Raw genomic sequence first — 110,913 nt, 5'->3', positions numbered from 1 at the left:
CCTCGTCGCCTTCTCCGTGCCCGAGCGCTGGCTGGCCGAGCTGCGCGCCGCCCAGGGACGGAACGAGACGCCCCGCGTGCGCGCCCAGCCCCCGGGGGAGGCCGCCCGCCCGGCGCAGGGGGAACTGGTCTTCGTCGATAGCGCCGTGGACACCACCACCGGCACGATCCAGCTGAAGGCGCGTTTCCTCAACGAGGCCTCGCGGCTCTGGCCCGGCCAGTACCTGGAGGTGGTGATGGTTCCGCGCACCGATGCCCAGGCCACCTCCGTCCCCGTCGCCGCCGTACGCGTGGGGCAGGGCGGCAACTTTCTCTATGCCGTCACGCCGGAGAACACCGCCCGGCGGGTGGGGGTGAAGGTGCTGCGCTACGCCTCTGGCCGCGCCGTCATCGAGGGCGGGGTCACGGACGGCGAGCGCGTGGTGACCGAGGGCATCGAGCGCCTGCGGGACGGTGCCCGGGTCGCGGTCCGCACCCCCGGGCAGGCACCCGGCGGCGGAAGGCCTCAGGCCCAAACTGGGCAGGCACCTGATGCGCCGCAGATGGCGCAGCAGGCGCAGGCAGCCGCCCGATGAACCTTTCCGCCGTCTTCATCCGCCGCCCGGTCATGACCGGGCTCCTCTCGGTGGCCATCGTGCTCGCGGGCATCATGGGCTACCTGTCCATGCCCGTGGCTGCCGTGCCGCGGGTCGACTTCCCGGTCATCACGGTCAGCGCCCAGCTTCCCGGCGCGAGCCCGGACACCATGGCCACCTCTGTCGCCCTGCCGATGGAGCGTGAGTTCTCCACCATCACCGGCATCGACCAGATCTCATCCACCTCCGGCCAGGGCACGACGCAGATCACGCTGCAATTCGTGCTTAACCGAAACATCGACGCGGCCGCGCAGGACGTGCAGGCGGCGCTGACCCGTGCCCAGCGGCGCCTGCCGATCGAGATGACGCAGCCGCCCTCCTATCGGAAGGCGAACCCGGCCGATGCGCCGGTGGTGCTGCTGACGCTCTCGGGCGGGGACGTGCCGCTCTACCAGCTGAACGACATCGCCTCGACGCTCGTCTCCCCTGCCCTCTCCCGCGTGCCGGGCGTCGCGCAGGTCGTGACCTATGGCGAGCAGCTCTTCTCCGTCCGCGTGCGGATGCGGGCGGACCGGCTGGCGGCCATGGGGCTCACGCTGGACCAGGTCAGCAGCGCGGTCGCGACGGCCAATTCGAACACGCCGGTCGGCACGCTCAGCGGTCAGCGGCAGCAGCTGGTGCTGCGCGCGAACGACCAGCCGCCGGACGCCGAGGCCTTCGGCAACCTCGTGATCGCCGGCCGGTCCGGCGCCCAGGTGCGCCTTTCGGAAGTGGCGGACGTCGTGGACGGCGTGCAGAACGACCGCGTCGCCTCCTACCGCAACGGGGTGCGCGGCCTGACGCTCGCCGTGCAGCGCCAGCCGGACGCGAACACGGTGGAAGTGGTGGACGGCGTGATCGCCGCCCTGCCCGCGTTGCGCGCGGCGCTGCCGCCGGGCTCGCAGCTCGATGTGGCGCTGGACCGCTCCGCCTCCATCCGTGCCGCGGTACACGACGTGCAGGAAAGCCTGATCATCGCCATCGGCCTCGTTGTGCTGGTGGTCTGGCTCTTCCTGCGGCGTCTGCTGGCGACGCTGATCCCGATGGTCGCGGTGCCGATCTCGCTCTGCGGCACCTTCGGGCTGATGTACCTGATGGGCTACGGCATCGACAACGTGACCCTGCTGGCGCTCACCCTGGCGGTAGGCCTCGTGGTGGACGACGCCATCGTCATGCTCGAAGCCATCGTCCGCCATGTGGAGGAGGGGATGGACCCCTTCGAGGCGGCGCTGAAGGGTTCGCGGGAGATCGGCTTCACGATCATCTCGATCACCCTCTCGCTCACCGCGGTCTTCCTGCCGATCCTGCTCATGGGCGGCGTGGTAGGGCGCGTCTTCAATGCCTTCGCGGCCACCGTCTCGCTGGCGGTCGCTGTATCCTGCTTCGTCTCCCTCACCCTCACGCCGCTCATGGCCTCCTGGCTGCCGCATCATTCGGCGCCAGGCCGGGTGGATGCCTTCCTCGAGCGCGGCTTCAAAGCGGTGGAGCGGGCCTATGCCTGGGGGCTGGGCCTCGCGCTCCGCTTCCGGCTGGTGGTCTGGGCGGTGTTCTTCGCCTCCCTTGTCGCGGCCGGCTGGCTGGCCGTCGCGATGCCCAAAGGCTTCTTCCCGATCGAGGATACCGGCCTCGCCAATGGCGCGACCGAGGGCCCGCGCGACGCCTCCTACGAGGCGATGGTGGAGCTGCAGGGGGAGGTCGCCCGGATCATCAAGGCGAACCCCTATGTCGAGACGGTCGCCTCCAACGTCGGCGCGGTCGGGCAGAGCCTCTCGATCAACCAGGGGCGCATGTTCATCGAGCTGAAGCCCCGCAACCAGCGCCCGCCCGTGCAGGAGGTCATCCAGCAGCTCCGCCGCGAAACCTCCAGCGTGCCGGGCATGCAGGTCTTCCTCCAGCCGATCCAGAACCTCAACTTCGGCGCCCGCCAGTCGCGCACCCTCTACATCTACACGCTGCAGGGGCTCGAATCCGGGCCGCTCTACGACTTCTCCCAACGCCTCGCGGCCCGGCTGCGGAGCAACCCGCTGCTGCAGGACGTGAACACGGACCTTCAGCTCGACGCGCCCGTGGTCTCGGTGCAGGTGGACCGCGACCGAGCGGCGGCGCTTGGCGTGACGGTGGATCAGGTGCGCCAGGCCCTCTACTCCGCCTTTGGCGCGCGGCAGATCTCCACCATCTACGCCCAGGCGAACGCCTATCCGGTCATCGTGGAGGCCCTGCCGGAGGACCAGCGGGATGAGAGCGGGCTGCAGAAGCTCTATCTCCGCTCCAATACCGGGCGCCTCGTGCCGCTGAGCGCGCTGGCAACGGTGCAGCGCGGCACCGGGCCGCTGACGGTCGGGCACCAGGGCCAGCTTCCCGCCGTCACCATCGGCTTCAACCTCGCGCCCGGCGTCTCGCTGGGCGCGGCAACGGAAGCCATCATGGCGACCCAGGCGGAGATGCAACCGCCGCTCGGCGTCATCGGCGCCTTCTCGGGCACGGCGCAGGTCTTCCAGCAGGCGCTGGCCGGCCAGGGCGCGCTGATCCTCGCCGCCGTGCTCGTGATGTATGTCGTGCTCGGCGTCCTCTACGAGAGCCTCATCCACCCGCTGACCATCCTCTCCGGCCTGCCCGCCGCGGCGCTGGGGGCGCTCGCCACGCTCTGGCTTTTCGGGATGGATCTCTCGGTCATCGGCGTGATCGGCGTGCTGCTGCTGATCGGGCTGGTGAAGAAAAACGCCATCATGATCGTGGACGTGGCGCTCAGCCGGCAGCGGGAGGGCGTGGACCCGCTGACGGCGGTGCGGGAGGCCTGCCTCCTCCGCTTCCGCCCGATCATCATGACGACGCTGGCGGCCGCCGCCGGCGCGGTGCCGATCGCCGCCGGCTGGGGTGCTGCGGCCGAGCTGCGCCAGCCGCTGGGCCTCGCCGTGGTGGGCGGCCTTGCGGTCAGCCAGGCGCTGACGCTCTTCGTCACGCCCGTGCTCTATCTCGGCTTCGACGCGCTCGGCAGTGCTGTCGGGCGCCTCCGCCGCGGCTCGCGCGCCGCGCCGCCGGTGGCACATCCCGCCCCGGCGGAATAGGCGCTGGCCGAAAGACGTGAAAAGGGCCGCCCGGGGGAACCCGGTCGGCCCTTTTCATTGTGTCCCGCTACTGCGCTGTCACCTTGGCGGCGCGGATCACCGGCTCCCACAGCACGAACTCCTCGCGCACGAAGCTGTCCAGCTCGGCGGGGGTGGAGACCTCGGCCTCCGCCCCAAGCTCCGCGAAGCGCGCCTTCATGCCTGGTTCCTCAAGCGCCTGCCGAACCGCCGCGCTGAGCCGCGTCACGATCTCGGGCGAAGTCGCGCGCGGGGCGAAAAGGGCGGTCCAGGAACGCACCGCGAAGCCCTGCACCCCGAGTTCCGTCACCGTGGGAATGTCCGGCTTCAGCGCCGAGCGCTTCTCGCCGGCCACTGCCAGGATCTTCACCTTTCCAGCCTCGGCCTGCGGCAGAGCGGTCGGCAGATTGAGGAAGGCGAGCGAGACCTGCCCGGCCACGAGGTCGTTCAGCGCCGGTCCGCCGCCACGATAGGGAACATGGAGGATGTCCACCCCCGCCCGCATGGCGAAGAGCTCTCCCGCCAGGTGCTGCGACCCGCCGACGCCGGAGGAGGCGAAGGAGTGCTTCCCGGGCTCACGCTTCAGCAGCGCCAGCAGCCCCGCCATGTCCGAGACGCCCAGCCGGTTCGCGACCGTCAGTGCCAGCGGGATGTCGGCCAGCTGGGAAACCCCGGCAAAAGCGCCCCGCGGGTCCGGCATGCTGCCGGGCGCCACGATCGGGTACATCACATGGTTGCTGGCGGAGGAGACGAGGAAGACGGTGCCATCCGCCGGCCCGCGCGCCACCGCCGCAGTGCCGATCGAGCCGCCCGCCCCCGTGCGGTTGTCCACTACGAAGGACTGGCCAAGGATCGCCTGCAGCCGGGGCGCCAACAGCCGCGCCACCACGTCGGTCGAGCCGCCGGCGGTGTAGGGGACCACGAGGCTCACAGTCCGCTCCGGCCAGGCAGCCAGCGCCGGCATGGCCAGCGCCGCGCCCGAGGCAGCGAGCAATCCGCGCCGTGTCGTGTTCATGTCATCTCCTCCGATCGGCCGCCAAGGCCGCGCTTGCGCCCCAGCCTACGCCCTTGCGACGATCACGGAAGACGGCCGCAGAAGATGGCCGCTGCGGAGGAAACATGACGACACGCCGCGCCCTGCTGCTCGCTGCCCCTGCCCTGGCCCTCGCCGGCCCGGCCCTTGCGGCCTGGCCGGACCGGCCGGTGCGGATCGTCGTGTCCTTCACCGCCGGCGGCACGACGGACATCATCGCCCGGCTCGTCGGCAACCTTCTCTCGGAACGCTGGGGCCAGCCGGTGGTGATCGAGAACCGCGCGGGGGCGGGCGGCAATATCGGCACGGAATACGTCGCCCGCTCGGCGCCCGATGGCTACACGCTGCTCGTCGCCTCGGTGGGGCCGCTGGCCGTCAACCAGTCGCTCTACCGCACCATGCCTTACGACACGCGGCGGGATCTGGCGCCGATCAGCCTTCTGGCCTCGGTGCCGAACATCCTCGTGGTCGCGCCGGACTCGCCGGCCCGCAGCGTGGCCGAGCTGGTGGCGCTGGCGAAGCAGCGGCCGGGCGGCCTTTCCTACGGCTCGACCGGCGTCGGCACCTCGTCACACCTCGCCAGTGCGATGATGGATGGGATGGCGGGGGTGCAGACCACCCATGTGCCCTATCGCGGGGCGGTGGCGCTGAACGACCTGCTGACGCGGCGGATCGACTTCATGTTCGCGACCATCCCCTCCGTCATCGAGCAGATCAGGGCCGGCAAGCTGCGCGCCCTCGCGGTCTCCACCCTCGCCCGCTCACGCTCCTCGCCGGAGGTGCCGACCATGGCGGAACTCGGCTTCGAGGGCTTCGACGCCTCCTCTTGGTTCGGGATCCTGGGGCCTGCCGGCACTCCGCGGGAGGTGGTGGAGCGCGTCTCCGCCGACGCCGCGGCGGCCGTCCGCCGCCCAGACATTGAGCGCCAGATGATCGAGCAGGGTGCGGACCCCGTGGGCAGCACGCCCGAGGAGTTCGGCGCCTTTCTGGACAAGGAGATTGCCCGCTGGGCCACCGTCGTGCGGCTTTCCGGTGCCAGCGTGAATTAGCGGCGCTTCACCGACCGATTGTTGCGACCCTGCATCAGCCCTGCGCTGCCGTTCGGTTCAGCTTGCCCAACAGGTAAATTATCACCTAAATGTGATGAAGGACACATCCGGGGGTCATCCGCATGACGACCATCGCGTGGGACAGCAAGGCACTCGTCGGCGACCGGCGGGTCAGCGTCGGCACTACCACCTATTCCTCGACAAAAATCCGTCGCACGCCAGACGGTCGCCTGCTCGGCGCCACGGGCGACTGGTACGTGGCCTGCGCTGTGCTGGACTGGCTTGAGGGCCTGACCGGGCGCCCGGACGGACAAGCCTCGGACCGCTGGTGCACCGCCATCGAGGTGCTGCCGGACGGCCGCTGCTGGCTGCACGGGCGCGACGGAAAATGGGCGGTGGAGGACGGCTTCACCGCCATCGGGTCGGGCCGTGAATACGCCCTCGCGGTGATGGCAGTCGGCCTGGATGCCCGCCGCGGCGTGGAGGTCGCCGCCCGCTTCGATCCCGGCACCGGGAACGGCATCGACGTGCTCGAACTGGCACCGAGCGCGGCCGCGCGCCCGGCCGAGGCCGCCAACCTCTCCATCGCCGCCTGAGGCGCGCCCCGCGCTACTCCGCGTAGCTCGGATCGAGCCGGTCGAGCATCCGCAGCAGCCCCGGCCATTCCATGAGGCCGTAGGGGCGACGGACGTTCGGCTGGTAGTTCTGGTAGGTGGCGTCCAGCACCGCCTGCGGGACTGGGTGCAGCGGCGTGTTGCAGGACATGGCGGCGATCTGCGCACGGCAGGAGAGTTCCAGCCGGTGCAGGGCGTTGAAAGCCTCCCCCACCGTGCGGCCGACGGTCAGCAGCCCGTGGTTGCGCAGGATCATGGCGTTGTTCTCGCCGAGATTGGCGACCAGCGCCTCCTGCTCCGTGAGGTCCAGCACCACGCCCTGGTACTCGTGGTAGCTGATTTTCGTGAACCGCATCGCCGTCTGCGTCATCGGCAGCAGCCCGCATGCGAGCGAGGAGACCGCCATGCCTGGCCAGGTATGCGTGTGGATCACGCAGTCCAGGTCATGCCGCGCGCGATGGATGGCGGAGTGGATGACGTAGCCCGCGCGGTTGATGCCGAAATCGAAATCCCCGTAGTCCGGCTTGTCGAGGATCGTGCCGTCGATATCGACCTTGATGAGGGAGGAGGCCGTCATCTCCTCGTACATCATGCCGTAGGGGTTGATGAGGAAGGCGTTGTCCTCGCCTGGTACGCGGACGGAGATGTGGTTCGCCATCATGTCCGCCATCCCGTAATGGGCGACGAGGCGGTAGCAGGCGGCGCAGTCGATCCGCGCCTGCCACTCGGCGGGCGAGACGCGCTCCCTCATCGGGGTGATCCGCAGCGTCTTCTTCGCGTGCTCGAGCATGGCGTCCTCTCCCGGTTCTTGTCGTCGGTGGCCGGCATGATCCGCCCGCACGCCTGGTCCCGCCAGGGCTTTCGCGGCCGCGGGGACTTCCCGAAGCCGCGATGCCCGCTCAGGCCGCCGAGCCGAGAGCGCGGTCGGTGGGGCCGGTCCCTGCCGGGGGCGGCGTCGGGTGCCGTTCCAGCGCGTGCCGCAGCAGCGCCGCCGAGCGGTAAACCCCGTGCACCATCTTCGAGTAGGGGATGACCAGGAACAGGGCGAGGATGACGCCGAGATGGACGGCCAGCAGCACGCCCATCGCCCCTGTTTCCCGCAGCCCCAGCAGCAGCAGCCCGGTGGCGGCTGAGAGGAAGAGCAGCACGAGCAGCGCGTAGTCCGCGCCCAGTAGGTTCCGCGCCGCCGGTGCCGGATCGGACACGATCTTCACCCACATGAGGCCGGCGGTGCCGACCACCATGCCGATCCCGCCCCAGAAGCCGAGCTGCACCGGCAGGCTGAGGAAGGGATAGGGCGCCACGTGCCCGAGGAAGTGGTCGTAGAAGGTCGCGCTGGTGGTGGAAGCGAAGCAGAGCAGGAAGCCGTAGAACATCGCGTGGTGGAAGCGCCGGCGAGATTGGGAGAAGGCCTCGTCCCGGTCGTTGCAGCCCCCTCCCCCGCCGCCGAGGTTCTTCAGCGTGAAGATATCGTGCAGCGCGACGGCAAGCGGCCGGCCGCGCGTCAGCTCGTCGCTTCGCCCGCCGGTGTCGCGCCAGAAGTTGCGGAAACCCATCACGAGCGCGACGATGGAAAAGATGAAGGTTCCTCCCGCCAGCGTTGTCATCAGCCACCAGGGGATAACGCGGTAGAAGGCGCCCGGCCCGACCTGCGACTGGTAGAGCACGCGCGGGTCCACCAGCGCCATGGTCAGTAGCAGCACCAGCGCAATGCCGGCCGCGGCCACCAGCGAGACCACCGTGCCGTTACGCTTGAACAAGCCCGCCAGCGGCCCCGGCCAGGCGTATTCCTCATAGGTCTCCGCCCGCACCTGGGCGAGCACCTGCGGCACGTTGATGTTGAAGGGGTGCGGCGGCGCGTACTGGCAGGCGTAGTAGCAGCCGCGGCAGTTGTGACAGAGGTTGGCGATGTAGCTGAGATCCCCCGTGGAGAACTCGCGCCGCATCGTCATCGCCGGGAAGACGGCGCAGAAGCCCTCGCAGTAGCGGCAGGCGTTGCACACCTCCATCGCGCGGCGGGCTTCGGTGGTGGCCTCAGTTTCGCGCATTCCTCGCGGCCTCCCTGCCTGCGATCCGTCCGAAGACGGTGCCGATCGCCATCCCGAAGCCGGCCAGGTAGCCCTTGCCGAGGATGGAGCCGGCCATGATCTCGCCCGAGGCGAAAAGATTCGCGCAGGGGCGACCGTCGTCCATGAGAACCCGCGCGTTCTCGTCCACCTTCACGCCGAGATAGGTGAAGGTGATCCCGCAGCGCAGCGGGTAGCCGATGAAGGGCGGTTCCGTGATCGGCCGCGCCCAATGGGTCTTCGGCGGGTCCAGCCCCTCCGTCCGGCAGCCGTCCAGCCGGGTGGAGTTGAACTCGCCGGGCCGGCAGGCCGCGTTGAACTCCGCGACGGTCTTCTCCACGGCCTTCGGATCGAGGCCGAGCTTCACCGCCAGCTCGCCCAGCGTGTCCGCCTTAATGGCCGGGAAGACGCTCGGCATGAACAGCCGCTCCGCCTTGGAATCGATGATCGAGTAGGCGACCTGGTCCGGCTGCTGCGCGACGAGGCGGCCCCAGATGGCGTAGCGCTTGGGCCAGACATCCTCGCCCTCGTCGTAGAAGCGCTCGCCGTGCTTGTTCACCACGACGGAGAAGGGCACGCAGTCCAGCCGCGTGACGATCCCGCCATCGAAGCGCGGCGCGCGCCCGTCGATCGCGACGGCGTGGCACTGGGAAGGATCGCCGACCTGCGCCACGCCCTGGTCCAGCAGGTTCCGCAGCACCTTCCCCTGCGCGTAGGGCGTCCCGCGCACGAGGATGTTCTTCGCGGCCTCGCCCCAGCCGACCTTCAGCCACTCGTGGTTCGCCTGGAACCCTCCGGAGGAGGCCACCACCACCTTCGCCCGCACTGTCTCGGGGAAACCGCGGTGGTCGATCACCACCTCGCGCACGAAGCCATCGTCCATGCGGATATCGACGGCCTCGGTGTCGTAGAGGATGTCGATGCCAAGCCGCTCGGCGGTCGCGAAATAGGCGTTCACCAGCGCCTTGCCGCCGCCGAGGAAGAAGGCGTTCGTCCGGCTCAGGCTCAGCGTGCCCGAGAGCGAGGGCTGGAAGCGCACCCCGCAGGCCTCCATGAAGGGTAGCGCGTCATGCGTCAGGCGGATGGTCATGCGTGCCAGGTTCTCGTCGGTCTGGCCGCCGGTCACGCGCAGAAGGTCGTCCCAGTACTCGTCCTCGAGATAGCTCTCGGTGAGCACCTTCGTCGGCTCGGGATGCATCGTCCGCATATTGCGCGTGTGGCGGCTGTTCCCACCCCGCATCGGCTTGGGCGCGTGCTCGATCAACAGCACGGAGCAGCCCGCCTGGCGCGCGGTGACCGCAGCGCAGAGGGCCGCGTTGCCGCCGCCGATCACCAGAACGTCCCAGATCCGCGAGAAATCCGGCATCCCTCGCCCTATCCTCCAGAATGTATACCGGCGGATACAACTCAGGCACGCGGCTTACAAGCTTTCTATCCTGGGCGGGTGGAGAGGCCGATCCGCACCTTGAAGGCGTTGCGGATGTGCCGGCGCGCCGCTGCTTCGGCGCCTTCGGCGTCCCGAGCCTCGATCGCCGCCACGATGGCCGCGTGCTCCTCCACCGACTCAGCCCCGCGCCGGGGCACCGCCAGCGTCGTGCCGCCGAGGAGCGCGAGGGAGAGGCGCATGTTCTCCAGGATGGTGTTCAGGAAGCTGTTCCGCGCCGCCAGGTAGACCTGCTGGTGGAACAGACGGTTGGTGCCGGCCAAGCGCACCGGGTCCTCCTGCAGCCCACGGTCGCGCTCCACCATCTCGCGCATGATCTCCACCTCCGTCGGCGTGGCATGGGTGGCGGCGAGGTTGGCAGCGGTGCCCTCCAGCACCTCCCGCATGTGGTAGAGTTCGGTCATCTGCGCGTAGCCGAGGCTGGCCACCACCGCCCCATGATGCGGCTCGTGCAGCACCAGGCCCTGGGCCTCCAGCCGCTTCAGCGCCTCACGCACGGGGGTGCGGCTGATGCCGAAGCGCACCGCCAGTTCCGCCTCCCGCAAACGGGTGCCGGCGGGCAGGGCGCCGCTGTCGATGGCCGCCAGCAGCAGGTCATAAGCCTCGGAGCCGGAGGAACGGCTGGGGCGCGTGGTCATCGCTCTTACCCCGCCCGGCGGTCGCGCGCGATGTCGAGGAAAACCTCCTCCAGGTCGCTTCGCCCGTAGCGGGAGAGCAGGTCGGCAGGAGAGCCGCTGTCCACCAGCCGCCCGGTTTTCAGCATCAGCACGCGGTCGCAGAGCCGCTCCACCTCCGCCATATTGTGGGAGGCGAGGAGGATCGCGCAGCCGCTCTCCGCCCGGTACCGCTCCAGCCAGGAGCGCACCCAGTCCGCCGTGTCGGGGTCGAGGCTCGCCGTGGGCTCGTCCAGCAGGAGGAGGTCAGGGCGGTTGATGAGGGACTTGGCCAGCGCCACACGCGTCTTCTGCCCCGCCGAGAGCTGGCCCGCCGGCCGGTCCATAAGGTCGGCGAGCGAGAGCTGCGCGGCGAGTTCCGCGATCCGGGCCCCGGCATCCGGCACGTCGTAGAGATGTGCGTAGACGCGAAGGTTCTCCCCCACGCTCAGCCGGTGCGGCAGGGAGATATAGGGAGAGGAGAAATTCGCGCGGGCAAGCGCGGCGAAGCGGTCCCGCGCCATGTCGTGCCCGAGCAGACGTACGCGGCCGGAGGAGGGGATCAGCAGGCCGAGCAGCATGGCGATGGTCGTGCTCTTGCCCGCGCCATTGCCGCCGAGCAGCCCCATCGTGCCCCCGCGCGGCAGGGTGAAGGAGAGGCCGTCCACCGCCACGGTGACGCCGTAGCGCTTGGTCAATCCCTCCACCTCGATGGCAGGGGTATGGGGTTCCGGGGCCGGGCGCATTGGCAAGGGATAGGATGCCCGGCGGCACCCCGCCAGGGCGGGGCCCTACCGGCGCAGGTGGCGGTCGGTCGCGCGGCCCTGGAAAAGAGTGATACCGTTCTCCCATCCCCAGGCGATGGCCGCCGCCCGGTCCGCGCCGGTCAGGACCACGGACATGCCGTCGAGCGCCGCGGGGGACGGCGGGCTGGCCGGAAGCGCCTCGTCCCAGGCCAGGCGCACGACGCTCGCGCCCAGCCGGGCGGGGTTCAGCAGCGCCAGGGACTCGCCGGAGGGCGCCTCCAGCGCCAGGGGATAGCCGCGGCTGACCGCCAGGTCCCGGCCCAGCGCGAAGCCCGACGGATCCGCCAGGATCTCGGCCGCCGGGACCGCGAGGGTGAGCATCGGCCGCACCGCGCGCGGCAGCCGCCCGTCGAGCACGAGGAAAGCCTCCGAGGTCAGGGCTGCGACGGAGAGGGAGAGGTGCAGCGGGCGCGGTGCCGCCAGCCATTCCGGCCGCGCGATGCCGACGAGCATCCGGGTTTCCAACAGAAGCCGCAGCTGCGCCGCCAGCGCGGGCACATCCGCCAGCCCGCGACCGGGCAGCAGCCGGTCCCGCAGGGCGTCGGGCATGGGGGCGATCGATTCGGCCGCGATGCCCGTCTCCCCCTCCGGTCCCAGCCGGCAGAGGGGTTGGCGGCGGAGATAGGGCGCGGGGTCGGCGCGGGCGAGGGCGGGCAGCACCGCTGCCAGTTCCTCGGCCAGCAAGGGCGGCAGCTCCGGCGATGCGGGCGCGGCGGCCACCGCCAGGCCGAGGCTTTCCTCCAGCGCGGCCAGCAGGGCGCTGGATTGCTCGGGCAAGCGCAAGCCGCGCACGACCTGGGCGATCGCGGCCTCGTCCACGGCGCCGTCCAGCACGCGCAGAACGGCGGCGCGCAGCGTGTCCGGCGGCGCGGTGGCCACCGCCATGTCGCCGTTCGGCAGGTGGAAGACGCGGGCGCGGCGGGCGTGCTGCGGCAGGGCCAGGGCCTCGCGCAGGAGGCGGCGGTGATGTGGGCGGTCCAGGCCCTTTGGCAGGCGGGAAAGGCGCAGCCAGAGCACGTCCCGCACGGCGCCGGAGGCGAGGCAGATGCGTGTCATCGCGGCCAGGTCCGCCGCGCCGCCGTCCGGCCCGGTCAGCGGCGGCGGGTCCACCGGCAGGGCGGAAACTCGAGCGGGGCGCGCGGCGATCTGGGGCGTCATCCGGCCGCGGCCTCCCGGCGGTGACGGGCGGCGAGCAGGCGGCTTGGCCAGGGCCCGGCGAAGCGGCCGATGCCGCGCGCCAGGCCCCAGGAGAGCGCCGCCGTCTCCGCCACGCCTTCCAGCACCACCCGTGCCGGGTCGAGCGCCGCCCAGAACCCGTCGGGCAGCGCGACCAGCGCGGGGTCGAAGGGCAGGTGCAGCACCTCCCCGCGCAGATGGGCGGGGTCGATCAGGGCCAAGCCCGCGGCACCCGGGCCGTCGATGCCGAAGCGCCCCGCCGGCGACCGGGCCAGGGCGCGGGGCGGCAGGACTGGAAGCAGCGTGCCCGGCGGATCGGCGGGCATCGCCTCGGGCGGGAGATCCAGGTGCAGCGCGCCCTTGGATTCGGGCAGGAACGCCAGCGCGCGGCGGGCCACCAGACCCCAGGCATGGGCCTGCCATGGAGCCCCTGCCCAGCGCGCCCCGAGGGCGGCGTCGATCGCCGTGGCCGAGGGCAGCACCCGCTCCCCCACCGGGTAAGGCGCCCCGCCCTCGCCGAAGCCGAGGATGGGCCGGCGCTCGAGCAGCCGCTCCAGCGGAACGGCGCCGAGCAGGGCTTCCAGCCCCGTGGCGGGCGCCTGGGCGGTGGGCGGCAGCGCGACCGCCTCTGTCAGCAGGGCGGCGTCCCGGCCGTGCAGCACGGCGGAGAGGGCGCGGTGCGCCATGTCGAGCGCCGGCGCGGCGGCAACGAGCCGCCAAGCCCCGTTCTCGGCCGAGGAGACGCGGCCGCCGCGGTTGCGGGCGGCGTCCTCCAGCAGTGCGCGCGCCACCCGATGGGCCTCGGGCGCGAGCCCGGGGCCGGGTCGGAACAGCAGCGCCGCCAGGGGTGGCCCTTGCCGGGCCGGGTGCGGAGCAGGGGTCATGGCAGCGACGATTCTGCGCGAAAGGGATTAACGCGTGGTCACCGGGCGCAACGGCCGGTTGCCACCCGCCCCGGCGGCGGGCTACGCCAAAGCCGATGAACGGCCCCGCGCCAGAGACTCCAAGCCCCACGCCGGGCCCCAACCCAGGTCCCATCATGGCTGCGGCCGACCTGTCGGAAGCCGTGCGCGCCCTGCGCCGGGCTTCCGTGCTCGTCGTCGGCGACGCCATGCTCGACCGCACGGTCTACGGCACGGTGACCCGCATCTCGCCCGAGGCGCCCGTGCCGGTGCTGAGCGTGGAACGCGAGGTTGCGACGCCCGGCGGCGCCGGGAACGTCGTGCGCAACCTGACCGCCCTGGGCGCTTCCGTCGCCTTCCTCTCGGTCGTGGGCGACGACCAGGCGGGCTCGGACCTCACGGGGCTGATCGGCGGGCAACCGGGGGTGGAGCCCTGGCTGTTGGTCCAGGGCGGCCGCGCCACCACGACCAAAACACGCTTCATCGCCGCCGGCCAGCACCTGCTGCGGGCCGACCACGAGGTGGCGCGCGCCATCCACCCGCGCCTCGCAGACCGGCTGGTGCGGATCGCCCAGGACACGATCGCGGCCACCAAGGTCATCATCCTCTCGGACTACGGGAAGGGCGTGCTGGCGGGCGATGTGCCGCAGCGCCTGATCGCAGCCGCCCGCGCGGCGGGGCGGCGCGTGGTGGTCGATCCCCACGGAGGCGACCACGGGATCTATGCCGGCGCCGACCTCATCACCCCAAACCGGGCGGAGCTGCGCGCCGCGACGGGCATGGAGATCGAGAGCGAGGCCGGGCTGCTGGCCGCCGCCCGCGCGCTCAGCCAGCGCTTCTCGATCGGCGCCGTGCTCGTGACCCGCGGGCGCGAGGGCATGACCCTGCTGGACGGTGAGCAGGTGCACCACTTCCACGCCGAGGCGATGGAGGTGGCGGACGTCGCCGGCGCGGGAGACACGGTGGCGGCCATGGTGGCCGCGGGCATGGCGGCCGGGCTGCCGCTTCCCGTCGCGGCGCGCCTGTCGAACATGGCGGCCGGGCTGGTGGTGGGGAAGGTCGGCACGGCGGTGGCGCGGGACGCCGACATCCTGGAATCCCTCGGCGCCGAGCGGGGCACCCTGCGCAAGATCGTCACCCGCCTGCGCGCCGCCGAGCAGGCAGAGCGGTGGCGGCGCCAGGGCTGGCGCGTCGGCTTCGCGGATGGGTCCTTCGACCTTCTCAACCCCGGCCACCGCCACATGCTGGAGCAGGCGCGGCGCTGGTGCGACCGGCTGGTGGTGGGCGTGCGGAGCGACGAGGCCGTGCGCCGCCTCAAGGGCCCGACCCGGCCGGCGCAGGCCGAGGCGGTGCGGGCGGCAGCCCTCGCTTCCCTTCCCAGCGTGGACCTCGTGACCTCCTTCGAGGAGGACGATCTCCTTCCGCTCGTCGAGGCCATCCGTCCGGACGTGCTGGTGAAGGGCTCCGACCACCGGATCGAGGACGTGGTAGGCAACGTCGCCGTCCAGGGGTGGGGCGGCACCGTGCGCCTGGCGGTGCTGCTGCCGGAGGGCGAGGCCCTCGTTGCGAGCCTGCCGGACTGATCTAGCGGGAACCGGCCTGCCGGTTCCTCGCCCCCTACCCTGCCTTCAGCGCCCGCTCAGCGACGGCCCTGCATCTCCCCGATCAGGATCAGGTGCTCCTTGATCTGGTTGTTCGAGAGCGTCGCCGCGATCTTGTCCGGCACGGGAGCGTTGCCGGCCATGATGGCGCTGGTCAGGCTCAGCAGCTCCTGGTGGCCACGCTCCTGGACCTGGAGGAACATGCGCTCGAAATCGGCGCCGCTGGCGCCACGCAGGCTCTCGAGCATCTTGCCGCGGTCATTGCCGAAGCTCGCCATGGGGAAGTTGTGGCCAGCGAGCTTCATGGCCTGGGCGACGCCCTCCTGCTCCTGGATCTCGAAATTCGCGAAGCGCTTTACCTCGGGGTTCGTCGCCTTCTCGGCGCCGATCTGCGCGGTCGCGTGGGAGAACGAGCCGGCCTCGTAGAGCATGCGCGCCAAGCGCTCGGGCGGGGCCGCGGCCAGGTTCTCAGGCGGCACGTCGGCGCGGGGGGAATTGCCCTGGGCGTGGGCGAGAACGGGCAGCAGGGCGGCCCCCGCGAGGGCGAGGGGGATAGCGCGACGGTTCATGAGCTCTACTTCTCCGGAAGGGCAGGTGCCGCCGTGGGGCGGCGGGCCGGAGAAGGAACGGTCCGTGCACGTCCTGGTTCCGTAGGGCAGAATCACTGCCCTCGGCCGGGGAACGCCTCTACTCGCAGAGCAGCGCAGCGCGCATCTCCTGCGAACCCACGGGATCACAAAGGGCGGCGAGGCGTCCGGCCGCCAGTACGGCGTAACGATGCATGAGCGACTTTCGCCGCGCGCCCGCCAGCGCCTTGTGCTCGGTATCTCGCACCATCACGGCATCGAAGCCGTCGCTGACGATCAGCCCGATCTCCTCCGGGATGAGTTCCTGCGGGAAGTCGCAATCGACAGCGAAGTAGAGCCGGTCGCACCAGTCCCGGTACTCGTGCCACTTGTTGTCCGAGAGGAAGTCGCGAGGCCCCGATTTCACCTCGATGGCGTAAAGGCAGCCCTCCGGGGTGAGCGCCATGATGTCCAGCCGCCGCCCGCAGGGGATGGGCATCTCAGCGAGCGGCGCCCAGCGGTTGCGGGCACAGAAGCGCATGGCCGCGCGGCAGGTGGAGGCCGTGCGCTCGGGGATGGTCAGGTCCAGCGGCATCGGCCGGATTCACGACGAGTCGTGAGGCAGGTCAAGCTTCACCTGCCCCTCCCGCCGGGTGTAGGGAAGCGGGTGGCCGATAACCTCCCCTTCTGGAAGCGAAAATCCCTCTCCGCGATGACGCGCGCCGAGTGGGAATCCCTCTGCGACGGCTGCGGGCGCTGCTGCCTGCACAAGATTCGCGACGAGGACACCGAGGAGGTCCACTTCACCAACGTCGCCTGCCGCATGCTCGATCCCCAGGGCTGCGGCTGCCGCGACTACGCCAACCGCCGCGACCACGTGCCGGATTGCGTGCAGCTGAAGGCGAAGATGGTGCCGGCGCTGGACTGGCTGCCGCCCACCTGCGCCTACCATCTCCTTGCCCGCGGGCAGGACCTACCGGAATGGCACCCGCTGGTGTCTGGGGATCCGGAGAGCGTCCACCGCGCCGGCATCTCGGTCCGCGGCCGTGTCGTATCGGAGCGGGACGCGGGGGCGCTGGAAGACCATGTGGTGACATGGCCGGGTCGCTGGCCCAACCGGCGCAGCGCGCCCAGGATGGCGGAACAGCGGGCGGCGGAAGCGGTCCGGCAGACGAGGAGGAAGACGGGATGACCAAGGCCCTCTACAGCGGCGTGAACGCCGCGCTGATCACGGCGGTGCACGCCGACCTCTCGCCGGACCATGTCCGCACCGCCGCCCACGCGAAGTGGCTGCTGGCAAACGGCTGCGACGGGCTGGGCGTGCTCGGCACCACCGGGGAGGCGAATTCCTTCGGCCTCAAGGAACGCCGGGTAGTCCTGGAATCCCTGGTACAGAACGACGTGCCGGTGACGCGGCTGATGCCGGGCACGGGCACCACCAACCTTTCCGACACCGTGGAGCTGTCGCGCCACGCCCGCGACCTCGGCTGCCCCGGCGTTCTCGTGCTGCCGCCCTTCTACTACAAGAACCCGACAGACGAGGGGCTTTACGCCTATTTCTCGGAGGTGATCGAGCGCAGCGGCAGCGGGCTCGCCTTCTATCTCTACCACTTCCCCGCCCAGTCGGCGGTGCCTCTCTCCCTCGAGCTCATCGGGCGGCTGCTGGACGCCTTCCCGGGCGTGGTGCGCGGCGTGAAGGACAGCACGGGCGACCCCGCTCAGGCCGAGGGCTTCATCAAGGCCTTCGCCTCCCGCGGCTTCGAGGTCTATCCGGGCGCGGACAACCTGCTGCAGGAAATGCTGGCCATCGGCGCGGCCGGCTGCATCACGGCGGCGGCCAATATCGTCGCCCGCTTCTCCCAGGTGGTCTATTCCAAGCGGACAGGGCCGGAGGCGGATGCCGCCCAGGCCGTGCTGAAGGCCGGCCGCGCCGCGGCCAGTTCCGTGCCGCTGATCGCGGGGCTGCGCGAGGTCCTCGCCCGCAGCACGAACGACGAAGCCTGGCGCCATATCCGCCCGCCGAACACCCGCCTCTCGCCGGCCCAGGCGGATGCGGTCTGGCAGGCCTGGCAGGGGACCGGCGCCCTGCCCCTTCCCGGCCTGGCCGAGTACGGCATGTCCCTGGCCGCCGAATGAGTGCCGTGTCCGAGCCGCTGCGCTGCCGCATCCCCGCCGTCTCCACCGTGCAGGTGGATGACGAGACCTCCCGCGTCACGCGCTGGGACTTCCCGCCCGGCTCGGAGACGGGCTGGCACCGGCACGGCTGGGCCTACCTGGTCGTGCCCGTGACGGACGGGACGATGACGCTGGAGGAACCCGGCGGCGCCACGCGGGAGGCGACCATCCGCGCGGGCGTCTCCTATTCCCGCCCGCCGGGGGTGGAGCACAACGTGATCAACGGCGGGACCGAGCCCTTCTCCTTCGTGGAGATCGAGTTCAAGGCCCACCCCGGCTGACGAGATGCCCGGCCCGCTGGGTCGGAACCTCAACCAGCAGGTGCAGCAAGGTCGCGGCGGCGAGGGCGAGGGCTGTCGTCGCCAGGATGGCGGCCCCGGCCGGGGTGCCAGCTTCCAGCAGCAGGCGCATCACCGCGTAGCCGGCCACCGCGTGCACCACATAGAGCGGGTAGCTGATCCGGGCGAGCGCATCGAGCGGCGCCGGGACGCGCCGGATGCGGTGGCGGATGGCGAAAAGGCCGCCGAACAGGGCGAGGGCGCAGCCATAGGCGGTCAGTCCCGATACGGTCTGCCAGCCCATCATCCCGCCCGCCCATTGCAGGCCGAAGAGGCCGAGCAGCACCGCGCCGGTGCCGAGGAAGGCCGCGCCGCCGGCCGTGCCCCGGCGGAAAGCCGCGAAGACGGTGCCGACGAGCATGAAGGTGATCATCTGCGCGCTCAGCGCCAGTTCCTCGCGCGCCGCCTCCCAGCCCGGCGGCCAGGGAATGGTGGCGGCGATGGCCGAGAGACCCGCCAGGACGAGCCCCGCTACCAGCAGCGGCCGTACCCTCCCGGCCCGGATCGCGGGGGCGATCAGCAGGCAGAGAAGATAGAAGCGGACCTCGATGGCGAGTGTCCAACTGATGCCATCGATTGTCGGCAGGCCCAGCACGTCCTGCACGAACAGCAGGTGGGCCAGCCACTGGCCGATCCCGAAGGGCACGGGATTGCCGAAGTGGCGCGCGCAGCCCCAGACGGCGGCCATGGTGACCAGGAGCCCTGCAGCATAGGTTGGCCAGATCCGCAGCACCCGCCCGAGCGCGAAGCCCGCCCTCCCCCGTCCGACGAGGGAAAGCGGGACGACGAAGCCGCTGATGAGGAAGAAGACAGCCACGCCGAAATGCCCCGCGAAGCCCGGCGGCAGGGCGAGGTGGAGGGCGAGCACGCCGGGTGAGGGCCCATCCCAGATCGGCGCGCCGACGAGGGCGCCGGCCGTCGTCCGGTTGGTCCAGAAGTGCTGTGTGTAGTGGCTCAGCAGGACGGAGACGGCAGCCAAGCCGCGCAGGGCCTGGGCGAAGGCGATGCGGGAAGACGCTGAGGGCAAGTTACTGTCTTTATGATATTTTTGCGTTGCACGCTCCACCGGATCATCCTTGCCGCTGTCAAGTCGTTGAACCGAACCGTGGGGAGGGTCCATTCTCTTTCCATGGAACATAACGAGACCGAAGTCGTTCCCCTGCGTGCCCATCCGCTGGCCCTGCCCACGCCAACGCCGGTGCGCTGGAACCGTTCGGCGCGCGCGCGGCGGGTCTCGCTGCGGATCGATCCCCGCGCAGGAGAGGTGGTGGTCACCCTGCCGCCGCGCTCGGGCCGCAGGGCGGGGATGGCGCTGCTGAACACCCATGCGGCTTGGGTGAAGGAGCGCCTGGGCAGCCTGGCGCCCGCCGTGCCGCTGGCCGAGGGGCAGGCCGTCCCGCTGGGCGGCGTGCCGCACGTGATCCGCCATGACCCCACCGCCCGCGGTCCGGCCATCCTCTGGAACGGCGAGATCGTGGTGGCCGGAGACAAGGCCTTTCTCACCCGCCGGGTGGGCGATTTTCTCAAGGCGGAGGCGAAGCGGCGGATCGCCGTGCTGGCGGCAGGGCACGCGGCCTCGCTTGGGGTGAAGATCCGGCGGATCGTGCTCAAGGACACGCGCTCCCGCTGGGGAAGCTGCGCGCCGGACGGCACGCTGGCCTTCTCCTGGCGGCTGGTGATGGCGCCGGACTGGGTGCTCGACTACGTCGTGGCACACGAGGTCGGGCATCTGCGGGAGCTGAACCACTCCGACCGCTTCTGGGCCCATGTCGCCCGCCTGACCCCGCACCGGGAGGCGGCGCAGGACTGGCTCCGGCGGAACGGGCCGACCCTGCTGCGGGTGGGATGATCAGCCGACCACCTCGGCGACGGTGAGAATACCGGCCGTGAGGTGATAGAGGCTGCTGGCGGGCGCGGGCTCGCCGCTCGGGCGGCCGTGCTCGTCCAGGCGCTCATGCCAGAGACCGGGCGGAGCGCCGTCGAGGTGCCGGCGGAGGGCGTTCGCGGCGCTTGCGAAGCCTGCAGGGGCCGCGCCCGGGCGCAGGGCCTCTGATTTCAGTCTTTCGGTCTGGGGCCAGAGGCGGGAGCCGGCGGCCTTCACCGAACCATCGCTCCAGAGCTCGTCGTAGAGGGTGCCGAGGCGCGGGTTGATGCCGTGGCGGTCCACGAAGCCGAGAAGTCCCGCCACCGCCTCGGCCACGCCGGGGCACTCCCCCACGAGCCGCGCGTGCCAGTCGAGCAGCCAGACCCATTCGCAGTGGTGACCGGGCTCCAGCACGTGCCGACCCCCTTCCCGCTCCGGGGTCAGATCCTCCGCATAGTATTCCGGCAGGCTGCCCGTGCGGGGGTCGCGGAAGCGGGCGAGGAAGAGGTCCACCAACCCTGTCGCGCGGTGGAGGAAGAGGTCGTCGCCGAAGGCTTCGGCAGCGGCGAGCAGCGCTTCCAGCAGGTGCATGTGCGGGTTCTGGCGCCGCGGCAGGCTCGGTGGCAGGCCCTCCGCATAGCCGCCGAGCGCATGGGCGAGGTGGCCGTCGAGGTAGCGGAGCAGCGCCAGCGCCGCCTTCCGCAACGGGGCCGCCGGCAGCACCCGTGCGGCGCTGGCAAGGGCGAGAAGCACGAAGGCGTGGTCGTAGAGGTCGCGCTGCGCGTCGGTCACGCGGCCCCCGAGGTCGAAGAGGCGGGCATAGCCGCCATCCGCTTCCCTCGCCCGCCCCAGCAGGAAGGCGGTGCCGAGTTCCACCGCCTCGCCCGCGCGGGGCAGGCCGAAGCGGTGCGCCTGGGAGAGGACATAGACCTGCCGCGCCGCGACGCGCAGGCGGCGGAAGGGCGCAGGGCTTTGAAGCGTCCGCAGGTCCAGACATTCGTTGAAGCCACCGCGCGCCCAGTCCACGCCATGCTCCAGCCAGAGCGGCCACGCCTCGTCGCGCAGCCAGGCGAGGAGGCGGGCCGCCTCCGCCGACGCGCTGCTGACGGGGGCACCGCTCATCTGTCCGCCTCCGCGCGGTCGGGGATGGGGGCCGGGCGGGGTGGTGCCACCGGGCCGGGGCTGTAAAAGGGCCGGCTTCGGCGCCCCTCTTAGAGCGGGCCCGCCGCGAGATCGAGGAGGGTCGCGCCGTGATACTGCTGACGGGAGCCGCGGGGTTCATCGGGTCCAACCTGCTCGCGCGGCTGAACGAGGCGGGCGTGACGGATGTGGTGATCTGCGACGCGCTGGGCACCGGCGAGAAGTGGCGGAACCTGCGGCGGCACGAGTTCACCGACTTCGTGCCGATCGACGCGCTGCGCGACTGGCTGCGGAACGCGCCGCCGGTCGAGGCCGTCATCCATCTCGGCGCCAATTCCGACACGACGGCGGCCGACGGCGACGAGGTGATGGAGCACAACTTCGCCGCCTCGCTCATGTTGTGGCGGCATTGCACGGCCGCGGGCGTGCCGCTGATCTACGCCTCCTCCGCCGCGACCTATGGCAACGGCGATGCCGGCTTCCTCGACCGCGACACGCCGGAGTTCCTGGCGGGGCTTCAGCCGCTGAACCTCTACGGCTGGAGCAAGCACGTCTTCGACCGCCGCGTCGCGCGCGAGGTGGAGGCGGGGCGCCCCACCCCGCCGCGCTGGTACGGGCTGAAGTTCTTCAACGTCTACGGCCCCAACGAGTACCACAAGCACGGCATGACGAGCGCCGCCCTCAACATCACCGAGGCGGTGCTGCGGGGCGAGCCCGCGCGGCTCTTCGCCTCCGACCGGCCGGGTATCGAGGATGGCGGGCAGTCCCGCGACTTCGTCCATGTGGACGACCTCTGCGACGTGATGCTCTGGCTGCTGCGGGGGAATGCGGCGTCCGGCCTCTACAACATCGGCTCGGGCGGAGCGCGCAGCTTCGCGGACATGGCGCGCGCGGTCTTCGCGGCACTCAACCGGCCGCCGCGCATCGAGTACTTCCCGATGCCGGAGAAGCTGCGCGGCCGCTACCAGTACTGGACGGAGGCCGACATCTCGAAGCTGCGGGGTGCCGGCTACAACGCGCCGATGACCTCGCTGGAGGAGGGCGTCGCGCGCTACGTGACGGGGTTCCTGGTGAAGGAAGACCGCTACCGCTGAACGCGCGTCACACCGCGCGCTGCCAGCCGCCATCCACCGCCACGCCCTGCCCCGTGACATAGGCGGCGACAGGGGCCGCGAGGAAGGCGACCATCACCGCGACCTCCTCCGCCGTGCCGAAGCGGCGCATGGGGATGTCGGCGGAGGCGCGGGCGAGGACCTCCGCCTCGCTGATGCCCTCGTCGCGCGACATCTGCGCCGCGCGGTTCTGCCACAACGGGGTGAGGGCGCGGCCGGGGGAGACGCTGTTCACCGCGATGCCGTCCGGTGCCAGCTCGATCGCCAGCGTCTTGGCGAGCGCCAGCACACCGGCCTTGTGGACGTTCGACACCACCTGGTGCGCCGTGGGCTGTCGGGCCGAGACGGCGCCGAGCAGCACCACGCGCGCGTCCCCGGCCCGGCGGAGCGCCGGCAGGAAGGCGCGCACGGCACGGACGGTGCCGAGAATGTTGAACTCGTAGTTCTCCAGCCAAGCCTCGTCGGACAGGTCCTCGAAGGCGCTGCGTCGGCTGCCGCCGGCGGCGCAGACAAGGGCGTGCAGCGGCACCGCCCCCATGCCGGCGATGAAAGCAGCAAGCGCGGCGGGATCGGACTGGTCGAGGACGGCGGTGGCGGGCGCCGAGCCCGTCTCCGCCTGCAACCCCGCGCGCGCTGCCTCCAGCCGCCCGGCATCGCGCCCGGCGATGGTGACCTCCGCCCCCTCCTTCAGCAGCAGCCCCGCCGTGGCGAGGCCGATCCCGGAGGAGCCGCCGATGACGAGGGCGCGGCGGCCGCGCATTCCGAGATCCATGCCCCTACTCCACCTTGGCGCCTGTCTCGCGCACGATCGGCGCCCATTTTTCCGTCTCCTCCCGGATGAAGCGGGCGAGTTCCTCGGGCGAGCTGGGCAGTGGCTCCACCCCCTGCCCTTCCAGGGAGGCGGAAACAGTGGGATCGGCCAGGGCCTCCCGCATGGCGGCGTTCATGCGGGTGACAATCGCGGGGGAAAGGCCCTTCGGCCCGACCAGGGCGTACCAGTTCTGCACCTCGTAACCCGGCAGGGTTTCGGCGACCGTGGGCACGTCGGACTGGGCGCGGATGCGCTGGGCAGTGGGCACCGCCAGCAGCCGCAGCCGCCCGGACTGCACCTGCGGTAGCGCGGTAGGCGCCGTGGAGAAGGCGTAGTCCACCTTGCCGCCGATCAGATCCGTCATCATCGGCCCGCCGCCACGATAGGGCACGTGAACGGTGCTGATGCCCGCCATCCTGTCCAGCAGGGCCCCCGCCAGGTGCCCTGCGCCACCCACGCCGGACGAGCCGTAGGTGATGGTGTCCGGCCGGGCCTTCGCCGCGGCGATCAGCTCCGCCACGCTCCTCCATGGGCGATCCGCCGGCACGACGAGCACGTTCAGCACATTCCCCGCCATGGCGACCGGCGTCAGGTCCGCCTGAGGGTCGAAGGGCAGGCTGGCATAGAGGCTGGGATTGATGGCCAGCGCGCCGATCGTGCCCATCAGGAAGGTGCTGCCGTCGGGCGGGGCGCGCACCACCACCTCGGTCGCGAGGTTGCCGCCCGCGCCCGGCCGGTTCTCGATCACCACGGGCACGCCGAGGATGGCGGAGAGCTTCGGCTGCATCACCCGCGTGCTGATGTCGGTGGCCCCGCCGGCGGCGAAGCCCACGACGATGCGGATGGGCTTGCTTGGCCAGGATTCCTGGGCGCGAGCGTGGATGGCGGGCAGCGCGAGGGCGAGGCCCCCGGCGCCGAGCAGGCTACGACGGTTGATCACTGTTTCCCTCCCCTTCGGGCAGCCCCCATCCCGTCTGGCGCGGGGCTTGGCAGGAGGCGCCCCTTGTGGCTCAGCGCCCCTGGAACTGCGGCGGGCGCTTCTCCATGAAGGCACGGCGGCCCTCGATATAGTCCTCGCTGGCGAAGCACTCGGCGACGAGGCGGGCGCAGAGGGCCTCGTCGGGCTGCGCCTTCAGCGCCTCGCCCACGATGGCCTTCACGGAACCGACCGTGAGCGGGGCATTGCCGGCGATGGTGGTGGCGTAGTCGGTGATCGTCGCCTCCAGCGCCTCGTCGGCCACCACGCGGTTCACCAGGCCCATCACCCGCGCGTCCTCGGCGGTGAAGCGCTTGGCGGTGAAGAACAGCTCCTTTGCAAAGGAAGGCCCGACGATCTCCACCAAGCGCCGGATGCCCTTCAGCGGGTAGCCGAGGCCGAGCTTCGCGGCGGGAATGCCGAAGGAGGACCGCTCGGTGCAGATGCGAAGATCGCAGCAGACGGCCAGCGCGCTGCCGCCGCCGATGCAGTGGCCGCGGATGGCGGCGATGGTCGGCTTCGCGAAATCCGCCAGCGCGTCATACACCTTGGCGGTCTGCGCCTGATAGGCGTCCACCGCCTCCTTGGACGAGCGCTCGCTCTCGAACTTCGAGATGTCGGCGCCGGAGACGAAGGCCTTGCCGCCCGCGCCGGTCACGACCACGACGCGAACCTCGGGGTCCGCGGCGAAATCAGCGAGGATCTTCTCCGCCGCCGTCCACATCTCCATGGAGACGGCGTTGTGGCGCTCGGGATTGTTGAAGATCATCCAGCCGACGCCGCCCTCCTTCCTGGAGAGCATCTTGTCGGTGCCAAGCGCCGGGTTCGGCGGGGGAAGGGCGTCGGGCATGATGGGTCCTAGATCACCTGGCGGTTCTTGAAGTCCGCGATCTCGTCGTCGGTGTAGCCGGCCTCGCGCAGCACGGCGGCGGAGTGCTCGCCGATCGCCGGCGGGTGGCTGGCAATGCGGGCGGGCGTGCGCGAGAGGCCGATGGGCTGCGCGACATAGGTCTGCTGCTTCGCGCCGTCGTCGAGTGTGGTCGCGATGCCCAGGTGCTTCACCTGCGGGTCCTCGAACATCTGGTCGATCGAGTAGATCGGCCCCGCGGGCACGCCGGCCTCGTTCAGCGCCGTCACCCATTCCTCGCTCGTGCGCTCAGCGATCTTCTCGTCGATCAGCGCGTTCAGCGCGTCGCGATTCTCCGAGCGCGCGGCGGAGTCCTTGAAGCGCGGGTCCTCCAACCATTCCGGCGCACCGGCGGCGATGGCGAAGCGCTTCCAAATGGCGTTGCCGGTGGCGGCGATGTTGATGTGCCCGTCCTTTGTCTTGAAGACGCCGGTCGGGATGCTCGTCGGGTGGTTGTTGCCGGCCTGCTTCGGCACCTCGCCGGCCTGGAGCCAGCGCGCGGCCTGGAAGTCGAGCATGAAGGCCTGGGCCTGCAAGAGCGAGGTCTGCACCCACTGGCCCTTGCCCGAGACCTCGCGCTCCAGCAGCGCCACCATGATCCCCTGGGCCGCGAAGAGCCCGGCGCAGAGGTCGGCAATGGGAATGCCGACGCGCACCGGCCCCTGGCCGGGCAGGCCGGTGATGGACATCAGCCCGCCCATGCCCTGCGCGATCTGGTCGAAGCCGGGCCGCCCCGCATAGGGCCCGTCCTGCCCGAAGCCGGAGATGGAGGCGTAGACGAGGCGCGGGTTCTCGGCCGAGAGGTCCTTGTAGCCAATGCCGAGGCGGTCCTTCACGTCCGGGCGGAAGTTCTCCACCAGCACATCGGCCTCGCGTACCAGCTTCTTGAGGATCGCGACGCCCTCGGCCGACTTCAGGTTCAGCGTCAGGCCGCGCTTGTTGCGGTGCAGGTTCTGGAAGTCGGGGCCGCCACGCGGGCCGCCCATAGGGTCGCCCTGGTCCAGTCCCTCGGGCATCTCGATCTTGACGACCTGCGCACCCCAGTCGGCGAGCTGGCGCACGCAGGTCGGGCCGGAGCGGACGCGGGTGAGGTCGAGCACCTTGAAGCGGGAGAGCGCGCCGGCGGTGGCGCCGGCGCCGCTTTCCGCAGCCGGGTTCGGGGCGTCGAGCATGGCATCTCCTCCGTCGGCACCCAGGCTGCGGTGGCGGCGCCTGCCTGTCAACAGCCTGTTGACAGGGCGCGCGGCGGCGTGATGCCCTGGGCCATGGACACCCTTCCCCCCCAGGGATCGCTGTCGGCGCGCGCACGGGAGGCGGTCGAGCGGCTGATTCTCTCGGGCGAGCTGGCGCCGGGCACGCGGCTGAACGAGGTGGCGTTGGCCGCGCGCCTCGGCCTCTCGCGCGGGCCGTTGCGGGAGGCGCTGCGCGGGCTGGAGCGCGACGGGCTGCTCTCCGCCGGCCCGGCCGGCCAGGGAATGAGCGTGCGCCGGCTGGAGCCCGCGGAGATGGCGGAACTCTACGACATGCGCGCCCTGCTGCAGGGCTTCATCCTCGCGCGAATCGCGGAGCGGGTGGCCAGGGGCGCGCTGGCGGTGGGCGTGCTGGATGAGCTCCGCGCGCAGGTGGCAACGATGGAGGCCATGGCCAGCGCAGGGGACGCCGCCGGCTACTACGCGGAGAACCTTCTCTTCCACGAGGCGCTGCACCGCGCCGCCGGGCATCGCCGCGCCGCCGGCCTCTACGACCTCCTGATCAAGGAGAGCCATCTCGTGCGGCAGCGCTCGCTTGCCCATCCCGACCGGATGCGGCGGAGCAACGCCGAGCACGCGGCCATGCTGGAGGCCGCCGCCGCCGGGGACATCCTCCTCGCCCGCACCCTGGGGGAGGCGCATGTGGCGGAGGGCGGCAAGCGGCGCTGGATCGAATCCCTCGGCGAGGGGTAGCGGGTCAGTTCACCAGCCCGTCCCGCGGGTGGCAGCGCGGGCGAGGGAGCCATCGGTCTTGCTGGCCGCGAGGAAGTCGTTCAGCTCCGCCAGCCCGGCATTGTCCTCGCGCGGCGCGGGCCGGGCTGATGCCAATGCCGCCTATGGCTACGGCGCAGCCGCCCCGCTCGGTCATGCCGACCACCCCGGACGCGGTGGTCGGCATGGCCGAGCGGAGTTTCAGGCGCGCGGCCGGCGCCCGGGCCATCTCTGCGTCGAGCCTTTCCAGTTCCCCGTTCCGGGCATTCTGCCAGGAGACCGTGGGCAGGTCAGGGATGGTGCAGACGTGAAGCTTCCGCCGGGACTGGATGAGGGGGAGCCGGCCGGCACCGGGTGCCGGACCGCTCGAGGTTCCCGAATTGAAAATAATCTGTGCGAAAGCGACATGTATCAGGCCCTGGAAGGTGCCGCTGCCCTCGCAAATGGTGACGAGCCCTGCGATGATGGCGATCAGGCCACCGATGAACACAGCCCCTTCCTCCCTTCGTCGGGTTCTGAAGCTCGGACCGGCAAAGCCGGCCGCGCCTCGGCCCTGGCGTCTCTTCGGTGCGACTGTGCTCGTGGTCGGAGCATGTTTTGCCGCTGTCTATATTGTTCTCTTTGATCGCGGCCAACGAGAGGCCGCGCACGAGGCGGAACGACTGACACTGGGCGTGACGGCCGCGATGGCCGACCAGCTCGCCCGCGCCATCCAGACCGTGGACTTCGTCCTGCTGGACATGGCCGAGCGCAGTACCGATGCGGACCCGGCCGCCACCGCCCGCGCCCTCGCCGGGCGTATCCGCGACGTGCCGCAGCTCCGTGCCGTGCTGATCGTGGACGCCAACGGGATCGTCACCGCCTCGACGGTCGAGAGCCTTCGCGGTGCCTCGGTCGCCGACCGCGACTGGTTCCGGGGGCTGCGGATGGGCGGGCCGGCCCTCCGGCTGGGCTCACCCGAGGCGGGGCGCTTCCTCGGCGGCTCGGCCTCCCTGCAGGCACGCGCCATCCAGACAGCGGGAATCTGGTCCATCCCCCTCGCACGAGGGTTGCGCACTGCCCGCGGGGACTTCAACGGGGCGACGGTCGCGCTGCTGAACCCGGACTATCTCATCTCGGTCGGCCGCCGCCACGCGGAGGCCTTCGGGGTAACGGTCCGCATCCACTCCCTCAACGGCGTCCTCCTCGCCCGTTCGGACGGGCGGGTGGACGGGGTGGGCGAGGCAAACAACGGGGCCTGGCTGTTCCGCGACTTCCTGCCCCGGCGCGAGAGCGGCACCTTCTCTGGCCTCGATCAGGACGGGCAGGAGGTCTTCGCCTCCTTTTCCACCATCCGCCAGGGCACGCTCGTGATCGAGGCCGCCCGGCGCAAGGCGGCGGCCTTCGAGGGGGTGGAGCGGTTAGGCGCGCTGCTGATCGGCGGTGGGGTCGCGATCGCCGCCATGATGCTCGTCGCCCTCTGGCTCATGTCCCGCCAGGCGGCGGCGCTGAAGGCCCAGGGCGACGCACTCTCCGAGAGCGAGCGCGAGGCGCGGGCGGCGACGCGGGCGAAGGAGGAATTCCTTGCAGCCATGAGCCACGAGATCCGCACGCCGATGAACGGCGTGATCGGCATGACCGGCCTGCTGCTCGACTCACAGCTCGACACCATCCAGCGGCGCTACGCCGAGACGATCCAGGGCAGCGCCGAGCACCTGCTGATGGTGCTGAACGACATCCTCGACTTCTCGAAGCTCGAGGCCGGGATGATCGAGCACGAGCACATCCCCTTCACACTGGAGAGCGAGATCTCCACCATCGTGGAGCTCTTCGCGGACCGCGCGCTGTCGAAGGGGGTGGAGATGGTGGCCTCGCTGCCGCCGGACCTGCCGCGGCAGGTGCTGGGGGATCCCGGGCGGTTCCGCCAGATCCTGTTCAACCTCGTCGGCAATGCCATCAAGTTCACCGAGGCCGGTTGGATCGAGGTTTCGCTCCACGCCGCGCGCGTGGAGGGGGTAGAGGGGGCGCTGCGGCTGACCTGCTCCGTGGCCGATACCGGCATCGGCGTCGATGCCGACAAGGTGCCGATGCTGTTCGAGCGCTTCACCCAGGCCGATGCCTCCATCAGCCGTAAATACGGCGGCACGGGCCTGGGCCTCGCGATCTGCCGCAAGCTGGCCGAGCAGATGGGCGGCGGGATCGAGGCGACGCCGCGGAAGGGCGGCGGCAGCGTCTTCCGTTTCTGGATCGAGGTGGGCGAGATGCCCCGGCCGCTGCCCGCGCCGCCGCCGCTCGCCGGGCGCCGCATCCTGGTGGTGGACGACCTGCTGCTCAACCGCGAGATCATGGTGCGGCAGCTCAACGCCGCCGGTGGCTCCGCCCTTTCGGCCGAGAATGGGGAGGCGGCGCTGCACATGCTGCGGCTCGCGGCCCGGCGCGGCACCCCCTTCCACGCGGCCCTGGTGGATGCGGGGATGCCGGGCATGGGTGGCTTCGAAATGGCCCGGCGAGTCCGGGCGGAGGCGGAGCTCCTTGGGAACCCCGCGCTCATCCTTCTCTCCTTCGGGGTGGAGGCGCATCAGATCCCGGCCCAGGGCATGCTGCAGGAGCTGTTCGACACGATGCTGCTCAAGCCCGCCCTGCCCGGGCGGCTGCTGGAGGCGGTGGTGCAGGCCCTCTCCCCGGCCGCCCAGCGCCCGAGCGTGCCGGGCGGTGCCGAGCCCGCCGAGGAGGCCGGACTGCGCATCCTCCTGGTGGAGGACAACGCGACCAACCAGCTCCTGATGCGCGCCCTGCTGGCGCGGTTCGGCGCGGAGGTGACGGTGGCGGGCAACGGCCTCGAGGCGGTGCAGCACTGCCGCGAGACGGTCTTCGACGTGATCCTCATGGACCTGCAGATGCCCGTGATGGACGGGCTGGAGGCTACGCGGTCGATCCGGGTGGCGGGGCTGAACCGCGCGACCCGCATTGTCGGTCTGACCGCCGCCGTGGGCGCGGAGTTCGAGCGTCAGTGCCGGGAGGCGGGGATGGACGACTACTTGTCCAAGCCGGTGCAGCGGGACCAGCTCAGCCACGCGATCGGGCTGGCGCAGGGCGTGCGGGCGGCAGCGGAGTAGCGGCTCGGCTCCTGTGGAGCGGTTCAGTCCGCGCCGGAAGCCCCGCGGGCAAGGACAGAAAGCTCCGACAGGGCCGCCTTCGCTTCCGCCCCGATCCCGAGGATCATTTGCTGGGCGGGGGTCCGGTCGTCGCGGCGCATCGCCTGGCGCGCCATGGCCTCAAGAGACCGGGCGCCAATCGAGCCCGCCGCGCCCGCGAGGCTATGGGCGGCGCGGCGGTATTCCTCGGCGTCATCGGTGTGTGCGGCCTCGACCATCTGGCGGACCAGCCGGGCGAGATCCTGCTCGAAGCTGCGGATGATCCCCAGGAACACGTCGCGGGGAAGCTCCTCCGCCAACTGCCCGGCCACCTCTGGGTCTATAGCGCTCACGTAACGGATTTTGCGCCTCCGGCTTCCGTTGGTCAATGCAACCGCATCGCAACAAAAAGCCGGACGCCGGTCTCTCGCACGAAGATGTTCGGCTGGTTGGCAGTGGCATTCCGACCGGACGCCGGCCATCCTTGCCCCACTCCCCACCCCGGAACAGGCCCGATGCCCCGCCTCCTTACCCTTCTCGCCGCCCTCGCCCTGGTTGCCGGTTGCGCCGAACCCGGCCCGGCGGAGCGCGCTGGGCGCTCGCTCGACCGCGCCGCCGACCGCACCGGAGAAGCCCTCGGCGGGGCCGCGCGTGGGACCGGGGCGGCGCTCGACCGGGCCGGGAACTGGGTGGGGGATCGGCTGGAGCCAGGGCGGCGATAGGCTAGCTTTTCATCCAGTTCGACTGGTTTTAGTGCCCCTGGGGAGGACGCTGCCCTCTCCGCACGTCCGAGACGGCGCCTCGGACCCTGCCAAGGGCCTGAGGCTCCTGGTCCCGCATCTGGCTGTCGCGGAACACGCCATCGCCTCGGGTCCGCGGCCCGAGGCGCACCGGCTGTTCAGCGAGTCCAACTTGAAGAAAAGATGATGGTGAGGGGGCCGGGGAAAGGAAGAATTCCTTCTTCCTCTCCCCGGAGTCACCAGCGCAATCCACGCAAAGCGGCAACCGGCGAGACCCCTTCCTCCGCCGCCCGCGCCGCGAGGGTTTCGGGCGCGGCGTCCGCCAGTCCTTCCTCCGCCGCGAGGCCGCCGAGGGCCCAGACCGCATCCAGCCCCGCGGCCTGGGCGCCGGCGAGATCCGTATGGGGGCTGTCTCCGATGGCGAGCACCGCCTCACGCGGGAGGTCCAGCAGGGCCATGACCGGGTCGTAGGCGGCGGGGTCGGGCTTCCCGATCTCCAGCGTGGCGCCGCCGAGTTCCGCGTAGCGCTCGGCCAGGGCGCCGGCGCAGATAATGCGCCGCCCGCCGACGACCACCGCACGGTCCGGATTCACGCAGAGCATGGGCAGGCCGCGGCCCAACGCCGCGCGGAGGGTGGGTTCGTAGGGATCGACCGAAACGCCGCCGCGATCGGGATCCGGGCCGGTGTTGAGGAGCCAGTCGGCCCCGTCCGCGCGGTCGGTAAGGGTGATGCCGAGGTCCTCGGCCACCGAGTGGTCACGAAGCGCGCCGATATGCAGGGCGCGGGGACCGAGGTCGCGCACGAAAGGGTGGGTGCGGTCCCGCAGGAGGCGCCAGGTGATCTCCCCGCTCGTCATGGCCGCGAGATAGAGGCTGCGATCGATGCCGAAGGCAGAGAGCTGGGCCTCCACCACGTGGGAGCGGCGGGGCGCGTTGGAGAGAAAGACGACGCGAGCGCCGGCCTCCCTCATCCGGGCGAGGGCATCGGCCACGCCGGGGAAGGCCGCCTGGCCGTCATGCACCACGCCCCATAGGTCGAGCACGAAGCCGCGATACCGGGCGGCGAGGCCCGAGACGCCGTCGAGGATTCTCATCACGCTTCGCTCCCGACGGCGGCGGCGAGGTTCGGGAAGCCGTCCCGGCGGAGAAGGGTCGCAAGATCCCGCTTCAGGCGGGGGATCATGGCGGGGCCGCCATAGGCAAAGCCGGCATAGGTCTGCACGAGGGAAGCTCCGGCCTTGATCTTGGAGTAGGCGGTCTCGCCGTTCTCGACACCGCCGGCGCCGACAAGGGTGAGGCGACCGCGGGAGAGACGGTGAACCCGGCGAAGGAGTTCGGTAGAGGCTTGGAAGAGCGGCCGCCCCGAGAGCCCGCCCGCCTCGCGCTTCTGCGGGGAGCGCAGCGTGTCCGGCCGGGCGATCGTGGTGTTGGAGACGATCAGCCCCGCGATGTCGCGGTCAAGGCAGGTGCCGACGATCGCCTCCATCGCGGCCTCGCTCAGGTCCGGGGCGATCTTCACCAGCACGGGCGGGCGGCGGGGCATCTCCGCGCGGGCGGCGAGCACGGCATCGAGGATTGCGGCCAGCCGCGCCTCGCCTTGCAGGTCTCGCAGGCCCGGCGTGTTGGGGGAGGAGACGTTGACGGTGACGTAGTCCACCAGCGGTGCCGCGCGGCGGTAGAGCTCGGGGTAGTCCCGCTCGGGCGTCGTGCTGTCCTTGTTGATGCCGACATTGGCGCCGAGCACGGCCGGCAGCGGGCGGGGGAGCGCCGCGAGGTTGGCTGCATAGGCCTCCAGGCCCGCGTTGTTGAAGCCGAGCCGGTTGATGACCGCGCGGTCCTCCTCCAGCCGGAAGACGCGGGGGCGGGGATTTCCCACCTGGGGGCGCAAGGTGGCGGTGCCGGCCTCCACGAAGCCGAAGCCGAGGCGCATCAGGGGCAGGACCGCGACCGCGTTCTTGTCGAATCCGGCGGCGAGGCCGAGCGGGTTGCTGAAGCTCAGGCCGAGGGCCTGCACGGCGAGGATCGGGTCATCCGGCCGGCGCTCACGCCCCGCGAGGCCCCAGTTGAGGGCGCGCAGCGAGAGCTCATGCGCGCCTTCGGGGTCCAGACCCCGGACGAAGGGCATGAGGGCGGAGGCGAGAGCGGGGCGCATCGGCGCCGCTTGTGCCGCAGCCCGGCGCGAAGGGCCAGGGGAGAGCGCGCGGCCCCGCGTTGACGCGGCGGCGGCGGGACGGGAGAAGCGGCGCGAAGGATGCATGGGGGAAAGGCTGCTTGCGCGGACCATTGCTGCTGCTGGCCGCGCTCGGGCTCTTCGCCGTGCTCGACGCCAACTCGAAGCTGCTCTCGGGCGGCTACCATGTCAGCCAGGTGCTGGCGGTGCGCTACGCGGTGCTGCTCGTGCTGCTGGCGCTCGTCGCGACCGTGCGGAGCGACGCGCTGGGTTCGCTGCGCACGCGACGGCCGGGGGCGCAGTTGCTGCGCGCCGCCTTCATGGTGGGATCGGGCATGGGCTTCTTCATGTCGCTGCGTCACCTGCCGCTGGCCGAGGGCTATCTCGTCTACTTCACCGCGCCTTTCATGCTGCTGGCCCTGTTCCGCGTGCTGCTGAAGGAGCCGGTGCCGGCCTCGGCCTGGGGCTGGTGCGGGGTGGGGTTCATGGGGGTGCTGCTGGCGCTCTGGCCAGGGCTCTCGGCCGGTGGTTCCTGGGTCGCCTATGGTTGGGGACTGGTGGGCAGCTTCTGCCACGCCATGGTGCTCGTGATGAACCGCAGCCTGCGGGACGAGGCGGGCCTCGGACGCCTCATCCTCTGGAGCGCGGGGCCGGCACTTCCGCTGCTGCTGCCCTGGGCCTGGGCGGAATGGACGCCGCCGCCGCTGGGGGATGCGGTGGCTCTGGCGGCCAACGGGCTGCTCGCGGGGGGGGCCACGATCGCGCTGGCGACGGCCTTCCGCTACGCCTCCGCGCCCCGGCTGGCACCGCTGGAGTTCACGGCGCTCGTCTTCGCTGTGGTGGCGGATGTGACGATCTGGGGCGTCTGGCCCTCCCTCTGGGTGTGGGCGGGGGCGGCGGTTGTGGCCTTCGCGGGGGTGATGGCGCAGCGCGCGCCGCACGAGGCCTGAGCGGGGGCGGGTTTGACAGGTTGGGGGCTGGCGCCCCTACCCTCTCGGAGCCGCCACAAGAGGGCGGCCACGAGAAGCCAAGGATCGTCCATGCCCATCCCATCCAGGGTCGCGGGGCTCGCCGCCCTGCTCGCCGCGCCGCTGGCCGCGCTGCCCGCCGCCGCGCAGCAGCCCCCGCCGGCGTCCCTCCAGGGGCCGGTCTCGATCCAGCAGCAGGGCTCCTTCTTCGTTGGCGGGCGCGCCCTGCGTTCCGACTCGCTCTCCACCATCCCGGCCTATGCGCCGAGCGGCACGATCACGATCGACCAGATGTATGTGCGCTTCCAGGTGCCCGCCGATGCGGGCGCGCGGCGCCCGATCGTGCTGGTGCATGGCTGCTGCCTGACGGGCAAGACCTGGGAAACGACGCCGGACGGGCGCATGGGCTGGGACGAGGTGCTGCTACGCCGCGGCTATCCGACCTATGTGGTGGACCAGCCCTGGCGCGGGCGCTCGGCCGCGCATCCCACCACGATTAACCCGGTGAAGACTGGACAGGCAGGACCGGAGACGCTGCCGACGGTGTTCAGCGCGGGGCGGGAGGATGCCTGGACGATCTTCCGCTTCGGCCGGCGCGCGGGGGAGACCTTCCCGGGGATGCTCTTCCCTCTGGAGGCGCAGGAGGAGTTCTGGCGGCAGACGGTGCCGGACTGGAACGCCTCCCTCCCATCCCCGCACCCGACGGTGGTCGCGCTCTCGGCGCTCGCGGCGCGGCTGGACGGGGCGGTGCTGGTCAGCCACTCGCAATCGGGGATCTTTCCTTTCCAGGCAGCAGCGAGCAGCCGGCAGGGGATCGCAGGCATCGTCTCGATCGAGCCCGGCGCCTGCCCGGCCGCGGATTCTGACATGACCCCGTATGCGGGGCTGCCGATCCTCATCCTCTGGGGGGATTTCGTGCAGGAATCGCCGCGCTGGGCGCCGCGCCTGGCCGCCTGCCGCGACTTCGCGCGCGCGGCCAATGCCGCCGGCGGCAAGGTGGAACTCGTCGTGCTGCCGGAGATCGGCATCGCCGGGAATTCCCACATGCTGATGCAGGACCGGAACTCGATCGAACTGGCGGACTGGCTGATGGGATGGATCGGGAAGAACGTAGGGGAGCGGCGCTAGCCCCTCACGGCACCCAGGACGGGAAGCGGTGCAGCCCGTCCGGCCCGAGCGGCAGGAAGACTGCGCCGCGGACGGCCGCAAGCGGCAGCGCGGCGTAGAGGTGCGGGAATAGCCCGGGCCGGCTGCCGCCCGCCGCCGGCTCCCACCGCAGCGCATCGCCGAGAGCCGCCGATTCCGCGCTGACGAGCCAGAGGTCCGCCTCGCCTGCGCGGTGCTTCGCGGCGCTGGCGCGCAGCTGGGCGGCGGTGGAGAAGTGCAGGAAGCCGTCGCGCCGGTCGTCGGCGCTGCCGTGGTAGCCGCCCGCCTGCTGCGCGGCGTGCCAGTCAGCGCCGCGCATGAGGGTGTGGATGAGGGGTTCCATTCCCCCTTTCTACCGGTTCAGGCGGCGGCCACCAGGGCCGGGGCGGCGGGGCGGGCCGGCGCCTGGCCGGTCTCCAGGCGGTAGAAAACCAGGCCGCCGATCTCGGCCAGGGCCTCCCGCGCCACCGCCCAGGCCGGCAGCCGCTCGGCCGTGTGCCAGTGGGTGGCGCCGCCCGTGGGGTCCACCAGAGCGCCCGAGAGGGCACGGGCCGCGATCCGGCGGCAGACCGAGAGCGCCGGATCCGCCGGCGGCGGCGCGACGAGAAGGGCGTGGCCCGGGTGGCGCGGGTTGCAGGTGGGGAAGAGGAAAGGATCGCGGCAGGCGACCGCGAGTTCCCTCGGTCGCGGCTCGGGCAGCCGGGCGTGGCCGCCGGGTGCGAAGGGTGCCGCCCCCTTCACCCGCGGCGGCCGTGGCAGCGCGGCGCGCGCGCGGTTCGCGGCCAGGGCGGCAAGGGCCTCGATGGCGCGCACCGGACGGGTCCCGGCCTCGGCGTAGAGCGTGCGGGCGAGAACCTCGACCGCGGCGTCGGCGACCTGTTTGGTGGAGAGCATGTTCAACGGTCCTCGGCGAGCACGCGCACCTGCGCGGCCGTGCTGTGGGCGGTACGGGTGGCCTCGTCGAGCTTCTGCTCAATCCGGACGAGGTGGGAGGTCAGCCGCCCGTCCACGTCCCGGATCAGGGAGAGCGGGACATAAGTGCGGGCGACTTCCAGCTTGAAGGCGCTCAGCTCCTCCCGCGTGCGCTCGAGCGCGCCGGCCTGGGAGGATGCCTGTGGGGAAGGCGTGGGCCCAGGCGGCTCGCGCTCCGGACAGGTGGACATGCTGCGGCGGAGCTGGTGCAGCATCCAGGCGAGCAGGGCCATGAAGGGCGTGTCGACCGCCGCGGCGATCCACTGGGAATCGTTGGCAAAGGACAGCATGGGTCCTCCTTCGAAGGGTCAGGGGCGGGGATCCTTGCCCCAGAGGTCGTGGTCCGGGGGTTGATCCCGCTCGGCAGCGCCCCGACTTGCCGGGGCGCCTATGAGGGTTGCTGTGTGGCCAGGATGTGGAACGAACCGTATCTCGAGACCTGCTGCCGGTCCGCGCTGCACCGGCTGTTCCTAACGCGCGGCGGCACCCGTCCGGCCGGGCTGCCGGACGAGGCCTGCCTGCGGCGGCTGAGCGGGATGGGCCTGGCGGAGGAGGTCTCGCCAGGCCGTTTCGCCATGACGGCGGCGGGCACCGCGCGGCACGGCAGCGAGGTGCTGCGGCTGCCCCGACCCGCCGCCTGAAGCGGAGAGGAAGACCCCCCTACCCTCGCCAGGAAGCGCCGCGGGCCGCCGGGGGAAGGCTCGGCAAGCGTACCGGCTCGGCCAGAAGGCAGCCGGCGATGGCGTCCAGCGCGTCGTCGCGCGCTCCGTCCGCCCCTGGCTTCCACTCCGCCATCTCCTGCGGAAAAGGGGTGCGGAACACCGCCTCATGTGCGTGGAGCCGCCGCGCCGCAAGGGCGGGGTCCAGCGCGCCGAGGATGCGCTCCGCCTTCGGGCGGTGGCTCGCATGCTCCACCACCGTGCAGGGGGCGCCGGCCCGTGCCATCTCCCGCCGCAGCAGGGCGGGAAGGAACTTGCCGATGCCGTTCGTCTCCACCCGCACCACCGGCAGCATCAGTTCCCGCGCGAGGACGGCGACGCGACGGCACTGCTGCGTCGCCGGGTCGTCCGATGCTTCCGGGTCGTGGGTAATGTAGGCAAGACGGTGGAGGTAGTGATTGCCCTCTATGTCCGAGAAGGTCGCGGCGAGCACGCTGCTGTCGCCCTTCCCCGGCCGCCCATAAGCCGGATCCCAGAACCCGCCACCCGAGGCCAGCCGCCGCCCGAGCAGCGACAGAAGCGGCCTTCCATTCGCCTCGCGGTAGTCCAGCTCCTCGCCGTAGCGAATGATGAGCGCGGGATCGAGCCGCGCCGCCTCCGCCGCCGCGCATTCGAGCATCATTTGTCGCCGGAACTGCAACGGCCCCACCCGGTCGCGCTGCGCCTGCACGCCCTCGCGTGGAAAGCGCTCGGGCCATGCGCTGCGGCCACCCGCATCCAGGAGCGGGATGCGAAGCCGACGGTAGGTGGCGAGATAGGCGCCCTCCACCTCCGCCGGCGCGTAGAGGCTATCCGCGCAGTGCGGCGTGCCGACGAAGAGGACCGTGCCGCCAGGCGTGAGGATGAACTCGCATTCCGCCAGCCGCTCGCGCAGCTCGGCCCGCTTGCCCGGCGTGTCGCAATTGCCGGCCACCTCCACGTCGTCGCAGACGATCAGCTCCGCGCGGGCACCCGTGATGTTGCCGCCGATGCCCTGCGCGAGCATCGAGGGCTCGCGGATGGCACCGCGCCGGCGCACCGTGAAGCGGTCCGACGCCCAGGTCTCCCCGCCGCCGAGAAGATGGCGGCAGAGCGGGTGCCGCTCCACGATGCGCCGGACCGTCGCGACCATGCGCGCAGCCAGCGAGTGGTCCGCCGCCAGCACGAGGATGCGCAGCTCGGGTTCGGATGCCAGCCGCCAGGCGCACCAAAGGCCCACGAGCGTGGACTTGCCACAACCGCGGAAGGCCATCAACAGCAGCCGCTGGTTCCCCGCCGCCTCCCGCGCCGCCAGCCAGCGCGCGATGCGGCGATGCACGCCGGGGGTCGCGACGCCCGTGCGCAGGTTCCAGGCGTAAAGAAACTCGAGGAAATCCCCTCCCCTCACATCGGGTCCGGGGCTGTCAGGCTTGGTCGTCATCCTCCATCGTCTCCCCGTCTTCCTTCTCGGCCAGCCGGATGGACCGGCGGGCCTCGGCGATAAGCGTGCCGGCCTCGCTGCCCGCCTCCCCCGACGCCTCGCTCGGCGCCAGCTTCATCAGGTGCTCGAGATGGGCGAGCGCGGAGCGGGCGGCAGCGTGATGGGCGGTGAAGGCCTTCGGGTCCTCCTGCGCGCCCGGGGCCGGGCCGCGTTCGACGAAGGCCTTGTAGTCCGCCACGATCTTCCGCAACGCGCCGTGCATCTCCTCCCGCGTCAGCGCCGTCACGATTTCACCGCCCGCACCCTCACCGTGCCCACCGCGAGATCGATCGAAACCGTGCTTCGATTCCAGGCCGTGACCGTGATCACGTCCTGTGCCCCCACCTGGGCGAGAAACACGACGCCCGAGGTGGAAAGGCTAAAGGCCGCCTGCACGAAATCGCCGGGCCGTACGCCGTTGCAGGGCACGTTGAGCTGCGCCGAGGCGCCGGCTGCGAGCGCCGGCGGGTCCCAGCTCATCTCCGCCTTCAACTCCCGCACACCGTGCGGCAGCTCCGGCGTGCCGTAGAGCACCGCCGGGCTCTGCGAGGGATCGCAGGCGAGGCGGAGGCTGCGCACCTCGTAGTCCGTGTCGATGCGCGCGACGCCGATGATCGCGGTCATCACCTGCGGCGCGAGGCGAATCGTCTGCAGCCGCGTGAGCCCGGCGTCGTTGCTGTCGGCATTGCCCTGCCACCAGCGCGGCCCCACGACATAGGTGAGCGACATGCCCGAGGCCCGCACCATCGCCCCGTCCGCCGAGGTCAGCAGCGTGCCGCCGGCCCCGAAGCACTGGACGATCAGCCGCGGGTTGTCCGCATCGACAGCCAACGCGAACTCCTTGCAGACCCGCGTGTCCACGACGAAGCCGAGGCCGCGCCCGCCTGTCAGGACCACACCCCTGTCGCTCAGCGAGTAGCTGTCCAGCGCCTGGAAGGCGAAGTTGCCCACCATCGTCGGCGCCCCGCTGACATTCGTCGAGAGACAGGCAAGCTTCTCGAAGCCGGTATCCGTCGGGTTCCAGCGGATCGCCGCCGCACGCAGATTCGGCACATCCACCAGCGTACGCGTGGACTCCCGGTGCTGCGCTGCCTGGTGGATGGCACGCACCACGCTGCCCACGCGCGTCGCGGTCGGCGTGTAGTCGATGTCCACGCCATAACCCTGGCTTGCCCAGGCCACCTCATAGACATGGTCCTGCGCGCCCGCCGTGTGGCGCGCCACAAAGGCGTCGCATCCTTCCATCCGGACGTTTCGGGCCAGGACGGCGCGCGAATTTACCTGGATAAGAAACGGGATGCCGTCGATCGGCCGGTCCCTCGCCTGCAGCTCGAAGGCCGGCCCGTCGAAAACGTGGCGATTATGCGCGACATAGGCACCTGGCGCGGCCGAGAGCCGGATGCCGTAGCGGTCCTTGTCCGGCCATGTCGCGATCGACATCGCGAAATGCCCGCCATAGTAGCGCACCGAGGTGTTCCAGGCCGCCGCCGTCGCCGTGCGGACATCCAGGCCGTAGCGGTTGTCCACCAAGCGGCCGAGATGGAGCACGCAGTCCTCGAAGCCGCGCTCCACACCCAGCGTCTGCACGCCGATCGTGAAACGCTCGACCTGCCGGATTTCGATCAGCGCCGAATCCTGGTTGCGGATGACGATGCCGATGTCCCGCTCGTCCTCCCAGGAGGAGAGCGTGTTCCGCAGCACCCGCAGGCCCTGATAGACCTTCGTGCGGTTGCGCAGCGCGGCGCCGTCACCCAGTGTCAGCGCCGCCTCCCCGCCGGCACCGTCATAGAGGATGGTACCCAGCATGATCAGCCCCGCCGCCGCACCCGGCAGCGTGAGCGGTATCCTCGTTCGATAGGTTCCCTCGCCGATCTGGAGGAATTTGCCAGAGGCGCCGGCCGCGTTCATGGCCGCCTGCAGCGCCGGACCGTCATCGGCAATCCCGTTGCCGATCGCGCCGAAGTCCCGCACGGAGAGCCGCTCGGAAAGCTTGTCCTCCACCGTCCGCGGGATCCCGCCGGGGAAGGGCGCCGAGAGCGTCGCCTCCCCGCGCGAGAAGGTGGCGATGTCGCCCAGGCTATCGAAGCCAAGCAGCCGGTTCGCGCGCGCCCGGCGCAACGGCAACTCGAAGCGCCCGCCGGCCTCGCCCGGCCCCTGGCGCAGCGAGCCCGTGAGCTCCTCGCGCAGCTCCTGCAGTGCTGCCATCTGGCGGTCCAGCTCGTCGTTCAGCGTGTTCGCCCGCAGCACGCCGTTGGGCTGGTAGTCGGTCACACGCTCCATCACCAGGCGGCGTCGCAGTACGAGCTTGGCCCCCGCCGCCGGAGGCTGCACGAAGGTGACCAATCCGCCTTGCGAGGTACCGGCACCGGAAACGGTGTAACCCGCACCGACCAGCAGCCCATCGACATGGACGTCCATGTCGATGGGGGAGAAAATCGGGAAGGGATAGACGAAAACGCTCTGCGCGCCATCCGCCACGTACTGCACGCGCGGCGCGATGTCGCCGATGCGAATATGCTCGGGCATCAGTGGTCTCCAGTTCTGCCGCCAGGGCGTGTGTCGGGATCAGTCCAGAAGGCTTGTGGCGACACGGCCAAGGCCCTGCGCCGCCCGCGCCCAGCTCGTCAGCGAGGCGTCCTGGTCGAGCAGCGACTTCCGCCCTGCCGTCAGGCGAGCGGCATAGGTCGCATCGTCGCTGCTCTGCTCGGCCGCCGCCGTGCTGCGCAGCCCTGTCACGAGCGCCGCCGAGGAGCCGTCGTTCGGATCCACCCCGCCGGCCGCGAGGCGGGCCCGCGCCGAGGCGACGGAGCGCTCGAGCTGCGCCTGCCGCTCGGCCGTGTTTTGCGCGGCCTGAACGGTGAGGATCTGCTGCTGCGCCTGCTGCTGCTGCAGCGCATTCGCCTGCTGCACCTGGGCATTCTTCTTCTGCCGCGCGGCCTGCTGGCTCTGGGCGTAGATGGAGGCGCCCGTCGCGGCGAGCGTCACGATGGGGGCGAGTTGCGCCATCAGTCGGTTATCCTCGTCTCTGTGGTGACGGAAAGCAGGGTGAAGGGCAGCGGGGCATCGCCCTCGATCCGCCAGAGCGGCGCAAGCGAGGCCCTTTGCCAACCCAGGCCACGAACCGTGACATCGCCCGTGAAGAGCGGCGGCGCCGCGTCCAGCATCGGGCTGTCCAAGCGACGGAACGGCACCGGCTGCGCCCCGCGGCCGAGATCAACTGCCAGCGCCCCGGTGCCGAGCAGCCGGAAGGTGGCGGCAACGAGTCGGATCGGCCCCGTCCGCGCGCCCGTCGTCGAGACGGTATCGGCCGGAAGCGGCTCCACCACATGGGCGAAGGGAAGCCCTACCTGCACCGAGGCAGCCGTGGGATAGATAGCAATGCGCCCTGACAGGACCGTGGCCAGCTCCCGCGGTGCGCCGTCCGCCAGCACGCTGACCGTACGGCCATCGAGATGGGAAAGCCCCGACCAGTCGGTGCCCGCCGGGTCTCCGGTCGCGACCACGCAAGCGTCGAGCGCCATCGCGTCGTCGAAGCGCTCGAGCCGGAAGCCCCCGGCCCGCTCCACCACAGCGAAGACCACGCCCTCCATCTCGGCAAGGCAGCGGAAGGCGCCGTCCGTCTCCTGCCCGGTCCATCCCGTCACGCCCTCGGCGCGATAGATGGTCAGAGTCGCGAGGCTGCCATCCGCCATCGCCAGGTGCAGCAAGCGCCGTTGCGAGTCATAGGCCATGGACACTGGCGAGACGATCAGGTGCCGCGCGATCAGCGCGAGGTCGTCCGCCTGGTAAGCCTGCTGCAGGTCAGTGTAGGAGAATTCGTAGAGCGCGCGCCCCGACCGCGCGACCGAGACGGTCATCCCGTCCACGTCTATCGGCGCCACGCTGCGCTCCACGATGGAGCCCACTCGCGTCTGGCGCGTCACCTGGATGGAGGCCGGCGTCAGAGGATCCCCCGACACCATCCACTCCGCCCCCGAGGTGAAGACCTGCAGGTGCCTGCCCGCGAAGACCGCGCGGATCGCGTTCAACTCATCGGAGACGAGCGAGAAGCCGATCGCCTGATCGTCGAGCCCCGTTCCCGGATCGAAGCTCTCGTAATTCGCACTGCGTGAGAACCAAAGCCGGTTCGGCAGGTCGCGCGACCCGCCCAGCACCAGCCGCCCCTGGTAGAAACAGGCACTGATAGGCCAGCCATGCGCACCGCTGAAGGCCGACTCCAGCCAATCCGCCGTCGTGTCGGTGGAAGCGAGCGCATCGAGCACGTCCGCCGCCACCACGCTCGGCGAGGAAAAGGAGGTGATCCGCAGCCTCTTCCCGGCGATGCGCAGCATCGCCCCGACATGCGAGGCGGCGAAGATAGGAACCGTCGCCGTGACCGACACGTTTCCCGTCGTGCCACCAGGCGTCAGTCCCACGCTCGCCGGCACGAAGCGGAAGAACGGTTCGGCGGAGAAGACGAAGGGCGCAACCGACCAGGTTCCGGCATCGGCGCGCTGCACCACCTGCGGCGGCATCGCGGGATGCAGCAGCAGCAGCATGCTCGCGTTCTGCGTAAAGGTGATCTGCGGCAGCATCGCCGCCGTCCAGGGCCCGGCCAGCTCCGCCACCTGGACGTCGTTGCGCATAATCCGTACGCGCCCATCGAGCAGCACGAGCAGGAAGGTCAGCTCCGTGCTCGCCTCGTAGGGAACGAGACGAGCGGAACCGGGCAGCATTGCCAGGTGCCGCAGCCCCGGGCGTCGCTGCAACCCTCCCGTCGGCTGGATGAAGACGTTGCGCAGCTTCGCCGCCCCGTTGCCCCACGCCGGTACGTCGCCACGTCCGAAGAGTTCCGGCGCCAGCTCCCCGGCCGTAAAGGCCGTCTTGGCACGCTTTATCGCAGGCATGGCGTTCAGCCCCGGACGCTCAGAAGCGGAAAGTCCTCGATCCCGCGCACTGTCTGCTGCTGGCTATCGAGTAGCCGCGCCTGGCGCAGCTCCGCCTCCGCGATCCGCATCAGCATCTCGGCGCGAGAACTGTTCTCCGTCAGCGGCAGGCAGAACTCCGCCGCCAGGCGTGAAACGAGCACCCCCGCAAAGAAGGGCGGGAACTCCATCTCTGCCACGCGAAAGACGTAGGTCAGCGTCACCGCCTCAGCATCCGCGTGCAGCCGCCCCTCCTGAATGCGGTAGTGGATGCCGCGCCCCTGGCCGCTCCCGGCCGAAATCACCCGCAGCAGGTTCGTAGGCAGTTGAAAGGAATACGCGAAATCCGCCACCGGCACCGCGTCCAGCCGGTTGAGACACATCTGCCCCGATGCAAAGCTCCAGGGATGGCAGGACAGCAGCGCGTCGCGCGCGCCGGGATAGAGGTTGGCAGCCACTTCCGCCTCGGCCGTCCCCTCCTCGAGAGAGGCGATCGGCTGCGCACCGACTTTGAGCAGCGCGCGCGAGCAGAGGGCGAGGGCGGAAAGCGCCATCGTGTCGTTGCTCCCTTGATGAAGGATCTTGGAGAAAACAGCCGAAGGATTGCGCAGGGCCGACGCCGGCGCGGTCGCGAACGTCGCGGCCGATCAGGCGCTGAACAGGCGGCGCGGCCATGGCAGCCGGCCCCGCGCAGCATCTGGGGGAAGGAGGAAGGGCCGCGCGCGACGATCCCTCGTCGCGCGCGGCCCCGACTGGCCGGCTTATTCGGCCGCGCGCATCCGCACGACGCCGGCGTTGTCGATCAGCACGGCGCCCTGGCTCATCATGTTGTTGACGAAGTGGGCGGCACGGTCACCGTGCCAGGTCACGTCCGTCATCACGTCCTGCGCCACGGCATGGCCGATCGCGGTGCGATGGTAGAAGTAGCAGAAGCGCAGGTTGCCGCTCTTGGTCAGGCCCGAATGCGGCATCCACAGCGCGCCCAGCCAACGCTTCGCCTGCATGCCCTTCCACGGCAGGTCGCCCTCGCCGATGAACTGCGAATTGGCGAACTCCGGGATCTGCAGCAGCTGGCTCCACTGCTTCCAGCCGACGACGGCGTAGCGATTGCCGTCATCCGGCACGTCGGCGGCACCGAGCATCTCGAAGGCCATCAGCACCTTCGCCTTGGTCAGCCCATCGGTGTCGGTGGTGCCAGCCGCGGTGCCCACTGCCTCCTGGGTCGCGGTGTCGAGCGCGCCGATGATCAGCTCGTCGGTCTTGCGGCCGAGCGCATAGGCGCCGGCATTCGCGACGATGGCGCGCTCGTCGACGTTGGTCTTGATATCGTCGAGCCGGTCCACCCACTCGCCCGCATAATAGTCCTGCAGGAAGCACTCCACCGCGGAGTAGTCGAGGTTCATCACGGGGACGACGCCGTTGCGCGCCTTGGCCGCCGCAACACCCTTGCCGACGCGCGGGAAGACGGTGGAAGCACCGTGGATGCCTGTCTTGGAACGCACCGTCGGGCGCAGCTTGCTGCCCTGGCGCTGGAAGGCCTCATGCACCTCGGCCTGGAACTGCTTGACGAAAGCCTGATCGATCGTGGCGGACACGTGTGTCGTCCTTTGGAAGGGGTTGCAGCACGGTGAGATGCGGCCGCCTGGTTGACCCACCTCGAAGGGCAGGGGCCGGGCGGCCTGCGGAACGGCGCGCGCCCGCCGCGGCCTTCTGGGCCAGGGCGGGTTGTTCGCACCGGAAAGGGGCTGGAAACGCGAAAGGGCCCCATCCGCCTGGCGGATGGGGCCCTTTCGGAACCACAGAGAACGGGGGCAGGCGGCACCAGGGGGTAGTAGGGTGCCACCCGCCCCCGCAGCCAACCCGCACGAGGGGGGATGCGGGTCGGCGACAACGGGGTCACCCTTTGGGGGGGGATCGGTGACCACCGTCGCGGAGATGCCGGAATAACCCAGCAGCTCGACTCTGGTTTCAGCAACTTAGACCGGAAACCTTACGCTGGGATTGAGCGTTCGCATCACCCTCCCGTGAGGCGGCGGAATCCTTCCGTCACCCGCTTCACAAAATCCGGCTCCCGCGAACGCCAGTAGCGGGGATCCCGCATCATCCGGCGAAGCGCGGCCTCGTCCACAGCGTCTGGCACCTCGGCCTGACGGGTCAGGACAGGCTCGCCCTTCTCCATCATCCGGTGCAGCGCGATCACGCCGTCCGCCGTGGTGGAGAGGGCAGTAACCACCTCCTCCGGCAGGTTCGCCCTGCCCCAGGCCGAGATCTGCTTCGCCGTCCGGCGATACCGCTCCTCGCCGCCGAACTCCGCCCGTAGCCGGTCGCGCTGCCGCTCGGCCTCGAACTGCGAAGCCGCCTCGGCCACGATCGGCAGCAGCCGGTCCGCCGCTAGGTCATAGACCAGCTGAACCTGGCCCGGCGTGAAGCCCGCCCGGTGCAGCGCCGCATTCACCTCGGCGTCCGGCCCGACCAGCTCGTGCTTCGGCTGCACAACATATTCGTCGGCCGTGTCCGGCACACCGATCGCCCGGCGGAAGCGCTGCCGCTCGTCCTCCGGCGCATCGTCGCCCGGCGGCGCGAAGCGAGCTGAAAGCTTCCGCTCCAGTTCCCGGTAGGACTTCAGCAGCGCGTCCACCCGCAGCACGCCGCGCTCGGCGTCCCAGAACTTCTCCGGCACGTCATCCGGACGCGCCGACACGGCATCCGCAGGAGCATCGGGTCCCTCCTCGCCGGGCTCCGCCTCGACTTCGAGCAGGTTCTCGGTCATTCGCTCGCTTTCTCCTCAATAGGGGCCAGGATGGCGCTCGGCGCCGAAAGGGTCCTGGCGAGGTACCGGGCCGCCGCCGGCAGATCGACGACGGCCGAGGCCGACGGCCCCATCGCCGCCACCGCCTGCAGGAACAGCAGCGTGTTCGAGGCATCTGCCCGCCCCTGCACGCGGGCCAGCGGCGAGCGGTAGGCGATCCGCGCCTCCTGCCCGTCGAGGGTGATCATCGGCACCTCCCCCCGCCGCCGCAGGATCGAGAGGCATCGTCCAATCATTGGCGTCAGCAGCTCCGCCTGCAGCCGCCCATAGGTCGCCCCGAGCAGCCGCGCCGTCCCGGCGCTCCGCTCCAGCACCTCAGTTGCCGTCATGCCAGGGCTTGCCGGCATCGCCAGCCGGTCTGCGAGAAGCGCGGAGCGAATCCGTGCTCGCATGTCCGACAGCACCAGTTGCGACACGTCGAAGGACCCCGGCGCCGCCAGCGGCGTCAGCCCCGCGGAACCGACCGCCTTCGGAATGATGGAGCCCGGCTCCAGCCGCACCGTCGCTGGGTTCAGCACGCCGTCGTCATCGGCCTGCCAGATCCCCGTCGCCGCGATGGAGGCATTCTTCAGCACCAGCTCCACCACCTTGTTCGCCGTGCGGATATCCGGCAGCGCCTTCATCACCGGCCCGCGCCCGTAGGTCTCGCCCGGCGCCTTCATCCAGCGGAAGGCCAAGAGCGGGCTCTCCTCGAAGCGCCCCTCGGCGAGTAGCGTGCCCCGTCCATCTCGCTCGAGCACCGCCGCGAAGCTCGACCCGCCAAAACTGGGCCACACCGCCTCAATCACCCGACACTCGGCCTCGGCCCCATCGGCCGCGACGAGATTCGCCGGCAGCACCGCCGCGGGATACCGCGCCGCCAGGGCTGCCCCGCTCATCCGCACCAGCCGGAACACGCCGTCCAGCCGGCCGGAAGCGCCCTCCTCCAGCACCGCCTCCTGCAGCGGCACCGCCGTAAAGCGCAGCGCGGAGGGCTCGCCCGGCGGCGCCTCCTCAACCATCACCACCCCGGTCCCCGCGACCACGAGATCGAGAAAGGCCTGCGGCATCTCCAGCGCGAAGTTGGAGCGGTCCAGATGCCCCTGCAGCGTCTCCGCCGCGGCTTCCAGCACTCCCGCCAACTCCGGATCGGCGCAGCCCTCCACCGGTGCCAGCCCGAACCAGCGCGACCAGGGCGGCGTCAGTTCCGCGAGCAGGGAAGCTGCCAACCCCTCCGCCGCATCGGCCGCCGTGCCGTCATAGAGCGCCGGCCCGCCAGAACCCGGGTTCCGCGCCACCACATGGTCGTAGCAGTCCCGCCAGATGCCCTCCCAGGGGCGGCGGCGCTCCAGCGCGCGCTCGGCGCGGGCGATGATCTCGTCGGGCGTCATGCCGCGGCCCCTCCGTCGGGGCGCGGCGCCGCGGAAATGCTGCTGCCCATGCGCCTGCCTGCTCCTGCTTGTGAAAACGGCGCCCGCCGCGATCGCCGAGGCCCAAAAAGGCGCAGGCCCGACGCCGGAAGGTTCCGGGTCGGGCCTGTAAGTTCGGAGGGGATCGGGAGGGTTCGTCGCCGGGCGCAACTGTCCCGTTGACAAGGACGCTCTTAGCCTCGCCCGTCGCAATTGTAAAGAACATTTTCCTTTATTCGGAAATTTTTCTCTAAGCGACGGAACAACCCGTACGGTGTCACCGCGAAAGGCGCCGCCGGCCCCAGCAGCGCCCGGCAAAGCGAAACGCAGGAGAGCGGCACAACCGCCGGCAACGCGCGCGCGGGCGCCCCTGGCACGAAGGGCCCGAGCACCCGGCACCCCGCCCGACGCCAGAACCCTGGCAGGTCGAAGCCCGAATCCACCGCCAGCCGCGTCACCAGCAACCGCCCCGAGAGCGGGTCGAGCACTGTCCACCCGGCCTCGTCCCGCAGCCCCGCAAAGCAGTGCCGGAACCCCGGCCGCAGCATCCGCATCCAGCCCTGGTCCGCGCCGCCGCCGAAGGCCAGCCAGAGCAGCTGCGAGCGCGAATCCGCGGCGCGACGATGCGCCGCGCTTCCGGAAGCGGCACCGCCGCCCCGGTTTCCCGGAACGGCGGCGAGCAGATCGATCATCGGCACTAAAGGTGCGGAATTCATGGGCCTTACCCCGCGCGGAAGGGCACCACCTCACCCGGTTCCGGGGCACCCACCGGCCCTGCGACAATCCCCTTCATGCGCAGCGGCCACTCCAGCCGCTCCATCGCCTCGCGCCAGAGGCGGTAGTCGCCCCGCTCGCGCGGGGAGGTCGGGTCAGGCGCCGTGCCCCGCTCGCCCCAGATCCGCATGATGCGGGCATGGGCGATCTCGATGCGCCGCTGCCGGTAAAGCCGGTCGAGACACTTCACGACATCGTCGGGCTCGCAGGGGCGGCTCACCAAACCGCGCCCGGAGACGATCCGCGCCCCGTCGCGCCGGGCGACGAGAGCGGCCATGGTCCAGAACCAAGCCTCATCGGCATTCTGGAAGGGCTGCACCTTGTCCAGGCTCGAAAGGGTTGTTGTCGTTGCGCGGAGAGAACCGGAGGTAGGACGGGTCATCGGGGGCTGATCCTGTCGGTTGTGAACACAACATGAACATCGACCCTCGAAGACGTGATCGTCAAGTCGTTTCTATGACGTCATTCCTGTTGATCCCTGATTCCGCGCCTATATGATACGGAGCATGCAACACAACGACATTTGGCGCGCGATTGATGCGCTGGCGGCGGAGAACGGCCTCTCCGCCTCCGGTCTCGCCCGCAAGTCGGGACTCGATCCAACCGCCTTCAACCCGTCAAAGCGCACCGGCCCGGACGGCCGCGCCCGCTGGCCTTCGACCGAGAGCGTCGCCAAGGTCCTTGCCGCCACCAGCACCGGCATGGACGAGTTCGCCAGCCTCATCACCGGCAATCTCCGGACATCGACCCGTCCCAGCCGCCGCATTCCCCTCATCGGCCTCGCCCAGGCCGGCAGCAGCGGCTACTTCGACGATGGCGGCTACCCCGTCGGCGGTGGCTGGGACGAGATCAGCCTCCCCGAAGTCGGCGACCCTAACGCCTACGCCCTGGAAATCAGCGGCGACTCGATGGAACCCGTCTTCCGGGACGGCGATGTCATCATTGTCTCCCCCAGTGCCCCCGTCCGCCGCGGCGACCGCGTCGTGGTCCGCACCGGCGGCGGCGAGGTCATGGCCAAGGAACTGCTGCGCCAGTCCGCCAAGCGGGTCGAGCTCTCCAGCCTCAACCCCGCCCACCCCAACTACAGCTTCGACCTTGAGGAGCTGACCTGGATGCACCGCATCGTCTGGGCCAGCCAGTAGGCGCCCTGCCTTAATCCCCCGCCCCGCCGGCAGCCAGTAGCCGCAGCACTCTCTGCGGATCTTGGTCGCCGGCCAGCGCCATCGCCCGCCCGTCCGGCAAGGTCACGGAAGCCATGCCGGCGGCCTCATAGGCGCGCTGCATTCCATGCCCCACGCCCGCGAAGGCCGGCGCCACTCCCGCCGCGTCGCAGAGGTCGCGAAACCGCCAGATGGCGCTGATCCGCGCGTCCGGTGCCCCCGCCGGATCACCGTCCGCCACCCAGATCCCTTCCAGCCGTCGGAAGGCGAAGCCCGCCCTGCCGCCATCGGCGAAAACCACCCCATCGGCATGCGCCGGCACGCGCGCCCCAAGCGCCGCCAACCGCGCCTGCGCCGATTCGTCGTAATCCTCCGCCCGGATCCGCGCAGGCCGCAGCAGCCGGAAGGCCGCGACGAGAAGCAGAAGCGCCGCCACACCCACCCCGAACCGCAGCGGCGCCGGCGCTCCCGACAGCAGCACCACTTCCCACCAGGCCGCCGTCGAAACGCGCCCGTGATAGGCCACGGTTGCGAGCGACAGCCCGCAGATCACCCCCGCCGCCAGCGAGAACACCCGGGAAGCCGTCAGCGGCTCCCCCGTCAGCCGCGCGTCCCGGTAGAAGGCGCCCCCCATAGCCGCAAGGAACAAGCCGGTGCCGAGATACCCGGCCGCCACCCACCACGGGTCGCCACGAATCGCCAGGATCGCCACCCCGTTCGCCAGCAGGAACAGCCCCGCCCACCAGGCCAGCCTCAGCCGCCGCAGCATCCCGTAGGAAACCACCAGCAGCAGCGACCCAACGACAGAGGCCGCGAACTGGCTCGCCAACGCCGCCCACTCGCCGCCCCAGTGCGCGATGTCCGACCCCCGGGCCGGCAGCGCACCGACGAAGATCAGCACCACCCCGCCCAGCCCCGTCAGCCCCGCGAGAACCGGCACCTCCAGCGCCCCGGTTACCCGCGTCTCCACCTGCATCCGCCCCATGGAGGGCCGCCGCTGCCCCAGCTCGAAAGCTGCGAACAACCCGCCCGCCAGGAACAACGGCACGATGTAGTAGAACAGCCGGAACAGCAGCACCGCCCCCACCACCTGGGCGGAAGGCAGGTAGGGTTCCAGGCTGAGCAGAATGAAACCGTCGAAGACGCCCAGGCCCCCCGGGACGCTCGCGGCAAGCCCGGCCGTGTAGGCCGCGATGTAGATCCCCAGGAACTTCCAGAAGGTCAGCCCCGGCGCCTCCGGCAGCAGCCAGTAGAAGATCGCCGCCGTCACCGCCACGTCCACGCTCGCCAAGGCCACCTGCGCCACCGCCATGCGGAAGCCCGGCAGATCGATCTGGTGCCCGAAGGCCTTGAAGTGCGGAAAGCGCCGCGACAGCACCACATAGGTCCCGACGATCCCCCACATCGCCACACCCACTACCTGCGCTACCCAGGAGGGCACCACCTCCCCCGCCGCCTCCCCTACCCAGGGCAGCACGGACGGCTCCAGCACCAGTACCAGCCCGCCAAGCGCGAAGCCCCCCAGCCCGAAGGTCAGCGAGGTAAAAGCAATGACTTTCGCGATCTCGACCGGCGTCAGCCCCCAGGCCGCATAGAACCGGTAGCGCACCGCCGCTCCCGAGACCGCCGCGAAGCCCAGGTTATGCGCGAGCGTATAGGCACAGAACGAAGCCAGCGATGTCCGCAGATAGGAGATCGGCTTCCCCGCATAGACTGACCCTAGCCGGTCATAGATGGTCAGGACCGCATAGGCGATGACCGTCCACCCCCCCGCCAACCAGAGCTGCCGCGTGGTGGTCGCCTCCAGCGCCCGCCCCACATCCGCCACCGAGAGGCTGCGGAACTCCCGCTGCACGACGTAGAGCGCGCCCACCAGCAGGACCAAGCCGAAGACGGTCGGACCGTGCTTGCGGATCAGCGCCCAGTTCATGCCGCGTCAGCACCCTTGCCCAGCGAGGACTCGATCAACGCCACCGTCTCGGGAATGCCGTAGAGCGCGACGAACCCCCCGAAGCGCGGCCCCTCCTCCTGCCCCAGCAGCACCTGGTAGATCGCCGCGAACCAAGCCCGCGAGACACCTGGCCGGAAGGGATCCTTCCCCGGCTGCAGGAACGGCTCCCGCCGCCCCGCATCATACACCAGATCCTGGATCGCCCCCGGCCGCTCCGCCGCCGGCAAAGCCTCGATCCGCCCCGCGTTCTCCCGCAGCAGGGAGGCGAGATGCAGCAGCGCCTCCCGCTCCGGCTCGGTCGCCGGCCGGAAGCGCTTCGTCGGCTTCACCATGTCCCGGTAATAGGCCGAAGCCCGCTCCACCAGCACCGCCAGCATCGGCGAGGCCTCCGGCGTCGCCTCCGGCGCGTGCCGCCGCAGATACCCCCAGAGCATCTCCGGCGTCTCGGCATTCGCCGCCACGGCCAGGTTCAGCAGCAGGGTGAAGGTGATCGGGCTCCCCGCCCCGTTCGGCAGCACACCCCCATGGATGTGCCAGGCCGGATTGGCCGGGTCCTCCGCCCCTCGCAGCTTCTCCACCTGCGCCAGGTACTCGTCCGTCGCCCGGGGAATCACGTCGAAATGCAGCCGCTTCGCCCGCCCCGGCTGCTGGTACATGAAGAAAGACAGGCTCTCAGGCGGCGCATACCGCAGCCACTCGTCGATCGTCAGCCCGTTGCCCTTGCTCTTGCTGATCTTCTGCCCCTGGGCATCGAGGAACAGCTCGTAGGTGAAGCCCACCGGCGGTTCTCCGCCCAGCACCCGGCAGATGGCGGAGGACAGCTTCACGCTGTCGATCAGGTCCTTGCCCGACATCTCGTAATCGACACCCAGTGCGAACCAGCGCAGCGCCCAGTCCGCCTTCCACTGCGCCTTCACGTGCCCGCCCGTGACCGGCGTCTCGAAGCGCTCCCCCGTCTCCGGGTCCCGCCAGACCACCGTCCCCGCCTCCGGCCGCGTCTCCTCCATCGGCACCTGCATGACGACGCCCGTCCGCGGATGGATCGGCAGAAAGGGCGAATAGGTCGCCCGCCGGTCCGGCCCGAGCGTCGGCAGGATCACCCCCCTGACCTCCTCATGCACCGCCAGCATCCGCAGCAAGGCCTGATCGAACCGCCCGGAGCCGTAATACTCGGTCGAGGACGCGAACTCGTACTCGAACCCGAACTCGTCCAGGAACGCGCGCAGCCGCGCATTGTTGTGCGCCCCGTAACTTTCATGCGTCCCATAGGGATCGGGGATCCGCGTCAGCGGCTGCCCCAGATGCGCCCGCAGCATCTCCGGCTGAGGCGCGTTGTCCGGCACCTTCCGCAGCGCATCCATGTCGTCGGAAAAGGCCAGCAGCCGGGAAGGCAGCCCCGTCAGCCGCTCGAAGGCCCGCCGCACCCAGGTGGTCCGCGCCACCTCCCCGAAGGTCCCGATATGCGGCAGTCCGGACGGCCCGTAGCCCGTCTCGAACAGTGCCATCCCTTTCGCCTTCACCGAGGCACGGCCGGCCACCTTCGCCGCCTCCTCGAAAGGCCAGGCGCGGGTGTTGAGAAGGGAGGGATCGGCGGAGGGACGTTCCATGGCCGCCCCCAATTGCCCCCGCGCCCCCGCCCGGTCAACGCGCGGGCATCCCTGATCCCCGCAACACGCGCCTCGCATCGCCGAGCGCCGCCTGTATAAGCCACCCTGCCACTCTGGCCGGGCGTGCCCATTCCGGGCCCTCCCGATACGCCTCGTAGGGAACGCAGGTCATGCGCGTTGGGGTTTTCGGCGCAACAGGCGCCGTCGGCAAGGAACTGGTGCAGGTCCTGGGCGACCGCGGCTACCCGGTGACCGAGCTGCGCCTCTTCGCCTCCACCCGCAGCGCCGGCACCCGAATTCCCACCCCCTTCGGCGACAAACGGATCGAGGTCTACGACCCCGCCACCCCGCCCCGCCTGGACCTCGCCCTCCTCGCCGTCTCCGGTGACTGGTCGAAGGCACATGCCCGCCAGCTCGTCGAGGCCGGCGCCGTGGTGGTGGACAACTCCTCCGCCTTCCGCCTGGAGGACGATGTCCCCCTCGTGGTGCCCGAGGTGAACGCGGCAGCCGCCGGCAACGCCCGCCTGATCGCCAACCCCAACTGCACGACGGCCATCCTCGCCGTGGCCCTCGCCCCGCTGCACGAGGTCTTCGGCCTCAAGCGCGTCATCGTCTCCACCTACCAGGCCGCCTCCGGCGCCGGCGCCGAGGGCATGCAGGAGCTGGAGGAAGGGCTGCGCGAGGTCCTGCTGAACGGCGGCCAGGCGCAGAACAGCTTCTTCCGCCACCCCCTGCCCATGAACCTCATCCCGCACATCGATAGCTTCCAGCCCAACGGCTACACGCGGGAGGAGATGAAGGTCACCTGGGAGACCCGGAAGATCATGGGCCTGCCCGACCTCCTCATCTCCTGCACGGCGGTCCGCGTGCCCACCATGCGCGCCCATGCCGAGGCCGTGACGATCGAGACCGAGCGCCCCGTCACCGCCGAGGCCGCCCGCGCCGTGCTCTCCAACGCTCCCGGCGTAAAGCTCGTGGACGACGTGACGAACGCTCTCTACCCCATGCCGCTGACCGCCAGCGGCCAGTACGATGTCGAGGCCGGCCGCATCCGCGCCAACCCCGTCTTCGGGGAGTGCGGCCTCGACTTCTTCGTCTGCGGCGACCAGCTCCTCAAGGGCGCCGCCCTGAACGCGGTGCAGATCGCCGAGGCCCTGCCGATCAAGCTCGCGGCCTGACAACCTAACCCGGGCAACAGGAAAAGAGGGGGCGGGAAGGCTTCAGCCTCCCCGCCCCCTGCGTTTTCCGGGATCACCCGGTCCCCAGCCGGCACGGTTAGGCGGGGACCGCAGTCCCCGCCCGTTCCTCAGCCCGCCAGGCTGCGCCCCGCCGAACCGAGATCCGCGAAGGCCTCGTCCAACCGCTTGGCCACGCCCTTCTCGCCGGCCCGCAGCCACTTCCGCGGGTCATAGAGCTTCTTCTGCGGCTTGCCGGTCGCGGGATCGATCTGGTGCTTGAACGCCACCGGATTGGCCTCGACATAGGCCCCCACCGGCTCGGAGAAGGCGAACTGCGTGTCCGTGTCGATGTTCATCTTGAACACGCCGTAGGACACCGCCTCGGTGATCTTGTCCTTCTCGGAGCCCGAGCCTCCGTGGAACACGAGGCTCATCGGCTTCTCGCCGCCCCCGAACTTCCCGGCCACCGCCTCCTGCGACGCCTTCAGGATCTCCGGCCGCAGCTTCACGTTCCCCGGGGCGTAAACCCCGTGCACGTTCCCGAAGGAGGCAGCCATGGTCACGTGCCCAATCGGCGTCAGCGCCTCCCAGGCCTTCAGCACATCCTCGGGCTGCGTGTAGAGGTGCGCGTTGTCGGCCGATTCCTCGAGGTCGTGCCCGACCCCGTCCTCCTCGCCGCCCGTCACGCCCAGTTCGATCTCAAGGCTCATCCCCAGCGGCGCCATGCGCTTCAGAACCGCTGCGCACTCAGCGATGTTCGTCTCCAGCGGCTCCGCCGAAAGGTCGATCATGTGGGAGGAGAAGAGCGGCTGCCCCGTCCGCTTCATGTGCTCCTCGCCGTGGTCAATCAGCGCGTTCACCCAGGGCAGCAGCGAACGGTCGGCGTGGTCCGTGTGCAGCACGACGCAAACGCCATAGGCCTTGGCCATCGTGTGCACGTGCTGCGCCGCGGAAACCGCACCCAGCACCCGCGCCGCATTGGCGTCCGGGCAGCCCTCGCCGCCGAAGAAGCGCGCGCCGCCGTTGGAGAGCTGGATGATCACGTCGGCCTTGTTCTTCGCCGCCGACTCAAGCACCGCGTTGATGCTGTTCGTCCCCACCACGTTCACAGCCGGCAGCGCGTAGCCGCCCGCGCGGCAGGCCTCCAGCAGCGTCAGGTAATCGGCGCCGGTAACGACGCCCGGCTTCAGCTTCGTTCCGGCGGCCGCCGGCGAGATGTGGTTCACGCTCTGATTCCTGTTCTGGTTGTTGATGGGGAGGGGATACCCCCGGAACACGCCGCCCAATATGGCCCAGGCGGCCTCTCCCTGAAATATCATGGAAAACGGTCCACGGACTCCCCCGCGCGAACAAAGCGGGTATAGACCCGCCGATGCCCCCCGTCGCGGCCACCCCTCGCCTTCTTCTCCCGGAAGCACCCGCCCTCGTCGCCGGTATCCGCCGCGCCACCCTCGTCACCACGGAGGGCGAGATCGAGACGCTCTCCGCCAACGAACTTGCCCGCCGCCTGCCCGAACTCGCGCCCCCGCTCCTCGTCCACGCCCCCGCCACCGCGCGCCGCCTCGGTCTGCCCCCCTTCCCCGTTGCCTTCGATCTTCTCGAACTCTTCGCCTTCGTCCTCCCCGCCCAGCCCGCCGCCCCGACCCCGCGCGGCCTGGCCCTCGCGCTCGACCTCGACGCACCGAAGGACGAGGAGGCCGCTGCCATCCTCCTCCCGGAGATCGCGACCACCCTCCTCCGCCGCCTCGCCGCCACCCGCCACGCCCCCATCAACCGCGACGCCGGCATGCTCGCCGCCCGCCTGCGCGACGCCGCCGAATGGCCCTGGGCCGCCAGCATCCTCGCCGCCCTTGGCCAGCCCGAAGCCCGCCCCTCCACCGACCCCCTCAAGGTCTGGCGCCGCCTCCCCGAATGGGAGGAAACCGCCCCCCCAACCCCGCCCGCCTCCCTGCCCATCGCCCCGCTGGAAGCGCGCAAGCGCCTCGCCGAGATCCTCGGCGTCGACTCCGAGACCCGCCCCGCCCAGGCCGACTACGCCTCCGCGGCCAGCCTCGCCTTCGCCCCGCGCGAGATAGAGGGCCAGCCCGCCCTCGTCCTCGCCGAAGCAGGCACAGGCACTGGAAAAACCCTTGGCTACATCGCCCCCGCGAGCCTCTGGGCCGAGCGCAACGGCGCCCCCGTCTGGATCAGCACCTACACCCGCAACCTCCAGCGCCAGATCGACCAGGAACTCTTCCGCCTCTACCCCGACCCCGAGGACCGCCGCCGCCACGTCGTCATCCGCAAGGGTCGCGAGAACTACCTCTGCCTCCTCAACCACGAGGAAGCCGTCAGCGGCGCCATGCCGTCCCGCCTCCTCGCCCTCTCCCTTGTTTCCCGCTGGGCCTTCGCCACCCGCGACGGCGACATGCAGGGCGGCGACTTCCCCGGCTGGATCGCCGAACTCTTCCCCTGGGGCCATGTCGCGGGCCTCACCGACCGCCGCGGCGAGTGCATCCACTCCTCCTGCCCCCACTGGCGCCGCTGCTTCGTCGAGCACTCCATCCGCCGCGCCCGCACCGCCCGCCTGGTCATTGCCAACCACGCCCTCGTCATGATCCAGGCCGCTCTGGGGGGCGGCGAGGACCGCCCCGCTCTCCGCTACGTCTTCGACGAGGGCCACCACCTCTTCGACGCCGCCGACAGCGCCTTCTCCGCCGAGATCAGCGGCGGCGAGATGGCCGAGCTCCGCCGCTGGCTCCTCGGCGCCGAGGGCTCGCGCGGCCGCGCCCGCGGCCTCCGCCGGCGCCTGGAGGAAACCACTTCCGACCACCCCGCCCTCCTCCCCCTGGTGGAGGAAGCCCTCCGCCACGCCGGCTCCCTGCCCGGCCCCGGCTGGGGCTCCCGCCTCGGCGAACCCGATGAGCGCGGCGTCGATAAGGAGGGGGAAAGCCATCCCGGCATTCCCACAACCACCAACCCCGCCGAAGCCTTCCTCCGCACCGTCATCACCCAGGTTCTCGCCCGCAGCGCCGAGGCCGATGCCGGCTACGACGCCGAATGTGACCTTCACCCCCTGAGCCCCAGCCTAGCCGACGCCGGCGCCGCCCTGGAGGACGCCCTCTCCCGCATCGAAACCCCACTCCGCGCCCTCCACGGCCGCCTCACCGGCCTGCTGGAGGATCCCGAGGCCGAGTTGGAGACCGGCGACCGGATCCGCCTCGACACCGCTCGCCGCGTGGTGGACCGCCGCGGCCTGCGCCCCCTCGGCGCCTGGCGCGCCATGCTCAAGTCCCTCGCCGCCCGCCCGCCCGAGCCCGGCACCCGCCCCGCCCATGTGGACTGGCTCGCCCTCACCCGCCGCGAGGGCCGCGTCATCGACGCCGCCCTCCACCGCCACTTCCTCGACCCCACCGAGCCCTTCGCCTCGACCGTTGCCGCCCCCGCCCACGGCCTCCTGATCACCTCCGCCACCCTAAGGGACAGCGGCGAGCCCGACGGCGAAGCCGCCTGGGAAGAAGCCGAGGCCCGCACCGGCGCCAACCATCTCCCCTCGCCCGCCATCCGCGCCGCCGTGCCCTCCCCTTTCGACTACCCGAAGCAGACCCTCGCCATCGTCGTCACGGACGTCCTCCGCGAAGGCCCCCAGGCCGCCATGGCCATGGAACAGCTCTTCCGCGCCTCGGGCGGTGGCGCGCTCGGCCTCTTCACCGCCATCCGTCGCCTGCGCGACGCGCATTCCCGCATGGCCCCCGGCCTGGAAGCCGCAGGGCTGCCCCTCTACGCCCAGCACGTCGATGCCATGGACAACGCCACCCTGGTCGACGTCTTCCGCGCCGAGGAGGATTCCTGCCTCCTCGGCACCGACGCCTTGCGCGATGGCGTGGACGTCCCCGGCCGCTCTCTCCGCCTGCTGGTCTTCGACCGCATCCCCTGGCCGCGCCCCACCATCCTCCACCGGGAGCGCCGCACCCATCTCTCCGGCGCCCGCCCCAAGGCCTATGACGACGCCATCGCCCGCCACCGCCTACGACAGGCCTTCGGCCGCCTGATTCGCCGCGCTGATGACCGCGGCGTCTTCGTCCTGCTCGACGCCCGTGCCCCCACCCGCCTCCTCGCCGGCCTCCCGGATGGGGTCATCCCCCGCCGCATGGGTCTTGCCGAAGCGGTCCGCGAAACGCGTGCCTTCCTCGGCGACCATCAAGGGGATCACTTCCCGGGTGGCGGGCGCCATGGTGACCACCGGGGCGATTGACGCGCCGCCCCTGCCGCGCGAACCCTTCGCCCATGATGGACACGAACATGATGGACACCGAGCCGGCCCTCCCCACCCGCTTCACGGCGCAGGAAGCCCTTGTCTGCGCCATGGTGCTGATGGGCGTCTCCGATCGCGGCATGTCGGACGCCGAACTCGCCACCATGTCCCGCCTGGTCCGCGAGCTGCCCGTCTTCGGCGACTTCCACGCCTCCGAGATCGACACGGTTACCGAGGTCGTCCTCAGCCTGCTGGACGAGACCGATGGCCTCGACCGCGCCGCCGAGATGATCCGCGACGCCCTGCCTCCCCGCCTGCGAGAGACCGCCTACCTCCTCGCCTGCGAGATCGCGGCCGCTGACGGCGACGCATCCCAGGAGGAACTCCGCTTCCTTCAGGACTTCCGCATCACCCTCGACATCGACCGCCTGATCGCCGGCGCCATCGAGCGGGCAGCCAAGGCGCGCTACCAGGTCATCTGAACGGGCACCTCGCGGCGGCAACATCCCCGCCGCAGCCGCGTTCCCTGGGATGACATCCCGGAGGGAGCACGACATGCCTGAGACCAGCACCCAGTCCACCCACCCGAAGGTCGTTGCCACCTTCGCTACCCGCGACGCTGCGGAAAACGCCCTTCAGTACCTCAATGCTGAGGCGATTCCGCAGGAGCTCGTCTCCATCCGCACCAGCGAGGCCTCGCTCGAGCCCCCGCATGCCCCGGACGAGATGAACGGCCAGGTGCAGGAGGACGAGCACCGCAACCTCCGCACCATGGGCTCCAGCATGGCGGCGACTGGCGCCGGCATGGCGGCGGCCGGTGCGGTCGTGGCGACAGGCGGCGCCGCCCTGCCAGCCATTGCCGCCGCAGCTATTGCGGGCCTCGGCGCCGGCGCCGCGAGCGAGGGCATCTCCGCCGCCACGGGCGCCGACGTGAAGCCGGACTCGGAAAAAGCGGCGGCCGTGATCACTGTCACGCCGGCCACGACCGATCAGGCCGAGCGCGCCAAGGGCGTTCTCCGCAAGGTCTCCGCCCTCCGCGTCTGGGAGGAATAAGGCGGGCTCAGCCCGGAAGAAGCCGCGTCACCGAGGGTGCCGGCTTCTTCGGGCGCTGCTCAACCTCGTAGGCGACCTCCTCGCCCTTCCGAAGTTCCCTCCGCCCAGCCGCTTCCACGACGGAGGAATGGATCATCACATCCGGCCCGCCGTCATCGGGCCGGATGAACCCGTAGCCCTTGTGCGGCTGGTACCAGACCACCGTTCCCGTCGGCATGGCCCGACCTCCGCGCTGAGAGCGGCGAGAGATACGAAGCCGACGACCAGAGGCGCAAGACCCAGCGCTGGTATCTCTCAATCCGTCAGGTCAGGCCGGTCCCCGCCGTGGGCCACCCCGCCACCTGTACCACTCACCCGCCAGCCCGCCTCCCCGTCGCCACGCCTGACATCGAGCCAAACGCGGCGAAGGCCCTCCCACAGCGAGGGCCGCACAACGGATTCGACCGGCAATGGCGTGTCGCGAGTGGCCTGGGCAGGCCCCTCACAACCAGAGGTAGCATCCATGACCGAATCCTATGCTGCCGGATGCGCCCTCCGCAATTCTTTCGATGCACTTCCTCTCAAAGCTTTGTGATCGTGTGATCAGGCGACCACGCATGAGAAAGGGGCGGCCCGTTTCCGGACCGCCCCTTCCTTGAGCCGCTGATCCCGCCGGCCCGGCGAACCGGGCCGGCAGAGCCGGATCAGAAGTCCATGTCGCCCATGCCGCCCATGCCGCCGCCGGGGCCACCGGCCGGAGCCGCGGCCTTCGCCGGGCGCTCGGCCACCATCGCCTCGGTGGTGATCAGCAGGGAGGCCACGGAAGCGGCGTCCTGCAGGGCGGTGCGCACAACCTTGGTCGGGTCGATGATGCCGGCCTCGACAAGGTTCTTGTACTCGTCGGTCTGGGCGTCATAGCCGTACTCGTAGGCGTCGCTGCGGAGCACCTCGCCCGCGATCACCGCGCCGTCCTTGCCGGCGTTCTCGGCAATCTGCTTCAGCGGCACGGCGATCGCGCGGCGCACGATCTCGATGCCGACCTGCTCGTCGTTGTTGGTGCCCTTGAGGTCGGCCAGCTTCGATGCGGCGCGCAGCAGGGCCACGCCACCACCGGGAACGATGCCCTCCTCGACTGCGGCGCGGGTCGCATGCAGCGCGTCGTCGACGCGGTCCTTGCGCTCCTTCACCTCGACCTCGGTGGAACCACCGACGCGGATGACAGCCACGCCGCCAGCCAGCTTCGCCAGGCGCTCCTGCAGCTTCTCACGGTCGTAGTCCGAGGAGGTCTCCTCGATCTGCGCCTTGATCTGCTCCACGCGGCCCTGGATAGCCTCCTTCTCGCCGGCACCGTCGACGATCGTGGTGTTCTCCTTCTCGATCCGGATCATCTTGGCCCGGCCGAGCTGGTTCAGCGTCACGCTCTCGAGCTTGATGCCGAGATCCTCGGAGATCACCTCACCACCCGTCAGGATGGCGATGTCCTCGAGCATCGCCTTGCGACGGTCGCCGAAGCCCGGGGCCTTCACGGCCGCGATCTTCAGGCCGCCACGCAGCTTGTTCACGACGAGCGTGGCAAGCGCCTCGCCCTCGACGTCCTCGGCCACGATCACCAGCGGACGGCCGGACTGCACGACGGCTTCCAGCAGCGGCAGCATCGGCTGCAGCTGGGAGAGCTTCTTCTCGTGGATCAGGACGTAGGGGTTCTCGAGCTCGGCAATCATCTTCTCCGCATTCGTGATGAAGTACGGGGAGACGTAGCCGCGGTCGAACTGCATGCCCTCGACGACGTCGAGCTCGGTCTGGATGGACTTGGCTTCCTCGACGGTGATGACACCCTCGTTGCCGACCTTCTCCATCGCCTGCGCGATCATCTCGCCGATCTCGGTCTCGCCGTTGGCGGAGAGCGAGCCGACCTGGGCGACCTCGGCGGAGGTGGTGATCTTGCGGGTCTTCGCCTGCAGGTCGTTGACGATCACCGTCACGGCCTTGTCGACGCCGCGCTTGAGGTCCATCGGGTTCAGGCCGGCGGCAACCGCCTTCGCACCCTCGCGGATGATGGCCTGGGCCAGCACGGTCGCGGTGGTGGTGCCGTCACCGGCGAGGTCGTTCTGCTTCGAGGCCACTTCGCGCACCATCTGCGCGCCCATGTTCTCGAACTTGTCGGCCAGCTCGATCTCCTTGGCGACGGTCACGCCGTCCTTGGTGATCCGGGGCGCGCCGAAGCTCTTGTCGAGCACAACGTTGCGGCCCTTCGGGCCGAGCGTCACCTTCACGGCATCCGCGAGGATGTCCACGCCGCGCAGCATGCGCTCGCGGGCATTGGCACCGAACTTGACGTCCTTGGCAGCCATCTGTGTTTCTCCTGCTCTTCGTTGCTGCTCAGGCGGCCTTGGCGGTCGCGGACGAGGTCTCAACGATGCCCATGATGTCGGACTCCTTCATGATCAGGAGCTCCTCGCCATCGAGCTTCACCTCGGTGCCGGACCACTTGCCGAAGAGGATGCGGTCGCCGGCCTTCACCTCAAGCGCCACAACCTGGCCCTGCTCGTTGCGCGCCCCGGCGCCAACGGACACGACCTCACCCTCCTGGGGCTTCTCCTTGGCGGTGTCGGGAATGATGATGCCGCCGGCGCTCTTCTCCTCGGCCGTCACGCGACGGACGAGAACGCGGTCGTGCAGGGGACGGAACTTGGTCATGCGGTCCTCTCCTGAGCCTTTGTCTGGGATGAACCCGGCCGGGTAAGGCGCCCTGCCCGAAGGCCGTTAGCACTTACACCCGGTGAGTGCCAGCGATCTAGGGGATCAGCCCCCCGCTCGTCAAGCCCGGCAGCACTCCTCGCCATGGAGTGCCAAAGCATTGATAAGAAACATTTATTGAGTTCCGTGGTTGATGTTGCATGGCACCATCAGCCCCCGGCGGCACTCTCGCCGCCTGGTTGAGAGGAACAGGGACATGCTTCTGCACGGCATCGAGCGCGTCGTCCGGATCCCCGACTGGCGCCTCACCACGGCCGAGATCCTCTACCGGATGCCCGACCACCCCGCTGTCCTGCAAACCTTCGTCTGGCAAAAGGTCGATCAGGCCCCGAGCTTTCCGGAACTGCACGGCTTCCTCGACTTCTGGCACCGCGAGATCGAGGGCGCGCTCCACTCCGTCCGCGTCGCCTCCGCCGCGCTCTGGCGCCCGGCCGAGTTCACCTATGCCGAAGGCGAGCTACGCCTCCACTAAGAGGCAGGGGCCGGCCGCTCAGCGCCCGGCCCCCGCGAACCAGCCCAGCACTCCCGTCAGCGTCACCACCGAGGCCACGGTCCCGAGCAGCACCGCCGCGCCCGAGCGCTCCATGCCCACCGCGTAGCGCCGGGCCATCAGGAAGGCATTCGCCCCCGTCGGCATCGCCGCTAGCGTCACCATGACCGCCAACTCCAGCCCTGAGAGCCCCGCGAGCCGCCCCGTGCCGAAAACGGCCAGCGGCAGCACGACCAGCTTCAGCAGGTTGATCACCACCGCATCCACCCAGTCCCGCTGGATCCGGAAATCCCGCAGAGAGGCACCCAGGCAGAAGAGCAGCAGCGGGCTCGTCCCCGCCCCCAGGATCTCCAGGAATCGCGCGAGGAAGAAGGGCAGCGGCGGCATCAACAGCCCCCAAAGGTTCCCGAGCACGACCGACACCACCACCGGATTCCGCGCCACCGATCGCAGGGTCGTCCTCATCACCCGGAGCGGCGAGGCCCCCTCCGCCAGCCCCATCTCCGCGACGATCGTGGTCAGCGGCATCATGATCAGCGAGTAGATACCGACGATCGCGGTCGCCGGCGCGATCCCCGCAGGCCCAAAGGCCGCGAGCACCACCGGCACCCCCATCATCAGCGTGTTCCCGAAGGCGCAGTTGAGGGCGAACAGCCCCGACTCCGCGAGCCCCCGCCCCGCCACGAGGCGCGAGAAGGCCAGCGCCCCCGCGTAGACCGCCAGCACCGCCGCGAAGAAGGCTAGCTCCAGCCGCCCGCCATGCCCCGAAAGCCCGCCGCCCGAGGCCGCGGAGATGAACAGCAGCGCCGGCGCGCAGAGCCAGTAGGCGAAGTCGTTGATCGCCCTCAGCCCGTCATCCGAAACCCGACGCCAGACCCCCGCCCCGTAGCCGAGCGCGATCAGCAGGAAGACCGGCGCAACGAGGCCCAGGACGCCGAGCAACTACCCCATCCCCTCCACAAATTCTGCCAGCCAGGGGTTCCGCGCCCGCGTCGTCCGTGCGGCGTGCAGGATGGCGGCCACCGTATCCACCGTCTCCTCGAATACACTGTTCACCAGCACATGGTCGAATTCCTGCCAGTGGGAGGCGTCGTCGCGCGCCTTGCCCATGCGCCGGACAATCTCTTCCTCGCTGTCCTGGCCGCGCGCCCGCAGCCGCCGCTCCAGCTCGCCGATGGAGGGCGGCAACAGGAAGATGCCCACCACGTCCTCCGGCATGGCCGCGCGCAGCAGCAGGTGCCCTTGCCAGTCCACGTCGAAGAGCACGTCCCGCCCCTCGGCCAGCGCCCTTTCCACCGGCTCCCGCGGCGTGCCGTAGCGCCGGCCATAGACATGGGCGCTCTCCAGCAACTGCCCCGCAGCCTCCATTGCCTCGAACTCCTCCAGGCTCCGGAAGTGGTAGTGCACCCCCTCCAGCTCCCCCGGCCGAGCCGCCCGCGTGGTGGCGGAAACCGAGAGCGAGAGCTGCGGCTCTCGCCCCAGCAACGCCCGCGACACGCTCGTCTTCCCCGCGCCCGATGGCGCCACCAGAACCAGGCAGAGCCCCCGCCGCCGCATCATCCCGCTCATTCCACGTTCGCCGCCTGCTCGCGCAGCCGCTCGATGGCCGCCTTCAACTCCAGCGAGATCCGCGTCAGCCCGAGGCTGCCGGACTTCGCCCCCAGCGTGTTCGCCTCCCGCCCGAACTCCTGGGTCAGGAACTCCAGCTTCCGCCCGATCGGCGCCGCCTCGCCTAGCAGCGCCCGCGCCGCGGCCACATGCGCGCCCAGCCGGTCCAGCTCCTCCCGCACGTCCGAGCGCGAGGCCAGCAGCGCCACCTCCGCCGCCAACCGGTCCTCGGGCACGCGCCGCTCGCCCTCGAGCAGTTCCGCAAGCACCCCGGAAAGCCGCGCCCGATGCGCCGCCGGCTGCCCGGCTGCCTCCTCCACCGCCCGCCGGCACAGCGTCTCGATCTCGTCGAGCAAGGTTTCCAGGATCAGATCCAGCCGCGCTCCCTCGGCCGCCCGCGCCTCGAACAACCCGTCCAGCGCCTCCGTGAAGCCTTTCGACACGGCCGCCCGCCGCGCCGCCTCAGCTACTTCATCCGGCACCTCCACCTCGGTGCGCAGCACGCCGGGCAGCGCGAGCACCGCCTCCGGCCGCGGCGCCGCAGCACCCGGCATCCGCTCTGCCAGCTCCCGCACCAGCGCCATGGCGCGCTCCAGCGCCGCCTGGTCCAGCACCAGCTTCGGCGCCCGATCCTCCCGCTTCACGGTCAGGCTGGCGCTGATGTTCCCGCGTGCGAAGCGCGCCGCAGCCGCCTCGCGCAGGGGCGCCTCGATCGCGTCCAGCCCCCCGGGCAGCCGCAGCCGCACGTCCAGCCCCCGCCCGTTGACGCTGCGAAGCTCCCAGGCGAAGGGGGTGCCGTCCGGCAGGGTGCCGGTGGCACGCGCGAAGCCGGTCATGGATCGGATGGACATGCGCGGCCTTCTGCGGCGGGAGGCGGCACGATGCAAGGCGGCAACCACCCTTGGCCCCGCGCGGCCATCACGGGCGCCTCCTCCGGCCTCGGCGCCGCGCTCGCGCTCGCGCTCGCCGCCCCCGGCCAGATCCTCCACCTCGCCGGCCGCGACCCCGTCCGCCTCGCCGCCACCGCCACAGCCTGCCGCACCCGAGGCGCCAGGGTCACGGAAACCGTCTTCGACGTGACCGACAGCCCCGCCGCCCGCGCCTGGGTCCAGCGCACCGGCGGCCTCGACCTTCTCATCGCCAATGCCGGCACCTCCGCCGGCACCGGTGGCACGAGCGAACCCGCCGACCAGGTCGCCCGCATCTTCGCCGTGAATCTCACCGGCGCCCTCAACACGATCTTGCCGGCGCTCGACCTCATGCGCACCCAGCTGCCGGGCGCCGACGGCATCCGCGGCCGCGTCGCCGCCGTCGCCTCGATCGCGGCCTTCGTCGCCTCCCCAGGGGCCCCGGCCTATTCCGCCTCCAAGGCCGCCCTCCAGCGCTGGACCGAGGCCACCGACGCCACCGCCCGCCGCGAGGGCCTACGCCTGCACGCAATCTGCCCAGGCTTCATCCGCACGCCCATGACCGCGCCCAACCGCTTCCCCATGCCCATGCTCATGGAAGCCGAGGAAGCCGCGCGCCTCACCCTCCGGGGGATCGCGCGCGGCAAGGCCAGGGTGGTCTTCCCCCGGCCCGTCTACGCGGCAGCGCGCCTGATGGGCGCGCTGCCCGCCGGCTGGCTCAGCCGGCTTCCGTCGAAGGCCGAGCAGCCGGGCTGATCGGCGCCGCCAGCTTCCGCTCCGCCGAACGCCGTGCCCAGATGTTCAGCCCCTCCACGCCCGCCGCGAAGGCCATGGCGACGTAGACGAAACCCTTGGGCACATGGAAGCCGAAGCCCTCGCCGAGCAGCACCATCCCGATCATCACGAGGAAGGCGAGGGCCAGCATCACCACCGTCGGGTTCCGCTCCATGAAGTTCGACAGCGCGTCCATCGACAGAAGCATGACGGTGACCGAGACGAGGATCGCGACGACGATCACCCACATCACCGTGGTCAGCCCGACGGCCGCCAGGATGCTGTCCACGCTGAACACCATGTCGATGAGGATAATCTGGAACACCGTTGCGCCGAAGCTCGCGGTCACCGCGTTCGCCGCCTTCACCTCAGCCTGCGCCTCGGGGTCCACCCGGTGATGAATCTCCACCACCGCCTTGCCAATCAGGAACAGCCCGCCCGCGAGCAGGATCAGGTCCTTGCCGGAGAACTCCATTCCCCAGACCCCGAAGATCGGCCGTGTCAGCGAGATCAGCCAACCCACCCCGGCCAGCATCCCAAGTCGCATGATAACCGCGAGCCCGAGCCCGATCAGCCGTGCCGATCGCCGCCTCTCCACCGGAAGCCGATTCGTCAGGATCGCGATGAAGACGAGGTTGTCGATCCCGAGGACCACCTCCATGCCGATCAGGGCAAGAAGGGCAATGACGATCTCGGCTTCCACGGCTTAGTGATGTCCTCTATGTAATGTGGCCTCCATGTATGGGGAAGCAAAGCCCCTCCTGAAAGACCACCGCTGGCCCAAACACCCGATTTTCCCGCGGCGCAGGCTCTTCCATGGAACAGGACTTGCTCCCGCGCTTTCCGGGCCCGCCCCTTGAGCGGCCAGCGGAAAGGATCCCTTCATGGAAGTCGGCGTCTTCATCCCCATCGGCAACAATGGCTGGCTCATCTCGTCTAATGCCCCGCAGTACAGGCCCAGCTTCGCGCTGAACAAGGAAATTGCCCTCAAGGCCGAACATTACGGCCTCGATTTCCTGCTCTCCATGATCAAGCTGCGCGGCTTCGGCGGCAAAACGGAATTCTGGGACTACAACCTCGAATCCTTCACGCTCATGGCAGGCCTTGCCGCCGTCACGGACCGCATCCGCCTCTTCGCAACCGCCGCCTCCCTCGTGCTGCCGCCCGCCATCATGGCCCGCATGGCCGTCACGATCGACTCCATCGCCCCCGGCCGCTTCGGCGTGAACCTCATCACCGGCTGGCAGCGCCCGGAATACTCGCAGATGGGCCTCTGGCCCGGCGACGAGCACTTCGCCCACCGCTACGATCATCTCTCCGAATACGCCCAGGTCGCGAAGGAGCTCTGGACCACCGGCCGCTCCGACCACAAGGGCACCTACTTCCAGATGGACGACTGCCACCTCCTCCCCATGCCTGAGAACGGCATCAAGCTCGTCTGCGCCGGCCAGAGTCAGGCTGGCCTCGGCTTCATGGCTCAGCACGCCGATTACAATTTTTGCCTCGGCCAGGGCATCAACACCCCCAAGGCCCTCGCCCCCATGGCCGCCCGCGTCCAGGCCGCCGCCGCCGAGGCCGGGCGCGAGGTCGGCTCCCTCGCCCTTTTCATGCTCATCACCGACGAGACCGACGAGGCCGCCATGGCCAAGTGGGAACACTACCGCGAGGGCGCGGACTTCGAGGCCATCAGCTGGATGGCCCAGCAAGCCTCCGCTGACACCAAGGGCGGCAGCGACACCAACGCCCGCCAGTACGCCCTCCCGCAAGGCGCCATCAACCTCAACATGGGCACCCTCGTCGGCTCCCACGCCTCCGTCGCCCGCATGCTGGACGAACTCTCCGAAGTTCCCGGCCTCGCCGGCGTCCTGCTCACCTTCGACGACTTCCAGCGCGGCATCGTCGAGTTCGGCGAGCGCATCCAACCCCTCATGCGCTGCCGCGCCCACCTCGGAACCGCCGCCCAGGCTGCCTGATCCTTTCCGAACTTCGCTGGCAGCTGGGGAGAGGAAGAAGGGGTTCTTCCTCCCCCCAGTCCTCTCTCCATCGTCTTTTCTATCGGGTTGAAATACATGGCGGCCGGTTCGCCTCGGATCACCGATCCGAACCGACCGCACATGCAGGAAGGGCTTCAAGAAGGAGCCGGCCCCCAATCGCGGCATCCGCGACAGCCAGATGGGGATCGAAGGATCTCAGGCCGTTGTCGGGTGAGGTCTGGAAAGGGCAGAGCCCTCTCCAGCCGCCGCAAGCTCAGCCCTCTTCCCCGCTCGTCGCCAGCCAAACCCCGGCGAGGATCACCACGCCCCCAGCCAGCACGCGCAGCTCCGGCCACTCCCCCAGCAGCGCCGCCGCGAAGACCGCCGCGAAGCCCGGCTGCAAGTAGCTTGTCATCGCCCCGTCGGTTGCCCGCGCCCGCTGGAGCAGCATCAGGAAGAGCGTCAGCGGCAAGGCAGACGCCACCAGCCCCACCCAGAGCACCGCACCCCAGACCGACCAGGGCTGGTCGAAGCTGCCCACGGGGTCGAAAGCGAGACTTAGCATCCCCGCCACCGTCGCTCCCACCACCTGCTGCCCCACCGACAGCACCACCGGCGCCCCCGGCCTGACCCGCCGCACATAGACAGTACCCACCGCATAGGAGAAGGCGACGAGCAGCATCACCAGCCCCGCGATCCCGGCCTCCCCGCCCTCCACCGCCTGCGGCCCGAGAATCACCCCGATCCCGAAAAAGCCGAGCACCATCCCGGCGATCGTCCGCGGCCCCGGCCGCTCCGCGGGCAGGAACCCAAAGGCCAGCAGCGCGACGAAGAGCGGCGTGGTGGACTGGATCAGCGCCACCGAGGCCGCCCCCAGCGAGAGCAGCGCAATGGCGGTCAGGCAGTTCGCCAGCCACCCATTGGTGGTCCCAAGCACCAGTCCATGCCGCCAGAAGCGCGGCGCCAGCCCCCGGAAGGCGCCACTCCAGAGCGCGAAGCCCAGCATCGCCAGCGCCCCGACCACACCCCGGCTGAAGGAGAAGGCAAAGGGCGGCATCGACCGTGCGGCCTGGCGGATCACCGGAAAGGCCGTGCCCCAGAGCGCCGCGATCACCAGCAGCCGCCACCAGAGCGGCCAGCCCCGCAGCATCGCCAGCCGGCTCATACCCCTCGCGCGCTGCGCCGCCTCATCGGCCGCCGCCCGGCGCGGAGGGTGCCGTGCCCGCGCGCGCCCGCTCGACCTCACGCCAGCGAGCGACGTTGCGGTTGTGCTCATCCAGCGTGCGCGCGAAGGCGTGCCCGCCGGTGCCATCCGCCACGAAATAGAGGAAGTCCGTCGCCTCCGGCCGCGTCACCGCCCGCAAAGCCTCCTTGCCGGGTGAGGAGATCGGCCCCGGCGTCAGCCCCCGGTTCCGGTAGGTATTGAAGGGATGCTCGCGGTTGAGGTCCGCCCGCGTCAGCCCCCGTTCCAGCGGCGCCCCGTCCGCCGCGGCATAGGCCACCGTCGGGTCCGACTGCAGCGGGATTCCCTGCCGGATGCGGTTGAGGAAAACCGAGGCCACCCGCGGCCGCTCCGCCGGCAGGCCCGTCTCCCGCTCCACGATGCTCGCCAGCACCAGCGCCTCGCGGGCGGAGGAGAGCGGCAGGTCCGGCGCCCGGTTCGCCCAGGCCTCCTTCAAAGCCTCGTCCATGGCCGCCGTCGCACGCCGCACCACCCCGGCCCGGGTGTCGCCCCACTGGTAGGTATAGGTCTCGGGCAGCAACTCGCCCTCGTCCACCGGCGGCGTCTCGCCCGTCAGCCCCTCGGCCTTGTCGATCAGCGCCACGATCTGCCGGGCCATCAGTCCCTCGGGGATGGTCAGGCGGCGTTGCACCGGCCGTGCGGTCCGCAGCACCTCCAGCACCTCCGCCAGCGAGGCACGGGCCGGAAAGAGGAACTCCCCCGCCCGCAGCGGCCCCTTCGCGCGCGTGGCCCAGGCGGCGGCCAGGAAAGCCCGCCCGTCCTCCACCACGCCGCGCTCGGCCAAGGCCGCGCCGATCGTCTCGGCCCCGCCGCGCGGCACCACGAAGGGCGCCGCCTCCGCCAGCGGCCCCGGCCGCTCATAAACAGATCGCGCGTAGAAGAAGGCGCCGCCCCCGACCAGCCCGAGGAGCAGCACCAAGATGATCAGGAAGCGGATCGCTCGTCCCATGGGCGGCCGGTCCCCTCAAGCCCCGGCGGTCGGCCCCGGGGCAGCGCGGCTCAGGCCGCTGCCTTGAACAGGATGGAAGCGTTCGTCCCGCCGAAGCCGAAGGAGTTGGACAGCGCCACCTCGATCTTCCGCGGCTGCGCCTCGTTCGCCACCCGGTCGATCGACGAAGGGGTCGAGGGCTCGTGCAGGTTCAGCGTCGGCGGCGCCACGGCGTCGCGGATGGCCAGCAGCGAGAAGATCGCCTCCACCGCGCCCGCAGCCCCGAGCAGATGCCCGATCGCCGACTTGGTTGAGGACATGGCCACGCTCTTGGCGTCATCCCCGAACAGCCGCTCCACCGCTTGCAGCTCCAAATCGTCGCCGAGCGGCGTGCTGGTGCCGTGCGCGTTGATGTACTGGATGTCGCCCGTGCCGACGCCCGCCGACTTCAGGCAGGCCGTCATCGCCCGGAAGGCGCCCTCATGTCCCTCAGCCGGGGCGGTGATGTGATAGGCGTCGCCGGACATGCCGTAGCCGATCACCTCGCCATAGATCTTGGCGCCGCGCTTCTTCGCGTGCTCGTACTCCTCGAGCACCAGCACGCCCGCGCCCTCGCCCATGACGAAGCCGTCGCGGTCCTTGTCCCAGGGGCGGGAAGCCTTGGCCGGCTCGTCGTTGAAGGCTGTGGACAGCGCGCGGGAGGCAGCGAAGCCCGCCATGCCCAGCTCGCTCACGGCCGCCTCGGCGCCGCCGGCCACCATCACGTCGGCGTCGCCGAGCGCGATCAGCCGCGCGGCATCGCCCAGCGCGTGCACGCCGGTCGCGCAGGCCGTCACCACCGAGTGGTTCGGCCCCTTGAACCCGTACTTGATCGAGACATGCCCGGAGGCGAGGTTGATCAGCGCGGAAGGAATGAAGAACGGAGAGAGCCGCCGGTGCTTGCCCGCCGCGATCTGCAGCGAGGCCTCGTAGATCGTCTGCAGCCCGCCGATGCCGGAACCGATCATCACGCCCGTGGCGTGGCGGTCATCCTCGCTCTCGGGAACCCAGCCGGAATCCTCCACCGCCTCGGTCGCCGCCACCAGCGCGAGCTGGATGAAGCGGTCCATCTTCTTCTGGTCCTTAACCGGGATCCACTCGGCCAGGTCCAGCCCGCCATCGGCCTTCGTGCCGTTCGGCACGGTGCCGGCGATCTTGGCCGGGATATTGGAGACATCGAACGACTGGATCGCGGAGATGCCGGACTCACCGCCCAGCATGCGCTTCCACACGCGCTCCACTCCCAGCCCGAGCGGGCATGCGATGCCCATTCCGGTGACGACGACGCGGCGCGGGGCCCTGAGCTGACCGAACACTCTCGCTACTCCTCCGCGCCCCCGCCCGGCCTTGATCCGGGTCCGGGCGGTGCCCGGTCATCCGGGCCCGCCTGGCGCCTCCGTTTGAAAGGGGGCGGAGCCGGCCGGATGGCCGCCCCCTCCCCAACCGGCCGTTCAGGCCGTCTTGTGCGCGTCGATATAGGTGATCGCGTCGCCGACCGTCGTGATCTTCTCGGCCGCATCGTCTGGGATCTCGACGCCGAAGGCCTCCTCGAAGGCCATCACCAGCTCGACCGTGTCCAGGCTGTCCGCGCCCAGGTCGTCGATGAAGGAAGCCTCCGGGGTCACCTTGGCCTCCTCGACGCCGAGGTGCTCGACCACGATCTTCTTCACCTTCTCGGCGGTTTCGCTCATCGCGCTTGCTCTCTCCTGATGGCGGGAAACCGCCGGAAATCCCCATTGCCGGCCGGGCAGTAAGCCTTGCTTAACGCCCGAACGCAGGGCGCGGGCCTTAGCACGCCCTTTACCGGGGGCCTAGACCAAGCATCGGCCCGTGCAACAGGATGATGCCTCGCCTGTCCCGATCAAGGCCCACCCTGCCGAGGCCGCTCAGATCATTGCCATGCCGCCGTTGACGTGCAGGGTCACCCCCGTCACCCAGGCCGCCTCGTCGGAGGCGAGATAGGCGACCGCGGCCGCGATATCCTCCACCGCCCCCATCTTCCCCAGCGGGATCCGCCCCATCAGCGCCGCCTTCTGCGCGTCGTTCAGCGCGTCCGTCATGGCGGTCCGGATGAAGCCGGGCGCCACCACGTTCACCGTCACGCCGCGCGGTGCCACCTCCTGGGCCAGCGCCTTGCTCATGCCGATCAGCCCCGCCTTGGCCGCCGCGTAGTTAGCCTGACCCGGATTGCCTGTTACGCCCACGATGGAGGCGATGGAGATGATCCGGCCCGAGCGCCGCTTCATCATCCCACGCAAGCTGGCGCGCGCGAGGCGGAAGGGCGCGCTCAGGTCCACCTCGATCACATCGGACCAGTCCTTGTCGCCCATCCGCAGCGCCAGCCCGTCCCGCGTCAGCCCCGCGTTGTTCACGAGGATGTCGAGCGACCCGAACTCCGCCTCAACCTTCTCGACCAGCGCGGCCGGCGCCGCGGGGTCGGAAAGGTCGGCGGCGGCCACGAAGGCGCGCTCCCCCAACTCCTCCGCCAGCGAGGCCAGCTCCGCCTCCCGCCGACCGGTCAGCGCCACCCGCGCCCCCTGGGCGTGCAGGGCCCGGGCGATGGCGGCGCCGATCCCCCCCGTGGCCCCGGTGACGAGGGCGGACTTCCCGGTCAGGTCGAACATGCAAATTCCTCCAGCGGCACGCCATCGAGGCGCTTGGCGAGTGAGAAGCGGGTATGGCCCGGCGGGCAGTCGCGCAACCTTCCCACCACCGTGTAGCCCATGCGGGCATAGAACCCCGGCGCCTGGAAGGAATAGGTCTCCAGCCGCACACCGACGCAGCCCCGCGCCACCGCCTCGCGCTCGGCGAGCGTCAGCATCTCCCGCCCGAGCCCTGCGCGGCGATGCGCCTCCGGGATGTGGAACAACTCGACATAGAGCCAGCCGGAATAGCTCCGCCCGACCAGCCCGCCGAGCACCGCCCCAGCCTCGTCCCGCAGCAGCACGCTGAGCGGTCGGGAGGCGAAGGAGCCCGGCCCGGACGCGGCCTCGTTAAAGGCCAGCAGCCCCGACCAGACCTCGTCCCGCCCGACCTGGTCCCGCTCGAAGGGGCCGGGCGCCTCCTCGACGGTAATGCGTGACACGCCGCTCACAGCGCGCGCAGCACCGCCTCGATCTCGGCCGGAGTGCCGCAGGCCATGGCCTTCGCGTCCGGCGCATTCCGCTTCATCAGTCCCGTCAGCACCTTGCCCGAGCCCACCTCCACGAAGGTGTCGCAGCCCATCTCCACCATGGCGGCCACGCATTCGCGCCAGCGGACGGTGCCCGTCACCTGCCGCACCAGCAGGTCCCGGATGCTTTCCGGGTCGGTCGCCTTGGCCGCCGTCACGTTCGCCACCACCGGCACGGCGGGCGCCCGCGGCGGGTCGCGCTCCAGCGCCTCGGCCATGGCATCCGCCGCCGGGCCCATCAACGAGGAGTGGAAGGGTGCCGAAACCGGAAGCAGCATCGCGCGCCGGATGCCCTCGCCCTTGGCGATCTCCACCGCCCGTTCCACCGCCGCCTTGTGGCCGGAGATCACCACTTGCCCGCCACCATTATCGTTGGCGGCCTCCACCACCGCCTTCTCATCCGTCACGGGATCAACCGCGGCGCGCGCGCAGATCGCCCGCGCCTGCTCCATCTCCGCACCCAGCAGCGCCGCCATCGCCCCGGTCCCCGCGGGCACCGCCGCCTGCATGGCATCGCCCCGCAGGCGCAGCAGCCGTGCCGCCTGCGGCACGTCGAAGGCCCCGGCTGCCGCCAATGCGCTGTATTCCCCCAGTGAGTGCCCGGCGACGAGCGCCACGCGTCCGCGAACATCGAAGCCCCCCTCGGCCTCCAGCACCCGCAGCACCGCGAGCGAGACCGCCATCAGCGCCGGCTGGGCATTGGACGTAAGGGTCAGATCCTCCGCGGGCCCCTCGAACATCAAGCGGGTGAGGTGCTGCTTCAGCGTCTCGTCCACCGCCTCGAAGACCTCCCGGGCGGCCGGAAAGGCGGCGGCGAGGTCACGGCCCATGCCGACGGCCTGACTGCCCTGGCCAGGGAAAACGAGCGCGAGAGCCATTCTTGGACACACCTTCCGGGACGGGGCGCGGCGGGGTAGGGCCGCGTCACGGAACTGTCAATCGCCGGATAGGGGCCGCCGCGCAAGCAGAGACCGGGGCGGCACCACTCGCCGCCCCAAGACGCCGCTACTCCGCCGCCATCTCGATGGCCTTGTCGTCCTTCCCCTTGTTCTCCGCCCCCCAGAGCTTCCGCGTGGACTGGAAGCGCGACACGAGGAAATCCCCGGAGAGGATCGGCGGATACTTCACCTCCGCATCCGGCACGCCCAGCTGGCGCGGATCGACCATGGTGCGGAAATCCGGGTTGCAGAACAGCGGCATGGAGATCCGGTCCGTGTTCTTCGTGTGGATCACCCGGTGGATCGTCGCCTTGAAGCGCCCGTTGGTCCAACGCTTCATCAGCTCGCCCACGTTGATGACGTAGCTGCCGCGGATCGGCGGCACCGGCAGCCAGTTCCCCTCCGCGTCCATCACCTGCAGCCCGCCGGAGTCATCCTGCCAGAGGATGGTGATGATCCCGTGGTCCGTATGCGCGCCCGAGGCCACCTCGCCCGCTCCCAGGCTCAGCGCCTGCTCGTGGCCGTAATAGTGATTGACGACCATGTCCGCGACGGGCTTGCTGAAGTGCTTCGAGAAAAAGTTCTCCTCCTTCCCGAGGTAGAGCGCGAAGCCCTCCAGGATCTTCAGCCCCACCTCTAGGCACCCCTGGTAATAGGCCGAGAGCGCCGCCTCGAAGCCCGGCAGTTCCGGCCACTTGTTGGGCGCGTAGAGCGGCGTGCCCGCCAGCACCTCCGGGTCGTCGGCCGAGACGGGATAGCCGAGGTCGAAGGCGTCGCGCGCGAAGCGCTGGCCGCTCTTGTGGACCACGTCGTCCATCCCGCGATACCCGCGGTTGTTCCGGTCGGAGGCGATCTTCATCTTCTCCTCCATCGGCAGCGCGAAGAACTCCCCGCTCTTCCGATAGGCCTCCTCCATTACTTCCACGGGCACGTGATGGTTCACGGCGTAAAAGAAGCCGATGGAATCGCAGGCCGCCCCGATCTCGGCCGCCACCCGCGCCTTCACCGCCGGGTCCGAGGAATAGAGCCCCGACACGTCGATTGCGGGAACGCTCCCAGCCGGTTTCACTTCGTTCATCACCCTTCTCCCTGCGTGGCGGCCGTCCCCTGGCCGGGGATCAGCGCCGCCAGTCGAACCACCGCCCCAGCCGCTGCACCAGGGCGTAAACCACCAGCGAAAGCCCGGTCGCGATCAGCGCCACGGCATAGACCTGGTCGCCACGATAGGTCTGCATCGCCCGGTTGATCACGTAACCCAGCCCCTCCGAGGAAATCATCCATTCCGCGCTGATCGCCACGATGATGGAGGAAGTCCCCGCGATCTGCTGCGCCGCAACGATCGACGGCACCGCGAAGGGTAGCCGCACGAGGCGGAAGGTCTCCCACCAGCCCGCATTCAGGATCCGCATGCGGTCCAGCAATACCGTATCCGCCGCCCGCAGCCCCTGCATCGTATTCACCAGCACCGGGAAGAAGCCGGACAGCGCCACCACCGCCACCTTCGAGCCCGTGGTGTCCCCGATCGCCAGCATCAGCACGCTCACCAGCGCCACATAGGGCACGTTGCGCAGCGTGATGGCCGCCGGCATCAGCAGGGGTCGCGTGAAGGGCAGACTGTCGAACAGCACCGCCAGCCCCACGCCCGCGACATTGGCCACGAGCAGCCCCAGCGCCGCCACCTCTAGGGTGGAGAGCAGGTGGAAGGCGATGAAGGCCCGGTCCTCCACCAGCGTCTCCAGCACCCGCTCCGGCCGCGGGATCACGAAGGCTGGCAGGCCCGAGGTGAGGATCGCGAGATACCATAACCCGAGGATGGACCCGACCGGCAGCAGCCCGCGCAGCAACGGCCCGGCCATCGCCCGCAGCACGCCTGCCCACCGCGCCTCCGCCGGCACCCGGACCGCATCCGCCCCGCTCATGCGGCCGCCTCCGCCCCAAAGAGAAGCCGCCGCACATGCGCCGCCGTCTCCAGGAAGCGCGGATCGCGCCGGAAGCCTGGGTCGCGCGGCCGGGGCACCGGCACCCGCACCACGTCCAGCACCCGCCCGGGTGAGGAGGAGAACACCACCAGCCGGTCCGCCAGCAGCACCGCCTCGTCAATGTGATGCGTGACGAACAGCACCGTCTTCGGCCGCCGCGCCAGCTCGCGGTCGAACCAGCCACCCAGCTCCTCCCGCTTCATCTCGTCCAACGCCGAGAAGGGCTCGTCCATCAGCAGCACCGCCGGGTCATGCGCGATGGCGGAGGCGATGTTCACCCGCTGGAGCATCCCGCCCGACAGCTCGCCCGGCCGCTTGCCCTCGTGCCCGCCCAACCCGAACTCCCGCAGCAGCCCGGCCGCCGGATAGCCCACGCGCCCCGCCACCTTCTGGGTGAAGGCCACGTCCGCCGCCGCTGTATTCCAGGGCAGCACCGCCGGCCGCTGGGAAACGAGGCCCAGCATCCGCTTGCGCCGCGCCCCCGCCGCCGTCTCCTCTCCGATCCGCACCTCGCCCGTGCTCGGCTGCTCGAGGTCCGCCACGATCCGCAGCAGCGTGGTCTTGCCGCAGCCGGAAGGCCCGATCAGCGCGACGAACTCCCCCGCCTGGATCTCGAGGCTCACCGGCGTCAGCGCGAGGCTGTTCCCAAACCGGCGCGAGACCCCGCGGATGAGGATCGGCGCCGCCATCAGGCCGGGCTCGCCCCCGGCAGGAAGCGCGTGGTCATGATTGCCTCGGGCGGCACGTCGCGCGGGATCTCGTTCGCCTCCCGCAGCACCGTGGACATGTCCGCCCAGACCGAGGGCTCCATCCAGAGCGCCCCGTGCGCCTGGGTCGCGGGGGAGTTGTGCAGTGGGTTCTGCACCCGGAAGCGCCAGGCCAGGCGCTCAGCATTCTCCACCTGCCCGGGGAAGCGGGCGACAATACCGATCGCCTCCTGCGGGCTGTCCAGAATGAAGCGCACCGCTCGCGCAACGGCCTTGAGGTAGCCCTGCACCAGCTCCGGGCTTTCCTGCGCGGTCTTCGTCGCCGTGAAGATCACGTCGCCATAGGAGGGCAGCCCCCATCGGGAGAGCCGGACCGCCTGCCAGGTCTTGCCGCGGATGTTGGCGGGCGCGTCCGGCTTCGCGACCTCCTGCTCGATCTGGTAAGCTTGGTTCGTCACCCAACCGCTGAAGAAGTCCACCCGGCCGATGAGCAACGGCTCGGCATTCGCCTGCACGGTGACGATCTTCACCCTGCCCTCGTCCACCCCGTTCCGCCGGCACATGGCGCGCACAAAGTATTCGGACCCCGCCTGCACGCCGATCGTCCGCCCGGCGAGGTCCTTCGGCGTCGGCTCCGGATCGCCGGGGCTGGCGAGGCGAAGATAGGCCGAAGGGCTCTCCTGGTAGAGCGCGCCCACCGCCGTCACGTCCACCGGGTCCCGTGCCACCTTGGCAGCGATGAGGTGCATGCCCGAGGTCGCCAGCCCGAACTGCGCCTGCCCGGCCGCCACCAGCGGGATGGGGTTCCGCCCCGGCCCGCCATCCATGATGCGGTGGGCGATGCCCTCCGCCTCGAAGAAGCCCTTCGCCTCCGCCACCATGATCGGGGCGAACTCGCCGTTCCGGAGCCAGCCGAGTTGCGTCGCCGCCGCCATCGGCCGGCGCTGCGCCAGGGCCGGCCGGGCAAGCCCCGCGGCGGAAAGGGCCAGTAAGATCCGGCGAGTGGGCATCATGCGCTGTCCCCGCACCCTTGGCCGGCCGGCGCGCGGCCGGCGCGGCGGATCAGCCCGGCTTTGGGCGATGCCTAAGGACCAGCAACGCCCATGCCACGTGCGGTGAGCGCAACGTGGAAGGGGCCGAGTCGCCTCTTCCATCGGCGGGCGGGAGCGCAGCCCTTCCAGCCGGGCCAGCCGGGCAGGAGAGGTCCGCTGGCCCAACAGCGCTCAGAAGCTGGGCACCGCTGCCCAGCCGGCGATCAGAAGCGGCGGCCAGGCCCGACCCAGACGCGGCGGCACACCTCGCGGCGCACCTGCACCGGCCGCCCCCTGCGGTCCCGCCGATAGACCACCGCAGGGCGGCAGCGGGTCACGTAACGGACATCCTCCAACAGGCCAGTGTTCGCGCCGCCGAGCGCGGTCCCGATCATCGGCGCCGCCGCGGCCGGGGCCGCATGGGCGGCGGGAGCGAGCGCGCCGAGGCCAAGGACGAGACCCGCGGCCAGGACGAGGTGGGAGAGACGGTTCATGAGGCAATGTCCTCAGTTGTGCCTCAACCTTAACGAGCAAGCCTCTCTCCGGCTGCACGCCAACGATAGCGGCCAAAGGGCCGAACTGCGGCGAGCGGGGCACGCAAGGGGCGCCGCCCGCCGGTCGACACCGTCAGGCCGCCTTCGCCTCCTCGACCACTACCGTCTCGATCATGTCGGCCGGCTCGTAGAGGATCTTCGCGAGAATCCCGGCGAGCATCGCACCAGCGATAGGTGCCACCCAGAACAGCCAGAGCTGCCCGACATACTCCGCGCCACCGAAAAGCGCCGGGGCGGTGCTGCGCGCCGGATTGACGGAGGTATTGGTGATGGGAATGGAAATAAGATGGATCAGGACCAAAGCCAGACCGATGGAAATGCCCGCGAAACCCGCCGCCGCTCCCTTCGAAGTCGTGCCAATGATGATCATGAGAAAGAAGAAGGTGAGCACCAACTCGGCCACGAAACAGGCGCCCATCGAGTACTTGCCGGGGCTGAGCGCGCCGTACCCGTTCGCGGCGAAGCCGGCCGGCACCCAGTCGAGCTTCCCCGAGGCGATCAGCCAGAGCAGCCCCGCCGCCAGCACCGCGCCGATCACCTGGACCACGAGATAGGGCAGGACGTGCTTGTTGGCGCAGCGCCCGGCAGACCAAAGGCCGAGCGTCACCGCCGGGTTGAAGTGCCCACCGGAGATATGGCTGACCGCATAAGCCATGGTGAGAACAGTCAGCCCAAAAGCGAAGGAAACCCCGAGGAAGCCGATCCCGAGTTCGGGAAAGGCCGCGGCGAAGATCGCGCTGCCGCATCCGCCGAAAACAAGCCAAAAGGTGCCGAAAAACTCCGCGGCTAGACGCCGCTGCATATCGCGATCCATGGCGCATCTTCCTGAGGGCGGATGAGCCGAAGTTGCGGAGCGCCGCCCGTCAGTCTCCGGAACCAGGGCAATCGTTAGATAATGCCTTCACGAGGTTGCATTCATATCCGCGTGATTTTCCGAGCAGAAAAATTAAGTTTTCAACCCTCTAGGCAAATTTATTTCCCAACCCAGCGCACCCTGCAAACCCGCCCCACGGTCCTCGCACCAATACTTCCAACGGAACCGCTTGCCCCCCCTTTGCCCATCCCCTATACGGCCGCCCACCCTGCCGGGCGCGAGGCATCGCGCCCGGCTATGCCCATTCCGTCCCCTGCATCCTGTGGGGAACCCGGGCTGAGCCATCCGAAGGGAACCCGATGCCGCTTTATGAAACCGTGCTGATCGCACGGAACGAACTCACGCAGGCCCAGGTCGAGGCCGTGGCCGACCAGGTCGCCGCCATCATCGGCGAGACCGGCGGCGAGGTCCGCAAGCGCGAGTACTGGGGCCTCCGCGGCCTCGCCTACAAGATCAAGAAGAACCGCAAGGCGCATTACATGCTCCTCGGCCTCGACTGCACGCCGGTCGCCGAGAAGGAAGTGACGCGCCAGCTCGGCCTCAACGAGGACGTGCTGCGCCACATGACGCTGCGCATCGAGGCGATCGACGACGCCCCCTCTGCCATCCTCGCCAAGCGCGGCGATGATCGTGAGCGCGACCGCGGCTTCCGCGGCCCCCGCCCCGCCGGCCGCTTCGGCTCGGGCCGTGGCCGTGAGCGCGGCGACGACCGCGAGGAGTTCCGCGCCCGTCCCCGCGACGATCTCGATGGCAACGGCGGCGAGGAGTAAGAACAGATGTCCGACACGACCGACCTGACCCCCGCCGCGCGCCGCCCGGCCGTCGGCGCCCGCCGGCCCTTCTATCGCCGCCGCAAGTCCTGCCCCTTCTCCGGCCCGAACGCGCCGAAGATCGACTACAAGGACGTGCGCCTGCTCTCCCGCTTCCTGAGCGAGCGCGGCAAGATCGTGCCCTCCCGCATCACGGCGGTTTCCGCCAAGAAGCAGCGCGAGCTGGCCAACGCCATCAAGCGCGCCCGCTTCCTGGCGCTGCTGCCCTACGTCATCAACGACTGATCGGGGCGCAGGGACCATGATCAACGTCATCCTGATGCAGCGGGTCGAGAAGCTCGGCCAGATGGGCGACACCGTCACGGTGAAGCCCGGCTACGCCCGCAACTTCCTCCTCCCCTCCGGCCGCGCCATCCGCGCGACCGAGAGCAACCTCAAGAAGTTCGAGCAGGATCGCGCGCAGCTCGAGGCCCAGAACCTCAAGCGGCGCGAGGAGGCCGAGCGCGTGGCCGAGCGGATGGAGGGCCTGCAGGTCGTCCTGATCCGCTCCGCCGGCGAGAGCGGGGCGCTCTACGGCTCCGTCTCCGGCCGCGACATCGCGGACGCGGTGAAGGACGCCGGCCTCATCATCACCCGCGACCAGGTCATCCTGGAGCAGCCGATCAAGACGCTGGGCCTCACCAACGTCCGCATCGCCCTGCACCCGGAGGTCTCGATCCCCGTGGTGGTGAACGTCGCCCGCACGCCCGAGGAAGCCGACAAGCAGTCTCGCGGCGAGGACCTGCGCGCCGAGCAGGAGGCCGAGGAGGCCAGCCTTGAGGCCGAGCTGGCCGCCGAGCTCTCCGAGCTGGGCGCCGCGAGCGAGTAACCGTCGGCCGCACCGGCAAAACGCGAATGGCCGCTCCCTCACGGGGGCGGCCATTCTCATTTCAGTCAATCACGCTTCCGTGAAGCTAACGCGTACTAATTGAACCCCGCGGTGCTTGGGAACAGCCTCCGGACAGGAGGACTGGTCTTTGCTCCTGGACTCGATTTTACCCAGACTGATCCGTCACGGCACACTTCGCCTCCGCCGCCCCGATGGCAGCATGGCAAGCTTCGGCGGCACCCACCCTGGCCCTACGGCCTCCATGGCGCTCACCAACGGAGCGATCGCCCGCCGCCTCGTGATGAACCCCAACCTTGCCTTTGGCGAGGGCTACATGGACGGCAGCATCGAGCCCATCGAGGGCTCAACCATCTACGACCTGCTGGACGTCATCATCCTCAACCTCGCCCAGGGCGGCAGCCATCCGGCGGTTCGCTTGAGCGAGGGCGCCCGCTGGATCAGCCGCCGGCTACTGGACCTGAACACGGCCACTCGAAGCCGGCGCAACGTCGCCCACCACTATGATCTCAACGGCAGGCTCTACTCCCTCTTCCTCGACGCCGACCGGCAGTATTCCTGCGCCTATTTCCCGACCGGGCAGGAGAGCCTGGAGGAGGCCCAAGCACTCAAGAAGCGCCACCTCGCCAGCAAGCTGCGACTCGACCGCCCGGACCTGGAGGTGCTCGACATCGGCTCCGGCTGGGGCGGCCTCGCCATCACCCTCGCCCGCGACCACGGCGCCCGCGTCACCGGCCTCACCCTGTCCGAGGAGCAGCTCGCCGAGTCGCGCGCCCGCGCCGAGTCTGCCGGCCTCTCTGACCGCGTCCGCTTCGAGTTGATGGACTACCGGAACTGGAAGCGCCCGGTGGACCGGGTCGTCTCCGTCGGCATGTTCGAGCATGTCGGCATCAACCACTACACGGCCTTCTTTCGCACCGTGAAATCGGCGCTGAAGGAGGATGGGGTGGCCCTCATCCACGCCATCGGCCAGTCCGAGGGCCCGGCCACCACCAATCCCTGGCTCACCAAGTACATCTTCCCCGGCGGCTACTCCCCCGCCCTGTCCGAGGTGGTGCCCTCGGCGGAGAAGGCGGGCCTCTGGATCACCGACATCGAGATCCTCCGCCTGCACTACGCCATGACCATCGCCCACTGGCGGGCGCGTTTCGCGACAAACCGCAACGCGATCAAGGCCCTGTACGACGAGCGCTTCTGCCGGATGTTCGAGTTCTACCTGTCCGCCTCGGAACTCGCCTTCCGCCGCTGGGGCCACATGAACTGGCAGATGCAGCTCACCCGCCGCGTGGACGCCCTGCCGCTGGCCCGCGACTACATGTTCGACGCCGAGCGCGCCGCGGCTTATCCACATGATCCACCGCCGTCCACAGGACCCCGCGGCGCGGTGAAGGAGGACGTGGAGCGCGCCGAGGGCTAGACTGGCCCTCATGAACGCCTTTGACAGCCTCGCGGAGCCGAGCGGACCCGGAATGCCGGGCCTGTCCCAGCGCCTGCCCCCCTCGAATATCGAGGCGGAGCAGGCGCTGCTCGGCGCGCTACTGGCCAACAACAAGGCCTATGAGCGCGTCTCCGAGTTCCTGGCCGACGAGCACTTCGCCGACCCCATCCACGGCCGCATCTACAAGGCCGTCCAGCGCCGGATCGAGGCCGGCCAGCTCGCCGACGTCGTCACGCTGCGCGCCGAGTTCGAGCATTCCGGCCTGCTGGACGAGGTCGGCGGCCCCGCCTACCTGACCCAACTCCTCACGGCCATGGTCGGCATCATCAATGCCGGCGAGTACGGCCGCGTCATCTTCGACTGCTTCCTCCGCCGCCAGCTGGTGGACCTCGGCGAGGTCGTGGTGAACCGCGCCTTCGGCGCCGAGCCCGAGCTGGACGGCAAGGCCCAGCTGGAAGCCGCCGAGCAGGCCCTTTTCGACCTCGCGACCGACGGCAGCGCCGAAGGCGGCCTCGTCACCTTCGACAAGGCGCTCACCGCCGCCGTTGAGTTGGCGGAGCGCGCTTTCAGCACGCCCGGCGGCGTCTCCGGCCTCTCCACGGGGCTGCGGGACGTGGACACGAAGCTCGGCGGCCTGCACCCCTCCGACCTGCTGATCCTCGCCGGCCGCCCCGCCATGGGCAAAACGGCGCTGGCCGTGAAGATCGGCTTCGGCGCCGCCCAGGCCGTGATCCGGGAGGCGCAGGAGAAGGACCCTAACGCGGTGGTCCGCGGCGGCGTCGCCATCTTCTCCCTCGAAATGAGCGCCGACCAGCTCGCCACCCGTATCCTCTCGGAGCAGTCCCGCGTCTCCGGCGACCGCATCCGCCGCGGCGACATCGCCCAGCGGGACTTCGACAAGTTCGTGGAGGTGAGCCGGGAACTGGCCACCCTCCCCCTCTTCATCGACGACACCCCGGCCATCACCATCTCGGCGCTGCGCACCCGCTGCCGCCGCCTGATGCGGACCCGCGGGCTGAACCTCATCATCGTGGACTACCTCCAGCTGATGCGCCCCGCCGCCGGCACCCGACCGGAAAACCGCGTGCAGGAGATCAGCCAGATCACCCAAGGCCTGAAGGCGATCGCCAAGGAGCTGTCGGTCCCCGTCATCGCCCTCTCCCAGCTCTCCCGCCAGGTGGAGCAGCGCGAGGACAAGCGCCCCCAGCTCGCCGATCTTCGCGAATCCGGCTCGATCGAGCAGGACGCCGACGTCGTGATGTTCGTCTACCGCGACGAGTACTACCTGCAGCAGAAAATGCCGAAGGAGCTGGCCTTCGATAATCCGGAGAAGTTCTCAGAGGCCACCGACAAGTGGCAGAAGGATATGGAGCAGGCGCACAACAAGGCGGAGCTGATCATTGCCAAGCAGCGTCACGGCCCCACCGGCACCATCCGCCTCTTCTTCGAGGGCGAGTTCACCCGCTTCGGCGACCTCGACCAGACCCACGACGAGAACGACTACGGTTGAGACTAGCGGGGCTGACACCACCGGCGTCCTGACCGTCGACCTCGGCGCCATCGCCGCCAACTGGATCGCGCTCCGCGACCGCCACGCGGCCATGGGCGGCGGCGCGGTGGGGGCCGCGGTGAAGGCCGATGCCTACGGCCTCGGCGCCGACCAGGTGGCCCCCGCCCTCGCCGCCGCCGGCTGCCGCCACTTCTTCGTCGCCCATGCGGCAGAAGGCATCGCGGTCCGCGCCGCCCTCGGCCCCGCGCCCATGATCGCCGTCCTCAACGGCTTCCGCCCCGGCGCGGACGAGGGCGCGGCCCTCACCCCCGTCCTCAACTCACCCGGCGACACCGAGGCCTGGGCCGACACCGGTGCGGGCGTCATCCTGCACGTCGATACCGGCATGGCCCGCCTCGGCCTCACCCCCGCCGAGGTCGCGTCCCTGGCCGATGACCCAGCCTCCCTGGCCGGCCTCACCCTTCACTACGTCATGACCCACCTCGCCTGCGCCGATGAGCCCGCGCACCCGCTGAACGCGGCCCAGGCCGCCCGCTTCGCCGAAGCTCGCGCCCGCCTGCCCGCCGCCCCCGCTTCCTTCGCCAATTCCGCCGGCCTCTTCCTCGGCCCGGATTTCGCCTCCGACCTCGCCCGGCCCGGCTGCGCCCTCTATGGCCTGAACCCCATGTCCGGCCGCCCCAACCCCATGCGCCCCGTCGTGCAACTCCACGTTCCGGTCCTCCAGATCCGGGAAATTCCCCCGGGCACCCCCGTCGGCTACGGCGCCACCTGGACCGCAGCGCGCCCTTCGCGGATCGCCACCGTTGCCGCGGGCTATGCCGACGGCTATCTGAGGTCCCTCTCCGGGCAGGCTCTCGCCCGGCACGCCGGACGGGATATCCCTCTCGTCGGCCGAGTCTCCATGGATCTCATCACCTTCGACGTGACCGACCACCCCTCCATCACGCCCGGCTCGATGATCGAGCTGATCGGCTCCGGCCAGTCCCCGGACGATGTCGCCGCCCGCGCCGGCACCATCGGCTACGAGGTGCTGACCTCCCTCGGCGCGCGCTACCGCCGCAGCTACCTGCCCGCCGCGTGAGCTCCTCCTCCCTTCTCGCCCGCCCGCTAGACGGGCTGGCCGCCCTCGGCCGCGCCGTGCTGGACCTGTGCCGCACCGCTGGCGCCGTCACCCTCTTCGCGCTCAACGCGGTCAGCCACGCCGTCCGGCCGCCCTTCCACCCGCGCCTCCTCCTCCGCGCCTTCCTGGAGGTCGGCTACTTCTCCCTTCCCGTGGTCGGGCTGACGGCGGTCTTCACGGGCATGGTCCTCGCCCTGCAGTCCTTCTCCGGCTTCTCGCGCTTCGGGGCCGAGGGCGCCGTTGCCAACGTCGTCGTCCTCTCCATTACGCGGGAACTCGGCCCTGTCCTCGCCGGCCTGATGGTCTCGGGCCGCATCGGCGCTGCCTTCGCGGCTGAGATCGGCACCATGCGCGTGACCGATCAGATCGACGCCCTGACCACCCTCTCCACCGATCCCATCAAGTATCTCGTCACCCCCCGCCTGCTGGCCGCGACGCTCGCGATGCCCCTGCTGGTGCTGGTGGCGGACGTGCTGGGCGTCATGGGCGGCTACCTCATCGCCACCCTCAAGCTCGGCTTCTCTGGCCCCACCTACCTGAAGGCGACGCTGGACTTTGTGCAGATGACCGACGTCGTCAGCGGCCTCGTCAAGGCCGCCGTCTTCGGCTTCGTCGTGGCGCTGATGGGCACCTGGTGCGGCTACAATTCTCGCGGCGGCGCCCAGGGCGTGGGCGGGGCCACCACCAAGGCGGTGGTCGCCTCCTCCATCCTTATCCTCGCCCTCGACTACGTCCTCACCGAGGCCTTCTTTTCCCGATGAACGAGGCCCTGAGCGCCCCCCTGGACGCCCCGGTTGCCGAGCCGGCAGTCCCGAAGATCCGCCTGCGCGGCCTCCGCAAGGCCTTCGGGCCGAAGAAGGTCCTCGACGGCGTTGATCTCGACGTCATGCCGGGCAGTTCAATGGTCATCCTGGGTGGCTCCGGCTCCGGCAAGTCCGTCACCATCAAGTGCATCCTCGGTCTCATCACCCCGGATTCTGGCACCATCGAGATAGACGGCCGGAACGTGCTGGCTATGTCCGCCCGCGAGCGCGAGGCGGTGCTCGACCGCACCGGCATGCTTTTCCAGAACGGTGCCCTCTTCGACAGCCTGCCGGTTTGGGAGAATGTCTGCTTCAAGCTCCTCGCCCAGAAGCGCCTCGACCGCCGCCAGGCCAGAGACAAGGCCGCCCAGGCCCTGGCCGATGTCGGCCTCGATGCTTCGGTCGGTGACCTCTCCCCCGCCGAGCTCTCGGGCGGCATGCAGAAGCGCGTGGCCCTCGCCCGTGCCATCGCCTCCGAGCCCGAGATCATCTTCTTCGACGAGCCCACCACCGGCCTCGACCCCATTATGGGCGCGGTGATCGACGGGCTGATCGTGGACTGCGTGAAGCGCCTCGGCGCCACCGCCGTCACCATCACCCACGACATGGCAAGCGCCCGGCGCATCGGCGACCACGCGGCCATGATCCACCAGGGCCGCATCGTCTGGACCGGCCCCGCCGCCACGCTCGGTCAGACCGGCAATCCCATCGTGGACCAGTTCGCCCGGGGCGAGCGGGAGGGCCCGATCAAGATGGAACTGCGGCGCTAAGCCTGTCGGGATCGCGCGGAGACCCCATATCCCCGGTCGGATGACCGGCCCCCTCCTCGACATCGCCCGCATCTACCTTGAGCCCGCGGTCGAGGCCCACGCCCGTGGCCGCGAGATCCTCGCCCGCTTCCCGGACGCCGAGCGCATCCCCGTTGCCTCCCACTGGCGCATTCCCGAGTTGCGGGAGGCCGATCCTGGCGACTACCTCCGCAACAAGCGCGACACCCTCGTCCTCGGCGTGAAGAAGGGCCTCGCCTTCCGCCCGAACGGCCGCAGCGCGGATTTCATCGCGCCCTCATCCTCCAACGGCTGCGCCATGGCCTGCGCCTACTGCTACGTCGCGCGTCGCAAGGGGCACTCGAACCCCATCAGCGTCTTCATCAACATCGAAGAGATCGCGGCCTCCATCGCCCGCCACGCCGCCCGGCAGGGCCCGAAGACTGAGCCCAACCAGGTGGACCCGCGCGACTGGGTCTATGACCTCGGCGAGAACGGCGACCTCTCGGTGGACGCCCTCATCTCCGACAATGTCCGCGACCTCGTGGCCACCTTCCGCGGCATCGCCAATGCCAAGGGCAGCTTCGCGACGAAGTGGGTGAACCCGGACCTGCTCTCCTACGACCCCCAGGGCCGCACCCGCATCCGCATGTCCCTCATGCCGCCAGCTATGGCGAAGTTGCTGGACGTCCGCACCTCCCCCGTGGCCGAGCGCATCGCCGCCATCCCCGAGCTTCACCGCGCCGGCTACGAGGTCCACCTCAACTTCTCCCCCGTCGTCCTGCGCGAGGGCTGGGAGGAGGAATGGGGCGCCCTCTTCGCCGAGTTGGACGACATCCTGCCAGCTGCCGTGAAGGACCAGCTCGCCGCCGAGATCATCATGCTCACCCACAACGAAGGGCTGCACGAGATCAACCTCGCCTGGCACCCCAAGGCCGAGGAACTTCTCTGGCGTCCCGACATCCAGGAGACGAAGCTCTCCGAGGGCGGTGGCGTGAACCTCCGCTATCGCACGGGCTGGAAGGGCCGCTGGCTCCGCCGCTTCCAAGACCTGCTGGCCGACCGCATGCCCTATTGCCGGGTGCGCTATGCCTTCTGAGGTCCTGGCGTCCCCCGCGCCCGCGCGCCCGCACCCGCCCTGGGTGCCGAAGCGCCTTCTGATCACCCCCGCCGCCCTTTCCTGGCCGCAAGGGGAGGCCATGGCCGAGCGCGCGGCGGCACTGGGCACCGAGATCGTCCGCCTGAAGGCCGACCGCCTCACCGGCCTGCCCGACACCTACCGCGACGCCAAGACCACCATGGCCGTTGTCACCGCCTCCCCCAGCCGGCGCCGCCCGCAGCCCATCCCGCCGAGCGCGGACTGGCGCTTCGACCTGGCCGAGGGCTGCCCTGCCCACTGCGCCTACTGTTATCTCGCGGGCTCGCTGAAGGGTCCGCCGATCATCCGCGCCTACGCCAACCTGCCGGAGATCCTGGCGGAGTTGCCGCCCCTGCTCGGCCAGGGCCAGGTCACCTCCCGCAACGCCGCCCGCATGGCGGAGGGCACCACCTTCGAGGCTTCCTGCTACACCGATCCCCTGGGCATCGAGCACATCACCGGTAGCTTGGCCGAAACGATCCGCTTCTTCGGCGCCTGGGAGGCCGAGGCCCAGCTTCGCTTCACAACGAAATACGATGCCATCGATCCTCTGCTGGCCCTGCCCCACGGCCACCGCACCCGCATCCGCTTCTCCGTCAACGCCCGCGCCGCCGAGCGCTTCGAGGGCGGCGCCCCGCGGGTGGCGAAGCGCCTTGCCGCCATGCGCAAGGCCGCCCTCGCCGGCTATCGCATCGGCCTGACCGTCGCCCCCATCCTCGCCCTGCCGGACTGGGCCGAGGCCTACGACACGCTGCTCGCCGATTGCGGCGCGGCTCTGTCCGGCACCCCGGACCCCGACCTGACCGTGGAGCTCATCACCCACCGCTTCACCGAGGGCTCCCGCGAGATCCTCCAGGGTTGGTATCCCGGCAGCGCCCTGGAGATGGACCCGGCGCAGCGAACCCGGAAAACCACCAAGTTCGGCTCTATCAAATACGTCTTCCCGCGCGAGCGCATGGCCGAGCTTCGCGCTAGCCTCGAAGCGAGCGTCGCCCGCCACCTCCCCCAGGCCCGCATCCTCTATTGGACCTGACGCGCCGCCCCTTCTAACCGGCCCGACTGCGCGCTACATCCAATTGTCCACCTTTCGTTCCTGATCGGGCCCCTCTTGGCGAAACCCACCCACCGCTTCGTCTGCCAGTCCTGCGGCACCGTCCACCCGAAGTGGCAGGGCAAGTGCGAGGGCTGCGGCGCCTGGAACACCCTCGCCGAGGAGGTGGTAGAGGCCCGCGCGCCCGGACCAGCCAAGGCGGCCATTGGCGGCAGGCGGGTGGAGTTCGTCCCCCTCAAGGGCCAGTCCTCCCCCCCGCCGCGCACTCGCACCGGAATGGCGGAACTGGACCGCGTCCTCGGCGGCGGTTTCGTCCCGGGCTCCGTCGTGCTGGTCGGCGGCGATCCCGGCATCGGCAAATCCACTATCCTTCTCCAGGCGGCCGCCCGCGTGGCCGAGGCCGGGAAGCGCACCCTCTACGTCTCGGGCGAGGAGGCGATTGAGCAGGTGCGCCTCCGCGCCCTCCGCCTTGGCGTCGCCGGCGCCCCTCTCGGCCTCGCCGCCGCATCCTCGCTCCGCGACATCATGACCAGCCTGGAGGAGGAGCGCGACGTCGGCCTCGTCATCATGGACTCCATCCAGACCGTCTGGCTGGACAGCCTCGATTCGGCCCCCGGCACCGTCTCCCAGGTCCGCGCCTGCGCGGCCGAGCTGGGGCGGCTGGCCAAGTCCCGCGGCTTCGCCCTCGTCCTCGTCGGCCACGTCACGAAGGAGGGAACCCTCGCCGGTCCCCGCGTGCTCGAGCACATGGTGGACGCCACCCTCTATTTCGAAGGCGACCGCGGCCACCAGTTCCGCATCCTCCGCGCCACCAAGAACCGCTTTGGCGCCACCGACGAGATCGGCGTCTTCGAGATGACAGAGACGGGCCTCGCCGAGGTTCCCAACCCCTCCGCCCTCTTTCTCGCGGAGCGCCGCGGCAACGTCTCCGGCTCCGCCGTCTTCGCGGGGCTGGAGGGCACGCGCCCCGTGCTGGTGGAGGTCCAGGCCCTTCTTTCGCCCTCCGCCGGCGGCAGCCCGCGGCGGCAGGTGGTGGGCTGGGACTCCGGCCGGCTGGCCATGCTGCTCGCCGTGCTGGAGAGCCGGTGCCGCATGACGCTCGGCATGAACGACGTCTACCTCAACATCGCCGGCGGCCTGCGGATCAACGAGCCGGCGGCGGACCTCGCGGTCGCCGCCGCCCTCGTCAGCGCCGCGACCGACCGCCCCTGCTCCCCCGACACCGTCTACTTCGGCGAGGTCGGCCTCTCCGGCGAGATACGCCAGGTCGCCCAGACCGAGCTTCGCCTGCGCGAGGCGGCCAAGCTCGGCTTCTCCGCCGCCACCCTTCCCCGCCGCGTCGCCCGCGGCGGCCGCTCCCTCAGCGCGCCCGAGGGACTGCGGCTGAGCGAGACCGGCCACCTCGCCGACCTAGTGGCGCCTTTCGCGGCGGGCGCCACCCGCAAGCCGGCGGCGAAGGAAAAGGCGAAGCCCGAACCCGCCGAGGCCGAGTTCGACTGACCGGCCGGCGCCCTTCCCATGGCCCGGCAACATGCCACCCCCGCACTGACCGGGCCGTCTGGCGCGTGACGCGGCGGCGCAGCATCGCTATATCCCGCCGCACATGACCTGGGTCGATGCTGTCTTCCTCGCGCTGGTCGCCGTCTCCGGCGTGATCGGCTACATGCGCGGCCTCGTCCGCGAGGTGCTTGGCGTGGGCGCCTGGGTGGGCGCGATCTTCTTCGCCTTCTACATGCTCAACGGCACCCGCGGCCTCTTCGCCGACATGTTCCCGCAGGAATGGATGGCCGACGCCGCCGCCCTGGCCGCGGTCTTCGTCGTCACCCTCATCATCCTCAAGATCATCATCGCCTTCATCGCGGGTGGGGTCCGGAACTCCGTCCTCGGCGGGGTGGACCGCGCGCTCGGAATCGTCTTCGGCCTCGGGCGGGGTGTCGTCGTGCTCCTCGTCGCCTACATCGCGGCGGGCGCCTTCGTCCCGAACCCCGAGCTCTGGCCCGCCCCCGTGCGGGGCGCGCGCAGCATGCCGCTCATCGCGGACGGAGCGGTCTGGTTGAACGAGCAGCTGCCCCCCAAGTACCGGCCACGCCTCCCCGACGCGTCCACCGGCCGCGCCCCCACCGCCGACGAACTCCTGCGCCCGCCCGCGCGGAACCGGACCTGATCCCCATGACGGACCTGACCACCAACCCGCTCGTGAGCGAGGACGACGGCTTCCACGAGGAATGCGGCGTCTTCGGCGTGTGGAACTCCCCCGACGCCGCCGCCCTCACCGCTCTCGGCCTGCACGCCCTGCAGCACCGCGGGCAAGAGGCCTCGGGCATCGTCTCCCACGGGGAGAAGGGCTTCCGCAGTCACAAGGGCCTCGGCCTGGTCGGCGACATCTTCGGCGACGCCCGGGTGATGGCGAGCCTGCCCGGCCGCGCAGCGGTCGGCCACAACCGCTACGCCACGGCCGGCGAGACGGCGCTCCGCAACGTCCAGCCCCTCTACGCCGATTTCGCCTTCGGCGGCTTCGCCGTCGCGCATAACGGCAACCTCACCAACGCGCTCGCGCTTCGCCGCCAGCTCGTCCGCCGCGGCTGCCTCTTCCAGTCCTCCACGGATTCGGAGGTCTTCGTCCACCTCATCGCCATCTCCCTCTACGCGACGGTGCTCGATCGGCTGATCGACGCGCTGAAGCAGGTAGACGGCGCCTATTCCCTCGTCGCCCTGCATGACGGCGCCCTGATGGGGGTGCGCGACCCGCTGGGCGTGCGCCCCCTCGTCCTCGGCCGCCTCGGGCCGGATCAGAACAACGCCTGGGTGCTGGCGAGCGAGACCTGCGCGCTGGACATCGTCGGCGCCGAGTTCGTCCGCGACATCGAACCCGGCGAGATCGTGGTGATCGATGACGAGGGTGTGCGCAGCATCAAGCCCTTCGCCGAGAGCGCCAGCCGCTTCTGCATCTTCGAATACATCTACTTCGCCCGCCCCGATTCCGTGGTCGAGGGCACCCCGGTCTACGAGGCTCGCAAGGGCATCGGCCGTGAGCTGGCGATCGAGAGCGGCGTCGAGGCCGACGTGGTCGTGCCCGTCCCCGATTCGGGTGTCCCCGCCGCCATGGGCTACTCCAAGGAGGCCGGTATCCCCTTCGAGCTGGGGATCATCCGCAACCACTATGTCGGCCGCACCTTCATCGAACCGACCGACAGCATCCGCCACCTCGGCGTGAAGCTGAAGCACTCGGCCAACCGTGCCATGCTGGAAGGCAAGCGGGTGATCCTGGTGGACGATTCCATCGTCCGCGGCACCACCAGCAAGAAGATCGTGGAAATGGTCCGCCAGGCCGGCGCGCGCGAAGTGCACATGCGCATCTCCTCCCCGCCGACCACTCATTCCTGCTTCTACGGCATCGACACGCCGGAGCGGGAGAAGCTGCTCGCCTCCAACCACAGCGTGGAGGAGATGGCCCGCATCATCGGCGCGGACAGCCTCGCCTTCATCTCGCTCGACGGCCTCTACCGCGCGCTCGGCCGCAAGGGGCGGGACGCGAAGGACCCCGGCTACTGCGACGCCTGCTTCACCGGGGACTACTCCATCCCGCTGACCGACCTTCAGGGCCACCCCGAGCGGCGGGAGGCGCTGCTGGCGCTGAACGGCGTATGAACCCCCGCCCGCTCGAGGGCCGCGTCGCCCTCGTTACCGGCGCTTCCCGCGGGATCGGCGCGGCAACCGCCGTGGAGCTCGCCCGCCTCGGCGCTCACCTCGTCCTCATCGCCCGCACCCAGGGCGGGCTCGAGGAGACGGACGACGATATCCGCGCGCTCGGGAGCACTGCCACCCTCCTGCCCTTCGACCTGACGAAGGAGGGCGACGAGCTCGACCTCCTCGGCCCCTCCGTCATGGAGCGCTTCGGGCGGCTCGACATCCTCGTCCACGCCGCCGGTACGCTCGGCGCCCTCACCCCCGTCTCGCACATCACGCCGAAGGACTGGGCGGAGGCGGTGGCGGTGAACCTCACGGCGGCCTGGCGCCTCATCCGCACGCTGGACCCGCCGCTCCGCGCCTCCGATGCCGGTCGGGCCGTTATCCTCACCAGCGGCCGCGCGCGGGAACCGAAGCCCTACTGGGGCCTCTACGGCGCCACCAAGGCCGGCCTTGAACACCTGACCACCACCTGGGCTGCCGAGGTGGCCAACACGCCGCTCCGCGTGAACCTCTTCGATCCCGGCCCGGTCGCGACCCGACTGCGCGCCAAGGCCATGCCGGGCGAGGACCCCGCCAGCATCGCCCAGCCGGTGGACGTCGCCCCCCGCATCGCCGCTCTCTGCCTGCCGGGCGAGGCGCGGAGCGGAGAGGTCGTCCAGGCGGCCTGAGCGGGTGAGGTCCTGAGAGGGCGGTGCCCTCTCAGGCGTCACTCCTCCGAATAGGGGTTGTCCGTGCCCCGCAGGTTCAGCCGCACCGGCACGCCCGGCATGTCGAAGGCGTCGCGGAAGGAGTTCACGAGGTAGCGCCGGTAGTCCTCCGGCAGCAGCTCCGCCCGCGTGCCGAAAATAGCGATCGTTGGGGGACGCGCCTTGGGCATCGTGGCGTAGCGCAGCTTCAGCCTCTTGCCCTCGACCAGCGGGGGCTGGTGGCGGGACAGCGCGTCCTCGAACCACCGGTTCAGCGCGCCCGTCGGCACACGGCGGTTCCAAACCTCATAGGCCTCGCGCACCGTCGGCATCAACTTGTCCACGCCCCGCCCCGTCGCGGCCGAGAGCGGCACGATGAGGATGCCGCGAAGCTGCGCGAGGGAGGAGGTCAGCACGTCCTCCAGCCGCCGCCGCGCCGCCGCCCGATCCTCCACCGCGTCCCACTTGTTGAAGGCGATGACGATGGCCCGCCCCTCGCGCTCCGCCAGGCGCGCGATGCGAAGGTCCTGCTCGTCCATCCCCTGCACGGCATCGACCACCAGCACGGCGATCTCGCACTCCTTCAGGGCGGCGATGGTGGCGGCAGTGGACATCTGCTCCAGCGCCTGGGTGATCCGCGCCCGGCGGCGAAGCCCCGCGGTATCGACCAACCGCACCGGCTTGCCCGTCTCGTCGATCCATTTGACCGCCACGGAATCGCGGGTCAGACCGGGCTCGGGGCCGGTGATCATCCGCTCCTCGCCCAGCAGGGCGTTCAGCAGGGTGGATTTTCCGGCATTCGGCCGCCCGACGATCGCTAGGCGCAGCGGGCGATCGGCGTCGTCCTCCTCCTCTTCCTCCTGGGGCTCCGGCGGCAGCGCCTCGCGGATCTCGTCGTGCAGCTCGCCGAAGCCGTCCCCGTGCTCGCCCGAGACGGGCAGCGGCGCCCCCAGGCCCAGTTCATAGGCCTCGAGCGAGTTGGCCGCACCCTGGCGGCCCTCGGCCTTGTTCGCCAGCAGCAGCACCGGCTTGCCCTGGCGGCGCAGCCACTGGGCGAAGGCGCGGTCGGAGGGCGTGAGGCCCGTGCGGACATCCACCACGAAGAGAACGAGGTCGGCGCCACGCAGCGCTGCCTCGGAGCTCGCGCGCATCCGGCCGGGGATGGTGTCAGGCGCGGATTCCTCCAGCCCGGCAGTGTCCACAAGCAGCACGTCGCGCCCGGCGATGCGCGCGACCACTTCCTTGCGGTCGCGCGTCACGCCGGGCGTGTCGTCCACGATGGCGATGCGCCGCCCGGCGAGGCGGTTGAACAGGGTGGACTTGCCCACGTTGGGGCGGCCCATGACGACGATACGGGGGAGCATAGGGCGCAAGAGCACCGACCGCGCGCGGGGGTCAAGCGCGGCTTCGGCAGGTCACTCCCCTGTAAGGGGCAGGCTCAGGCGCCGCGGAGCGCCACCAGCGTTCCCCCGTCGGTCACGAGATAGACCGTCCCGCCCGCCGCGATGGGCTGGAGGGTGGCCCCGTCCGGCAGCCGCACGCGGCCCGAGACCGCGCCCTCGGCAGGATCGACCACCAGCAGCTCCCCGCCCGAGGAGGGAACGAGGATCGACCCACCCGCCACGAGCGGCGAGCCGAAGGTGAGGGGGTTGCGCCGCCGGTCGCGCGCGTTGCGCTCGTCGAGCACCGTCACCCAGCGCACCCGTCCATCCGCGCGGCCGAGGGCGACGAGCTGGCTATCGGGCGTCACCACAAAGATCCACTCGCCGGCCACCGCGGGCGAGTAGTTGCTGCCGACGTCCCGCTCCCAGAGTCGGCGGCCGGAGCGGAGGTCCACCATCAGCGAGGTGCCCGCCTGGCCCGAGGCGAAGACGCGTCCATCAGTGATTACCGGCAGGCCGCGCACGCCGGCCAGCTCCGCCATGCTGCCACGCTGCCCGCCCGGCCCGGCCGAGAGGCTCTCCGTCCAGATCACGCGCCCGTCCGAGGCCCGCAGCGCCGCCAGCTCGCCCGAGGGAAGCCCGGCCACCACGCTCTCGCCCTCCACCGCCGGAGCCGGCAGGCCGAGCGGCACGGCGGAGACCACGGTGCTGCGATAGGTCCAGAGGCTCCGACCGTCCTCCGTGGAGAGGGCGACGAGCTGGTTCTCCACCGTCGGCACGAAGATCCGCCCGCCCACGACCGAGGGCGCCCCCCGCGTCGGCGCGCCGACCGGCGCACGCCAGCGCACCTCTCCCGTGCCGGGGTCCAGCGCCAGCACCTCGGCCATGCCGGTCGCGACGTAGAGCGTGCCATCCGCAAAGGCGAGGCCCGCGCCCACCGCGCCCACGTCGTCCTTGTCCGGCGTCGTCTCGCGCTGCCAGCGCCGGCCGCCACGGCCCGTGTCGAAGGCCGAGACGGTGCCGAAGGCATCGGCGGCGAAGACCGTGTCGTTCGCCACGATCGGCCCGCCCGTGATCCGTCGCCGGTAGGAGGAGCCGGTGCCGATGCTCGCGCGCCAGACCTCCCGCAGCCCTGCCCCCACGGCCGAGGGCCCCGGATCATGCGAGAGCGTGCCGCCGGAGAAGGGCCACTCCGTCCGCATCACCGGCGCCGGCAGCTGCACGGGCCGGCCGGCGGTGGCGGGGTCGATCGCCAGTTCCCGGTCCTGCTGGATGACCGGCAGCCGCTCACCCGGCAGCGGCGTCTTCTTGTCGCCGAGGATGCCGTCGATCGTCTCGCAGCCCGAGAGCGCGAGGGCCGCGCCGCCCAGCAGCAGGCCGCGGCGGGAGGAGGTCGGCATCATCGGCGTCGCGCGCTCCGCATTGATTGGTCAGGCATTGGGAAGCCCCGCTGCGACGCGCGCCGCCCGGTCCCTCATCGCCTGCGGCGTCGCCGGGTCCGCGGCCAGGGCCTCCAGGATCCGGCGCGCCTCGTCGCCCCGGCCCTGCCGGACGGCGATCAGCGCCTGCAGTTCGCGCGCCGAGGCCCGCCAGGGATTGCCCTCCGCCGTCAGCGGCGTGATGCGGGCGACGAGCATCGCGGGATCTTGCGTGTCCAGCCCGTGCAGCACCCAGTTGAGGCTCGCGAGATCGCGGTAGAGCGCGTCGGCCGCGCTGTCGCCGGCAACCGCGTCCCACTCGGCCAGGGCGCCGGGCAGATCGCCCGTCTCGGACTTCAGCGCGGCGGCGCGCAGCCGGGCGAGCACGCGGTAACCATCCGGTGCCTGGGCCGCGATGTCGTCGAAGCGCGCGGCGGCCGCCTTCAGGTCGGCACCAGGCCGCTCTGCCTCGCGGTGGACGATGAGGAAGGCATTCGCCGCCGCCTCGGACTCGCGCGTCTGGTACCAGCGCCAGCCCTGCCAGCCGCCTACCGCCACCAGCGCGAGCAGCGCCACCGCGGCCAGGATGCCGCCGTAGCGAAGACCAAGCTGCCGGGCGCGCTCGGCGCGGAGATCCTCGCGCACCTCGTCGAAGATGTCGGGCAAGCGGGTTCCTTCCCCCTGGGTGCCGCAGAGGCCACCTCCAGGATGGCCGGGCCCGGGGGTATAGCGGGACCGTCACGAGGCGTTAAGCCCGCTCGGCCTAGCATGCCCCCATGCGCCGCCCCGCCCCCCCTCCCCCGTTCTACCCGATGGTGCCCCGGAGGCTGTCCAGGCTGCTGCTGGGGGTGTTGCTGGCCGCCCTGCCCGGCTGCGGCGCCGTGGTGCCGCTGGCCGCGGTCAACGGGGTCTCGCTCATGGTCACCGGCCGGGCCGTGCCAGACCTTGTGGTCTCCGGCGTCACCGGGCGGGACTGCTCGGTCGCCTATCTCGACGCGAAGGAGCGCTACTGCCGCCCGGAACGGGTGGCGGTGGAGCAGCCGCGCTGCACGCGAAGCCTCGGCTCGGTCGATTGCTGGACCGGGCCCGTGCCGGGCAATCCGCCGCCGCGCGAGGTCGGACAGGCCCTCCCGACCGGGCCGCGGGAGCCCTGGCCCGAGCGAGTTCTGTAACTAACAAGCAACGAATACTTGGAAAAACCACGGGAAGACACCATCTTAGCAGCATCAGGGCCCCGGCGCGGGCCCACCGCCCTCTCTCCCCCACGAAAGAGTTAGGATCCCCCATGGCCCGATCCACGGCCGCGGCGCCCAAGCGCGCTCCCGCCCCCACGCGCGCGGCCTTCAACCGGCTCTCCGCCGTGCTCCAGCGCGGCGCGACTCCCGAACGCATGGTCCGCGAGGTCGAATCCGTCGTGGACGACCTGCGCGCGAGCGGCGACGAGGAGGAACTGCGCGGCTGGCTCGAGGAACTCCACGAGGGCTTCCAGGAAAGCACCGAGGCCGCCATTGAGGCGATCGACGAGGTGGAGCCGACCGAGAAGGCCGCCCGCCGCCACGCCGAGAACGCCGCCAACGCCATGGCGGCCATTCGCGATGCCTTCGGGCGGCATCTCGGGCGCGGCGGCTAGGCCTCAGCCCCAGGCTTTAGTCGCGGGCCCTGGTCCTAGGCCCGCGTTCCCTCGAAGCGCACGGGCGTCCCGCCGGGGTTCCCCAGCACCTCGTCCTCCCGCATCACCGCCCGTCCCCGCACCAGGGTCATCACCGGCCAGCCCTGGCAGCGGGTGCCAACGAAGGGACTCCAGCCGCAGGGTGAGACGAGCCAGTCCCCCTCGATCACCCGGCTGCGGCCCATGTCCACTACCGTGAAGTCCGCGTCGTAGCCGGCCGCAATCCGGCCTTTGCCGATCGCGCCATAGACGCGGGACGGCCCGGCCGCCATCAGGTCCACCAGCCGCGCGAGGGAGAGGCGCCCCTCGGAGACGTGGTTGAGCATCATGGGCACGATGGTCTGCACGCCCGTCAGCCCGGCGGCCGTGGCGGGCCAGGGGCGCTCCTTCGCGGCGCGCGAATGTGGGGCGTGGTCGCTGCCCACCGTGTCCACGGTGCCGTTGGCCACGGCTGCCCAGGCGGCGTCGTAGTGCCGCTTGTCGCGGATCGGCGGGTTCATCACAGCAAGGGCGCCGAGCGCGTCATAGGCGTCCGGTGCCCACTGGGTCAGGTGGTTCAGCAGCACCTCCACCGTCGCCACGTCGCGGAAGTCGCGGAGGTAATCCAGCTCCTCGGCGGTGGAGACGTGCAGGATATGCGCGGGCCGGTTCGTTTTGCGCGCCAGGGCCATCAGGCGCCGCGTGCCGAGGAAGGCGCACTCCACGTCGCGCCACTCCGCGTGCAACCGGTGCGGCCCGCCATCCGCGAACATCGGCTTGCGTGCCTGTAGCCGGTACTCGTCCTCGGAGTGGTAGGCGATGCGCCGCCCGCCGTTGCGCATCACGCGCTCCAGCGTCTCGTCGTCCTCGATCATCAGGTCCCCGGTCGAGGAACCGGCGAAGACCTTGATGGCGCAGACATTCGGCTCCCGCTCCAGCGTGCCGAGCTCGCCCACGTTGCTCCGGGCGCCGCCGACATACATGCCGACATCGCACCAGGCCTTCTCGCGGATATAGCCGCGCTTCCAGTCGAGCTGCTCGACCGAGGTGATGGAGGGCTGGGTGTTCGGCATGTCGAACACCGCGGTCAGCCCGCCCAGCACCGCGCCCCGGGTGCCGGTTTCCAGCGTCTCCACCGCGGGGTCGCCGGGGTCGCGCAGGTGCACGTGCGGGTCGATCAGGCCGGGCAGCACGTGCAGGCCGCGGCAGTCGATCACCTCCGCGGCCTCATCGGTGCGAAGGTCGCCCATTGTCACGACCTTCCCGGCGCGCACGGCGACATCGGTCACGGCCTCGCCCCAGGGAAGGACGACGGTGCCGCCGCGCAGGATCAGATCGTAGCTCGCCATCTCGCCCCAGCCCTCTGTTGCCAGCGCGGGGTGATAGCCCAGGGCCCGGCGGGGCGGGAGGGCGATTTGCCCTCCTTCCCATCCGGCCTATCATCGGGGCTAAGAGGAAGCGCCCCTCCGTAAGGTGATACGCATATGCCGGCTCGGTTGGCCCAGTTGCCGGCCCCTTTGCAGTGGGCTCTCCTGATCGCGCTCGCGCTGCTCCTCGGCCTCGGCGGGCGGCTTCTGGGCCTGCCGGGTTCCTCCCTGCTGGGCGCCCTCGTCGCGGCCATCGGGCTCAGCCTGGTGGGCGTCTCCATCCGGATGCCGCGGCGGATCTATGTCGCGAGCCAGGGGCTGGTGGGATGCCTCATCTCCACCACCATCACGGCCGCCATCCTCCACTCCTTCGTGGAGGACTGGCCCTATATCGCGGCGGCGGCCCTCGGCACGCTCGTCGTCAGCGTCCTGCTGGGCTGGGTGCTCAGCGTCGGGCGCGTGCTGCCGGGCACCACGGCCATCTGGGGCACGGCGCCCGGCGGGGCCTCGGCCATGGTGGTGATGGCGGAGGCCTATGGCGCCGACGTGCGGCTGGTGGCGCTGATGCAGTACCTGCGGGTGGTCTGCGTCGTCGGCGTGGCGGTCTTCGTCGCCCACGGGTTGGCCATCGCCTCACCCGGTGCGGCCCCGTCCCTGTCCGCCGCGCCAACGCGGCCGGAGGCGGTCGCGGCCGCGGTGCTGCTGGCGTTGCTCGGCGCCTGGGCCGGGCGCGTCTCGCGCATCCCCGCGGGACCGATGCTGCTGCCGATGATCGCGGGCGCCACCCTCCAGTCGGCGGAGGTGTTCCAGATCCAGGTGCCGCTCTGGCTCAGCACGATCGGCTTCGGGGCCATCGGCTTCCAGATCGGGCTCGGCTTCACCCGGGGGGTTCTAGCCCAGGCGGCGGCGGCCCTGCCGAAAATCCTTCTCTGCATCGCCGTGCTGATCGCGCTGTGTGGGCTGATGTCGGTGGCCCTCGCCCATGCGCTGGGGCTCGACCCGCTGACCGCCTATCTCGCGATGAGCCCGGGGGGCATCGACTCCGTCGCGGCCATCGGGGCCTCGAGCGGGGCGGACATGTCTTTCGTCATGGCGCTGCAGACCGCGCGGATGCTGGTGGTGCTGGTGCTCGGCCCGCCGCTGGCGCGCGCCCTCTCGCGGCGCTCGGGCGGGTAGCAGCCCCTACCAGGTCAGCTCGGCGACGGTGATGCGGTTCTCCGCCAGCGGCCAGGCGCGGGCGACCAGCCGCTCCTCATTGAACAGGCCCACAATGGGAGAGCCGATACGCTCGGCCGGCAGCCGCGCGACGGCGGTGGCACCGGCGGGAACGCCGCGCGGCAGGTCGGTGGGCTCCGCGCCGTCCAGCAGCACGACATCGCGCGGGATCCCGTAGTAGCCGCGCGGGCGGCTGAAGCGCACCAGCGCGGCGGCCCCGCGGTCGGCGGCGGCGGGCGGCGCGGCCGGGCGCAGGTTCACCACCGAGGAGGAACGAGGAAAGGGGTTCCGATAGGAATGCGTGATCGGGTGCCCCGGTGCCGCGACGACGATCTCGAGGTTCCAGTCCGGCGCCACCGTCACCGGCCCCCAGCGTCCATCCTCCCCGGTGGTGCGGCGGTGGATCGCCTCCCCCATCCGCTCACCGTTCTCCGGCGAAACGCGGAAGACTTCCACCACCGCCCCCGCCACGGGGCGGTTCGTCTGGATGCCGCCGGGCGTGCCCGTCACCCGCCCGTCCAGCACCGGACGCGCCTCCGGCAGCACGAAGAGCCGGTCCGGCTCGTGACCGCCGATGAAGCGGAACATCTCGCGGAAGGCGCGGGCGGAATAGGCGGTCTCGCGGTGGTCCACCCCAGGCAGGACAAGGTTGGTCGCGCCCCGCAGCGCCGGGCTGTCGGGCTCAACGCCGGTCGGCACGCCGGGCCGTCCGGCATAGCGCCCGTCCGGCTGGGCATAGAGGTCGTTCGCATCCGAGCGCAGGGTGAGGAAGGCCGTGCCCGGCACCACCTGGGACTCCCCGCCGTTCAGCGCCCGCAACAGGGCGGAGCGCTTGTTGAACTCCCGCCCGGCCCCCGGTTCCCAGTCATAGATGCCGTTATTCGGGGTGCCGCAGGTCACGACATGCGACACCTCCGCCCCCCCGCCGTGCAGCTGCACATGGTTGCGAATGGGGTAGCCGCCGCGCGAGTTCCCCACCAGCGCCACCCGCGCCGCTCCTGTCCGCGCCCGCAGCGCGGCGATCTCCCCCGCTAGTTCCCGCCAGGCATCGTCGGAGGAGGAGCGCATCGGCTGGGCCACCGCGTCGTCGTCGCGCGCCAGCGGATCGGTGAAGTCGAGCGCGCGCAGGCGGTCCCCCGGCCAGCCATTGCTCTCGAAGCGCCAGAGGGTGGTCATCCACAGCGCTGAGTGATCGCCGTTTCCGTGCACGAAGAGGATGGGGGGCAGGGAGGCCTCCTGGGCATGGGCGAGGCGAGGAAGGAGGGGGGCGAGGGCCATCGCCCCGAGCATCGCGCGCCGGGAGTGCTTCATCTTCCGCGTTTCCTCGCTCTTCATCCTTACGGGCTATCCTAGGGGGCGCAGCGGATTGGAACAGATGCCGGGGATCGGCGTTTCCACCATGGAACGTTGCGCAGACCCGGGGGGCGGGACCCCGGATGGATGGGCCAGTTCGGATCCCGCGACGCCGCCCCTCCCGGGGCGGGCGTCGTCGGCCCATTCCTTTGATCGGCCACTAAGCGTGCCTCAGCCGCCCGCTCCTGGCCCGATCCCGAGAAGCCCGAGGTAGCGCGGCAGCACCGCCGCCCAAGTGAGGTCGTGCCGAACCCGCGCCGCCCCGGCTACGCCCAACCGCCGGCGCAGGGGATTGTCCTCCAGCAGCCGCGCGAGCGCTTCGGCCACCGCCGCCGGGTCGGTGCCGTCGCAGACGAGCCCTGTCTCCCCGTCCAGCACTGCCTCGGCCGCGCCGCCGTCGCGCCCCGCCAGGGCCGCCAGCCCGTACCAGGCCGCCTCCAGGTAGACGAGGCCGTAGCCCTCCACCGAGGCGCCCTCGCGGCGCGTCGGCATGGCGAAGAGGTCGGCTCCCGCGTAGAGGGCCGCCCTCGTCGCATCGTCCACGCGGCCGAGAAAGCGCACCCGCTCCTCCACGCCCATCTCGCGAGCGAGGGCGGACAGCCGCGCCCGGTCTGCCCCCTCCCCTGCCACCGCGTAGCGCAGGCCGGGATAGCGCACCGCCAGCTCTGGTAGGGCGCCGATCACGGCATCGATCCCCTTGCGGGGCTCCAGCCGCGCGACGGTCAGCAGCAGCGGCCCCTCGCCGCGCAGCCTGGTCACCACGGCGCGCGCCTCCGCCGGGGGATCGGGCTGGGGCGGGACAGGCAGGTGCACCACCACCGGGCGCGGCGCGGCGGGGGTGAGGTAGGGGCGGAGCAGCGCCTCGGTGAAGGCGGAATTCGGCGCGATGGCCCCCGCCCCCGCCAGCGCCCGCTCGATCCGCCGCCGCTTCCCCGCGCTTGGTGAGGGAGGGAATTCCGATCCATGGGCGAGCACGAGGCTCGGCACGCCCGGGTTCGGCAGCACCTCCAGGCTTTTCCAGCTATCGGCAATGACGGCGTGCAGGGGCAGGCGGGTGAGCAACCGCCGCGCGGCCATTCCCTTGCGCAGCCGCCGCAGCGGGCGCGGCCCGCCGAAGCGGCGCAGCGCGATCCTGGTGGGCCAATCGGGCTCCACGAGACCCTGGCCGCGAATATGGTCCGCCAAGACCAGCACCCTCTCCCCGCCCGCGGCCAGCGCGCGCGCCAGCCCACCCATCAGCGCCTCGATCCCGCCGGGATCGGGCGGGAAGTTCTGGGTAAGGATGAGAATCAAGACAGGGACAGGGCGCGTCGGCCCGTACCGGCGGGGCGCCCCATGGCGGTCCTCATCAGATGGGTAGCCGGAACTGGGTGGCCAGGCCGGCTCATGCCGGGATCGGGGTCGGCAGCAGGGCGCGCGCGGCCTCCACCGCGCTCTCGACCGAGAGGCCCGCCATGGTGCCGTCGGGCGAGACCACCGCCCGGGCCGCGCGGCCGATCGGCCCGTACTCGTCGGCCGGTGTGGGGCCGAAAAACCCGAGCGTCGGCGCCCCCGCAGCGGCCGAGAGGTGCATCAGCCCCGAATCATTGCCCGCGAAGAGCCGCGCCCGCGCCAGCAGCGCCGCCGCTTCGGGAAGGGAGAGGCGGCCGACGAGGTCGAGCGCGCCGGGTAACGCGGCGACCACGGGGGCGGCCATCGCCCGCTCCGCCTCGCCCGGCCCGCCCAGCAGCACCGGCCGCGCGCCTTCGAGCGGACCGCCCGGTGCGGTCAAGGCTCCGGCGAGCGCCACGAAGCGCTCCGCCGGCCAGACCTTGCCGGCCCAGTTGGCCGTGGGGCCCAGCGCCAGCACCGGGCGGTCGTCGCCCAGCAGTTCCGCCGCGCGTCGGCTGTCCTCGGGCGCGAACCAGGCAACGGGCGACGGCGGCGGGCTGATCCGCAGCACCGCGGCGATATGTCCGATCCGGTGTCCCGGGCGGCGACCGCCGCGCATTACCACCCGCCGCCGCGCCGGCACCATCCAGCCGAGCGCCGAGCCGCGCAGGTCCACCACCAGGTCCCAGACCGTCCGCGCGACCTCGGCCCAGAGGACCGGCCAGTGCATAGAGAAGCGCCGCTTGGCGACGACGATCGTGCGCTCGCGCCCCGGCATGCGTGAGAAGACGCCCTCGGCCACGGGGCCGCAGGCGACAGTGATCCGCGCCCCCGGATAGGTCCGCAGAAGGTGGTCGAGCAGGCCGGTGGAGAGCACGGCGTCGCCGATCCGGGTGGAGGTGACGAAGAGGATCCGCATGAGCACGGCGGGTTTAGCACGTCCCGCGGCGCCTGGGGCGAGAGGGAAGGTTGCGGGTGCAGAAATGTCGCCCGGGGACGAGGGTGCTTGCGCCGCGCGGCCCGCCCCCCGATCTGCCCCCCATGTCCAGTGCTCCCCTCCCCAATCGCGGCCTCGTCGAGGTCGCCGGCCCAGACCGCATCGGCTTCCTCCAGGGACTCGTCTCCAACGACATGACGGGACTGGGCTCGGGGATGGCCTGGTCGGCGCTGCTCTCGCCGCAGGGCAAGTGGCTGACGGACTTCCTCGCCTTCGAGGCGGCGGAACTGGCGCCGGAAGCCATCCTGCTGGACCTTCCCCGCGCCGACGCCCCGCTGCTGGTGGAGAAGCTCTCCCGCTTCCGGCTCCGCTCGAAGGTGACGTTGGCGGACCGCTCGGGAGAGATCGCGGTCGGCGCCGCCTGGGACGGGGAGCCGCCCGCCGACGCCACGATCCGCCGCGATCCGCGCCTGCCGGAGGCGGGCTGGCGCGTCTATGGCGCGGACCTCCCCGGCGATCCCGCCGATTATGACCGCCACCGCCTCCTTCTCGGTCTTCCCGAGGGCGCGCTCGACCTCGATCGGGACAAGACCGTGCTGCTGGAAGCCGGCTTCGACGAGCTGGGCGGCATCGCCTGGGAGAAGGGCTGCTACATGGGCCAGGAGCTGACGGCGCGCACCCGCTATCGCGGCCTGCTCAAGCGCCGCCTCGTGCCCGTTCTGGTAGAGGGCGACATCCCGCCCCGCGACACCCCTGTCACGCTTGATGGCGCGACGGTGGGGGAAATGCGTTCGGGCCGCGACGGGCTCGGCCTCGCCCTGCTCCGCCTGGAGGCAGCCGGGGCCCCCGCGCTCGCCTGCGGTGGCGCGGTGCTGCGCCCGCGCGTGCCCGCCTGGATGAGGCTGCCCAGCCCCGCCGCTTAGGGCATAAGCTTCCCGAGATCACAGAACGCGAGGAAACGGCTTGTCCGAAGCTTCCATGAGGGGGGATGGCGTCATCCCCGGCGGCGTGCTCGTCGCGCGCCGCGTGACCGAGGCGGTGGCCGAGCGCGCCCGCCAGCGCTTCGGCGCCATCATCACGGACCACGACATGACCGCGGACGAGGCGCTCGGCATGGCGGCGGAGAAGGGCCTGGCCGCCGTGGTCACGGGTGGCAAGGTGCGGATCACCGCCGCCCACGCGGCCAATCTGCCGCCGAGCCTGCGGATCGTCGCCAACACCAGCGTCGGCCACGACCACATGGATTCGGAGGCGGTGAAGGCCGCGGGCGTCGTCGTCACCAACACGCCGGACGTGCTGACGGACTGCACCGCCGACCTCGCCTTCATGCTGCTGCTCAACGCCTGCCGCCGCGGCCACGAGTACGAGGCGATCATGCGCGCCGGATGGCGCAAGGGCTACGGGTTTCCGGACAATCTCGGCCTTCAGGTCAGCGGCAAGACGCTCGGCATCGTCGGAATGGGGCGGATCGGCCAGGCGATGGCCCAGCGGGCGCGCGGCTTTGGCATGACCATCCTCTACCACAACCGACGCCGGCTGCCGGCGGAACTGGAAGCGGGCGCCGAATACTTCGCTGACCTCAACGAGATGCTGCCGCGCTGCGACATCCTCTCCCTCCACCTGCCCGGCGGCGAGGCCGGCACGCTGATGACGGCAGAGGCCTTCGCGCGGCTGCCCCGTGGCGCCGTCTTCGTGAACACCGCCCGCGGCTCGCTCGTGGACGAGAACGCGCTGATCGAGGCGCTGAAGTCCGGCCAGCTCTTCGCCGCCGGTCTCGACGTCTTCCGGCGCGAGCCCGATTTCGACCTGCGCTTTGCCGAGCTGCCCAACGTCTTCCTCACCCCGCATGTCGCGAGTGCCACGGTCGAGACGCGCAACGCCATGGGGTTCAAGGCACTCGACAACGTCGCCGCCGTACTCTCTGGAAAGCCGCCGATCGATCCTGTCTGACCAACCTGTAGTGGAGGAAACAAAGAGATGAACCGTCGCCAGATGCTCGGCCTCGCGGCCGGGGGCCTTGCCGCACCGGCGCTGCTGCGCGCCCAGGAGGCCTGGCCCTCCAAGCCCGTCACCATCATCGTGCCCTTCGCGCCCGGCAGTTCGTCCGACATTGTCGGCCGTGCGATCGCGCAGGGTGTTCAGGCGGCTACCGGCAAGCCCGTGGTGGTGGAGAACCGCCCCGGCGCCACCGGCGAGATCGGCGCCCGCGTCGTCATCCGCTCCGCGCCCGACGGCGGCATCCTCATGCACGCGCCGATCAGCACCTGGGCGATCAACGCCGCGCTGCGACCCAACCTCAGCTACGATCCCACCCGCGACTTCACGGGGCTGATGCAGACCGTGCGCACACCCAACGTGCTGGTGGTCAACCCCGCGCAGGTGCCGGCCAACGACCTGCCGGGCTTCGTCGCCTGGCTCAAGGAGCGCGGTGGGCGCGCCGCCTATTCCAGCTCCGGCGTCGGCTCCTCGGACCACCTGACGGCGGAGATGTTCAAGCAGCGCACGGGCACGGAGGCTTCCCACGCCCCCTATTCAGGCGGCGGCCCGGCGACGACGGACCTCATCGCGGGGAACGTGCAGTTCTCCTTCCAGAACCTTGGCTCCATCGCGCCGCAGATCCGCGACGGCCGGGTGAAGGCGATTATGACGACTGCGGAGGCGCGCAACCCCACCCTGCCGGAGACGCCGACCGCCGGGGAGGCAGGGCTGCCGGACTTCGTCGTCTATTCCTGGCAGGCGCTGGGCGCACCGGCGGGCATGGCGCCCGCGCTGGCCGCCCAGGTGCATGCCGCTTGTGCCGCGGCGCTGCGCCAGCCGGAGATCGCGAAGCGGCTGACCGATATCGGTTTCGAGATCGTCGCCAGCACGCCCGCGGACTTCACCGCCTTCCAGCACGGCGAGATCGCCCGTTGGAAGGAGGTCGTGGGCAAGGGGAACATCGCGCCCGAATAGGGCACGCGTCTCAAAAGGCGCGGCCGCGCAGCATCGGGCGGCGCGGCACCGGCTTCGGCCCCATCACCTCGTCGATTTCGGCCTTTGCCTGATTGACGAGGTCGATGAGCAACGCGCCCTCACCCACCGGCTTCACCTGCCGCGGCCGCCCGAGGCGGGAGGGCGGATGCACGACCACCGAGCAGGTGCCGTTGCCGCGCTCCTCGATGTGCAGCACGTGCTGGCGATAATCGCGAGTGGAGACAACGGTCAGGCGAGGCATGAGCACCCTTCTTGAGTCGTGAACGGCTGGAAATGCGGCAGCAAGATGTGGGCCATGGCAGCCCGTTCGGGCATCACGCGGCCACCCGGTCGACGTGCGGGAGGCCGACAAAGCGCGTCGCCCCCTCGATGCCCGCGATCTCGCGCGAGATTTTACGCCGCACCGCACGGTCAAAGGCCTCGAAGCCTTCTGCCACCACGAGGAAGGCGCCAGGGCCGCCGATCACCTCGTCACGGTAGTAGTCCTCCAGCGCGGAGGTGCCGCCAGGCAGCGGCGCACGGTCGAGCACGGCCAAACCGTTCATCACGATGCCCTCTTCGAGCATCCGCGCCCGCACCGGCTCCAATCGGCGCCCCGCGTTGTTCATACCGTCGCCGGAGATATCCAGCACCCGCCGCGTGCCCTCGTATCGACCGCCCTCGTAGAGCCGCAACGCGTGCTCCATGGCGCCGGAGATGGAGGTGTAGCTGCCCGTGCGGCGCGGCGCGGCGTCGAGGGCGGTGGCGAAGCGTTCCGCCGCGGCCTCTCCGTCGATCCGCATCCAGGGCACAAGATTGTCCTGCGCGTCCACGTCTGACCAGGTGAAGAGAGTACAGGCAATGGCGCCGATGCCGCCGCCGGCGATGGAACGGATCACCTCCGGATCCCGGAAGGCGCTCGCGTAGCCGCGCATCTGCGCCTCGTGCTCCTCGGCATCGATCGAGCGGCTCACATCCACCGCCAGGATGAGTTCCACATCCACGGGTTCCCGGTCCTGTTGAGCCCGATCGGGCGGCACCCCGGCGGGCGAGGCGGCCCGGGCATGGCTCAGGATCATCGGGGCGCAGAGCACCCCGGTACCGGAGAGGCGCAGAAGTTGACGACGCTGCATCGGTCCCATCCTTCAGGAAGGGCCATGGCTGGCTTTTCCCGCCCGCTTCGCGCACGGGCAATTTGTGCAATGCAGCATGACGGTGGTTGGTTGCCAGCGCCAGCGGTTTCGTGAGGGTTATCGCCCTTCGGTGATGCTCCAGGGGATGGTGCGACGGCGAAGTAAGAACGGTCCCGGCTGGCCGCAGCGTGGCGAATAAGCCGCACCGGAGGGAGCCTCGCGGCAGGCGGGCCCGCCCGCGCGAGGCGGCCGGGTCAGAGGCGCCGTTCGGCGAGCGGCGGCAGGAAGCTGTCAGTGTAGATATCCGCCACCTTCACCTTCGGCGCCATGCCATAGGCGCTCTCCACCGCCTCGATTGCCTTCTGGAAGCGCACGGGATCGGGGTTGGACAGGCCGTTCGCCATAACATGGTCGGAGATGACCTGCTGCTCCATGCTGATGGCCTGGCGCTCCGTCTCGATCGCGACGTCCGTCAGCGGCTCCACCTTCTTGAGCATGGCGATGCTCTCCTCGCGGTTCCTGTTCGCGTAGATCAGCGAGCGGAACAGCGCGCGCTGCGCGTTACGCACCACCTCGGGGTTGCGCTCCGCGAAGGCGCGCGTGGTCATGTAGCAGGTGCCCAGCAGGTCGAGCCCGTGGTCGCGGTAGTACATGATCCGCTGCTGCGGGAAGTCGAGGCCGAGCGCCTTCAGCGACATGCCGACCGAGGTGATGGCGCCCGTCACGCCGTCAGCACGGCGCTGCACGAGCATCGGCTCGCGCAGCTCGGGGCTCACCGTCAGCCAGTTCACCTTGGAAGCATCCACGCCCGCAGTTCTCGCGAAGGCAGGGAAGAGCTGGCGGCCCGCATCCGATTCCGGCGCGGCGAGCGTCTTGCCCTCCAGGTCCTTCGGCGCGCGCACCCCGCCATCCGCGCGCGTGACGGCGCAGAGAAGCGAGCGGTCTCCCCAGATGCCCGTGACGATGAGGCCGGAATTCGGATTCTCCGCCATGAACTTGATGACCGGGTTGATATCGGCCTGGCCCATGTCGTAGGCGCCGGCCGCTATATCCGTCGGCACGCGGCCGGAGCCGAAGCCTCGATCGACCGTCGCGTCGATGCCGACCTCGCGGAAGAAGCCCTTCTCGTGGCCCATGGTCACATAGGCGTTCGGCCCCTGCTTCGCCCAGTCGAGCGCGAAGCGGAGCTTCGACATCGCCTGCGCGCGGGCGATATGCGGCGTGGCCAGGGCCGAGCCCGCGAGCGCCGCGCCCCGGGCGAGCAGGCGGCGCCGGGAAGGATGCAGATCCATCGAGAAACCCTCTTCCAGGAGGGCGGCATGGGCCGCCCGCATGGACGAATGTTCAGCAAGAAGGGTGCCGGGCATGCCTAGGTGGCAGGCGCCCCAGCCCGCTCCTTGCATGACGCACGCCGCTACTGCCTGGAGATAAGGCCATCGATCCCTCTGCCTTCACGGCCCTGACGCTCGCCGGGCTCTACCGCACCGGTGCCCTTTCCCCTCTGGAGGCCGCACGCGCCTGCCTCAACCGGATCGCGCGGCTCAACCCGCGGCTGAACGCAATCATCGCCCTCGATGAGGCCGGCGCGCTGGCGGCAGCGGCGCGGAGCGAGGCCCGCTGGCGCGAAGGCCGCCCCACAGGCCCGCTGGACGGCGTGCCGCTGACCGTGAAGGACAACATCCCCGTCGCCGGCCTGCCCTGCCGCTGGGGCAGCCCTGCCTGGCCCGAGGGGCCTGCGACAGTGGACGAGCTACCCGTGGCGCGGCTGCGCACGGGCGGTGCCGTCATCCTCGGCAAGACGAACGTCCCCGAGTTCACGCTGGAGGGCTACACGGACAACGCCCTCTTCGGCCCCACCGGCAATCCGTGGAACCCGCGCCTGACCCCTGGCGGATCGAGCGGCGGCGCGGTGGCAGCGGTGGCCTCGGGCATGGGGCCGCTGGCCCTCGGCACGGATGGCGGCGGCTCGATCCGCCGCCCGGCCTCCCATGCCGGCCTCGTGGGCCTCAAGCCCACTCCCGGCCGGGTGCCGCGCGGGAATGGCCTACCCGCCATCCTGCTGGACCTGGAGGTGATTGGCCCGATCGCCCGCACGGTGGCCGACACGGCGCTGCTGCTGGCCGCCATTGCGGGCCCGGCGGCGGAGGATCCCGCGTCTTACGGCCTGCCGCCCCTCGACCTACCGGCCCCGCCCCGCCTCCGCATTCGTTACGTGCCGCGCTTCGGCGCCTCTCCCGTCGATCCCGGCATCGCCGCCTCCGTCGCCATGGCCGCGCGGCGCCTGGAAGCGCTCGGGCATGCAGTGGAGGAGGGGCCGGTGCCTTTCGACCCGGAGACGGTGCTGCCGATCTTCCCGGCCATTGCGGGCGCGGGCCTGGCCTGGTTGCTGGGCAACCTGCCCGGGGAACCATCACCCGCCTCGCCTGCCCTTGCTGCCATGGCGAGGGTAGGGCGAGAGGCGGGGGCACCGGCGCTCTTCGCCGCGCTGGACGCCATGGCCGGGCTCCGCCGCGCCATGGGCCTGTTCCTCGCCCGGAACTGCGACGCGATCCTCACCCCGGCGGCGGCCGCGCTTCCCTGGCCAGCGCACGAATCCCACCCGCCGGTCATCGACGGTCAACCAGCAGGGCCGCGCGGGCACGCGGTTTTCACCAATTTCGCCAACCTCGCGGGGCTGCCCGCCATCGCCCTGCCCTGCGATCCCGTGGCGGGTCTGCCGGTGGGCTTCCAGCTCGTTGCCGCGCCCGGCGCGGAGGCGGCGCTGCTCGCGGTGGCGGCGGAGTACGAGGTGGCCCATCCCTGGGCCGACCGCTGGCCCGCCCTCTCCTGAACCCTGGCCCGGCACTTGCCCGGGTTCGCGCATCCTCTCGGAGCCACGCCTTGCCGCGCCTCGTCATCCACCGCCTTTCCATGGCGCATCCGGGCGATGTCTCCGCCCTCGCCGCCCTGCTCGATTCGGGCGCGCTCGACGCCGGGACGATCCGCGCGGTGATCGGCAAGACCGAGGGCAATGGCGGGCTGAACGACTTCACCCGCGGCTACTTCACCCAGTCCCTCATGCACCTCCTCTCCCGCGCCACGGGGGAAGCGCCGGAGGATCTCGTCGCCCG

At 70.7% G+C, this 110,913-nt stretch carries 113 protein-coding genes (2 of these 113 cut by a window edge); 46 read left to right on the top strand and 67 right to left on the bottom strand.

The genetic code is table 11. The annotated features are described in order from the left end of the window. Both D9599_RS11010 and D9599_RS11005 read left to right on the top strand, forming a co-directional pair. Nucleotides 1-574, top strand: the final stretch of a protein-coding gene (locus D9599_RS11010) for an efflux RND transporter periplasmic adaptor subunit (protein ID WP_198381270.1). The gene continues 626 nt to the left of window position 1, outside the view; 574 of the gene's 1,200 nt are visible here — the last part of the coding sequence; its start codon lies beyond the left edge, outside the window; its stop codon occupies nt 572-574. Next, on the top strand, nt 571-3,678 hold the full coding sequence (locus D9599_RS11005) for an efflux RND transporter permease subunit (RefSeq protein ID WP_198381269.1): 3,108 nt from the start codon (nt 571-573) through the stop codon (nt 3,676-3,678). Before D9599_RS11010 ends, D9599_RS11005 begins: the two co-directional genes overlap by 4 nt. A 67-nt stretch (nt 3,679-3,745) precedes the next feature. Here the strand turns inward: D9599_RS11005 and D9599_RS11000 are convergent, their stop codons facing one another. Further along, entirely contained in the window at nt 3,746-4,711 is a 966-nt protein-coding gene (locus D9599_RS11000) for a tripartite tricarboxylate transporter substrate binding protein (RefSeq protein WP_198381268.1), read from the bottom strand. A gap of 104 nt (nt 4,712-4,815) precedes the next feature. Between D9599_RS11000 and D9599_RS10995 the strand changes: the two genes are divergently transcribed. Then, a complete protein-coding gene (locus tag D9599_RS10995; RefSeq protein WP_198381267.1) occupies nt 4,816-5,778 on the top strand; it encodes a tripartite tricarboxylate transporter substrate binding protein in 963 nt (320 codons plus the stop codon). A 122-nt stretch (nt 5,779-5,900) separates the two neighbouring features. Beyond that, nucleotides 5,901-6,374 (top strand): hypothetical protein, encoded by a 474-nt coding sequence (locus D9599_RS10990; protein WP_198381266.1) that lies wholly within the window; start codon nt 5,901-5,903, stop codon nt 6,372-6,374. A gap of 13 nt (nt 6,375-6,387) precedes the next feature. On the opposite strand, the gene D9599_RS10985 is transcribed toward D9599_RS10990, so the two are convergent. The 7 genes from D9599_RS10985 to D9599_RS10955 form a co-directional block, all read right to left on the bottom strand. Beyond that, nucleotides 6,388-7,182 (bottom strand): class II aldolase/adducin family protein, encoded by a 795-nt coding sequence (locus D9599_RS10985; protein WP_198381265.1) that lies wholly within the window; start codon nt 7,180-7,182, stop codon nt 6,388-6,390. 109 nt (nt 7,183-7,291) lie between these two features. Beyond that, a complete protein-coding gene (gene tcuB / locus D9599_RS10980) occupies nt 7,292-8,440 on the bottom strand; it encodes a tricarballylate utilization 4Fe-4S protein TcuB (protein WP_198381264.1) in 1,149 nt (382 codons plus the stop codon). Continuing rightward, nucleotides 8,427-9,824 (bottom strand): FAD-dependent tricarballylate dehydrogenase TcuA, encoded by a 1,398-nt coding sequence (gene tcuA, locus D9599_RS10975; RefSeq protein WP_232480358.1) that lies wholly within the window; start codon nt 9,822-9,824, stop codon nt 8,427-8,429. Before tcuA ends, tcuB begins: the two co-directional genes overlap by 14 nt. Before the next feature lie 65 nt (nt 9,825-9,889). After that, complete coding sequence (locus D9599_RS10970; RefSeq protein WP_198381263.1) at nt 9,890-10,540, bottom strand: GntR family transcriptional regulator; 651 nt, start codon at nt 10,538-10,540, stop codon at nt 9,890-9,892. Between the two features lie 5 nt (nt 10,541-10,545). Next, on the bottom strand, nt 10,546-11,301 hold the full coding sequence (locus D9599_RS10965) for an ABC transporter ATP-binding protein (protein WP_198381292.1): 756 nt from the start codon (nt 11,299-11,301) through the stop codon (nt 10,546-10,548). A gap of 45 nt (nt 11,302-11,346) precedes the next feature. Then, nucleotides 11,347-12,519: a hypothetical protein gene (locus D9599_RS10960; RefSeq protein ID WP_198381262.1), complete on the bottom strand. Its 1,173-nt coding sequence runs from the start codon at nt 12,517-12,519 to the stop codon at nt 11,347-11,349. Continuing rightward, nucleotides 12,516-13,421: a hypothetical protein gene (locus D9599_RS10955; protein WP_198381261.1), complete on the bottom strand. Its 906-nt coding sequence runs from the start codon at nt 13,419-13,421 to the stop codon at nt 12,516-12,518. Before D9599_RS10955 ends, D9599_RS10960 begins: the two co-directional genes overlap by 4 nt. 152 nt (nt 13,422-13,573) lie before the next feature. Here D9599_RS10955 and D9599_RS10950 point away from each other — a divergent pair, with 152 nt between their 5' ends. Further along, complete coding sequence (locus D9599_RS10950) at nt 13,574-15,022, top strand: PfkB family carbohydrate kinase (RefSeq protein WP_375373047.1); 1,449 nt, start codon at nt 13,574-13,576, stop codon at nt 15,020-15,022. Between the two features lie 56 nt (nt 15,023-15,078). On the opposite strand, the gene D9599_RS10945 is transcribed toward D9599_RS10950, so the two are convergent. Then, a complete protein-coding gene (locus D9599_RS10945) occupies nt 15,079-15,609 on the bottom strand; it encodes a DUF4142 domain-containing protein (protein ID WP_198381259.1) in 531 nt (176 codons plus the stop codon). Nucleotides 15,610-15,727: 118 nt separating this feature from the next. Continuing rightward, nucleotides 15,728-16,201 (bottom strand): MmcB family DNA repair protein, encoded by a 474-nt coding sequence (locus tag D9599_RS10940; RefSeq protein ID WP_043830801.1) that lies wholly within the window; start codon nt 16,199-16,201, stop codon nt 15,728-15,730. A gap of 72 nt (nt 16,202-16,273) precedes the next feature. Between D9599_RS10940 and D9599_RS10935 the strand changes: the two genes are divergently transcribed. The 3 genes from D9599_RS10935 to D9599_RS10925 are packed head-to-tail and all read left to right on the top strand — an operon-like array spanning nt 16,274 to nt 18,062. Then, on the top strand, nt 16,274-16,798 hold the full coding sequence (locus D9599_RS10935) for a YcgN family cysteine cluster protein (RefSeq protein WP_198381258.1): 525 nt from the start codon (nt 16,274-16,276) through the stop codon (nt 16,796-16,798). After that, a complete protein-coding gene (locus D9599_RS10930) occupies nt 16,795-17,742 on the top strand; it encodes a dihydrodipicolinate synthase family protein (protein WP_198381257.1) in 948 nt (315 codons plus the stop codon). Before D9599_RS10935 ends, D9599_RS10930 begins: the two co-directional genes overlap by 4 nt. Nucleotides 17,743-17,747: 5 nt before the next feature. Next, nucleotides 17,748-18,062 (top strand): cupin domain-containing protein, encoded by a 315-nt coding sequence (locus D9599_RS10925; RefSeq protein WP_375373046.1) that lies wholly within the window; start codon nt 17,748-17,750, stop codon nt 18,060-18,062. Here D9599_RS10925 and D9599_RS10920 read toward each other — a convergent pair. Then, a complete protein-coding gene (locus D9599_RS10920) occupies nt 18,043-19,146 on the bottom strand; it encodes an acyltransferase (protein ID WP_198381255.1) in 1,104 nt (367 codons plus the stop codon). The two genes, D9599_RS10925 and D9599_RS10920, sit on opposite strands and share 20 nt — an antisense overlap. 102 nt (nt 19,147-19,248) lie before the next feature. On the opposite strand from D9599_RS10920, the gene D9599_RS10915 reads away from it, so the two are divergent. After that, nucleotides 19,249-19,968 carry a M48 family metallopeptidase gene (locus D9599_RS10915; RefSeq protein ID WP_198381254.1) on the top strand — a complete coding sequence of 240 codons (720 nt, stop codon included), beginning with the start codon at nt 19,249-19,251 and terminating at the stop codon, nt 19,966-19,968. Here D9599_RS10915 and D9599_RS10910 read toward each other — a convergent pair whose 3' ends face one another. Further along, nucleotides 19,969-21,105 carry an AGE family epimerase/isomerase gene (locus D9599_RS10910; RefSeq protein ID WP_198381253.1) on the bottom strand — a complete coding sequence of 379 codons (1,137 nt, stop codon included), beginning with the start codon at nt 21,103-21,105 and terminating at the stop codon, nt 19,969-19,971. It abuts the gene before it with no gap. A 128-nt stretch (nt 21,106-21,233) separates the two neighbouring features. Between D9599_RS10910 and rfaD the strand changes: the two genes are divergently transcribed. Then, nucleotides 21,234-22,217 (top strand): ADP-glyceromanno-heptose 6-epimerase, encoded by a 984-nt coding sequence (gene rfaD, locus D9599_RS10905; protein WP_198381252.1) that lies wholly within the window; start codon nt 21,234-21,236, stop codon nt 22,215-22,217. 7 nt (nt 22,218-22,224) lie between these two features. Here the strand turns inward: rfaD and D9599_RS10900 are convergent, their stop codons facing one another. The 4 genes from D9599_RS10900 to D9599_RS10885 form a co-directional block, all read right to left on the bottom strand. Beyond that, nucleotides 22,225-23,007, bottom strand: a complete 783-nt coding sequence (locus D9599_RS10900) for an SDR family oxidoreductase (protein ID WP_198381251.1) — start codon at nt 23,005-23,007, stop codon at nt 22,225-22,227. Between the two features lie 4 nt (nt 23,008-23,011). After that, entirely contained in the window at nt 23,012-23,986 is a 975-nt protein-coding gene (locus D9599_RS10895) for a tripartite tricarboxylate transporter substrate binding protein (protein WP_198381250.1), read from the bottom strand. A 70-nt stretch (nt 23,987-24,056) separates the two neighbouring features. Further along, nucleotides 24,057-24,872, bottom strand: a complete 816-nt coding sequence (locus D9599_RS10890; RefSeq protein WP_198381249.1) for an enoyl-CoA hydratase — start codon at nt 24,870-24,872, stop codon at nt 24,057-24,059. A gap of 8 nt (nt 24,873-24,880) precedes the next feature. After that, nucleotides 24,881-26,101 carry a CaiB/BaiF CoA-transferase family protein gene (locus tag D9599_RS10885; protein WP_198381248.1) on the bottom strand — a complete coding sequence of 407 codons (1,221 nt, stop codon included), beginning with the start codon at nt 26,099-26,101 and terminating at the stop codon, nt 24,881-24,883. Nucleotides 26,102-26,194: 93 nt separating this feature from the next. On the opposite strand from D9599_RS10885, the gene D9599_RS10880 reads away from it, so the two are divergent. After that, nucleotides 26,195-26,872 carry a GntR family transcriptional regulator gene (locus tag D9599_RS10880; protein WP_198381247.1) on the top strand — a complete coding sequence of 226 codons (678 nt, stop codon included), beginning with the start codon at nt 26,195-26,197 and terminating at the stop codon, nt 26,870-26,872. A gap of 9 nt (nt 26,873-26,881) precedes the next feature. On the opposite strand, the gene D9599_RS31935 is transcribed toward D9599_RS10880, so the two are convergent. Beyond that, a complete protein-coding gene (locus D9599_RS31935; RefSeq protein ID WP_255531562.1) occupies nt 26,882-27,007 on the bottom strand; it encodes a hypothetical protein in 126 nt (41 codons plus the stop codon). A gap of 365 nt (nt 27,008-27,372) precedes the next feature. On the opposite strand from D9599_RS31935, the gene D9599_RS10875 reads away from it, so the two are divergent. Then, nucleotides 27,373-29,985, top strand: a complete 2,613-nt coding sequence (locus D9599_RS10875) for a response regulator (protein WP_198381246.1) — start codon at nt 27,373-27,375, stop codon at nt 29,983-29,985. A 23-nt stretch (nt 29,986-30,008) separates the two neighbouring features. Here the strand turns inward: D9599_RS10875 and D9599_RS31930 are convergent, their stop codons facing one another. Beyond that, entirely contained in the window at nt 30,009-30,356 is a 348-nt protein-coding gene (locus D9599_RS31930; RefSeq protein ID WP_198381245.1) for an Hpt domain-containing protein, read from the bottom strand. A 162-nt stretch (nt 30,357-30,518) separates the two neighbouring features. Here D9599_RS31930 and D9599_RS10865 point away from each other — a divergent pair, with 162 nt between their 5' ends. Then, a complete protein-coding gene (locus D9599_RS10865; protein WP_198381244.1) occupies nt 30,519-30,725 on the top strand; it encodes a hypothetical protein in 207 nt (68 codons plus the stop codon). A gap of 254 nt (nt 30,726-30,979) precedes the next feature. On the opposite strand, the gene D9599_RS10860 is transcribed toward D9599_RS10865, so the two are convergent. Both D9599_RS10860 and D9599_RS10855 read right to left on the bottom strand, forming a co-directional pair. Beyond that, nucleotides 30,980-31,837: a TIGR01459 family HAD-type hydrolase gene (locus D9599_RS10860; RefSeq protein WP_198381243.1), complete on the bottom strand. Its 858-nt coding sequence runs from the start codon at nt 31,835-31,837 to the stop codon at nt 30,980-30,982. Then, nucleotides 31,837-32,895, bottom strand: a complete 1,059-nt coding sequence (locus tag D9599_RS10855; protein ID WP_198381242.1) for a quinone-dependent dihydroorotate dehydrogenase — start codon at nt 32,893-32,895, stop codon at nt 31,837-31,839. The genes D9599_RS10860 and D9599_RS10855 overlap by 1 nt, the downstream gene beginning before the upstream one ends. 119 nt (nt 32,896-33,014) lie before the next feature. Between D9599_RS10855 and D9599_RS10850 the strand changes: the two genes are divergently transcribed. Together D9599_RS10850 and D9599_RS10845 are read left to right on the top strand one after the other, a co-directional pair. Continuing rightward, nucleotides 33,015-33,863: a DMT family transporter gene (locus D9599_RS10850; protein ID WP_232480356.1), complete on the top strand. Its 849-nt coding sequence runs from the start codon at nt 33,015-33,017 to the stop codon at nt 33,861-33,863. Between the two features lie 90 nt (nt 33,864-33,953). Further along, the gene (locus D9599_RS10845; RefSeq protein WP_198381241.1) at nt 33,954-35,009 is read left to right on the top strand and encodes an esterase; all 1,056 of its coding nucleotides are present in this window, start codon (nt 33,954-33,956) and stop codon (nt 35,007-35,009) included. 4 nt (nt 35,010-35,013) lie between these two features. Here the strand turns inward: D9599_RS10845 and D9599_RS10840 are convergent, their stop codons facing one another. From D9599_RS10840 to D9599_RS10830, 3 genes are read right to left on the bottom strand one after another with little or no spacing between them, the layout of a single operon-like run. Then, the gene (locus D9599_RS10840) at nt 35,014-35,370 is read right to left on the bottom strand and encodes a DUF952 domain-containing protein (RefSeq protein WP_198381240.1); all 357 of its coding nucleotides are present in this window, start codon (nt 35,368-35,370) and stop codon (nt 35,014-35,016) included. A 17-nt stretch (nt 35,371-35,387) separates the two neighbouring features. Then, complete coding sequence (locus D9599_RS10835; protein WP_198381239.1) at nt 35,388-35,921, bottom strand: cell wall hydrolase; 534 nt, start codon at nt 35,919-35,921, stop codon at nt 35,388-35,390. Between the two features lie 2 nt (nt 35,922-35,923). Further along, nucleotides 35,924-36,289, bottom strand: a complete 366-nt coding sequence (locus D9599_RS10830; RefSeq protein ID WP_198381238.1) for a hypothetical protein — start codon at nt 36,287-36,289, stop codon at nt 35,924-35,926. A 123-nt stretch (nt 36,290-36,412) separates the two neighbouring features. Here D9599_RS10830 and D9599_RS10825 point away from each other — a divergent pair, with 123 nt between their 5' ends. Further along, nucleotides 36,413-36,640 carry a hypothetical protein gene (locus D9599_RS10825; protein ID WP_198381237.1) on the top strand — a complete coding sequence of 76 codons (228 nt, stop codon included), beginning with the start codon at nt 36,413-36,415 and terminating at the stop codon, nt 36,638-36,640. Between the two features lie 19 nt (nt 36,641-36,659). Here the strand turns inward: D9599_RS10825 and terL are convergent, their stop codons facing one another. From terL to D9599_RS10770, 11 genes are all read right to left on the bottom strand, one after another. Further along, a complete protein-coding gene (gene terL, locus D9599_RS10820) occupies nt 36,660-38,117 on the bottom strand; it encodes a phage terminase large subunit (RefSeq protein ID WP_198381236.1) in 1,458 nt (485 codons plus the stop codon). After that, nucleotides 38,101-38,403: a hypothetical protein gene (locus tag D9599_RS10815; protein WP_309228603.1), complete on the bottom strand. Its 303-nt coding sequence runs from the start codon at nt 38,401-38,403 to the stop codon at nt 38,101-38,103. The genes terL and D9599_RS10815 overlap by 17 nt, the downstream gene beginning before the upstream one ends. Then, entirely contained in the window at nt 38,400-40,682 is a 2,283-nt protein-coding gene (locus D9599_RS10810) for a hydrolase (RefSeq protein ID WP_198381235.1), read from the bottom strand. Before D9599_RS10810 ends, D9599_RS10815 begins: the two co-directional genes overlap by 4 nt. A 39-nt stretch (nt 40,683-40,721) precedes the next feature. Continuing rightward, complete coding sequence (locus D9599_RS10805; protein WP_198381234.1) at nt 40,722-41,162, bottom strand: hypothetical protein; 441 nt, start codon at nt 41,160-41,162, stop codon at nt 40,722-40,724. Then, a complete protein-coding gene (locus D9599_RS10800) occupies nt 41,162-43,042 on the bottom strand; it encodes a hypothetical protein (protein ID WP_198381233.1) in 1,881 nt (626 codons plus the stop codon). The genes D9599_RS10805 and D9599_RS10800 overlap by 1 nt, the downstream gene beginning before the upstream one ends. A 5-nt stretch (nt 43,043-43,047) precedes the next feature. Further along, on the bottom strand, nt 43,048-43,614 hold the full coding sequence (locus D9599_RS10795; RefSeq protein ID WP_198381232.1) for a hypothetical protein: 567 nt from the start codon (nt 43,612-43,614) through the stop codon (nt 43,048-43,050). 207 nt (nt 43,615-43,821) lie between these two features. Further along, the gene (locus tag D9599_RS10790; RefSeq protein ID WP_198381231.1) at nt 43,822-44,655 is read right to left on the bottom strand and encodes a phage capsid protein; all 834 of its coding nucleotides are present in this window, start codon (nt 44,653-44,655) and stop codon (nt 43,822-43,824) included. A gap of 419 nt (nt 44,656-45,074) precedes the next feature. Continuing rightward, nucleotides 45,075-45,830 carry a capsid assembly protein gene (locus D9599_RS10785; RefSeq protein WP_198381230.1) on the bottom strand — a complete coding sequence of 252 codons (756 nt, stop codon included), beginning with the start codon at nt 45,828-45,830 and terminating at the stop codon, nt 45,075-45,077. Then, nucleotides 45,827-47,239, bottom strand: a complete 1,413-nt coding sequence (locus tag D9599_RS10780) for a portal protein (protein WP_198381229.1) — start codon at nt 47,237-47,239, stop codon at nt 45,827-45,829. Before D9599_RS10780 ends, D9599_RS10785 begins: the two co-directional genes overlap by 4 nt. Nucleotides 47,240-47,451: 212 nt before the next feature. Then, nucleotides 47,452-47,973 (bottom strand): hypothetical protein, encoded by a 522-nt coding sequence (locus tag D9599_RS10775; protein WP_198381228.1) that lies wholly within the window; start codon nt 47,971-47,973, stop codon nt 47,452-47,454. Between the two features lie 5 nt (nt 47,974-47,978). Then, entirely contained in the window at nt 47,979-48,413 is a 435-nt protein-coding gene (locus D9599_RS10770; RefSeq protein ID WP_198381227.1) for a hypothetical protein, read from the bottom strand. A 124-nt stretch (nt 48,414-48,537) separates the two neighbouring features. On the opposite strand from D9599_RS10770, the gene D9599_RS10765 reads away from it, so the two are divergent. Next, on the top strand, nt 48,538-49,173 hold the full coding sequence (locus tag D9599_RS10765) for a helix-turn-helix transcriptional regulator (protein ID WP_043830753.1): 636 nt from the start codon (nt 48,538-48,540) through the stop codon (nt 49,171-49,173). A 10-nt stretch (nt 49,174-49,183) separates the two neighbouring features. On the opposite strand, the gene D9599_RS10760 is transcribed toward D9599_RS10765, so the two are convergent. Next, the gene (locus tag D9599_RS10760; RefSeq protein WP_198381226.1) at nt 49,184-51,121 is read right to left on the bottom strand and encodes a phosphatidylglycerol lysyltransferase domain-containing protein; all 1,938 of its coding nucleotides are present in this window, start codon (nt 51,119-51,121) and stop codon (nt 49,184-49,186) included. Continuing rightward, nucleotides 51,118-52,749: a lysine--tRNA ligase gene (locus D9599_RS10755; protein ID WP_198381225.1), complete on the bottom strand. Its 1,632-nt coding sequence runs from the start codon at nt 52,747-52,749 to the stop codon at nt 51,118-51,120. Before D9599_RS10755 ends, D9599_RS10760 begins: the two co-directional genes overlap by 4 nt. Nucleotides 52,750-52,919: 170 nt before the next feature. Here D9599_RS10755 and D9599_RS10750 point away from each other — a divergent pair, with 170 nt between their 5' ends. Then, nucleotides 52,920-53,927 (top strand): aspartate-semialdehyde dehydrogenase, encoded by a 1,008-nt coding sequence (locus tag D9599_RS10750; RefSeq protein WP_198381224.1) that lies wholly within the window; start codon nt 52,920-52,922, stop codon nt 53,925-53,927. A 128-nt stretch (nt 53,928-54,055) separates the two neighbouring features. Here D9599_RS10750 and fbaA read toward each other — a convergent pair whose 3' ends face one another. Continuing rightward, nucleotides 54,056-55,153: a class II fructose-bisphosphate aldolase gene (gene fbaA, locus D9599_RS10745; protein WP_198381223.1), complete on the bottom strand. Its 1,098-nt coding sequence runs from the start codon at nt 55,151-55,153 to the stop codon at nt 54,056-54,058. 146 nt (nt 55,154-55,299) lie between these two features. Between fbaA and D9599_RS10740 the strand changes: the two genes are divergently transcribed. From D9599_RS10740 to D9599_RS10730, 3 genes are all read left to right on the top strand, one after another. Continuing rightward, complete coding sequence (locus tag D9599_RS10740; RefSeq protein ID WP_198381222.1) at nt 55,300-58,161, top strand: ATP-dependent DNA helicase; 2,862 nt, start codon at nt 55,300-55,302, stop codon at nt 58,159-58,161. Nucleotides 58,162-58,208: 47 nt separating this feature from the next. Further along, the gene (locus D9599_RS10735) at nt 58,209-58,643 is read left to right on the top strand and encodes a tellurite resistance TerB family protein (protein WP_309228602.1); all 435 of its coding nucleotides are present in this window, start codon (nt 58,209-58,211) and stop codon (nt 58,641-58,643) included. A 73-nt stretch (nt 58,644-58,716) separates the two neighbouring features. Then, nucleotides 58,717-59,214: a hypothetical protein gene (locus D9599_RS10730; protein WP_198381221.1), complete on the top strand. Its 498-nt coding sequence runs from the start codon at nt 58,717-58,719 to the stop codon at nt 59,212-59,214. A gap of 7 nt (nt 59,215-59,221) precedes the next feature. Here the strand turns inward: D9599_RS10730 and D9599_RS10725 are convergent, their stop codons facing one another. The 3 genes from D9599_RS10725 to groES form a co-directional block, all read right to left on the bottom strand. After that, nucleotides 59,222-59,431: a cold-shock protein gene (locus D9599_RS10725; protein WP_198381220.1), complete on the bottom strand. Its 210-nt coding sequence runs from the start codon at nt 59,429-59,431 to the stop codon at nt 59,222-59,224. Between the two features lie 466 nt (nt 59,432-59,897). Next, entirely contained in the window at nt 59,898-61,544 is a 1,647-nt protein-coding gene (gene groL / locus D9599_RS10720; RefSeq protein ID WP_198381219.1) for a chaperonin GroEL, read from the bottom strand. Between the two features lie 28 nt (nt 61,545-61,572). Next, nucleotides 61,573-61,890 carry a co-chaperone GroES gene (groES, locus tag D9599_RS10715; RefSeq protein ID WP_198381218.1) on the bottom strand — a complete coding sequence of 106 codons (318 nt, stop codon included), beginning with the start codon at nt 61,888-61,890 and terminating at the stop codon, nt 61,573-61,575. Between the two features lie 256 nt (nt 61,891-62,146). On the opposite strand from groES, the gene D9599_RS10710 reads away from it, so the two are divergent. Next, nucleotides 62,147-62,422, top strand: coding sequence for an usg protein (locus tag D9599_RS10710; RefSeq protein ID WP_198381217.1), 276 nt, complete (start codon nt 62,147-62,149; stop codon nt 62,420-62,422). 18 nt (nt 62,423-62,440) lie between these two features. Here D9599_RS10710 and D9599_RS10705 read toward each other — a convergent pair whose 3' ends face one another. Genes D9599_RS10705 through D9599_RS10695 form a run of 3 tightly spaced genes read right to left on the bottom strand, consistent with a single transcriptional unit; the run spans nt 62,441 to nt 64,899 of the window. Further along, entirely contained in the window at nt 62,441-63,382 is a 942-nt protein-coding gene (locus D9599_RS10705) for an AEC family transporter (RefSeq protein WP_198381216.1), read from the bottom strand. Further along, nucleotides 63,383-64,009 carry a guanylate kinase gene (gene gmk, locus D9599_RS10700; protein ID WP_198381215.1) on the bottom strand — a complete coding sequence of 209 codons (627 nt, stop codon included), beginning with the start codon at nt 64,007-64,009 and terminating at the stop codon, nt 63,383-63,385. Then, the gene (locus tag D9599_RS10695; protein WP_198381214.1) at nt 64,006-64,899 is read right to left on the bottom strand and encodes a YicC/YloC family endoribonuclease; all 894 of its coding nucleotides are present in this window, start codon (nt 64,897-64,899) and stop codon (nt 64,006-64,008) included. The genes gmk and D9599_RS10695 overlap by 4 nt, the downstream gene beginning before the upstream one ends. Before the next feature lie 30 nt (nt 64,900-64,929). Here D9599_RS10695 and D9599_RS10690 point away from each other — a divergent pair, with 30 nt between their 5' ends. Beyond that, nucleotides 64,930-65,712: an SDR family oxidoreductase gene (locus tag D9599_RS10690; protein ID WP_198381213.1), complete on the top strand. Its 783-nt coding sequence runs from the start codon at nt 64,930-64,932 to the stop codon at nt 65,710-65,712. On the opposite strand, the gene D9599_RS10685 is transcribed toward D9599_RS10690, so the two are convergent. Beyond that, nucleotides 65,675-66,433, bottom strand: a complete 759-nt coding sequence (locus D9599_RS10685; protein ID WP_198381212.1) for a TerC family protein — start codon at nt 66,431-66,433, stop codon at nt 65,675-65,677. The two genes, D9599_RS10690 and D9599_RS10685, sit on opposite strands and share 38 nt — an antisense overlap. 181 nt (nt 66,434-66,614) lie before the next feature. Between D9599_RS10685 and rutA the strand changes: the two genes are divergently transcribed. Beyond that, nucleotides 66,615-67,703, top strand: a complete 1,089-nt coding sequence (gene rutA, locus D9599_RS10680; protein WP_198381211.1) for a pyrimidine utilization protein A — start codon at nt 66,615-66,617, stop codon at nt 67,701-67,703. 274 nt (nt 67,704-67,977) lie between these two features. Here the strand turns inward: rutA and D9599_RS10675 are convergent, their stop codons facing one another. From D9599_RS10675 to aqpZ, 13 genes are all read right to left on the bottom strand, one after another. Continuing rightward, the gene (locus D9599_RS10675) at nt 67,978-68,853 is read right to left on the bottom strand and encodes a DMT family transporter (protein WP_232480355.1); all 876 of its coding nucleotides are present in this window, start codon (nt 68,851-68,853) and stop codon (nt 67,978-67,980) included. A gap of 37 nt (nt 68,854-68,890) precedes the next feature. Next, a complete protein-coding gene (gene mltG, locus D9599_RS10670) occupies nt 68,891-69,895 on the bottom strand; it encodes an endolytic transglycosylase MltG (protein ID WP_198381209.1) in 1,005 nt (334 codons plus the stop codon). Nucleotides 69,896-69,945: 50 nt separating this feature from the next. Next, nucleotides 69,946-71,229, bottom strand: coding sequence for a beta-ketoacyl-ACP synthase II (gene fabF / locus D9599_RS10665; RefSeq protein WP_198381208.1), 1,284 nt, complete (start codon nt 71,227-71,229; stop codon nt 69,946-69,948). 135 nt (nt 71,230-71,364) lie between these two features. Then, on the bottom strand, nt 71,365-71,604 hold the full coding sequence (locus D9599_RS10660; protein ID WP_043830727.1) for an acyl carrier protein: 240 nt from the start codon (nt 71,602-71,604) through the stop codon (nt 71,365-71,367). Between the two features lie 195 nt (nt 71,605-71,799). After that, complete coding sequence (gene fabG / locus D9599_RS10655; RefSeq protein ID WP_198381207.1) at nt 71,800-72,537, bottom strand: 3-oxoacyl-[acyl-carrier-protein] reductase; 738 nt, start codon at nt 72,535-72,537, stop codon at nt 71,800-71,802. Beyond that, nucleotides 72,525-72,998, bottom strand: coding sequence for a GNAT family N-acetyltransferase (locus tag D9599_RS31305; protein WP_198381206.1), 474 nt, complete (start codon nt 72,996-72,998; stop codon nt 72,525-72,527). Before D9599_RS31305 ends, fabG begins: the two co-directional genes overlap by 13 nt. 5 nt (nt 72,999-73,003) lie before the next feature. Next, nucleotides 73,004-73,963 (bottom strand): ACP S-malonyltransferase, encoded by a 960-nt coding sequence (gene fabD, locus D9599_RS10645; protein WP_198381205.1) that lies wholly within the window; start codon nt 73,961-73,963, stop codon nt 73,004-73,006. Between the two features lie 127 nt (nt 73,964-74,090). Next, nucleotides 74,091-75,101 carry an isopenicillin N synthase family oxygenase gene (locus D9599_RS10640; RefSeq protein ID WP_198381204.1) on the bottom strand — a complete coding sequence of 337 codons (1,011 nt, stop codon included), beginning with the start codon at nt 75,099-75,101 and terminating at the stop codon, nt 74,091-74,093. Nucleotides 75,102-75,141: 40 nt separating this feature from the next. Next, entirely contained in the window at nt 75,142-75,942 is an 801-nt protein-coding gene (locus D9599_RS10635; RefSeq protein WP_198381203.1) for an ABC transporter permease, read from the bottom strand. Further along, a complete protein-coding gene (locus D9599_RS10630; RefSeq protein WP_198381202.1) occupies nt 75,939-76,691 on the bottom strand; it encodes an ABC transporter ATP-binding protein in 753 nt (250 codons plus the stop codon). Before D9599_RS10630 ends, D9599_RS10635 begins: the two co-directional genes overlap by 4 nt. Next, nucleotides 76,691-77,722: an ABC transporter substrate-binding protein gene (locus D9599_RS10625; protein WP_198381201.1), complete on the bottom strand. Its 1,032-nt coding sequence runs from the start codon at nt 77,720-77,722 to the stop codon at nt 76,691-76,693. The genes D9599_RS10630 and D9599_RS10625 overlap by 1 nt, the downstream gene beginning before the upstream one ends. Nucleotides 77,723-77,964: 242 nt before the next feature. After that, a complete protein-coding gene (locus D9599_RS10620; RefSeq protein WP_198381200.1) occupies nt 77,965-78,234 on the bottom strand; it encodes a hypothetical protein in 270 nt (89 codons plus the stop codon). 133 nt (nt 78,235-78,367) lie between these two features. After that, nucleotides 78,368-79,108: an aquaporin Z gene (gene aqpZ / locus D9599_RS10615; protein ID WP_232480354.1), complete on the bottom strand. Its 741-nt coding sequence runs from the start codon at nt 79,106-79,108 to the stop codon at nt 78,368-78,370. A 359-nt stretch (nt 79,109-79,467) separates the two neighbouring features. Here aqpZ and rpsF point away from each other — a divergent pair, with 359 nt between their 5' ends. The 14 genes from rpsF to D9599_RS10545 all read left to right on the top strand — a co-directional run bounded on the left by rpsF (nt 79,468) and on the right by D9599_RS10545 (nt 93,009). Further along, nucleotides 79,468-79,938 carry a 30S ribosomal protein S6 gene (gene rpsF, locus D9599_RS10610; RefSeq protein WP_198381199.1) on the top strand — a complete coding sequence of 157 codons (471 nt, stop codon included), beginning with the start codon at nt 79,468-79,470 and terminating at the stop codon, nt 79,936-79,938. A 6-nt stretch (nt 79,939-79,944) separates the two neighbouring features. Beyond that, nucleotides 79,945-80,223 carry a 30S ribosomal protein S18 gene (gene rpsR / locus D9599_RS10605; protein WP_043830720.1) on the top strand — a complete coding sequence of 93 codons (279 nt, stop codon included), beginning with the start codon at nt 79,945-79,947 and terminating at the stop codon, nt 80,221-80,223. 16 nt (nt 80,224-80,239) lie between these two features. Next, entirely contained in the window at nt 80,240-80,806 is a 567-nt protein-coding gene (gene rplI / locus D9599_RS10600) for a 50S ribosomal protein L9 (RefSeq protein WP_198381198.1), read from the top strand. 148 nt (nt 80,807-80,954) lie between these two features. Further along, nucleotides 80,955-82,241, top strand: a complete 1,287-nt coding sequence (locus D9599_RS10595; RefSeq protein ID WP_232480353.1) for a cyclopropane-fatty-acyl-phospholipid synthase family protein — start codon at nt 80,955-80,957, stop codon at nt 82,239-82,241. A gap of 10 nt (nt 82,242-82,251) precedes the next feature. Continuing rightward, entirely contained in the window at nt 82,252-83,772 is a 1,521-nt protein-coding gene (locus D9599_RS10590; protein ID WP_198381196.1) for a replicative DNA helicase, read from the top strand. Between the two features lie 28 nt (nt 83,773-83,800). Continuing rightward, nucleotides 83,801-84,853: an alanine racemase gene (alr, locus tag D9599_RS10585; protein ID WP_198381287.1), complete on the top strand. Its 1,053-nt coding sequence runs from the start codon at nt 83,801-83,803 to the stop codon at nt 84,851-84,853. Beyond that, a complete protein-coding gene (locus D9599_RS10580) occupies nt 84,850-85,653 on the top strand; it encodes an ABC transporter permease (RefSeq protein ID WP_198381195.1) in 804 nt (267 codons plus the stop codon). Before alr ends, D9599_RS10580 begins: the two co-directional genes overlap by 4 nt. After that, nucleotides 85,650-86,465: an ABC transporter ATP-binding protein gene (locus D9599_RS10575; protein ID WP_198381194.1), complete on the top strand. Its 816-nt coding sequence runs from the start codon at nt 85,650-85,652 to the stop codon at nt 86,463-86,465. The genes D9599_RS10580 and D9599_RS10575 overlap by 4 nt, the downstream gene beginning before the upstream one ends. A 40-nt stretch (nt 86,466-86,505) precedes the next feature. Further along, nucleotides 86,506-87,561 (top strand): spore photoproduct lyase family protein, encoded by a 1,056-nt coding sequence (locus D9599_RS10570; protein WP_198381193.1) that lies wholly within the window; start codon nt 86,506-86,508, stop codon nt 87,559-87,561. Nucleotides 87,562-87,604: 43 nt separating this feature from the next. After that, a complete protein-coding gene (locus D9599_RS10565) occupies nt 87,605-88,633 on the top strand; it encodes a spore photoproduct lyase family protein (protein ID WP_198381192.1) in 1,029 nt (342 codons plus the stop codon). A gap of 75 nt (nt 88,634-88,708) precedes the next feature. Beyond that, nucleotides 88,709-90,151, top strand: a complete 1,443-nt coding sequence (gene radA / locus D9599_RS10560; RefSeq protein WP_198381191.1) for a DNA repair protein RadA — start codon at nt 88,709-88,711, stop codon at nt 90,149-90,151. Between the two features lie 103 nt (nt 90,152-90,254). Further along, nucleotides 90,255-90,815, top strand: coding sequence for a CvpA family protein (locus tag D9599_RS10555; protein WP_198381190.1), 561 nt, complete (start codon nt 90,255-90,257; stop codon nt 90,813-90,815). Nucleotides 90,816-90,820: 5 nt separating this feature from the next. Next, nucleotides 90,821-92,299: an amidophosphoribosyltransferase gene (purF, locus tag D9599_RS10550; RefSeq protein WP_198381189.1), complete on the top strand. Its 1,479-nt coding sequence runs from the start codon at nt 90,821-90,823 to the stop codon at nt 92,297-92,299. Beyond that, the gene (locus tag D9599_RS10545) at nt 92,296-93,009 is read left to right on the top strand and encodes an SDR family NAD(P)-dependent oxidoreductase (protein ID WP_198381188.1); all 714 of its coding nucleotides are present in this window, start codon (nt 92,296-92,298) and stop codon (nt 93,007-93,009) included. The genes purF and D9599_RS10545 overlap by 4 nt, the downstream gene beginning before the upstream one ends. Before the next feature lie 38 nt (nt 93,010-93,047). Here D9599_RS10545 and der read toward each other — a convergent pair whose 3' ends face one another. From der to D9599_RS10530, 3 genes are all read right to left on the bottom strand, one after another. Next, nucleotides 93,048-94,391, bottom strand: a complete 1,344-nt coding sequence (gene der, locus D9599_RS10540; RefSeq protein WP_198381187.1) for a ribosome biogenesis GTPase Der — start codon at nt 94,389-94,391, stop codon at nt 93,048-93,050. A gap of 74 nt (nt 94,392-94,465) precedes the next feature. Then, nucleotides 94,466-95,812, bottom strand: coding sequence for a PQQ-binding-like beta-propeller repeat protein (locus D9599_RS10535; RefSeq protein WP_198381186.1), 1,347 nt, complete (start codon nt 95,810-95,812; stop codon nt 94,466-94,468). Nucleotides 95,813-95,839: 27 nt separating this feature from the next. Then, a complete protein-coding gene (locus D9599_RS10530; RefSeq protein WP_198381185.1) occupies nt 95,840-96,493 on the bottom strand; it encodes a tetratricopeptide repeat protein in 654 nt (217 codons plus the stop codon). A gap of 110 nt (nt 96,494-96,603) precedes the next feature. On the opposite strand from D9599_RS10530, the gene D9599_RS10525 reads away from it, so the two are divergent. Both D9599_RS10525 and D9599_RS10520 read left to right on the top strand, forming a co-directional pair. Beyond that, entirely contained in the window at nt 96,604-96,999 is a 396-nt protein-coding gene (locus D9599_RS10525) for a hypothetical protein (RefSeq protein ID WP_198381184.1), read from the top strand. 113 nt (nt 97,000-97,112) lie between these two features. Then, the gene (locus D9599_RS10520; protein ID WP_198381183.1) at nt 97,113-97,457 is read left to right on the top strand and encodes a hypothetical protein; all 345 of its coding nucleotides are present in this window, start codon (nt 97,113-97,115) and stop codon (nt 97,455-97,457) included. Between the two features lie 35 nt (nt 97,458-97,492). On the opposite strand, the gene D9599_RS10515 is transcribed toward D9599_RS10520, so the two are convergent. Next, the gene (locus tag D9599_RS10515; RefSeq protein ID WP_198381182.1) at nt 97,493-98,824 is read right to left on the bottom strand and encodes a dihydroorotase; all 1,332 of its coding nucleotides are present in this window, start codon (nt 98,822-98,824) and stop codon (nt 97,493-97,495) included. Nucleotides 98,825-98,959: 135 nt separating this feature from the next. Between D9599_RS10515 and D9599_RS10510 the strand changes: the two genes are divergently transcribed. Further along, complete coding sequence (locus D9599_RS10510; RefSeq protein WP_198381181.1) at nt 98,960-100,018, top strand: AbrB family transcriptional regulator; 1,059 nt, start codon at nt 98,960-98,962, stop codon at nt 100,016-100,018. Nucleotides 100,019-100,024: 6 nt separating this feature from the next. Here the strand turns inward: D9599_RS10510 and D9599_RS10505 are convergent, their stop codons facing one another. The 3 genes from D9599_RS10505 to D9599_RS10495 form a co-directional block, all read right to left on the bottom strand. Next, nucleotides 100,025-101,368: a hydrolase gene (locus D9599_RS10505; RefSeq protein WP_198381180.1), complete on the bottom strand. Its 1,344-nt coding sequence runs from the start codon at nt 101,366-101,368 to the stop codon at nt 100,025-100,027. Nucleotides 101,369-101,581: 213 nt separating this feature from the next. Beyond that, entirely contained in the window at nt 101,582-102,703 is a 1,122-nt protein-coding gene (locus D9599_RS10500) for a glycosyltransferase family 4 protein (protein ID WP_198381179.1), read from the bottom strand. A gap of 91 nt (nt 102,704-102,794) precedes the next feature. Beyond that, nucleotides 102,795-103,700 carry a glycosyltransferase family 9 protein gene (locus D9599_RS10495; protein WP_198381286.1) on the bottom strand — a complete coding sequence of 302 codons (906 nt, stop codon included), beginning with the start codon at nt 103,698-103,700 and terminating at the stop codon, nt 102,795-102,797. Between the two features lie 122 nt (nt 103,701-103,822). On the opposite strand from D9599_RS10495, the gene D9599_RS10490 reads away from it, so the two are divergent. Genes D9599_RS10490 through D9599_RS10480 form a run of 3 tightly spaced genes read left to right on the top strand, consistent with a single transcriptional unit; the run spans nt 103,823 to nt 106,670 of the window. Then, complete coding sequence (locus D9599_RS10490; RefSeq protein WP_198381178.1) at nt 103,823-104,641, top strand: folate-binding protein YgfZ; 819 nt, start codon at nt 103,823-103,825, stop codon at nt 104,639-104,641. A gap of 55 nt (nt 104,642-104,696) precedes the next feature. Further along, nucleotides 104,697-105,668 (top strand): D-glycerate dehydrogenase, encoded by a 972-nt coding sequence (locus D9599_RS10485; protein WP_198381285.1) that lies wholly within the window; start codon nt 104,697-104,699, stop codon nt 105,666-105,668. 27 nt (nt 105,669-105,695) lie between these two features. Further along, a complete protein-coding gene (locus D9599_RS10480) occupies nt 105,696-106,670 on the top strand; it encodes a tripartite tricarboxylate transporter substrate binding protein (RefSeq protein ID WP_198381177.1) in 975 nt (324 codons plus the stop codon). Between the two features lie 10 nt (nt 106,671-106,680). On the opposite strand, the gene D9599_RS10475 is transcribed toward D9599_RS10480, so the two are convergent. The 3 genes from D9599_RS10475 to D9599_RS10465 all read right to left on the bottom strand — a co-directional run bounded on the left by D9599_RS10475 (nt 106,681) and on the right by D9599_RS10465 (nt 109,095). Next, nucleotides 106,681-106,932, bottom strand: coding sequence for a hypothetical protein (locus D9599_RS10475; RefSeq protein WP_198381176.1), 252 nt, complete (start codon nt 106,930-106,932; stop codon nt 106,681-106,683). A 73-nt stretch (nt 106,933-107,005) separates the two neighbouring features. Continuing rightward, nucleotides 107,006-107,803, bottom strand: coding sequence for a DUF1194 domain-containing protein (locus D9599_RS10470; protein WP_198381175.1), 798 nt, complete (start codon nt 107,801-107,803; stop codon nt 107,006-107,008). 254 nt (nt 107,804-108,057) lie between these two features. Further along, entirely contained in the window at nt 108,058-109,095 is a 1,038-nt protein-coding gene (locus D9599_RS10465; RefSeq protein ID WP_198381174.1) for an ABC transporter substrate-binding protein, read from the bottom strand. Nucleotides 109,096-109,220: 125 nt separating this feature from the next. Here D9599_RS10465 and D9599_RS10460 point away from each other — a divergent pair, with 125 nt between their 5' ends. Together D9599_RS10460 and D9599_RS10455 are read left to right on the top strand one after the other, a co-directional pair. Next, nucleotides 109,221-110,633: an amidase gene (locus D9599_RS10460; RefSeq protein ID WP_198381284.1), complete on the top strand. Its 1,413-nt coding sequence runs from the start codon at nt 109,221-109,223 to the stop codon at nt 110,631-110,633. A gap of 50 nt (nt 110,634-110,683) precedes the next feature. After that, nucleotides 110,684-110,913: the start of a ring-opening amidohydrolase gene (locus D9599_RS10455; protein ID WP_198381173.1), read on the top strand. The gene runs 808 nt beyond the window's last position; 230 of the gene's 1,038 nt are visible here — the first part of the coding sequence; it begins with the start codon at nt 110,684-110,686; the stop codon falls past the right edge of the window.

Origin of the sequence: Roseomonas sp. KE2513 (assembly GCF_016107305.1) — a bacterium.
In the GTDB taxonomy this organism is placed as follows: Bacteria; Pseudomonadota; Alphaproteobacteria; order Acetobacterales; family Acetobacteraceae; genus Roseomonas.
Note: the sequence above shows the minus strand (reverse complement) of the source record. Positions and strands in the feature narration are given on the sequence as shown.

Bases quoted from the DNA above. Each gene is read 5' to 3' on its own strand.
- D9599_RS11005 (WP_198381269.1), top strand. From the start codon at position 571: ATGAACCTTTCCGCCGTCTTCATCCGCCGCCCGGTCATGACCGGGCTC.
- D9599_RS11000 (WP_198381268.1), bottom strand. From the start codon at position 4,711: ATGAACACGACACGGCGCGGATTGCTCGCTGCCTCGGGCGCGGCGCTG.
- D9599_RS10995 (WP_198381267.1), top strand. From the start codon at position 4,816: ATGACGACACGCCGCGCCCTGCTGCTCGCTGCCCCTGCCCTGGCCCTC.
- D9599_RS10990 (WP_198381266.1), top strand. From the start codon at position 5,901: ATGACGACCATCGCGTGGGACAGCAAGGCACTCGTCGGCGACCGGCGG.
- D9599_RS10985 (WP_198381265.1), bottom strand. From the start codon at position 7,182: ATGCTCGAGCACGCGAAGAAGACGCTGCGGATCACCCCGATGAGGGAG.
- tcuB (WP_198381264.1), bottom strand. From the start codon at position 8,440: ATGCGCGAAACTGAGGCCACCACCGAAGCCCGCCGCGCGATGGAGGTG.
- tcuA (WP_232480358.1), bottom strand. From the start codon at position 9,824: ATGCCGGATTTCTCGCGGATCTGGGACGTTCTGGTGATCGGCGGCGGC.
- D9599_RS10970 (WP_198381263.1), bottom strand. From the start codon at position 10,540: ATGACCACGCGCCCCAGCCGTTCCTCCGGCTCCGAGGCTTATGACCTG.
- D9599_RS10965 (WP_198381292.1), bottom strand. From the start codon at position 11,301: ATGCGCCCGGCCCCGGAACCCCATACCCCTGCCATCGAGGTGGAGGGA.
- D9599_RS10960 (WP_198381262.1), bottom strand. From the start codon at position 12,519: ATGACGCCCCAGATCGCCGCGCGCCCCGCTCGAGTTTCCGCCCTGCCG.
- D9599_RS10955 (WP_198381261.1), bottom strand. From the start codon at position 13,421: ATGACCCCTGCTCCGCACCCGGCCCGGCAAGGGCCACCCCTGGCGGCG.
- D9599_RS10945 (WP_198381259.1), bottom strand. From the start codon at position 15,609: ATGAACCGTCGCGCTATCCCCCTCGCCCTCGCGGGGGCCGCCCTGCTG.
- D9599_RS10940 (WP_043830801.1), bottom strand. From the start codon at position 16,201: ATGCCGCTGGACCTGACCATCCCCGAGCGCACGGCCTCCACCTGCCGC.
- D9599_RS10930 (WP_198381257.1), top strand. From the start codon at position 16,795: ATGACCAAGGCCCTCTACAGCGGCGTGAACGCCGCGCTGATCACGGCG.
- D9599_RS10915 (WP_198381254.1), top strand. From the start codon at position 19,249: ATGGAACATAACGAGACCGAAGTCGTTCCCCTGCGTGCCCATCCGCTG.
- D9599_RS10910 (WP_198381253.1), bottom strand. From the start codon at position 21,105: ATGAGCGGTGCCCCCGTCAGCAGCGCGTCGGCGGAGGCGGCCCGCCTC.
- D9599_RS10900 (WP_198381251.1), bottom strand. From the start codon at position 23,007: ATGGATCTCGGAATGCGCGGCCGCCGCGCCCTCGTCATCGGCGGCTCC.
- D9599_RS10890 (WP_198381249.1), bottom strand. From the start codon at position 24,872: ATGCCCGACGCCCTTCCCCCGCCGAACCCGGCGCTTGGCACCGACAAG.
- D9599_RS10885 (WP_198381248.1), bottom strand. From the start codon at position 26,101: ATGCTCGACGCCCCGAACCCGGCTGCGGAAAGCGGCGCCGGCGCCACC.
- D9599_RS10880 (WP_198381247.1), top strand. From the start codon at position 26,195: ATGGACACCCTTCCCCCCCAGGGATCGCTGTCGGCGCGCGCACGGGAG.
- D9599_RS10875 (WP_198381246.1), top strand. From the start codon at position 27,373: ATGAACACAGCCCCTTCCTCCCTTCGTCGGGTTCTGAAGCTCGGACCG.
- D9599_RS10865 (WP_198381244.1), top strand. From the start codon at position 30,519: ATGCCCCGCCTCCTTACCCTTCTCGCCGCCCTCGCCCTGGTTGCCGGT.
- D9599_RS10860 (WP_198381243.1), bottom strand. From the start codon at position 31,837: ATGAGAATCCTCGACGGCGTCTCGGGCCTCGCCGCCCGGTATCGCGGC.
- D9599_RS10855 (WP_198381242.1), bottom strand. From the start codon at position 32,895: ATGCGCCCCGCTCTCGCCTCCGCCCTCATGCCCTTCGTCCGGGGTCTG.
- D9599_RS10845 (WP_198381241.1), top strand. From the start codon at position 33,954: ATGCCCATCCCATCCAGGGTCGCGGGGCTCGCCGCCCTGCTCGCCGCG.
- D9599_RS10840 (WP_198381240.1), bottom strand. From the start codon at position 35,370: ATGGAACCCCTCATCCACACCCTCATGCGCGGCGCTGACTGGCACGCC.
- D9599_RS10835 (WP_198381239.1), bottom strand. From the start codon at position 35,921: ATGCTCTCCACCAAACAGGTCGCCGACGCCGCGGTCGAGGTTCTCGCC.
- D9599_RS10830 (WP_198381238.1), bottom strand. From the start codon at position 36,289: ATGCTGTCCTTTGCCAACGATTCCCAGTGGATCGCCGCGGCGGTCGAC.
- D9599_RS10825 (WP_198381237.1), top strand. From the start codon at position 36,413: ATGTGGAACGAACCGTATCTCGAGACCTGCTGCCGGTCCGCGCTGCAC.
- terL (WP_198381236.1), bottom strand. From the start codon at position 38,117: ATGACGACCAAGCCTGACAGCCCCGGACCCGATGTGAGGGGAGGGGAT.
- D9599_RS10810 (WP_198381235.1), bottom strand. From the start codon at position 40,682: ATGCCCGAGCATATTCGCATCGGCGACATCGCGCCGCGCGTGCAGTAC.
- D9599_RS10805 (WP_198381234.1), bottom strand. From the start codon at position 41,162: ATGGCGCAACTCGCCCCCATCGTGACGCTCGCCGCGACGGGCGCCTCC.
- D9599_RS10800 (WP_198381233.1), bottom strand. From the start codon at position 43,042: ATGCCTGCGATAAAGCGTGCCAAGACGGCCTTTACGGCCGGGGAGCTG.
- D9599_RS10795 (WP_198381232.1), bottom strand. From the start codon at position 43,614: ATGGCGCTTTCCGCCCTCGCCCTCTGCTCGCGCGCGCTGCTCAAAGTC.
- D9599_RS10785 (WP_198381230.1), bottom strand. From the start codon at position 45,830: ATGACCGAGAACCTGCTCGAAGTCGAGGCGGAGCCCGGCGAGGAGGGA.
- D9599_RS10780 (WP_198381229.1), bottom strand. From the start codon at position 47,239: ATGACGCCCGACGAGATCATCGCCCGCGCCGAGCGCGCGCTGGAGCGC.
- D9599_RS10775 (WP_198381228.1), bottom strand. From the start codon at position 47,973: ATGAATTCCGCACCTTTAGTGCCGATGATCGATCTGCTCGCCGCCGTT.
- D9599_RS10770 (WP_198381227.1), bottom strand. From the start codon at position 48,413: ATGACCCGTCCTACCTCCGGTTCTCTCCGCGCAACGACAACAACCCTT.
- D9599_RS10765 (WP_043830753.1), top strand. From the start codon at position 48,538: ATGCAACACAACGACATTTGGCGCGCGATTGATGCGCTGGCGGCGGAG.
- D9599_RS10760 (WP_198381226.1), bottom strand. From the start codon at position 51,121: ATGAACTGGGCGCTGATCCGCAAGCACGGTCCGACCGTCTTCGGCTTG.
- D9599_RS10755 (WP_198381225.1), bottom strand. From the start codon at position 52,749: ATGGAACGTCCCTCCGCCGATCCCTCCCTTCTCAACACCCGCGCCTGG.
- D9599_RS10750 (WP_198381224.1), top strand. From the start codon at position 52,920: ATGCGCGTTGGGGTTTTCGGCGCAACAGGCGCCGTCGGCAAGGAACTG.
- D9599_RS10740 (WP_198381222.1), top strand. From the start codon at position 55,300: ATGCCCCCCGTCGCGGCCACCCCTCGCCTTCTTCTCCCGGAAGCACCC.
- D9599_RS10735 (WP_309228602.1), top strand. From the start codon at position 58,209: ATGATGGACACCGAGCCGGCCCTCCCCACCCGCTTCACGGCGCAGGAA.
- D9599_RS10730 (WP_198381221.1), top strand. From the start codon at position 58,717: ATGCCTGAGACCAGCACCCAGTCCACCCACCCGAAGGTCGTTGCCACC.
- D9599_RS10725 (WP_198381220.1), bottom strand. From the start codon at position 59,431: ATGCCGACGGGAACGGTGGTCTGGTACCAGCCGCACAAGGGCTACGGG.
- groL (WP_198381219.1), bottom strand. From the start codon at position 61,544: ATGGCTGCCAAGGACGTCAAGTTCGGTGCCAATGCCCGCGAGCGCATG.
- groES (WP_198381218.1), bottom strand. From the start codon at position 61,890: ATGACCAAGTTCCGTCCCCTGCACGACCGCGTTCTCGTCCGTCGCGTG.
- D9599_RS10710 (WP_198381217.1), top strand. From the start codon at position 62,147: ATGCTTCTGCACGGCATCGAGCGCGTCGTCCGGATCCCCGACTGGCGC.
- gmk (WP_198381215.1), bottom strand. From the start codon at position 64,009: ATGAGCGGGATGATGCGGCGGCGGGGGCTCTGCCTGGTTCTGGTGGCG.
- D9599_RS10695 (WP_198381214.1), bottom strand. From the start codon at position 64,899: ATGTCCATCCGATCCATGACCGGCTTCGCGCGTGCCACCGGCACCCTG.
- D9599_RS10690 (WP_198381213.1), top strand. From the start codon at position 64,930: ATGCAAGGCGGCAACCACCCTTGGCCCCGCGCGGCCATCACGGGCGCC.
- rutA (WP_198381211.1), top strand. From the start codon at position 66,615: ATGGAAGTCGGCGTCTTCATCCCCATCGGCAACAATGGCTGGCTCATC.
- D9599_RS10675 (WP_232480355.1), bottom strand. From the start codon at position 68,853: ATGCTGCGGGGCTGGCCGCTCTGGTGGCGGCTGCTGGTGATCGCGGCG.
- mltG (WP_198381209.1), bottom strand. From the start codon at position 69,895: ATGGGACGAGCGATCCGCTTCCTGATCATCTTGGTGCTGCTCCTCGGG.
- D9599_RS10660 (WP_043830727.1), bottom strand. From the start codon at position 71,604: ATGAGCGAAACCGCCGAGAAGGTGAAGAAGATCGTGGTCGAGCACCTC.
- fabG (WP_198381207.1), bottom strand. From the start codon at position 72,537: ATGTTCGACCTGACCGGGAAGTCCGCCCTCGTCACCGGGGCCACGGGG.
- fabD (WP_198381205.1), bottom strand. From the start codon at position 73,963: ATGGCTCTCGCGCTCGTTTTCCCTGGCCAGGGCAGTCAGGCCGTCGGC.
- D9599_RS10640 (WP_198381204.1), bottom strand. From the start codon at position 75,101: ATGAACGAAGTGAAACCGGCTGGGAGCGTTCCCGCAATCGACGTGTCG.
- D9599_RS10635 (WP_198381203.1), bottom strand. From the start codon at position 75,942: ATGAGCGGGGCGGATGCGGTCCGGGTGCCGGCGGAGGCGCGGTGGGCA.
- D9599_RS10630 (WP_198381202.1), bottom strand. From the start codon at position 76,691: ATGGCGGCGCCGATCCTCATCCGCGGGGTCTCGCGCCGGTTTGGGAAC.
- D9599_RS10625 (WP_198381201.1), bottom strand. From the start codon at position 77,722: ATGATGCCCACTCGCCGGATCTTACTGGCCCTTTCCGCCGCGGGGCTT.
- D9599_RS10620 (WP_198381200.1), bottom strand. From the start codon at position 78,234: ATGAACCGTCTCTCCCACCTCGTCCTGGCCGCGGGTCTCGTCCTTGGC.
- aqpZ (WP_232480354.1), bottom strand. From the start codon at position 79,108: ATGGATCGCGATATGCAGCGGCGTCTAGCCGCGGAGTTTTTCGGCACC.
- rpsF (WP_198381199.1), top strand. From the start codon at position 79,468: ATGCCGCTTTATGAAACCGTGCTGATCGCACGGAACGAACTCACGCAG.
- rpsR (WP_043830720.1), top strand. From the start codon at position 79,945: ATGTCCGACACGACCGACCTGACCCCCGCCGCGCGCCGCCCGGCCGTC.
- rplI (WP_198381198.1), top strand. From the start codon at position 80,240: ATGATCAACGTCATCCTGATGCAGCGGGTCGAGAAGCTCGGCCAGATG.
- D9599_RS10590 (WP_198381196.1), top strand. From the start codon at position 82,252: ATGAACGCCTTTGACAGCCTCGCGGAGCCGAGCGGACCCGGAATGCCG.
- D9599_RS10575 (WP_198381194.1), top strand. From the start codon at position 85,650: ATGAACGAGGCCCTGAGCGCCCCCCTGGACGCCCCGGTTGCCGAGCCG.
- D9599_RS10570 (WP_198381193.1), top strand. From the start codon at position 86,506: ATGACCGGCCCCCTCCTCGACATCGCCCGCATCTACCTTGAGCCCGCG.
- D9599_RS10555 (WP_198381190.1), top strand. From the start codon at position 90,255: ATGACCTGGGTCGATGCTGTCTTCCTCGCGCTGGTCGCCGTCTCCGGC.
- purF (WP_198381189.1), top strand. From the start codon at position 90,821: ATGACGGACCTGACCACCAACCCGCTCGTGAGCGAGGACGACGGCTTC.
- D9599_RS10545 (WP_198381188.1), top strand. From the start codon at position 92,296: ATGAACCCCCGCCCGCTCGAGGGCCGCGTCGCCCTCGTTACCGGCGCT.
- der (WP_198381187.1), bottom strand. From the start codon at position 94,391: ATGCTCCCCCGTATCGTCGTCATGGGCCGCCCCAACGTGGGCAAGTCC.
- D9599_RS10535 (WP_198381186.1), bottom strand. From the start codon at position 95,812: ATGATGCCGACCTCCTCCCGCCGCGGCCTGCTGCTGGGCGGCGCGGCC.
- D9599_RS10525 (WP_198381184.1), top strand. From the start codon at position 96,604: ATGCGCCGCCCCGCCCCCCCTCCCCCGTTCTACCCGATGGTGCCCCGG.
- D9599_RS10520 (WP_198381183.1), top strand. From the start codon at position 97,113: ATGGCCCGATCCACGGCCGCGGCGCCCAAGCGCGCTCCCGCCCCCACG.
- D9599_RS10515 (WP_198381182.1), bottom strand. From the start codon at position 98,824: ATGGCGAGCTACGATCTGATCCTGCGCGGCGGCACCGTCGTCCTTCCC.
- D9599_RS10510 (WP_198381181.1), top strand. From the start codon at position 98,960: ATGCCGGCTCGGTTGGCCCAGTTGCCGGCCCCTTTGCAGTGGGCTCTC.
- D9599_RS10505 (WP_198381180.1), bottom strand. From the start codon at position 101,368: ATGAAGCACTCCCGGCGCGCGATGCTCGGGGCGATGGCCCTCGCCCCC.
- D9599_RS10495 (WP_198381286.1), bottom strand. From the start codon at position 103,700: ATGCGGATCCTCTTCGTCACCTCCACCCGGATCGGCGACGCCGTGCTC.
- D9599_RS10490 (WP_198381178.1), top strand. From the start codon at position 103,823: ATGTCCAGTGCTCCCCTCCCCAATCGCGGCCTCGTCGAGGTCGCCGGC.
- D9599_RS10485 (WP_198381285.1), top strand. From the start codon at position 104,697: ATGAGGGGGGATGGCGTCATCCCCGGCGGCGTGCTCGTCGCGCGCCGC.
- D9599_RS10480 (WP_198381177.1), top strand. From the start codon at position 105,696: ATGAACCGTCGCCAGATGCTCGGCCTCGCGGCCGGGGGCCTTGCCGCA.
- D9599_RS10475 (WP_198381176.1), bottom strand. From the start codon at position 106,932: ATGCCTCGCCTGACCGTTGTCTCCACTCGCGATTATCGCCAGCACGTG.
- D9599_RS10470 (WP_198381175.1), bottom strand. From the start codon at position 107,803: ATGCAGCGTCGTCAACTTCTGCGCCTCTCCGGTACCGGGGTGCTCTGC.
- D9599_RS10465 (WP_198381174.1), bottom strand. From the start codon at position 109,095: ATGGATCTGCATCCTTCCCGGCGCCGCCTGCTCGCCCGGGGCGCGGCG.